We start from the raw sequence: 115,343 nt of genomic DNA on the forward strand, positions 1-115,343 counted from the left end.
CGCGCGGTTACCTGGAGCGTCCGGCACTGACCGCCGAGCGCTTCGTGCCGGACCCCTTCGGCAAACCGGGTAGCCGCGTGTACCGCAGCGGCGACCTGACCCGTGGCCGTCCGGATGGGGTGGTGGATTACCTCGGCCGCGTCGACCATCAGGTGAAAATCCGGGGCTTCCGGATCGAGCTGGGCGAGATCGAGGCGCGCTTGCGCGAACAGGACAACGTCGGTGAAACCGTGGTGGTCGCCCAAGACGGGCCGACCGGCAAACAGCTGGTGGCCTATGTGGTCCCGGCCGATGCCAACCTGGCGGATCAGGCCGAGTTCCGCGACAGCCTGCGCCGCGCCCTGAAAACCCGCCTGCCGGACTACATGGTGCCGACGCACTTCATGTTCCTGGCGCAAATGCCGCTGACCCCCAACGGCAAGCTCGACCGCAAGGGTTTGCCCGAACCGGATGCAAGTCTGTTGCAACAGGCCTATGTGGCCCCCGAAACCGAGCTGGAACAGCAGATCGCCGCGATCTGGGCCGAGGTGCTGCGCCTGCCGCAGGTAGGCCTTAACGACAACTTCTTCGAAGTGGGCGGCCATTCCCTGCTGGCGATCCAGATCACCTCGCGGGTCCAGGCCGAACTGGGCCTGGAAGTGCCGCTGGTGGAAGTGTTCCAGACCGAAACGCTGCGTGCCTATGTACAGGCCGCGGCCACCTTCCGCGCCGGCAGTGCGGAAGATTTTGATGATCTTCGTGACTTTTTGAGCGAACTCGAGGCGATTTGAACCATGCTTTCCAACCCTAATATCGATCTGGTTTCGCGCTTTCTTCGCCTGCCCCTGGAACAGCGCCAGCAGTTTTACCAGCGCCTGCAAAGCCGGGGCATGAGCTTCGCTCAACTGCCGATTGCTTCGATCCGCGAGGACGGCCAGAAACTGCCATTGTCCTACGCCCAGGAGCGCCAGTGGTTTCTCTGGCAGTTGGACCCGGACAGTGACGCCTATCACGTCCCCGGCGCCCTGCGCCTGAGCGGCCAACTGGATAAAGCCGCCCTGCAACGCAGCTTCGACACCCTGGTGGCGCGCCATGAAAGCCTGCGCACGCGCCTGCAGTTGGATGCTGAACAGCGCTCGCAGGAGGTACTGGCCCACGCCGTGATCGAGATCGCCGAAAGCGCGGTCGACGAAACACAGCTCAAGGCCCGCGTCGAAGCCGAAATTGCCCGTCCCTTCGACTTGCAGCAAGGTCCGTTGCTGCGGGTCAGCTTGCTCGCCGTGAGTGAAGAAGAACACGTGCTGGTACTGGTGCAGCACCACATCGTTTCCGACGGTTGGTCGATGGGCGTGATGGTGCAGGAGTTGATGCAACTCTACGCCGCCTACAGCCAAGGCCAGGACTGTGCCTTGGCGCCGCTGCCGATCCAGTACGCCGACTACGCAGTGTGGCAACGCAGCTGGATGGAAGCGGGGGAGAAGGCCCGTCAACTGGCGTACTGGCGCGAACTGCTCGGCGGCGCGCAGCCGGTGCTGGAGCTGCCGTTCGACCAGCCGCGCCCGGCGCAACAGAGCTTTCGCGGCGCGCGCCATGACATCGTGCTCGAACCGGCGCTGGTTGCAGGGTTGAAAGCCCTGGCCCAGCGTGAAGGCGTGACGATGTTCATGCTGCTGCTGGCCTCGTTCCAGGCCTTTTTGTACCGATACAGCGGCCAGCAGGACATTCGCGTCGGCGTGCCGATTGCCAACCGCAACCGTGTCGAGACGGAATCGCTGATTGGTTTCTTCGTCAATACCCAAGTGCTCAAGGCCGACCTCGATGGCCAGATGAGCTTCGCCCAGCTGTTGCAGCACACCAAGCGCCGGGCGCTGGAAGCCCAGGCTCATCAAGACTTGCCCTTCGAGCAATTGGTCGAGGCGCTGCAGCCGGAACGCAGCCTGAGCCATAACCCATTGTTCCAGGTGATGTTCAATCACCAGGCCAGCACTCAAGCAGCGGCACACTCACTGCCGGGCTTGCGCGTGGCCCACCTCGAATGGGACACCCACAGCGCTCAGTTCGACCTGAGCCTCGACACCCAGGAGAGCGGCGACGCGATCTGGGCCTCCCTGACGTACGCCACCGACCTGTTTGGTGCCGCCACCGTGACGCGCATGGCCGAGCACTGGCTGAGCCTGTTGCGTGCCGCCGTGGCGAACACGGCGTTGCCTTTGCAGGACCTTGCGACCCTCAACGCCGATGAGCGCGAGCAGATTCTCTCTGAGTGGAACGCCACCGAACGCGACTACCCGCAAGGGCAGTGGGTGCCTCAGTTGTTCGAGGCCCAGGTGTTGGCACAGCCGGATGCGCCGGCGTTGCGCTTCAACGACCTGTCCCTGAACTATGCCGAACTGAACCGCCGCGCCAACCGCCTGGCTCATCGCCTGATCGAAGCCGGCGTGGGGCCTGACGTGCTGGTGGGCCTGGCCTTGGAACGTTCCATCGAAATGGTCGTGGGCCTGCTCGCTGTGCTCAAGGCCGGTGGTGCCTATGTGCCGCTGGACCCGGAATACCCGCGTGAGCGCTTGGCCTACATGCTCGACGACAGTGGTGTGAAACTGCTGTTGACCCAGGCCCATCTGCTTGATCAGTTGCCGACCCCGGATGGACTGGAAACCCTGGTGCTGGGTGACTCGGCCTTTGAGGCCTACAGCGACGCCAACCCCGGCATCGCGCTGGACGGTGAAAACCTTGCCTACGTGATCTACACCTCGGGCTCCACCGGCCAGCCGAAGGGCGCGGGCAACCGTCATTCAGCGTTGCTCAATCGCCTGCAATGGATGCAGGACGCCTATGGCCTGGACGTCAGTGACACGGTGCTGCAAAAGACCCCGTTCAGCTTCGACGTATCGGTGTGGGAGTTCTTCTGGCCCTTGATGACCGGCTCGCGGCTGGTGGTTGCCGCGCCCGGAGATCACCGTGACCCCGCCAAACTGGTTCGCCTGATCAATGCCGAACACGTCACCACGCTGCACTTTGTGCCGTCGATGTTGCAGGCGTTCCTGCAGGACGCCACGGTTGCGACCTGTCACACCCTGCACCGCATCGTGTGCAGCGGCGAGGCTTTGCCGGTGGACGCCCAGCAGCACGTGTTCGCCAAGCTGCCGCAAGCCGGGCTCTACAACCTCTACGGCCCGACCGAAGCCGCCATCGACGTGACCCACTGGACCTGCGTGGAGGAAGGCCGCGACGCGGTGCCGATCGGCCGTCCGATTGCCAACCTTGGGTGCTACATCCTCGACAGCAACATCGAACCTGTCCCGGTTGGCGTGCTGGGCGAGCTGTACCTGGGCGGTATCGGCCTGGCCCGCGGTTACCACCGCCGTGCGGCACTCACCGCCGAACGGTTAGTCGCCCACCCGTTCATCAAGGGCGAGCGCCTGTACCGCACTGGCGACCTGGCGCGTTATCGCGAAGATGGCGTGATCGAATACGCCGGGCGTATCGACCATCAGGTCAAACTGCGTGGCCTGCGTATCGAACTGGGTGAAATCGAAGCGCGCCTGCTCGAGCACGCGTGGGTGCGTGAGGCTGCCGTGTTGGCGGTCGACAGCAAATACCTGGTGGGCTACCTGGTGTTGCACAATGCCGGCGATGACTGGCGCGATGTACTGGGCACTCACTTGGGCCAGCATCTGCCGGACTACATGGTCCCAGCGCAGTGGGTGCTGCTGGAGCAAATGCCCCTGAGTCCCAACGGCAAGCTGGACCGCAAGGGCCTGCCCAAACCCGAAGCCACCCACCCCTACGAAGCGCCGCAGAGTGCGCTGGAGCAGCAGATCGCCGCGATCTGGGCTGACGTGCTGGGCGTTGAACAAGTGGGTTTGAACGACAACTTCTTCGAGCGTGGGGGGGATTCGATCATCTCCATTCAGGTGGTCAGCCGCGCCCGTGCCGCCGGGATCCATTTCACCGCCAAGGCGCTGTTCCAGCATCAGACTGTACGCAGCCTGGCCCGCGTGGCGCAGTTGCAAACAGCGCAGGTGATCGACCAGGGCCCAGTGCAGGGCGAGACGCCGTTGCTGCCTTTCCAGCAACTGTTCTTCGAGATGGACCTGCCGGACCGCCACCACTGGAACCAGTCCTTGCTGCTGGCGCCACGCCAGCCGATTCTCGCCGAACCGTTGGAAGCTGCGCTGCAAGCGCTCACCCGGCACCACGATGTGCTGCGCCTGAGCTTCAGCCAGCAAGCCGAGGGCTGGACCGCGCGGCATGATGCGCAACCTGCGACCTTGCTATGGCAGGCGAGCGTGCAGGACACCACCGAGCTGCAAGCCCTGTGCGAGCGCGCCCAGCGCAGCCTCGACCTGCAACAAGGCCCGTTGCTGCGTGCGGTACTCGCCGAGATGGCTGACGGGTCCCAGCGCTTGTTGCTGGTCATGCACCACCTGGTGGTGGACGGTGTGTCCTGGCGGGTGTTTCTTGAAGACTTGCAAAGCCTGTATCGCCAACAGCCGTTGCCGGCCAAGACCACCTCGTTCAAGGCCTGGGCCGAGCGTCTGCAGGCCCATGCCCGCAGCGCAGCGATACAGCCGCAAAAACACTTCTGGCTGCAACAGCTCCAGGGTGTGCCGACCGACTTGCCGTGTCGGGATCCACGCGGCGCACGTCCCGGTCGCCTGGCGCAGACCGTGGTCAGCCAACTGGACGCCGAGCACACCCGGCAACTACTGCAACAGGCGCCTACGGCCTATCGCACCCAGATCAACGACTTGCTGCTGACGGCCCTGGCGCGGGTGATCTGCCAGTGGACCGGGCAGGCTTCCAGCCTGATCCAGTTGGAAGGCCATGGCCGCGAAGACCTGTTCGACGACATCGACCTGACCCGCACCCTCGGCTGGTTCACCAGCCTGTTCCCGGTGCGCCTGACCCCGGCCGAATCCCTTGCCACCTCGATCAAGCAGATCAAGGAGCAGCTGCGCGCGGTGCCGGACAAAGGCCTGGGCTTTGGCGCGCTGCGCTACCTGGGCGACGAGGCCACGCGCCAGGCGTTCAGTGAGTTGCCGGTGCCACGCATCACTTTCAACTACCTGGGCCAGATCGACGGCAGCTTTGACTCGCCAGACGTTTTGTTCGGGCCCGCGACGGAAAGCGCGGGTGCCGAGCAAAGCCCGGACGCGCCCCTGGGCAACTGGTTGACACTCAACGGCCAGGTGTTCGGCGGCGAGCTGCACATGGGCTGGACCTTCAGCCCGCTGATGTTCGAGGCGTCGCAGATCGACGCCTTGAGCCAGGCGTTTACCCGCGAACTGAAAGCGTTGGTCGAGCACTGCTGCACCCCGGGCAACCGTGGCGTGACGGCTTCCGATTTCCCGTTGTCGCGCTTGAACCAGCAGCAACTCGAATCCTTGCCATTGGCCGCCGAGGCCATTGAAGACATCTACACCTTGTCGCCCATGCAGCAAGGCATGCTGTTCCACACCCTGTACGAACAGGCGGCGGGTGATTACATCAACCAGATCCGCGTGACCGCCGAGGGCCTGGATGTGGCGCGATTCCAGCAGGCGTGGGATGCCACCGTGCGCGCCCACGACGTGTTGCGCAGTGGGTTCTTCTGGGAAGGCCAGCTGGAATGGCCGTGCCAGGTGGTGTACCGCGAAGCCCGGTTGCCGATCGAACACCTCGATTGGCGCGCGATGCCGGAGCGTGAGCTGGCATTGCAAAACCTGCAGGAAACCCAGCGTCGCCAGGGGTTTGATTTGGCCAAGGCCCCCCTGGTACGCCTGGTGCTGGTGCGCACCGATGAGCAACGCCACGAGCTGATCTACACCCACCATCACATCCTGATGGACGGCTGGAGCAATTCGCGGCTGTTCGGTGAAGTGCTGCAGCGTTATGCCGGCGTGGCGGTGCCTGAAGCAGCCGGGCGCTATCGCGATTACATCCGTTGGTTGCAACAGCGTGATGGCGCTGCGACTGAAACCTTCTGGCGCGAACAGTTCAGTGCACTGCAAGCGCCGACGCGCCTGGGCAGCAGCCAGCCGATGGCAGCAGACGGGCACGGCGAACACCAACTGAGCCTGGATCGCCCGCTGACGGATCGCCTTGAAGCCTTCGCACGTCGCAACAAGGTGACGCTCAACACCCTGATCCAGGCGGCGTGGCTGGTCCTGTTGCAGCGTCATAGCGGGCAATCGGTGGTGGCCTTCGGCGCCACTGTGGCCGGGCGTCCGGCTGACCTTGTGGGGGTGGAGCAACAGATCGGCCTGTTCATCAATACCTTGCCGGTGATCTGCGCCGTGGATGGCCAGCATACCGTGGCCGACTGGTTGCAGGCGGTGCAGGCGCAGAACCTGGCCTTGCGCGAGCATGAGCATACCGGGCTGTACGATATCCAGCGCTGGGCCGGGCAGGGCGGTGAAGCCTTGTTCGATAACATTCTTGTGTTCGAAAACTACCCCGTGTCCAAGGCCCTGGAACAAAGCGGTGGCAGCGGCATCCGTTTTGGCCTGCCGCAGTCCCGCGAGCAAACCAGCTTCCCGCTGACGGTGCTGGTGGACGTCGGTGACACGCTGTCGGTGCAGTTCAGCTTTGCGCGTGCGCATTTTGACGCACGCACGGTGCAAACCTATGGCCGCCATCTGGTCAATCTGCTGCAAGCCATGCTTGAGGGCGGCCAGCAGCGCCTGGGTGACCTGGCGATGCTCGATGTGGCTGAACGTCAGCAGGTGCTACAGGATTGGAACGCCACGGCGCGGGACTACCCATTGCAGCACTGCGTGCATCAACGGATTGAAGAGCAAGTGGCGCGTACACCAGATGCCGCGGCCTTGGTGTTTGCCGAGCAGCGCTTGAGCTACGCCGAACTGAACCGCCGCGCCAACCGCCTGGCTCATCGCCTGATCGAAGCCGGGGTAGGCCCGGATGTGCTGGTGGGCCTGGCGGTGGAACGCTCCGTCGAAATGGTCGTGGGCCTGCTCGCTGTGCTCAAGGCCGGTGGTGCCTATGTGCCGCTGGACCCGGAATACCCGCGTGAGCGCTTGGCCTACATGCTGGAAGACAGTGGCGTGAAACTGCTGTTGACCCAGGCGCATTTGCGCGAGCAACTGCCGATTCCCCAAGGTCTTGAGGCTCTGGTGCTGGGTGACTCGGGCTTTGAGGCCTACAGCGACGCCAACCCCGGGATCGCGTTGGACGGCGAAAACCTTGCCTACGTGATCTACACCTCGGGTTCCACCGGCCAGCCGAAGGGCGCGGGCAACCGTCATTCGGCGTTGCTCAATCGCCTGCAATGGATGCAGGACGCCTATGGCCTGGACGTCAGTGACACGGTGCTGCAAAAGACCCCGTTCAGCTTCGACGTATCGGTGTGGGAGTTCTTCTGGCCCTTGATGACCGGCTCGCGGCTGGTGGTTGCCGCGCCCGGAGATCACCGTGACCCCGCCAAACTGGTTCGCCTGATCAATGCCGAACACGTCACCACGCTGCACTTTGTGCCGTCGATGTTGCAGGCGTTCCTGCAGGACGCCACGGTTGCGACCTGTCACACCCTGCACCGCATCGTGTGCAGCGGCGAGGCTTTGCCGGTGGACGCCCAGCAGCACGTGTTCGCCAAGCTGCCGCAAACCGGGCTCTACAACCTCTACGGCCCGACCGAAGCCGCGATCGACGTGACCCACTGGACCTGCGTGGAGGAAGGCCGCGACGCGGTGCCGATCGGCCGTCCGATTGCCAACCTTGGGTGCTACATCCTCGACAGCAACGTCGAACCTGTACCGGTTGGCGTGCTGGGCGAGCTGTACCTGGGCGGTATCGGCCTGGCCCGCGGTTACCACCGCCGTGCGGCACTCACCGCCGAACGGTTCGTCGCCCACCCGTTCATCAAGGGCGAGCGCCTGTACCGCACCGGCGACCTGGCGCGTTATCGCGAAAACGGCGTGATCGAATACGCCGGGCGTATCGACCACCAGGTCAAGCTGCGTGGCCTGCGTATCGAACTGGGTGAAATCGAAGCGCGCCTGCTGGAGCACGACTGGGTCCGCGAGGCCGCCGTGCTGGCCGTCGATGGCAAATACCTGGTGGGCTACCTGGTGCTGCACAACGCCGGCGATGACTGGCGCGATGTGCTGAGTGCACACCTGGCTCAACACTTGCCGGACTACATGGTCCCGGCCCAATGGATGCTGCTTGAGCAAATGCCCCTGAGTCCCAACGGCAAGCTGGACCGCAAGGCCCTGCCGGCGGTGGACGCCAACCTGCAAGCCCGGGAATACGTCGCCCCGCACAGCGAGCTGGAGCAACAGATCGCCGCCATCTGGGCCGAGGTACTGGAGGTCGAGCGGGTGGGCATGCACGACAACTTCTTCGAACTGGGCGGGCACTCCCTGCTGGCCACTCAGGTGGTGGTGCGCCTGCGCGAGCAGTTGCATGCCGAATTCGACGTCAAATCGATTTTCACCACCCCGACCCTGGCCGATTTCAGCGCCCATGTGGCCGCCCGGCAGACAAATAATTCGCCGGTGCAGGACGCATTGGCTAAATCCTTGGAGGCCCTCAAACGTCTATCAGCAGAAGATTTGGATAAATTGATTTCCTGAGGGGCGTGGCGTGCAAGCATTAATCGAGTCGGTAGGGTCACTTTCGGCGCAACAAAAGAAAGCGTTGGCGGTAATGCTCAAGCAGCAGGGCATCAACCTGTTTGAGATTGCCCCGGTTTTCAAGCGCCAGGAAGGTGAGCCCCTTCGGCTCTCTTATGCTCAGGAGCGGCAGTGGTTCTTGTGGCAGTTGGAGCCGCAGAGCCCGGCTTACCACCTGCCGCGCGCCTTGCGCTTGAAAGGTCGCCTTGACCGGGCGGCCTTGCAGCGCAGCTTCGATAGCCTGATCGCCCGCCACGAAAGCCTGCGTACTTACTTGCATCAGGATGTCGATCAGGTGCTGCAGGTGGTCAGGCCCGAGTTGTCGCTTGAAATCGCCTTTGAAAGCGCTGATGCCGCGCAGCTTGAACGGCGGGTGCAAGCAGAAATCGCCAAGCCCTTCGATCTGCTACAAGGCCCGCTGCTGCGGGTCAAGTTGCTGCAATTGGCACCCGATGAGCACGTGTTGGTGTTGGTGCTGCACCACATCGTCTCCGATGGCTGGTCGATGCAGGTGATGGTCGACGAGTTGGTGCAGTCGTACCTTGCTCACAGCCAAGGCCGTGATGTGCGCCTGCCGGACTTGTCGATCCAATACCCGGACTACGCCCTGTGGCAGCGCAGCTGGATGGAAGCCGGCGAAAAAGAGCGTCAGTTGGGCTATTGGTGCGAGCAGTTGGGCGGTGAGCAACCGGTGCTCGAACTCCCGCTAGATCACCCGCGTCCGGCCGTACAGAGCTATCGCGGTGCACGGCTCGACATGGGCCTGGACGCGGCACTGGTCAACGGGCTCAAGGCGTTGGCCCAGCGCGAAGGCGTGACGCTGTTCATGTTGCTGCTGGCGTCCTTCCAGACCTTGTTGTATCGCTACAGCGGGCAGTCGGATATCCGCGTCGGCGTGCCGATTGCCAACCGTAATCGCGCGGAAACCGAGCGGTTGATCGGCTTTTTCGTCAATACCCAGGTGCTCAAGGCCGATATCGACGGGCACATGACCTTCAGCCAGCTGCTGGCCCAGGTCAAGCAACGTGCCTTGGAGGCCCAGAGTCATCAGGACCTGCCGTTCGAGCAATTGGTCGAAGCTTTGCAGCCCGAGCGCAGCCTGAGCCATAACCCGCTGTTCCAGGTGATGTTCAACCACCAGACCGAAGGCCGCGGGCCACGTGGCGAGCAGCAGTTGCCAGGCCTGGGCGTGGAGGCGCTGGAGTGGGACAGCCAGAGTGCGCAGTTCGACCTGAGCCTGGATACCCAGGAGTCGCCCGAAGGCATCTGGGCCTCGCTGACCTATGCGACCGACCTGTTCGAGGCGGCGACCGTGCAACGTATGGCCGAGCACTGGCAACAGTTGTTACGGGCGGTGGTCGGGCGCGCCGGTAATCGTATTGCACAGCTCGGGATGCTGGTCGATGACGAGCAACGCAAGCTGTTGCAAGACTGGAACCGCGGCGCGGCGGCGTTTGAAGACGTCGTGGGCGTCCACGGCTTGTTCCAGGCCCAGGTCGGGCAGCGGCCCGATGCGATTGCCCTGTGCCTGGACGACCAGTCCATCAGCTATGCCGAGCTGAACCGCCAGGCCAACCGTCTGGCTCATCACCTGATCGGCCTGGGTATTGGCCCGGAAGTGTTGGTGGGGGTGGCGGTCGAGCGCTCGTTCGACATGGTGGTCAGTCTGTTGGCAGTGCTCAAGGCCGGCGGTGCTTACGTGCCGCTCGACCCGCAATACCCGCGTGAACGTCTGTTGCATATGCTCGAAGACAGTGGCGTGCGCCTGGTGTTGACCCAGGCCCAGGTGGCGATGCCATTGCCTGAGGGCATGGCGACGGTCGATCTGGCGGATGCGCGCCTGGCGTTGTGCCCTGAGAGCGATCCGAAGGTGGCGGTTGCCGCGCAAAACCTGGCCTACGTGATCTACACCTCGGGGTCCACCGGCAAGCCCAAGGGTGTGGCGATCAATCATGCGGCGCTGACCGAATTCTCCAGTATTGCCGCCGGTTACTCGCAGTTGAGCGCCGAAGACCGGGTGCTTCAATTCGCTACCCTGAATTTCGATGGGTTTGTCGAGCAGTTGTACCCGGCGCTGACCCATGGCGCTACGGTTGTCCTGCGCGGCCCGGATTTGTGGGACAGCGCTCGGCTGTACGACGAAATCATTGCCCAGGGCATCACCCTGGCCGACTTGCCAACCGCCTATTGGAACCTGTTCCTGCTCGACTGCCTGGCCGCGGGCCCGCGCACCTATGGCGCGCTGCGCCAGGTCCATATCGGCGGCGAAGCCATGCCGCTGGACGGTCCGGCGCAGTGGCTCAAGGCCGGGCTTGGTCATGTCCGCTTGCTCAATACCTACGGCCCTACGGAAGCCACCGTTGTGTCGAGCGTGTTGGATTGCACGGCAGGCTCCGAGCTGGTTGGCGCCACCGCCAGCCCGATTGGCCGTTCGCTGCCAGGTCGTGCGCTGTATGTGCTGGATCGCGATGTGAACTTGGCGCCGTTGGGCGCCGTGGGCGAGCTGTATATCGGCAGCAGCTGCGGCTTGGCGCGTGCCTATATGAACCGTGCAGTGCTGACGGCCGAGCGTTTTGTACCGGATCCTTTTGGTGAAGCCGGCGAGCGCCTGTACCGCACTGGAGACCTGGCGCGGTACCGGGCCGATGGTGTGATCGAGTACGTGGGCCGGGTTGACCATCAGGTAAAAATTCGCGGCTTTCGTATTGAGCTGGGGGAAATCGAAGCGCTGCTACTGGCCCAGCCGAACGTGCGTGAAACCTTGGTATTGGCCGCCGATAACCAGCTTGTGGCCTATCTGGTGGCCGAACAGGACGAGGCCGAGGCGCTCAAGTCGGTCCTGCGTGAACAGCTGCCGGACTACATGGTGCCTGCGCACCTGATCTTCCTTGAGCGCATGCCCTTGAACCCGAACGGCAAGCTGGACCGGCAGGCGCTGCCCAAACCCGATGCCCGTCAATCTCAGCAGGTGTGGGTCGCGCCGGTCACCGAACTGGAGCAACAGGTCGCCGCCGTCTGGGCAGACATTCTCGGGGCCGAGCGGGTGGGGCTGACCGATCACTTCTTCGAAATGGGCGGGCACTCGCTTTTGGCCATGCAGGTGGTTTCGCGCCTGCGCCAGGTATTGGGCCGTGAAGTTCCACTCAAGCTGGTCTTCGAGCAACCGCGTCTCGAAGGTTTCGCCACCGCTCTGCAAGTATTGGAAGCGCGCGAAGGTGAGCAGGCGCCCCCCTTGCTAGCGGTCGGTCGCGAACAACCGCTGCCGCTGTCTTACGCCCAGGAACGCCAGTGGTTCCTGTGGCAACTGGACCCCCACAGTGCTGCATACCATATCCCCAGTGCCCTGCGCCTCAAGGGCACTTTGGATACCTCGGCACTGCAACGCAGTTTCGATGCCCTGATGGCCCGTCATGAGAGCCTGCGCACCTGTGTGCAGGAGCAACCGGACGGGGCACGGCAGGTGATTCTGCCTGACACCGCTTTGCCGATCAGGCTGGAGCAGGTCGACGAGGCTGACTTGCAGGCGCAGGTCGAAGCCGAGATTGCTCGTCCATTTGATTTGCAGCAAGGGCCGTTGCTGCGTGTGACCTTGCTGCGCCTGGCCGAGGACGATCATGTGCTGGTGCTGGTGCAGCATCACATCGTGTCCGATGGTTGGTCGATGCAGGTCATGGTCGAAGAACTGGTGAAGTTGTATGCCGCGTTCAGCCAGGGCCAGGCGCCGCAACTGCCGGATATGCCGATCCAGTATGCCGACTATGCCGTGTGGCAGCGTGCCTGGATGGACGCCGGCGAGAAGGTCCGTCAGCTGGATTACTGGCGTGACTTGCTCGGCGGTGAGCAGCCGGTGCTGGAACTGCCGTTCGACCATCAGCGTCCGGCTCAACAGAGTCATCGGGGGGCGCGCCTGGACGTGTCGTTGCCAGCGGCGCTGGCCGCTGATCTAAAAGCCCTGGCCCAGCGCGAAGGTGTGACGCTGTTCATGTTGTTGCTGGCTTCGTTCCAGGCCTTGCTGCACCGCTACAGTGGCCAGCAGGATATTCGCGTGGGCGTGCCGATCGCCAACCGCAACCGCGTGGAAACCGAGCGCCTGATCGGCTTCTTCGTCAACACCCAGGTGCTCAAGGCCGATATCGATGGGCAGACCACCGTTGCGCAGTTGCTGGCCCAGGTCAAGCAGCGTGCGTTGGACGCCCAGGCGCATCAGGACCTGCCCTTCGAACAACTGGTAGAACACCTGCAGCCCGAGCGTAGCCTGAGCCTCAACCCACTGTTCCAGGTGATGTTCAACTACCAGGCCGAAGGGCGTCGAGGTGACGAACCACAGGCCCTGGCCCACTTACGCATCGAAGGGTTGGCGTGGGACCGGCGTACTGCGCATTTCGATCTTGACCTGGATGTCCAAGAGGGGGCAGACGGGCTCTGGGCGTCACTGGGGTATGCCACGGACCTGTTTGAAGCTTCTACCATCGAGCGCATGGCCGATCACTGGCAGAACGTATTGCAGGCGATGGTTGCCGACCAACAGCAACCCATCAGCCAATTGAGTCTGCTGGGCCAGGCTGAGCAACACCATATCCTGCAGCTGTGGAACCAGACCGACGCGGGTTTCCCGGCCAAGCGCCTGGTCCACGAACGAGTCGCCGATCGCGCCCGGGAAACCCCGACGGCGGTGGCGGTGAAATTCGACGCGCAAACCCTGACCTATGGCGAGCTGGACCGCCAGGCCAACCGCCTGGCCCATGCGCTGATCGCGCGCGGCGTCGGCCCGGAAGTGCGCGTGGCCATCGCCATGCCGCGCAGTGCCGAAATCATGGTGGCGTTCCTCGCGGTAATGAAAGCCGGTGGCGTCTACGTGCCGCTGGACATCGAATACCCGCGCGATCGCCTGCTGTACATGATGCAGGACAGCCGCGCGCAGTTGCTGCTGACCCACACCAGCGCCTTGCAGCAACTGCCGATTCCTGAAGGATTGGATTCCCTGGCGATTGACCGTACTGAAACCTGGGTCGATTACAGCGACGATGCACCTGGCGTAAAACTGGACGGCGACAACCTCGCCTACGTGATCTACACCTCCGGCTCCACCGGCATGCCCAAGGGCGTGGCGGTGTCCCACGGCCCATTGGTGGCGCACATCATCGCCACCGGCGAACGCTATGAAACCAGTCCGTCAGACTGTGAACTGCACTTCATGTCCTTCGCCTTCGACGGTTCCCACGAAGGCTGGATGCACCCGCTGATCAACGGTGCCAGCGTGCTGATCCGCGATGACAGCCTGTGGCTGCCGGAATACACCTACCAGCAAATGCATCGTCACAATGTGACCATGGCCGTGTTCCCGCCTGTTTACCTGCAACAACTGGCCGAGCATGCCGAGCGTGACGGTAATCCTCCTGCTGTTCGTGTGTACTGCTTTGGCGGTGACGCGGTTGCCCAGGCGAGTTACGACCTGGCTTGGCGCGCACTCAAGCCGACCTACCTGTTCAACGGCTACGGCCCGACGGAAACCGTGGTTACGCCACTGCTGTGGAAGGCGCGCAAGGGCGATCCATGCGGTGCGGTCTACGCCCCCATCGGCACGCTGTTGGGCAACCGCAGCGGCTACGTGCTGGACTCGCAACTCAACCTGCAACCGATCGGCGTGGCCGGTGAGTTGTACCTGGGCGGCGAGGGCGTGGCGCGTGGTTATCTGGAGCGTCCGGCACTGACCGCCGAGCGCTTCGTGCCGGACCCCTTCGGCAAACCGGGTAGCCGCGTGTACCGCAGCGGCGACTTGACCCGTGGCCGTCCGGATGGGGTGGTGGATTACCTCGGCCGTGTCGACCATCAGGTGAAAATCCGGGGCTTCCGGATCGAGCTGGGCGAGATCGAGGCGCGCTTGCGCGAACAGGACAACGTCGGTGAAACCGTGGTGGTCGCCCAGGACGGGCCGACCGGCAAACAGCTGGTGGCGTATGTGGTGCCGGCCGATGGCCCGCTGGCTAACGAAACCGAGTTTCGCGAGACCTTGCGCCGTGCGCTGAAAATCAATCTGCCCGATTACATGGTCCCGACGCACTTCATGTTCCTGGCGCAGATGCCGCTGACCCCCAACGGCAAGCTTGATCGAAAAGGCTTGCCGCAGCCGGACGTTACCCAGTCCCAAGGTGTTTTTGTCGAGCCGGTTACCCCTTTGCAGCAGCAGGTAGCGGCCATCTGGGCCGACGTCCTCGGTGTCGAGCGGATCGGCCTCACCGATCACTTCTTTGAACTGGGCGGGCATTCACTGCTGGCCATGCAGGTCATTTCCCGCCTGCGTCAGTTACTAGCGCGTGAAGTAGCCCTGCGCACCCTGTTCGAACAGCCGCAGTTGGAAGGCTTTGTACTGGCGTTGCAAGCGCTGGATAACACCTTGCAGGTACCGTCGATGGTGGCAGTCTCCCGTGCCCGACCGCTGGCGTTGTCCTACGCCCAGGAGCGTCAGTGGTTCCTCTGGCAACTGGAGCCCGAGAGCGCGGCCTACCATGTGCCCAATGCGTTGCGCCTGAGCGGGCAGCTGGATCGCTCGGCCCTGCAGCGCAGTTTTGACGTCTTGCTCGCGCGCCATGAAGCCTTGCGCACTGTGTTTGTCACGGACGGCGAGCACACGCTGCAGCACATCCTGCCAATCGCCACATTGCAGCTGGATTTTGCCCGGTTGGAAAGTGCGTCTGCACAACAGGTGCAGGCACGGGTCGAAGCGGAAATCGCACGGCCTTTCGACTTGCGCCAGGGCCCGTTGCTGCGGGTGAAGTTGCTGCAACTGAGTGAGCAGGAACATGTGCTGGTACTGGTCCAGCACCATATCGTGTCCGATGGCTGGTCGATGCAAGTCATGGTAGATGAGCTGGTGCAACTCTACGCGGGGTTCAGCCAGGGCAGGCCGGCGCAACTACCGGCGATCGCGCTGCAATACGCCGATTACGCGGCGTGGCAGCGTGGTTGGATGGACGCCGGTGAGCGGCAGCGCCAATTGGACTACTGGCGTGAACTGTTAGGCGGCGAACAGCCGGTGCTGGAGTTGCCGCTGGATCATCCACGCCCGGCGGTGCAGAGCTACCGGGGTGCCTTGCTGGAAGTCGGTTTGGATAGCGGTCTTGTTATGGGCCTCAAGGCGTTGGCGCAGCGCGAGGGCGTGACGTTGTTCATGCTGTTGCTGGCGTCGTTCCAGACCTTGCTGCATCGCTACAGTGGCCAGTCGGATATCCGTGTCGGCGTGCCGATTGCCAACCGCAATCGTGCGGAAATCGAGCGGCTGATCGGTTTCTTCGTCAACACCCAGGTACTCAAGGTTGATATCGACGGGCAGATGACCTTTGCCCAGCTGTTGCAGCAGGTCAAGCGTCGCGCCCTCGATGCCCAGGCCAATCAGGATTTGCCGTTCGAGCAACTGGTGGAAGCGCTGCAGCCGGAACGCAGCCTCAGCCACAATCCGCTGTTCCAGGTGATGTTCAACCACCAGTCCGAGGCACGTGTACCGCGTGGCGAACAACTGCCCGGCTTGCGGGTGGAAGGGCTGACGTGGGACAGCCAGACCGCGCATTTCGACTTGAGCCTGGATACCCAAGAGTCGAGTGACGGTCTTTGGGCGTCGCTGACCTATGCCACCGATCTGTTTGAGGCCGCCACCATTGCGCGTCTGGCGCAGCATTGGCAGAACCTGCTGGAAGGTGTGGCGCGCGATGCCCTGCAGCCCATCGGCGAACTGGCGCTGCTCGATCACCAGGAGCAGGTGCACTTACTGCATGAATGGAACAGCGCCGCCCCCGCATGTGCGATTCAACAGGGCGTGCAGCACTTGTTCGAGCATCAGGCGCAACGGCGCCCGGATGCGGTAGCGCTGTGCCTGGGCGCGCGGTCCATGCGTTATGGCGAGTTGAATCTTCAGGCCAACCGTTTGGCCCATGCGCTGATCGCCCAGGGTGTCGGCCCGGAAGTGCTGGTGGGCGTCGCCGTGGAGCGCTCGTTCGAGATGGTGGTCAGCCTGCTGGCCGTGCTCAAGGCAGGCGGCGCCTATGTGCCTCTGGACCCGCAATACCCACGCGAGCGCCTATTGCATATGCTCGAAGACAGCGGCGTGCGGCTGGTGCTGATCCAATCACATATCGACATGCCGTTGCCCGAAGGTATGGCGACGCTGGACCTGAGTGATGCGGACCTGACTCCATACCCTCAGACCAATCCGCAGGTAACGGTCGACCCGCAAAACCTCGCCTATGTGATCTACACCTCTGGTTCTACCGGCAAACCCAAAGGCGTGGCGATCAACCACGCAGCACTCACCGAATTCTCGAGTATTGCGGCAGGTTACTCGCGACTCACTCAGGAGGATTGCGTACTGCAATTCGCCACCCTGAATTTCGATGGTTTCGTCGAGCAGCTGTACCCGGCGCTGACCCATGGCGCCACGGTTGTCTTGCGCGGCCCGGAGTTGTGGGACAGCGCTCGGCTGTACGAAGAAATCATTAGCCAGGGCATCACCCTGGCCGATTTGCCAACGGCCTACTGGAATCTGTTTTTGCTTGACTGCCTGGCCGCCGGCCCTCGCTCCTATGGTGCATTGCGTCAAATTCATATTGGCGGCGAAGCCATGCCGCTAGATGGCCCAGCACAATGGTTGAAAGTCGGTCTCGGCCGAGTGCGTTTGCTCAACACCTACGGCCCGACCGAAGCCACGGTGGTGTCCAGCGTGCTGGATTGCACGTCCGGTACTGAAACCATCGGCGCCACTGCCAGCCCGATTGGCCGCTCGGTGCCGGGCCGTGCCCTGTATGTGCTGGACCGCGACTTGAACCTGGCACCGCTGGGCGCCGTGGGCGACTTGTATATCGGCAGCCACTGGGGGCTTGCGCGCGCTTACCTGAACCGCGCATCGCTCACTGCCGAGCGTTTTGTGCCGGACCCGTTTGGTCAAACCGGCGAGCGCCTGTACCGCACCGGCGACCTGGCGCGTTACCGCGCCAACGGCGTGATCGAGTGCGTCGGCCGTGTGGACCATCAGGTGAAGATTCGCGGTTTCCGCATTGAGTTGGGGGAAATCGAAGCATTGCTGCTGGCCCAGGACGGCGTACGTGAAACGCTGGTGTTGGCCGCCGATAATCAACTGGTCGCTTATGTGGTCGCCGAGCAGCAAGACGGTGAAACACTCAAAAATGCCCTGCGCGAACAATTGCCGGATTACATGGTGCCGGCGCACCTGATCTTCCTCGACCGCATGCCGCTGAACCCCAACGGCAAGATGGATCGCCAGGCGTTGCCAAAACCCGACGCCAGCCAATCGCAGCAGGCCTGGGTTGCCCCGGTGACTGAGCTGGAGCAACAGGTTGCAGCGGTATGGGCCGATATTCTTGGCGCCGAGCGGGTCGGGTTGACCGATCACTTCTTTGAGATGGGCGGCCACTCGCTGTTGGCGATGCAGGTCGTCTCACGCCTGCGCAACCTGCTGGGCCGGGAAGTGGCACTGCGAAGCCTGTTCGAACAACCGCGTCTGCAAGGGTTTGTCGCCGCGCTTTCGACCGACAGCGGCATGCCACTGGCACCGGCGTTGGTTGCGGTCGGACGCGATCAGCCCTTGCCGCTGTCCTATGCCCAGGAGCGCCAATGGTTCCTCTGGCAACTGGATCCGAGTAGCGCCGCCTACCATGTGCCGAGCGCTCTGCGCCTGAAAGGGCGCCTTGACCTGTCGGCACTGCAGCGCAGTTTTGACACCCTGGTAGCGCGTCACGAAAACCTGCGGACATACCTTCAGCAGGACGGTGAGCGTGCTGTTCAGGTGATCGCCGAGCAGGCCAGCGTTGAGGTTGCCCGGGTCGACATCGGCGCATCAGCGATCCGCACCGAAGTGGAGTCGCAGATCGCGCGGCCTTTCGACCTGACTCAGGGGCCGCTGATGCGGGCGAGCCTGCTGCGTGTGGCCGAGGACGATCATGTGCTGGTGCTGGTGCAGCATCACATCGTTTCCGATGGCTGGTCGATGCAGGTCATGGTCGATGAGTTGGTGCAGCTGTACGCCGCTTTCAGCCTGGGCCAGGCGCCGCAATTGCCAGCGTTGCCGATCCAGTACGCTGACTATGCCGTTTGGCAGCGCCAGTGGATGGAGGCGGGCGAGAAGACTCGCCAGCTGGAGTACTGGCGCGGCCTGCTCGGCGGTGAACAACCGGTACTGGAGCTGCCGCTGGATCACGCCCGCCCGAGTCAGCAAAGTCATCGCGGCGCGAGCCTGGACATCCAAGTGCCGCCCGCCCTGGTGACGGAGCTGCGCGCGCTGGCCCAGCGCGAGGACGTGACCCTGTTCATGTTACTGCTGGCGTCGTTCCAGGCCCTGTTGCATCGCTACAGCGGTCAGTCGGATATCCGCGTGGGCGTGCCCGTGGCCAACCGCAACCGCGTGGAAACCGAACGGTTGATCGGCTTTTTCGTCAACACCCAGGTGCTCAAGGCCGATATCGATGGGCAGACCACCGTTGCGCAGTTGCTGGCCCAGGTCAAACAGCGTGCGCTGGACGCCCAGGCTCATCAGGACTTGCCCTTCGAGCAGTTGGTGGAAGCCTTGCAGCCTGAGCGCAACCTGAGTTTCAACCCGTTGTTCCAGGTGCTGTTCAATCATCAGACCCAAGCCAGTGGCCGCGATGAAGATGAGCAATTACCCGGTCTGCACGTCAGTGGCCTGGAGTGGGACAATCATACCGCCCAGTTTGACCTGAGCTTGAACACCCACGAGTCCGCCGGGGGGCTTGCCGCCTCGTTGACTTACGCCACGGACCTGTTCGAGCTTGCCACATTGGCGCGGATGGCGGCCCATTGGCTGAACCTGCTCAATGGCATGACCCGTGATGCCCAGCAGCGTATCGGCCAGTTGCCGCTGCTGGAACCTCAGGAGCAGCAAGCAGCCGTTCACGATTGGAATTCCACCGCGCGAGAATACCCGTTGCAACGTTGCGTGCATCAGTTGATCGAAGAACAGGTCCTCCGCACACCGGATGCGCCTGCCCTGGTGTTTGGTCAACAGTGCCTGGACTACGCCGAGTTGAACCACCGCGCCAACCGACTCGCCCATCGTTTGATCGAAGCCGGTGTGGGCCCGGATGTGCTGGTGGGGCTGGCGGTCGAGCGCTCCATCGAAATGGTCATCGGCTTGTTGGCAGTACTCAAGGCTGGCGGTGCCTATGTGCCGCTCGACCCTGAATACCCGCGTGAGCGGCTGGCGTATATGCTGGAAGACAGCGGAGTGAAACTGTTGCTGACCCAGGCGCATTTGCTGGACCAGTTACCGATTCCATCCGGTTTGGAAACCCTGGTGCTGGGCGGATCTGTGTTCGAACGCTATAGCGAAGAGAACCCGGGCATCGTTTTGCACGGCGAAAACCTCGCCTACGTGATCTACACCTCCGGTTCCACCGGTCAGCCCAAAGGCGCCGGCAACCGTCATTCGGCACTGACCAACCGGCTGTGCTGGATGCAGGAAGCCTACGGCTTGAATGCCCGCGACAGCGTACTGCAAAAAACGCCGTTCAGTTTCGACGTGTCGGTATGGGAGTTCTTCTGGCCACTGATGACTGGCTCGCGGCTTGTCGTCGCCGCGCCGGGGGATCACCGCGATCCGCAAAAGCTGGTCGCACTGATCAATGCGCAGCGGATCACCACATTGCACTTCGTGCCTTCGATGTTGCAAGCGTTCCTCCAGGATTCGGCGGTTGCCAGCTGTCACAGCCTGCAGCGCATTGTGTGCAGCGGCGAGGCGCTGCCCGTGGATGCCCAGCAGCAAGTCTTCGCCAAATTGCCGCAGGCCGACCTGTATAACCTGTATGGCCCGACCGAAGCAGCCATCGATGTGACCCACTGGACCTGCCGCGACGAAGGCTGCGACACGGTGCCGATTGGTGAGCCCATCGCCAACCTGCGCACTTATGTGTTGGACGCCGACTTGGCCCCCGTGCCGGTCGGCGTCGCTGGGGAGCTGTATCTCGGCGGCGCGGGCCTGGCACGCAGTTATCACCGCCGTCCGGCGCTGACTGCCGAACGTTTCGTTCCGTGTCCGTTCCACAACGGCGCGCGCCTGTATCGCACTGGCGATCGCGTGTGCCAGCGTGCAAATGGCGTCATTGAATACCTGGGCCGTCTTGATCATCAGGTCAAGCTGCGCGGTTTGCGTATCGAGCTGGGAGAAATCGAAGCCCGCCTGCTTGAACATCCGGTTGTGCGTGAGGCCACCGTGCTGGCAGTCGATGGCAAGCATCTGGTGGGTTACCTGGTGCTGCAACAGGCCGGCGACGATTGGCGCGAGCGGTTGAGCGCCTATCTGGCCAGTCACGTGCCGGACTATATGGTCCCGGCGCAATGGGTAGTGCTGGAACAGATGCCCCTGAGCCCCAACGGCAAGCTAGATCGCAAGGCCCTGCCCAGGCCGCAAGCGAGCGACCGCGATTACGTTGCACCACAGACCGGACTGGAACAGCAGCTTGCCGCCGTGTGGGCGCAAGTGCTGGAGGTGGAGCGTGTGGGGTTGCACGACAACTTCTTCGAGCTGGGCGGCCACTCGTTGCTGGTGTTGTTGCTCAAGGACCGCATCCACAAGGCCTGCGGTGTCACGCTCGCCGTCAATCAACTGATGCTGCACCCGACGATCGCAGGCCAGGCGCGCTGTATCGAGGGGGATGTCGGTGGCTCGTTGATCGTCAGGCTCAACAGCCAGACCCAGGGCACGCCGCTGTACCTGTTCCACCCAAGCTTTGGCTCGGTGCATTGTTACAAGGCTATCGCCCTGGCATTGCGTGAGCAGCGTCCGGTGTTGGGTGTGATTTGTCGGACCTTGGTGGAAGAGGGCGTTGAGGTGCCGACCTGGGCGCAGATGGTCGAGGACTACACCCAACAGCTGTTGCTGGCCCAGCCCCACGGCGCCTTCCGTCTGGGCGGCTGGTCACTGGGTGGCAACCTGGCGATGGAGGTGGCGTACCGCCTGGAACAAGCTGGCCGGACCGTGGAATTGCTGGGCTGGATCGACGCGCCGCCGCCTGCACGCTTTACCGCATTCTGGCAAGAGGGCGCGCGGGTGGACGAGCGAGTGATTTCCGCCGCCGAACGCCGCGTGGATTTGTTGGCGGTGATGTTCCCGGCGTATGCCGAGCAGATTCGCAACGTCTGGCATATGGCTGCCGGCGAGCAGGATGAGCAGTGGCAACGTGTGTCCGAGTGGGCCGAACTGACCCTGGGCGACAGCTTCCGCGTGCTCAAGGATGAGTTGCAAATCGGCGGCGAGACTGAGCGTTCCTGGGCGCTCAAGCAGGTGCTGGACGAGCGCCTGCAAGACGCCGACTACCGTGCGATCAAGGCTCCGGTCAATTGCTGGTGGGCCGCCCTGAGCGAAGGCGGTATTCACCAGGCGCTGATTGAGACCGGCATGCGCGAAGTGATTGGCCAGTCAGGCATCCAGCGCTCGGTGGTGATCGACACGACACACCACCGGATCGTGGACAACGCCGAGTTCATCAGCAGTTTTGTCTCGGCAATGGAGTAAGCGGTTGCGGTAACAGACGCCCCTGGCCAGTGATGACCAGGGGCGTTTTGCTGTCTGGTGTCCCCCTCGTCGGCAAGCCGGCTCCTTCGGGTGTACGCCTCTTTCGTAGGCGCTGGCTTGCCGGCGAAAAACCCCTGGCACTGCATTCACCCAGGCATGCGCAACGGGTACAAAAAAGCCCCTGGTCATGTGACCAGGGGCTTTTCTTTTGGGGGGCTTAGAAGTCCCAGCGTGTGGTGACCATTACGTTGCGTGGATCGCCAGGGTAGGCTGAGTCATAGAAGCCGATGTTGGTGTAGTAGTGCTTGTCGAACAGGTTGTTGACGTTGAGGGTCGCCGAGAGGTTTTCGGTCACTTGGTAACGGGTCATCAAGTCAACCAGCCAGTACGGGTCCTGGGTGAACTTCTCGGAGCGGCCGCCACCGGGGTAGCCCCAGTTGTTGACGGTCTGCCAGCCGGCGCTCTGCCAGCGTGCGCCGCCACCAATGGTGAGCTTGTCCAGGTTGCCCTGCAGTTTGTAGGTGGTATAGAAGCTCACCTGATCTTCCGGTTCCCAGGTGGCGACCTTCTTGCCATCGTCATCGCGGGCGATCTTATGGGTGTAGCCCGCTTGCAGTTGCCAGCCTCGGGCGAGTTCGCCGGAGATTTCCGCTTCGTAGCCCTTGGTCTTGGTCTTGGTGCCGATGTACGAGAAGTCGACGCCTGGCTGGGAGTTCCAGGCGGTATCGGCAAGGGGACGGTTTTCTTCGTGCACTTCGAAGTAAGCGAGGCTGGAGTTCAGGCGGCCTTCGAAGAATTCACCCTTGAGGCCCAGTTCATAGTTCTTGCCTTCGTTCGGGTCGAGCATGGTACGGGTACGTGTGCGGTATTGGGTTTGTGGCTGGAAGATTTCGGTGTAGCTGGCATACGCGGTGAAGTTGTCATTCAGGTCATACGTCAAGCCGGCGTAGGGCACTACCTTGCCGCTTTCCTGGGTGTCGCTGGTACCGGTGACCTGATAGTTGGCGATACGTGAGCCGAGTAACAGGTGCAGCTCATCCGTCAGGCTGAAACGGCCAGTCACATAGGTACCGGTCTGGCGGGTGGTTTCGTCATTGATCTTGGTGGCAGTCCACAGCGGCTCTATGGCCTGGCCGTGCCAGTTGTAGAAGTCATAGGAGTTGTTGAAGTAGGTGGTCGCGGTGTAGTCCTTGGCTTTCCATTTGGAGATGGAAAGGGACTGGCCGATCACCAGTTCGTGTTCGCGGCCGAACAGCTCGAATGGCCCCGAGGCGTACACATCGAGGCTGTCGCTGGTGGTGTCGCCGACGTATTTGCGCGCATAAATGGAGCTGGCCGTGGCGGAATCCTGGGAAATGTAGCCCAGCGGCGCGTTATAGCCATTGATCTGGTGGTTGTACTGGCCCTTGGTGACCCAGCCATTGTCGAACGTATGTTCCAGGGTGGCGAACGCAGTGCGGCTGTACTGCTCCCATGAGCCCCATTTTGGGCCGTTGTTGAACGAACGCGGCAGGTCCAGCTTGTTGCCGGTAGCATCAAAGATGGTGCGCGTTCCGGTCCAGCTGGAGCCTTTCGGGTCGCTGTCCTGGTAGTCGGCGCCAACGGTCAGCAGGGTGTTTTCGTCCAGGTCGAATTCGAGGATGCCGTAAAACACACCTGTCTTGCGCGAATAGTGGTCGAGGAACGAGTGTTTGTCCTGATAGGCCGCAACGGCACGGCCACGCACGTTACCGGTTTCGGTCAGTGGGCCGCTGACGTCGACCTGGGAGCGATAGTTATCCCAGGAGCCGGCGCCCAGCTCGATGCTGCTCTTGAACTCGGAGGTCGGCTTTTTGCGGATCAGGTTGATGGTACCGCCCGGGCCGCCGGCGCCGGTGAGCAGGCCGGTGGCGCCCTTGAGCACCTCGACGCGGTCGTAGATCGCCATGTCGGTCAGGGTCTGGCCGGCCGAGTATTGGGCGTCGCGCAGGGTCGGAATACCGTCGTATTGGAAGTTGACGATAGAGAAACCACGGGAATAGTAGTTGGTGCGCTCGGTGTCATAGGTCGACACGGTGATGCCCGGGGTGTGGCGCATCACGTCATCGATAGCGTTGAGCCCGAAATCATCCATCACCTGACGCGTCACCACCGAAATCGACTGCGGCGTTTCCCGTGGCGTCAGCACCAGGCGCGTCGCCGTGGCGATGGTCCCCGGGGTATACGAACCCGTGCCTTCTGTCACGGTGCCCAGCTGGTTGGCAGTGACCTGCGTGGTCCCCAGCTCCAGCCCCGAAGACGCGACCGCGCTGATGGTGATCGTGTTGCCCTGCTGGCCATAACTGACGCCGGCGCCCTTGAGCAGGGTGGCGATGGCCTTGCTCGGATCTTGCTTGCCCTTGACCGCGGTGCTGTTCTTGCCTTGCACATCTGTCGGGCTGTACAACACCTGCAGGTTGGTCTGGCGACCAAATTCCTGCAGCGCCGTCCCCAACGGCTGTGCGGGAATGTCGATCTCGATCTCCTGGGCCTGCACATAACTGGCCATGGGCAGGGACACCGCGAGGGCAAGCGCGCAAGGCTTGAGGTTGAAGTTCAGTGCCCGTCGCATTGATAGCGCTTTGCTCAGGGGGCTGAGACCGAGTCGTACTGACATGGATGCGTTCTCTTCTGTGTTTTTAGGTTGGCAGTTTATAGGTGTTTATTGAGGTCAATTCTCATTACCACTAGTGAGACGTTCCTACCTGCAGAAACCGGAAAAGAATTTTCAGGCCGGTGCCATTTCGTGCACCACCTGGCCCGCACGCAGCCGCACCAGCTGATCGGCGATATCGAAATAGCGGTCGTCATGGCTGATCACGATGATGGTCTTGCCCAGGCGCTTGAGGTCCGGCAGCAGCTCGGTGTAGAAGACGCGGCGGAAAGCCGGGTCCTGGTCGGCGGCCCATTCGTCGAACACCAGCACCGGGCGTTCTTCCAGCCAGGCATTGACCAGCGCCAGGCGCTTGCGCTGGCCGGTGGAGAGGTCGGTGGTGCTGAACACGCCGTCCTTGACGCTGACCTTGTGCGCGATTTCCAGGCGCTCCAGGTATTTGGCGGCACTGTCCAGCGACTGCGTGGCGCTGCCTTGGACCAGGTCATCGAACAGGTAGTAGTCGGCGAAGACCGTGGTGAACAATTGGCGGTAGTCGTCGCGCGCGGTGTCGGTCACGGTGTCGCCGTTGAGGCGGATTTCGCCGGCGTGGGGTTGATACAGGCCCAGCAACAGCTTGATCAGGGTGGTCTTGCCGCAGCCGTTCTCGCCGACGATAAACACGATATCGCCCTGCTTGATGCTCAGGTTGATCGGCCCCAGGTGGAACGGCTGGCTGCCTTCCACCGGTGGCGGGCTGTACGTCACGCCGCGCAATTCCAGGCTGTTGACCACCGGCGTGGGGGCTTCACTGCCATCCATCAGCAGGTGGGGCTCGGGGGACGAGAAGCGGTCGGACAGTTCGGAGATCCGCGCAAAGGCAATGCGCGCCTTGCCGATGATCGGCAAGTAACCCACCACATGCTCCAGCGGGCCTTTCATGTACAGCAGCACCAGCACGAAGCCGGTGATCACTGCCGGGTCCGGGTTCGGGCTATAGGCCTGCATGGCAAGGGCCAGGCCGATGACCACGAAGAACAGCATCGAGCCAAAGGTCTTGGCGACGATGTAGATGTTCACCGAGCGCACCTGGATATCGCTGATCCGGTCAGCGGTTTCCTGGATGCGGTGAGTGTTCATGCGATAGCGGCGGGGCCGGTGGATGCGCAACTCCTTGGCCCCCGAAGCGATTGCAGAGTAGTAGCGTTGCAACTCGTCTTCCAGGTCGCGGGCCTGGTCGAAGCCGCGAATCCCCTTGTGCCCGGCAATGAATTGCACGCTGCTGCCAATGACGATGGCGACGATCATCATCAGGAACATCGGCACCGACAAGTACGCCAGGTAGCCCAGGCAGCCGAGGGTCACGGTCGTTGCGATGGCCAGTGGGGTGAACGCGAAGGAAAAGTCACTGATGGTGTCGACGTCGTGGGTCAGCACCGGAATCAGCCGGTGGGAGCGATACTGCTCAATCTGTTCGATGGGGGCCGACAGAACCTTCTCGCCGAGCTCCTTGCGCAGTGCCGCAATGATCCGCTGGCCCACGTAGTTGGTGCCGATATCCGACACGATCGAACTGGTCAGCGCCAGCACGCACAGCGCCGCAAATGTCAGGATCACCCCCTGCGTCATCCCGGTGGAGGAGTGCAGGGCGTTGTTGATGGTCGCCAGCAACAACGTGATGGCCAGGCCGCCGGCCATGCCCAGGGCGACGGAAACGATCACGAGGGTGCGAAAGGGCCTGAGCAATGCGAGCAAACCGTTGAAGGCGCCGCGCTTGGGGTCGGTCATAAATACTTCCCGGAAAATGAAAAAGAGGGGGCTGGGCACACAGACCCTTACCCATGACAAACGAAGGATTGGCGCGACTATTTAGCTCGGCGTGCCCGGCGGGCGCGGGGGCGGATAAATTGCACGAGGGCTGGTTCGTTCTTGTGGTGTAGGCGCACGCGTATTGGCGCGTGCCTGATCTATCCAGCGAGAGCGAAACAATGACGAAAAAGAATCTGGTGTACGTGTGGTCCCTGCGCAATGCCGCCGCCGACAAGGCCGGGCAGCCGGTGGCCTACAAGGACCACGAGCGCTACATGATGTCGGTGCTGGAATCCCTGGCCGGGGCGCTGAATGACACGCCGCTGGGCGATGCCTACAACCTGGTGGGGGTGGTGTATGACGATGACGAGCAGAACCCGCGGGACCAGCAATTGGTCAGTGACTACGGTTTTGCCTACCAGCCGGGGCGCCAGTGGCTTTACCCAGCCGATCTGCGGGTGCAGGGGCGCCTGGTCAATGATTTGCTGTTGAGCGTGCCGTCCACCTATCGTCGCCTGCCACGGGGCAGTGCGGAACACATCGCCGGCAAGCAGGATTTCGAACGCCGCCTGCACGACACGTTGGTGGAATTGAAGGCCGATATCGTGGTGCTGGACGGTCTGCTGGTGATCCTCGATGAGCTGGTACGCCCCGGGGCGCCGTTTGCCCGCCGCATCATGAACATCCACCCGGGCATTACCCGCATCGAGTCGCCTTACGAGCGCCGGGGCGCCTATGCAACCTGGAACGCCCTGTATGGCGCGCGCGGGCTGACTGTGACGGATTGGGCGACCAAGGCCACGACGCCATCGGAGCCGCTGTACCTCACTGGCGCCTCGTTCCACTACGTGGATAACGGCATTGATTCGGGCGAAGTGTTCCACGACGTGCTCAAGACCGAGATCTCTCCCGAAGACACCATCCTCGAGTTGCGCTGGAACAACTTCAACAACAGCCTGTTCCCGGCGTTGCATGAAGGGTTGGCGTTGTTGGCACAAAAGGGCTTCTAAAGCAGCCACGGCTAAACAAGGTGGGAGCGGGCTTGTTCGCGAATGCGGTGCATCAGTCGACTTATCCGGTGACTGTCACACTGCATTCGCGAGCAAGCCCGCTCCCATGGAGGCTTCCTGCGTTACTACAGGTCGCGCACCACCCTGAACCCAATCCAATCCCCCCGCGTCTGCGGGTAGATGGTGTTGCGGTTGCCCGAGCGCGAGAACACCGGCGCTTCGCCCCAGTCATTGCCGCGAATCATGTAGCCCTCGCAGTGCGGCTCCATCCACGCACTGCCGTCGGTGGGCGCGCCGATGTAGTTGGGGTGTTCGCAGTCAGCCACTCGTTCGTAGACGTTGCCATGCATGTCGTACAGGCCGAAGGCGTTCGGTGGGTAGCTGCCGACCGGCGACGAGTAGCTGTACCCATCGGCTGGACCATAGGTGTTGGCATGCTTGGCGATGCTGTAGCCCTTGCCTTCATCGAACGGGAAGGGGAACGGCCCGGTTGAGCCTGCGCGCGCGGCATATTCACGTTGGGCTTCGCTGACCATGTGGTATTGCTGGCCGGTTTTTTTCGACAGCCAGGCCACGTAGTGCTTGATGTCGTCCATGTCCATGCACACCGCCGGCTGGCGCGGGCCCTGGGGATAGCGCGGCTTGCTGGCGATGCACTCGCGGCCGGGGCGCGTGTCGCCATCGGCGATCTTCACGCCGGTCTGGCGGACATAGCTGTCCCATTCGCCGGCGGTGATGTGGAAGCGGCTCATGGCGAATGGCTTGGCGAAGGTCACGTCGTGCATCGGGCCTTCATCTGGTTCGCGGCCGACTTCATCTTCCGGCGTGCCCATGGTGAAGGTGCCAGCGGGCAGCACCACCATTTCCGGGCAGTCCTTGCAGTCCTTGAACACCTTGCCGGGTTGTGGCGCGGCGGCCTGGGCCAGGCTTGGCAACAAGGCACCGCACAGGGCGGTGAGTGCCAGTGCCGTGAGGGGTTTGTTCATGGAGTCCTCTCATTCAACGTGGAAAAAGTGTGCGTTACACCCGCTGGCCCAGCACGGTCATGAAACGCTGGATCTCATCGGAATCATTGAGCAGGCCGGGTGCGGTGCGGATCACCGGGCCGACATCACGGTCCACCGCGTCGATGACCACACGGTTTTTCATCATGTAGGCCGCCACGGCATCGCTGTCCTGGCCCTTGACCCGGAAGAAGGTAAAGCCGGCCGACAGCTCGGGGCTGCGTGGGGTAACCAGTTCGATCTTCGGGTGCGTCAGCAGTTGATCTTTCAATTCGGTATTCAGCGCATGGATGCGCGCCTGCACCTGCGCCTTGCCCAGCTGCAAATGCAGCTTGAAGGCCTCGTCCGCCGCCCAGCGATGCTCGAAGGCGTGGTAGCCGCCCGGGGTCATGATGGTGGCGAAGTCCTTGTCTTCGGAGAAGGTCGGCACCATGGGGGTCACGTATTTGTTGTCCGGATCGCGGGCGCACACCAGTCCGGTACCGCGTGGGCCGAACATCCACTTGTGGGTGCCGGCGATGAAAAAGTCGCAATGCATGTCCGGGAAATCGAGGTTTTCCACGCCGAAGCCATGCACGCCGTCGACCACGTAGAGGAGGCGGTCCTTGTCATCACGGTGGCGGTTGTGTTCTTCCACCAGCTTGCCGATCTCGCCGATGGGCAGTTTCACGCCGCTGCCGGACTGCACCCAGGTCATGCCCAGCACGCGGGTGTTGGGGCGGATATTGCGCTGGATGTTGCCCAGCACCTCGTCGACGGATACGCGGTTGGCATTCTCGAACAGGCGAATCTTGCGGACCTGGGTCTGCTCCTTGCGTACGCGAAAATCCAGGCTGAACGCGGTGGCATAGTGTTCGTGGACGGTGGTGAGGATCTCCTGGTCAGGGCGTACCTTGATCCCGCCGTAAATCATCGCCAGCCCTTCGGAAGTGCTGCCGGTGAGGGCGATCTGCGGCGGTGTGGCCTTCAGGTAGCGGCCGGCCCACTCGCGTACCTGGCCTTCACGCTTCCAGGCTTCCTGCAAGTCCCAGTCCATGGCCAGCCCTGGGTTGCGGTCGATCTGTGCGCGGTAACGCTCGATGGCGTCGCGCACCGGCTTGGGATGGGTAGCCACCAGGAAGTTCGAAAAGTGCAGGTAATTGGGGTCCTGGTTGAACAGTTGCTTGAGCCCCGTCCATGGGTCATCTGCTGCAGTGGCGGCGAGTGCCTGTGGGAGCAGGGCGGCACCCAGTGGCAGGCTGGCGGCAAATACACCCGCTTGCTTGAGAAACGTACGGCGGTCGGTCATGGACTGGCTTCTAGGTGATTAGCGATTGGCCAAGGGCTTGGCGGCTTTTTGTACTTGGTCCCACACCCGCAGGAAATTACCTCCCCACAGCTTGGCGATATCGGCTTCGGAATAGCCGCGCTGGATCAGTTCGGCAGTGACGTTGCGTATTTCGCCGACGTTGTTCCAGCCCTGGACGCCGCCGCCATCGTTGAAGTCGGAAGCGAGGCCGACATGGTCGATGCCGATCTTGCGCACGGTGTAGTCGATGGCATCCCCCAGGTCCTTGAGGGTGGCCTTGGGTTCTTCATCGAGGATGCCGTACAGCGCGCTGGCGTACTCGCCGAACTTGTGTTCCGGCCAGGCGGCAATGATTGCGTCGCCCGGCATCAACGCCACGGCCAGGTTGGGCAGCGGTGGCAGGTCGAAGCGTGCGCGCAGGGCGTTGAGCTTGTCCTGGGTCGGCTGGCTCAGCGGGCGCAGGTAGGCGGAGAAGCCCACGATCTGCACCACGCCGCCGCTGTTCTTGATCAGTTGCAGTTCTTTGTCGCTGAGGTTGCGCGGGATATCGACCGACGCGCGCGGCGCCGAGTGCGACGCCACCATGGGCGTGCGGCTCAATTGCGCCACTTGCTCCAGGGCCTTGGTCGACATTTGCGACACGTCGATGATGACGCCCAGGTCATTGAGGCGATGCACCGCTTGCTTGCCAATGTCCGACAAGCCGTCGAGGGCGTCGGTGGAGTCATTGAAAAACGGCAGGGGCCGCGATGAATCTGACCAGGCGTTGTTGCCCACATAGCTGAAACCGAACATGCGCATGCCGCGCGCGGCCCACAGGTCCAGCAGGTTCAAGTCGTTGCCCAGCGGGTAGGCGTTGAGCATGCTGATGAAGATCGCGAACTTGCCTTCGCCGTGCAGACGCCGGAAATCGTCCGGGGTGTAGGCGATGGCGACCTGGTTGGGGTAGTCGCGCACCATGCCGCTGATGATCTTGTAGCGCACTTCCTGTTCGTTGCGCGCCGCCTCGACAAAGCCGTCGGTGGGCTTGTGCGGGGCGTTGGGGCCGTTCCAGATTTCCGGCCAGCCGAAAATCGTCAGCGCCGCACCGGACAAACGCCCGCGTGCCGCCTTGGCCAAGTCGAATTGGCCTTCACCGTCCTTGTCGGCCTCGTTGCCGGCAGTGCCGAAATTCACAGGCACGGTGATATGGCTGTCGAACGACAGCAGCCGATCCTGCATTTCATTGGCTTGCTTGATCACTGCCAGCGGGTAACCGGCATTGCCCTTGAACCAGTGATTCCAGACCAGGAAACCGGCTCCGGCACCGATGGCCAGTGCCAGCGGCAAGCCGATATACAGCGCCTTTTTCGAACGTGTTTTTGTCATTGCCATCTCAGTCAGTTGAGGCCTTCGCTATCAGGGAAGGACGAGTGATGGCCGGGGAAATTTAGGCGGCGAGGGCGCGCCGGTAAATTTCCCCGGCGGGCAAACGTTCTAGCTCTGATAAAGCCGTTTCCTAAGGTAGACAATGACCATCTCTCGACGTGGGTTCATCGCAGGCCTGGCACTGACAGGCGCCGCTGTGCCCGCCGCCTTCTATGCCCATCGCGAGTTGACGCGCGAAGAAGAATTTCCCATCACCCCCGGCGAAGCCACGGTGGACCTGGCGGACACCGCCGGCCAGCACCTGGCGAACACGCTGCGTGGAGTCTGGAACCTGCGCCTGGAAGGCCGCGACGCCGGTCTCAAGGGCTTGCCGCTGGAAGGCCTGGCGCTGCTGCTCGACATCGCCCCCCGTGGACGTGGCCTGCGCGGCTACCTGGACACCGCCGTCAACTTGCGCGCCGAGGGCGAACCGCGTTACCGCGTGCTGGGCGATCTGCTGACAGGGGAAAGCGCGGTGCTCTACTGGCGCCTCATCGACCGTGATTCGGCCGATGGCATGCCGGCCTATGAGTTCAAGATGACCCTTGACCAGGTCTGGGCCGACTTCGCCAACGCCGGCAGCAGCACCCTGAGCGGTCAGATCCTCGACCTGGATCGACCGCTGGCGCTGGTTGAACGCGATAGTCGCTTCATCGCCCATAAACAGGGGTTCCCCGAGGCCCGCCAGCGTATCGGGCTCAACCCGACCCTGCTGGCCTGGCTGGTCGCCCCTGAGCACCGGCTGTTTCACCAGCTGTGGCACGCCACCCGCGACCAGTGGCACAAACTCTCCGAAGAAAAACGCGACGCCTTGCGCGGTATCGGCTGGCAGCCTGGCCCGCGTGGACAGGAGCGCGACGCACGGGGCAAACGCAAGGACCGCAACGGCTCGGGGATCGACTTCTTCTTTATGCATCGGCACATGCTCGGTACGGCGCGTTCCATGCAGCACCTGCCTTCATGGCCGCGCTTCCCCGAGCCGCAGCCGGCCCTGGAGCGTGATCGCCTGGGCTTTCTGCGCTACTTCGACAACCACGACGGTTTCGCGCTGCCGCCCACCTGGTTGGCGCCGGATGACAGCGAGTACACCCAGTGGGTCAGCGACATCAAGGCTGCCGAGACGTATCACAGCAACTTCCAGGTGTGGGAGTCCCAATACCGCGACCCGCGCTACCTGGCCAAATTCACCCTGGGGCAGTTGGGCTCCGAAATGGAACTGGGCCTGCACGACTGGCTGCACATGCGCTGGGCTTCGGTGCCGCGCGACCCGTCCAACGGCGCACCCGTGCCCATGGCCCGTGACCCCTCCGACTTCGCCCCACGCTGGTACGCCGCGGAGAACGACTTCCTTGGCGACCCGTTCTCCTCCCACGTCAACCCGGTGTTCTGGCACTTCCATGGCTGGATCGATGACCGTATCGAAGACTGGTTCCGCGCCCATGAGCGTTTCAATCCGGGCGAAGTCAGCCGTATGGAAGTCAATGGTGTGGCCTGGTTCGCACCGGGCCGCTGGGTGGAGGTCGGCGACCCCTGGCTGGGTCCCGATACCCATGGCTGCAGCACCACGCCGGGCTTGCAGATGGGCCGGTCGATGGAGATGGACCCGGAGACCATGAAGCTGGCGCTGCGCATTACTTTCGGTGAAGACGAAACCCTGTTGCAGGGCCTATTCAAGCGCGTGCCGAGACGGCCGTGGTACGCCCGTCACCTGAAATTGACCCGCGCCTGAACCTGTAGTGAGTCAGCTCAGCACGGCAATACGGTATTCACATTGAGATTGAACCAACCCAGATTCCCCTTGTCCCCGCTTCCCATGTCACCCCCCGCCTGCCAAATCCCTTAATTTTCCAAGCCTGCCGGAAGCCTCTCCAGGCCCCGGCTGTGCCCGCGTTTTTTGGGGGCGCCAGCACCCGATCCAAGCGGCAGCTGAAAACGGACTTTCTCCTTCACCGTGACTTACCAGGCAGGTTACCCCATGCAGTTCAGCGAATTATTGGCAGCGATTTCCACCCATGCGATCCGTCTGCAACTGGAAGAAGGCGACCTGATCATCCTTGGTGACGACGAGGCGCTGGATGATGCGCTGTGGGATCAATTGATCGCCCACAAGCCGCGACTGCTGGAGTTGGTCGCCGAGCATGGCGGTGACTGGCTGAGCCCGGCCTACCGGATCACGCCGGACATGCTGCCCCTGGTCAACCTCGACCAGGCGGCCATCGACCGTATCGTCGCCGCCATCCCTGGGGGCGCTGCGAATGTGCAGGACATCTACCCGCTGGCGCCGCTTCAGGAAGGCATGCTCTACCACCATCTGTCGGCGGAGCAGGGCGACCCATACGTGCTGCACGCGCAGTTCGAGTTCGACAGCCCTGCGCGTTTGCACGCCTTTGCCGAAGCGCTGCAGTGGGTGATTGATCGCCACGATATCCTGCGCACGTCGATGGTCTGGGAGCGTCTCGACGAACCGCTGCAAGTGGTATGGCGCAAGGCGAGCCTGGCGTGCGAAGCCGTGGATTTCGATGCCCGCACCTACCGCATGGACCTGGGGCAGGCACCGCTGCTGCGCCTGGTGTTTGCGCAAGATTCAGTCACGGGGCGTGTGGCGGCGACGCTGCTGTTTCACCACACCATCCTCGACCATACCGCCCTGGATGTGGTGCGCCATGAAATCCAGCTGTACCTGGCCGGCGAGCAGGCCCTGGCCGCTGAGCCGGTGGCGTTTCGCAGCTATATCGCACAGGTGCGCCATGGCGTCAGCGAACAGGCCCATGAGGCTTTCTTCCGCGAGATGCTGGCGGATATCGATGAGCCGACGCTGCCTTTCGGTTTGCAGGATGTACAGGGCGATGGACTCGGCATCGACGAGGCACGTATCCCCGTCGACGGCACACTGAGCCGCCGCCTGCGCACCCTCGCACGCCCCCTTGGCGTGAGCGTGGCGAGCATGATGCACCTGGCGCTGGCCCGCGTCCTGGGGGTGGTCTCCGGGCGTGATGCGGTGGTGTTCGGCACGGTGATGCTCGGCCGCATGGGCGCGGGCGAGGGCGGTGAACGGGCCTTGGGCATGTTCATCAACACCTTGCCCTTGCGCGTCGATGTGGGCGAGCAGGGCGTGCGTGCCGGTGTCAGGGCCACCCATGAACGCCTGACCACCTTGCTCAATCACGAACATGCGTCACTGGCGCTGGCCCAGCGCTGCAGTGGTGTAGCAGCACCGACGCCGCTGTTCAGCGCGATGCTCAACTACCGCCACAGCGCCGCCACGGACATGGCCGAGGTGATCGAGGTGGCCGAGGGCATCCGCGTACTCAGCGCCGAGGAGCGCACCAACTACCCATTGACGATCAACGTCGACGACTTGGGTGAAGATTTCGCGCTAACGGTAATGGTCGACGCATCCATCGGTGCCGAACGTGTCGCCACCTACCTGCACACCGCCCTGGAAAGCCTGGCCGAGGCGCTTGAACAGCGACCGGACATGCCGCTCAGCGGCCTGAATATCCTGCCCGACACCGAACGTCACACCCTCTTGCACCGCCTCAACGAAAGCCCCGCGCACTACGCCGACACCGCCTTGATCCATCAGCAAGTCGAAACCCACGCCGCCGCCCAGCCCGATGCCCTTGCCCTGCGCTTCGATAACCAGCGCGTGACCTACCGTCAACTCAACGAGCGCGCCAACCAGGTCGCCCACCGCCTGCTGGCCCAGGGTATTCGCCCGGATGACCGCGTGGCGATCTGCGTGGAGCGCGGCCCGGAGATGATCATCGGCTTGCTGGGCATCCTCAAGGCTGGCGCGGGCTACGTGCCGATCGACCCGGCCTACCCGCTGGAGCGCATCGCCTACACCCTGGCCGACAGCGAGCCCGTGGCCGTGCTGGTGCAAGCCAATACCCGCCACCTGGTGGGCGAACTGCCACAGGTCGACCTCAACGGTCTGCGCGGCGAATCCATTGTCAACCCACGCACCAACGTCAGCCCGGCGCACCTGGCCTACGTGATCTACACCTCAGGCTCCACCGGCCAACCCAAGGGCGTGATGATCGAACACCGCCAGGTCGCCCGCTTGTTCACGGCCACCGCGCATTGGTTCGGGTTCAACCGCCAAGACGTCTGGGCCTTGTTCCACTCCTTCGCCTTCGACTTCTCGGTGTGGGAAATCTGGGGCGCGCTGATGCACGGCGGCCAGTTACTGATCGTGCCGCAGTGGGTGAGCCGCTCGCCGGCCGAGTGCTACACGCTGCTGTGCGAAGCGGGTGTGAGCATCCTCAACCAAACGCCCAGCGCGTTCCGCCAATTGATCGCAGCACAAGGCCAGAACCCGCAGGCCCATTCGCTGCGCCAGGTGATCTTCGGCGGCGAAGCGCTGGAGCCGGGCATGCTCAAGCCGTGGTACGCCCGAGCAATCAACGCCGGTACGCAACTGGTGAACATGTACGGCATCACCGAAACCACCGTGCATGTGACCTATCGCGCGCTGGAAGCGGCGGATGCGCAACGGGTTGGCGCCAGCCCGATTGGCGTGCGTATTCCCGACTTGCAACTGTATGTGCTCGATGCGCGCCGCGAGCCGCTGCCGCTGGGGGTGGTCGGCGAGTTGTACGTGGGCGGTGCCGGGGTGGCACGGGGTTACCTCAACCGAGATGCGCTGACCGCCGAGCGCTTCCTGGCCGACCCCGCCACGGGCTTGCGCATGTACAAGACCGGCGACCTCGGGCGCCTGCTTGCCGACGGCAGCGTCGAGTACCTGGGCCGCAACGATGACCAGGTGAAGGTCCGCGGTTTTCGCATCGAACTGGGCGAGATCGAGGCGCGCCTGGCCACCGCCGATGGCGTGCGTGACGCGGTGGTGATCGCCCGTGAAGACGAGCCGGGTGACAAGCGCCTGGTGGCCTACGTGATTGCCGACGGCGAGTTGCGTGCCGCCGACTTGCGCGACCACCTGCTGCTCAGCCTGGCCGAACACATGGTGCCCAGTGCCTTTGTGCTACTGGAAAAATTCCCGTTGACCACCAACGGCAAGCTTGACCGCAAGGCACTCCCCGCACCGGACACCGATGCCTTGGCTCGTCGGGGCTACGAAGCCCCGCAAGGGGCAGTTGAAACAGCCATTGCCGCGATCTGGCAAGACCTGCTCAAGCTCGACCATGTGGGGCGTGACGACAACTTCTTCGAGTTGGGCGGCCATTCCCTGTTGGCGGTCAAGCTGATCGAACGCATGCGCCAGGTCGACCTCAGTGCCGACGTGCGTGTGCTGTTCGGCCAGCCGACCCTGGCGGCACTGGCGGCGGCGGTGGGCGGGCAGCAAGAGGTGCAGGTCCCGGCCAACCTGATTACCCACGCCACGGCCCACATTACCCCGGACATGCTGCCGCTGGTGGAACTCGACCAGGCCGCGCTCGACCACATTATCCAGAGCGTGCCCGGCGGCATCAGCAATGTGCAGGACATCTACGGCCTGGCGCCGTTGCAGGCCGGTATTCTGTACCATCACCTGGCAACCACCGAGGGTGATCCCTACGTGTTGCAGGTGCAGTTCAGTTTCAACGACCAGGCGGCGGTGGACGCGTTTATCCAGGCACTGCACAGCGTGATCGCGCGCAACGACATCCTGCGCACCGCGATCCTCTGGGAAGGCCTCAACGAGCCGGTGCAGGTGGTATTGCGCCAGGCCGCGCTGGCCGTCGAGCGTATCGACGAACCTTTTGCCCAATTGCAGCAACGTTTCGATCCCCGCCACTTCCGCCTCGACCTGGCGCGTGCCTCACTGATGCGTTTCGCCTACACCGAGGAACAGGGCCGCTTCGTCGGTATCCTGCTGTTGCACCACATCCTGCTGGACCACACCGCCTTGCAGGTGCTGGTGGAAGAAATGAGCGCGAGCCTGTCCGGCAACGGCGCACAACTGCCTGCCGCCGTGCAGTACCGCAACTACGTGGCCCAGGCGCGGCTTGGGGTCAGCCAGGCACAGCACGAAGCGTTCTTCAGTGAAATGCTCGGCGATATCGACGAGCCGACCCTGGCCTTCGGTTTGCAGGACGTGAATGGCGACGGCAGCGGCATTGTCGACGCCCACTTGCCACTGGAACCGGCACTGAGCCTGGGCCTGCGCGAACAGGCGCGGCAACTGGGGGTGAGCACGGCAAGCCTGGTGCACCTGGCCTGGGCACAAGTGCTGGGGCAGGTGTCCGGCCAACAGGCCGTGGTGTTCGGCACTGTGTTGCTGGGGCGCATGCAGGGCGGCGAGGGGGCCGACCGGGCGCTGGGGATGTTCATCAACACCTTGCCGCTGCGCGTCAGCTTGGGCACCGTCGGTGTGCAAGCCGGTGTGCGCGCCACCCACGCACGCCTGGCGCAGTTGCTCGGGCATGAGCACGCGTCGTTGTCCCTGGCCCAGCGTTGCAGTGGCGTGCCGGGGTCGCTGCCATTGTTCAGCACCTTGCTCAACTATCGCCACAGTGCACCGGGGCAGGCGCCGGGGGACAGTCCGTTCGCGGCTGCCGGCATCCAGATCCTCAGCTCCGAAGAGCGCAGCAACTACCCGCTGGTGCTCAACGTCGATGACCTGGGCACAGGCTTTGCCCTGACCGTACAAGGCGTGGCGACCCTGGACGTCCAGCGCATAGGCGACTACATGCTCACCGCGCTGCGCCACTTGGTGATGGCGTTGCAGCAGGCGCCCACCACACCCTTGCAGGCCATCTCGATCCTGCCGGCGTCCGAACGTCATCAACTGCTGGTGGACTTCAATGCTACCGCCCGCGAATACCCATCGAACCTGACCGTGCATCAGCTGTTCGAGGCCCAGGCGCTGGCCCGTCCGGAAGCGGTGGCGGCCGTGCATGGCGCCTTGTCCTTGAGTTACCGCGACCTCAACCGTCGCGCCAACCGGCTGGCCCATCACTTGCTCAACCAGGGGGTGCAACCGGGCGAAAGCGTCGCGATTGCGCTGCCGCGTTCGCTCGACCTGCTGATCTGCCAGTTGGCGATCCTCAAGTGCGCCGCGGTGTATGTGCCACTGGACGTCAACGCGCCGGTCGAGCGCCAGGCGTTTATCGTGCAAGACAGTGGCGCACACCGGGTGCTCGACACGTTGGCCGACCTGAACCTGGAAGCCCTGTCGCCGCGCAACCCGCAGCTGCCCCAGTCTGCCGAAAGCGTCGCCTACATTCTCTACACCTCCGGTTCCACCGGGGCGCCCAAGGGTGTACAAGTGCCCCATCGCGCCATCTCGCGCCTGGTGCTCAATAACGGCTATGCCGAGTTCAACGCGCAAGACCGCGTGGCGTTCGCCTCCAACCCGGCGTTCGACGCCAGCACCCTCGATGTGTGGGCGCCGTTGCTCAATGGCGGTTGTGTGGTGGTGGTCGACCACGCAGTGCTGTTGTCCCAGGCCGCCTTTGCAGCGTTGCTGCAGGAGCAATCCGTCAGCGTGCTGTGGATGACTGCCGGGCTGTTCCACCAGTACGCCGACGCGCTGATGCCGGTATTCGGTCAGTTGCGCTACCTGATCGTCGGCGGTGACGTGCTCGACCCGCAAGTGATTGGCCGGGTACTCGAACACGGCAAACCCCAGCACTTGCTCAACGGTTATGGGCCCACCGAAGCCACCACGTTTTCCACCACCTTCGAGATCACCCACGTGGGTGAGGGCGGGATCCCTATCGGCCGGCCAATCGCCAACGCCCAGGCCTACGTGCTGGATGCACGCCAGCAACCGGTGCCGCTGGGCGTGGTGGGCGAGCTGTACATCGGCGGCGCGGGCGTGGCCAAGGGGTACCTGAACCAGGCGCAGCTGACCGCCGAGAAATTCATTCCCAACCCCTTCGGTGAAGGCGTGCTGTACCGCAGTGGTGACTTGGCCTGCTGGCAGGCCGATGGCACTTTGCTGTACCGAGGCCGCAATGACTTGCAAGTGAAGGTGCGGGGCTTCCGTATCGAACCCGGCGAGATCGAAACCTGCCTGGCAAATTTCCCAGGCGTGAAAGACACCGTGGTGCTGGTCCGGGAAGACGAACCTGGCGACAAACGCCTGGTCGCCTACTACACCGCCAGTGCGGCGTTGGGTATCGAGGCGCTGCGTACCCATCTGCAGGGCCAGCTGCCGGACTACATGGTGCCGTCGGCCTATGTGTGGCTGGAGCTGTTGCCGCTCACTGCCAACGGCAAGCTCGACCGCAAGGGCCTGCCGGTGCCGGACCAGGGTGCTTTGCTCAGCCGTGGTTTCGAAGCACCGGAAGGCGAGGTGGAAACCCGGCTGGCGCAGATCTGGCAGGACGTGCTCAAGCTGGAGCGGGTCGGGCGTCACGATCATTTCTTCGAACTGGGCGGGCATTCGCTGCTGGCGGTCAGCCTGATCGAGCGCATGCGCCAAGTCGGCCTGAGCTGTGACGTACGCGTCTTGTTCAGCCAGCCAAGCCTGGCGGCGTTGGCAGCCGCAGTGGGCAGCGGCCGGGAAGTCGTGGTGCCGGCCAATGGCATTCCCGCGGGGTGCACGCGTATCACGCCGTCGATGCTGACGTTGGTGCAGCTCGACCAGGCGGCCATCGAACGTATCGTCGCGAACGTACCGGGCGGTGCGGCGAATGTGCAGGACATCTACCCGTTGGCCCCCTTGCAGGAAGGTATCCTGTACCACCACATCAGCGCCGAGCAGGGTGATCCGTACCTGTTGCAATCACGCCTGGCATTCGACAGCCTGGCACGTCTGCAGGCTTTCATGGGCGCGCTGCAACAGGTAGTCGCGCGCCACGACATCCTGCGTACCGGGGTAGTCTGGGAAGGACTGGACAGCCCGGTGCAAGTGGTGTGGCGCGAAGCGCAATTGAGGGTTCAGGAAGTCGTCCTGGACCCTGCGGATGGCAGCATCATCGACCAACTGCATGCGCGTTTTGATGCTCGCCACTACCGCCTGGATATCACCCAGGCGCCCTTGCTGCGCATGGTGTATGCCCATGACCCGGCGCACAATCGGGTCGCGGCGATCCTGTTGTTCCACCACCTGGGGCTGGACCACACCGCCATGGAAGTGGTGGGCCAGGAGATGCGCGCGTTCATGTTCAACCGCGCGCAGGACTTGCCTGAGGCTACCCCGTTTCGCAACTACGTCGCCCAGGCGCGCCTGGGTGTCAGCGTGGAGGAACACGAGGCCTTCTTCCGCGACATGCTCGCCGACGTGGATGAGCCGACCTTGCCGTTCGGGGTACAGGACGTGCAGGGCGATGGGCGTGACATCGAAGAGGCCGAACAGCCGGTGGACGCTGCGCTGGCCCAGCGGGTGCGCCAGCAGGCACGGCACTTGGGTGTCAGTGCGGCGAGCCTGATGCACCTGGCCTGGGCACAGGTGTTGGGGCTGGTGTCCGGGCGTGACGACGTGGTGTTCGGCACCGTATTGATGGGCCGCCTGCAGGCCGGTGACGGTGCGGACCGCGCGCTGGGCATGTTCATCAACACCCTGCCGCTGCGGGTAGACGTGGCTGCGACGGCTGCGGCTGCGGTGAAGGCAACCCACGGGCGCTTGAGTGCCTTGCTCGGCCACGAACACGCGTCCCTGGCACTGGCCCAGCGCTGCAGTGGCGTGGCAAGCGCATCGCCGTTGTTCAGTGCATTGCTCAACTACCGGCACAGCAACCCTGGCGAAATGGCCCGCGATGGCGATGGCATCTGGGAAGGTGTGCAATTGCTCGGCGGTGAAGAACGCAGTAACTACCCGCTGACCTTGAGCGTGGATGATTTGGGTGAAGGCTTCGCCCTGACGGTGTTGGCGCTGCCGCAGATCGGCGCCCAGCGCCTGTGCGGCTATATGCACAACGCCATTGAGCAATTGGTCGCCACCTTGGAAAGCGCGCCGAACACCGCCCTCAATCAACGGGGGATTCTGCCGACGACGGAGCTTGATACCCTGCTGCGCACGTTCAACGCCACCCGCACCGATTTCCCCCAGGGCAGCACCGTCCACGGCGCCTTCGAGGTGCAGGCCGAGCGCCAACCGCACGCCATTGCCGTGTGGCAAGACGGTGAATCGCTGACGTACCAGCAGCTCAACATGCGCGCCAACCAGTTGGCCCATCGTCTGCTGCAACAGGGCGTACAGCCGGATGATCGTGTCGCTATCTGCTGCCGTCGCGGCCCGCAGATGCTGGTGGGCTTGCTGGGCATCCTCAAGGCCGGCGCCGGTTACGTGCCCATCGACCCCGCTTATCCCGCCGAGCGTATCGCCTACTTGCTGGACGACAGCGCACCCGTGGCGGTGTTGGCCGAAGCCAGTACCCGGGAGCTGTTGGGCGCTGTCGCCAGCGTGGACCTGCATGACCCGAGCCTGCAGCAGTACCCGGTCAGCAACCCACGGCTCAAGGCCCTGACCCCGGCGCACCTGGCCTACGTAATCTACACCTCCGGCTCCACCGGCCAGCCCAAGGGCGTGATGGTGGAACACCGCACCGTGGAAAACCTGGTGCACTGGCACTGCGAGGCTTTTGGCCTGGATGCCACGGGCCATACCAGCAGCGTCGCCGGTGTCGGGTTCGACGCGATGGCCTGGGAGGTGTGGCCAGCCCTGTGCGTGGGCGCCACCGTGCACCTGCCACCCGCCAACGTCGGCAATGAAAACATCGATGAGCTGCTGGCGTGGTGGTTGGCACAGCCGCTGGACGTCAGCTTCCTGCCGACACCGGTGGCCGAATACGCCTTCAGCCAGAGCCTGCAACACCCCACGTTGCGCATCTTGTTGATTGGCGGTGACCGCCTGCGCCAGTTCACCCAGGAGCGGCGCTTTGCGGTGATCAACAACTATGGCCCCACCGAAGCCACGGTGGTTGCCACGTCGGGCCGCGTGCGCGCCGGGCAGGTGTTGCACATCGGCCGGCCTGTCGCGAATGCCAGCGTGTACCTGCTGGACGCGCACTTGCGGCCGGTGCCGGTGGGGGTGGCGGGCGAGTTGTATGTCGGCGGCAGCGGTGTGGCGCGGGGTTACCTGAACCGACCGGACCTGAGCGCCGAACGCTTCCTGCAAGACCCCTTCAACGCCGGGCGCATGTACCGCACCGGCGACCTGGCGCGCTGGTTGCCCGATGGCAACCTTGAGTACCTGGGCCGTAACGACGACCAGGTAAAAGTGCGTGGCGTGCGGGTCGAACTGGGGGAAATCGAAAATCGCCTGGCTGCCCTGGACGGCGTCGGCGAAGCCGTGGTGCTGGTGCGCGAAGGCCGCCTGATCGCCTGGTTCACCGAACAGCAACCGCTGGACATCGACACCCTGCGCACGCAACTGCAGGCCCGATTGCCCGAGGCCCTGGTGCCGGTCGCCTATGTGAAGGTGCACGCATTGCCGCTGACGGCCAACGGCAAGCTGGATCGCAATGCCTTGCCGGAGCCCGACCAAACGGCATGGTTGACGCGTGAATACGAAGCCCCGCTGGGCGAGGTTGAAACGACCCTGGCCCGGATCTGGGCCGAGGTGCTGAACGTCGAGCAGGTGGGGCGCCATGACCACTTCTTCGAGCTGGGTGGCCATTCGTTGCTGGCCGTCAGCCTGATCGAACGCATGCGCCAGGTCGGCCTCAGGGCCGATGTGCGCGTGCTGTTCAGCCAGCCGACCCTGGCCGCACTGGCCGCCGCCGTTGGCAGTGGCCACGATGTTCAGGTGCCGCCCAACCGCATTCCCGCCGACTGCCAACGCATTACGCCAGACCTGTTGACGCTGGTGGAACTCGATCAGTCGACGATTGATCACGTCGTCGCCCAGGTGCCCGGTGGCGCGGCCAATGTGCAGGACATCTACCCGCTGGCGCCGTTGCAGGAAGGCATTCTCTACCACCATATCAGCGCAGGGCAGGGCGATCCCTACCTGCTCCAATCGCACCTGGCGTTCGACAGCCTCGAACGCCTGAATGCCTTCGCCCAGGCCCTGCAACAGGTGATCGATCGCCACGATATCCTGCGCACCGCGGTGGTCTGGGAGGGCCTGGCCCAACCGCTGCAAGTGGTGTGGCGCAAGGCTGAGCTGGTGGTGCAGGCCGATGTCCTCGACCACCTGTACCAGCGTTTCGACCCACGCCACTACCGCGTACCCATGCACCAGGCACCGCTGGTACGCCTGGTGTACGCGGCGGACCCGGCCAACCAGCGCGTGGTCGCGATCCTGTTGTTCCACCATATCGCCCTCGACCACACCGCGCTCGACGGTGTCCGTCACGAGATGCAGGCCAGTCTGCTCGGGCGGCCACAGCCCACGGCTGACGCCACGCCGTACCGCAACTACGTGGCGCAGGCACGATTGGGCGTCAGCGAACAGGCGCATGAACAGTTCTTCCGTGGGATGCTCGGCGACATCAATGAGCCGACCTTGCCGTTTGGCCTGCAGGATGTGCGCGGCGACGGCCACGCCATCGAAGAGGTCCAGCTGAATCTGGCTACGACCCTCAATCAGCGCCTGCGCACCCAGGCACGCTTGCTGGGCGTCAGCGCCGCGAGCCTGTTCCACTTGGCCTGGGCGCGCGTCCTGGCCAGCACCTCCGGGCAGCAAAGCGTGGTGTTTGGCACCGTGCTGTTGGGGCGCATGCAAGGCGGTAAAGGCAGTGACCGTGCCCTGGGCATGTTCATCAACACCATGCCATTGCGCGTGGATATCGACGGCAGCGGCGTGCGCGTGGCGGTCAAGCAGACCCATGCACGGTTGACCGCGTTGCTCGGTCACGAACATGCGTCCCTGGCGCTGGCCCAACGTTGCAGCGGTGTCGCCGCGCCGCAGCCGTTGTTCAGCGCGATGCTCAACTACCGTCACAGCGACAGCCAGCACGCGCCGCTGTCGCAGGCCTGGGAGGGCATCCATACCCTGGCCAGCGAGGAGCGCACCAACTACCCGTTGACGTTGAATGTGGACGATCAGGGCGATGGTTTCCGCCTCACCGCCATGACCCCGACGTCGATAGGGGCGCAACGCATATGCGCTTATCTGCAGGTGACGTTGCAAGGGCTGGTCGAGGCGCTGGAGCAGGCGCCGCAGTTGGCGGTCAATCGCCTGCCCGTGCTGGCGCCCCAGGAGCGCCAGCAACTGCTGTCCGACTTCAACGCCACGGAAGTGGCCTACGACCTCGACCAGACCTTGCACGGTCTGTTCGAAGCGCAGGTGGCGCGCACACCGGAGGCGGTGGCGGTCAAGGCCGGCGAGCAGCAGTTGACCTACGCGCAGCTGAATGCGCGGGCCAACCAGTTGGCCCGCCACCTGCTGGAAGTCGGCGTGCAGCCAGATTCGCGGGTGGCGATCTGCGTCGAACGTGGCCTGGAGATGGTCGTCGGCCTGTACGCGATCCTCAAGGCCGGTGCTGCCTATGTACCGCTGGACCCGGCGTATCCGCTGGAACGTATCGCCTACATGCTGGAGGACAGCGCGCCCGTGGCGGTACTCGCCCAGGGCGCGACACGCGCATTGCTCGGGGACGTGGCGGTGGTGGACCTCGACCAGCCGACCTGGCAGCACCACGCCGTCGACAACCCTCAAGTGGCTGCCGTCAGCGCCTACGTGATCTACACCTCCGGTTCCACCGGCCAGCCCAAGGGCGTGATCAACGAGCATCCCGGCGTGGTCAACCGCCTGCTGTGGATGCAGGACGCCTACGGCCTCAAGGCCGACGACACGGTGTTGCAGAAAACCCCATTCAGCTTCGACGTGTCGGTATGGGAATTCTTCTGGCCGCTGTTCATCGGCGCGCGGTTGGTGATGGCGCGCCCTGGCGGGCACAAAGACCCAGCGTACTTGTGCGAAGTGATCGCGGCTGAACAGGTCACCACGCTGCACTTTGTGCCGTCGATGCTGGACGTGTTCCTCGCCCATGGCGATGTGGGCCAGGCCGCCGGGCTGGTGCGTGTGATGTGCAGCGGCGAAGCCTTGCCGGGCAGCCTGGTGCGGCGCTTCAAGCAGCAGTTGCCGGGGATCGGCCTGTACAACCTGTATGGGCCGACGGAAGCCGCGGTGGACGTGACCGCGTGGAACTGCGCGCGTCCGGACGTACCGGACAACACACCGATCGGCAAACCCATCGCCAACACGCGCCTGTACGTGCTCGATTCACAGCTGCAGCCGGTGCCGTTGGGGGTGGTGGGCGAGTTGTTCATCGGCGGCGTGCAAGTGGCGCGCGGTTACCTCAACCGTCCGGAGCTGACCGCCGAGCGCTTCCTCAAGGACCCGTTCACCGACGGCCGAATGTATCGCACCGGGGACCTGGGGCGGTACTTGCCCGACGGCAATATCGAGTACCTGGGCCGCAACGATGACCAAGTGAAAATCCGTGGCCTGCGTATCGAACTGGGCGAGATCCAGGCGCGACTGCTTGAGCATCCCCAGGTCAACGAGGCCGCCGTGGTGGCCCGCGAAGAGCGGCTGGTTGCGTACTACACCGGCGTTCGGTCAGCCGACCTGCGCGAGCATCTGCTGCAGCACCTGCCGGACTTCATGGTGCCCGCGCTGTTCGTGCACCTGGACGCGTTGCCGTTGAGCCCCAACGGCAAGCTCGACCGCAAGGCGCTGCCGGCGCCGGGCAACGAGGCCCTGACCCTGCGCGACTACGAAGCCCCGGTGGGCGCCACCGAAATCCTGCTGGCGCAGCTCTGGGCCGAATTGCTCAACGTGGAGCGGGTAGGGCGCCAGGACAATTTCTTTGAACTGGGCGGGCACTCGCTGCTCGCCGTGAGCTTGATCGGGCGCTTGCGCCAGGAAGGCATGGAAGCCGATGTGCGCGCGTTGTTCGAGCAGCCGACCCTGGCCGGCTACGCCGCAATTACCGAACGAATGGAGATCGTCCTGTGAGCATTTTCGAACTGCTGGCGACGCTGAAGACCAAGGACGTACAGCTCACGCTGAAGGGTGAGCAGTTGTCGGTGCAAGGCAACAAACACGCCCTGAGCGACCCGTTGATCCTCGCCGCCTTGCGGGAACACAAGCCGGCGTTGATCGAGCTGATCAAGGCCGGCGAGTATTCGGCAGGCTACGAGGTGCCGGCCAATGGCATCCCGGCCGATGCACATCATATCACCCCGGCCATGCTGACCCTGTCTGATCTGAGCCAGGAGGAAGTTGACCGGATCGTCGCCACCGTCGAAGGCGGGGTGGCGAATATCCAGGACATTTACCCGCTGGCGCCGCTGCAGGAAGGCATTCTGTTCCACCACGCCAGCACCGAACAAGGCGACCCCTATGTGATGCAGTCGCAGTTCGCCTTCGACAGTGTCGAGCGTTTCCAAGCGTTTGCCCTCGCGTTGCAAGGGGTGATGGACCGCCACGACATCCTGCGCACCGGCGTGGTCTGGGAGGGGTTGCAGCAGCCCTCGCAAGTGGTGTGGCGCACGGCACGCCTGCCGGTGCAGGCGCTTGAGCTGGACCCGGCCGACGGCGATATCGCCGCCCAGTTGCACGCACGTTTCGACGCTCGCCATTACCGCTTGGACGTGACCCAGGCGCCGCTGCTGCGCCTGGCCTGGGCAAAAGATCCGGTGCAGCAGCGCATTGTCGCCATGCTGCTGTTCCATCACATGGCCCTGGACCACAGCGCCCTGGAAGTGGTGCGCCATGAAATGCAGGCGTTTCTGCACGGCCACGCCGGGCAACTGGGCCATGCGGTGCCGTTTCGGAACTACGTGGCGCAAGCGCGCCTGGGTGTCAGCGAACAGCAGCATGAGGCGTTTTTCCAGCAGATGCTCGGCGATGTGGTCGAGCCGACCTTGCCCTTCGGGTTGCAGGATGTGCAGGGCGATGGCCGTGGGATCAATGAACTCGACTGGCCGTTGTCGGATGCGCTCAACCAGCGCCTGCGCGCCCAGGCCCGCCTGCTCGGGGTCAGCGTCGCCAGCCTGTTTCACCTGGGTTGGGCCCAGGTGCTGAGTGCGCTGGCGGGCAAGTCCCAGGTCGTGTTCGGCACCGTGCTGATGGGCCGCCTGCAAGGCGGACACGCCACGGACCGCGCCTTGGGGATCTTCATCAACACCTTGCCGTTTCGCGTGGACGTGGGCAGCGACGACCTGCGCAGCGCGGTCAAGGCCACCCACGCGCGCCTCACCGGCCTGTTGCGCCACGAACACGCGCCGCTGGCCCTGGCGCAACGCTGCAGCGGGGTGGTGGCGCCGACGCCGTTGTTCAGTGCGTTACTCAACTATCGCCACAGCGGCACCGGTAACAGCAGCGAAGCCGTGGCGGCGTGGCAGGGCATCGAGACACTGCGTTCGGATGAGCGCACCAACTACCCACTGACCCTGAGTGTCGACGACTTGGGCGAAGGTTTTGTCCTGCGTCTGCTGGCCACCACCCAGGTCGATCCACAGCGCGTTTGCGCCTACCTGCAAACCGCGCTGGACAACCTGGTGGCAGCCCTGGAGCAGGCGCCGGGCACCGCCCTCGATCAGCTGTCGGTGGTGCCTGCTGCCGAACAGCAATTGCTGTTGGAACACTTCAACGCGACCCAGGCGGATTTCCCCCAAGGCACCACGCTGCACGGACGCATCGAAGCCCAGTCGGCGCTCACGCCCGACGCCGTGGCCGCCGTGCATCAGGACCGCCAGCTGACCTATGCCGAACTCAATCAACAAGCCAACCTGCTGGCCCATCACCTGCTCGCGCTGGGCGTCAAGCCCGACGACCGCGTCGCGATCGTCGCCCGCCGTGGCCTGGATACCCTGGCCGGCCTGTTGGCGATTCTCAAGGCCGGCGCCTGCTACGTGCCGGTAGACCCGTCCCACCCGGCCGAACGCCTCAACTACCTGCTCAGCGACAGCGCCCCGGTGGCGGTGTTGACCCAGCAGGCCTTGCTGGAGCGCCTGCCGGCCCTTGAAGTGCCAGTGATCAACCTCGACCGCTTCACCTGGCAGCACCACTCGGCGGGCAACCCCAAGGCCGCGGTCACCCCGTCCAACCTCGCTTATGTGATCTACACCTCCGGCTCCACCGGCCTGCCCAAGGGCGTGATGGTGGAACACCACACCGTCACCAACCTGGTGGACTGGCATTGCAGCGCCTTTGACCTGTGTGCCGGACGCCACACTGCCAGTGTCGCCGGGTTCGGGTTTGACGCGATGGCCTGGGAGGTCTGGCCCGCGCTGTGCGTGGGCGCGACCCTGCACCTGCCACCGGCCCATGACGGCGCCGAGGATGTCGACGCGTTGCTGGCCTGGTGGTGCGCGCAGCCGTTGGACGTGTGCTTCCTGCCGACGCCGGTGGCCGAGTACGCTTTCAGCCAGCAGGTCGAACACCCGACCCTGCGCACCTTGTTGATCGGCGGTGATCGCCTGCGCCAGTTCGGCCGGGCGCAGCGCTTTGACCTGATCAACAACTATGGCCCCACCGAAGCCACCGTAGTCGCCACTTCCGGCAAGGTCGAGGCCGGCCAGCCGTTGCACATCGGCAAACCCATCGCCAATGCCACCGTGTACCTGCTGGATGAGCAGCAGCGGCCGGTACCCCTGGGGGTGGCGGGGGAGCTGTACGTGGGCGGCAAGGGCGTAGCGCGCGGCTACCTCAACCGCCCGGAATTGACCGCCGAACGCTTCCTGCAAGACCCCTTCAACGCCGGGCGCATGTACCGCACCGGCGACCTGGCACGCTGGCTACCGGAGGGCAACCTGGAGTACCTGGGCCGCAATGACGACCAAGTGAAGATTCGCGGCATGCGCATCGAGCTGGGCGAAATCGAAACCCAGCTCAACCAACTGGCAGGTATCCAGGAAGCCGTGGTGCTGGTGCGTGAAGAGCGGCTGGTGGCGTATTTCACTGAAAACCACTCGCTCGACCCATTGGCCGTGGGTGACCTGCGCGCCCACCTGGTCGCGCACCTGCCGGACTACATGGTGCCGGTCGCCTACGTAAAACTGGACGCGCTGCCCCTGACCGCCAACGGCAAACTCGACCGCAAGGCCCTGCCGGCGCCGGACATGGCCGCGGTGTTCACCCGCGATTACGTGGAACCCGAAGGTGAAATCGAAAGCGTGCTGGCGCAGATCTGGGCCGATGTGCTGCAAGTCGAGCAGGTGGGGCGTCGCGATCATTTCTTCGAGTTGGGCGGGCACTCGTTGCTGGCGATGCGCATGGCCTCGCAAGTCCGTCAGCGCCTTGGCGTCGAGTTGCTGCTCAGTGACCTGTTTGCCAATGCTGAACTGGCCGCCGTGGCCGAGGTGCTGGCCCATTCCGGTCGCAGCACGTTGCCGGATATCCTCCCCGTCAATCGTGATCAACGGGTGCCGCTGTCTTTTGCCCAACAGCGCTTGTGGTTCCTGGCGCTGATGGAAGGCGCCAACACCGCCTACAACATCCCGATTGGCCTGCGCCTGCGTGGGCAGTTGCATGTCGAGGCGCTGCAACGGGCCCTGGCCCGCATCGTCGCGCGGCACGAAACCCTGCGCAGCCGCTTTGCCCAGCACGGTGATGACGCCCAAGTCGTGATCGTGCCCGCCGAAGACGTGTTGCCCCTGCAAGTCCAGGACCTGCGCCGCCACCCGCAACCCCAACAGGCGCTGGACGCGTTGATCCATGGCGAAGCCTCGGCGCCCTTCGACCTGGAGCGTGGTCCGTTGCTGCGTGGACGCCTGGTGGTCATGGCCGACGATCACCATGTGCTGCTGTTGACCCTGCACCACATTGTCTCCGATGGCTGGTCCATGGGGGTGCTCACCCGTGAACTGATGGCGCTGTACCAGGCGTTCAGCCACGGCCAGGCAGACCCGTTGCCGCCGCTGCCGATCCAATATGGCGACTTCGCCGTGTGGCAGCGCCTGTGGCTCAGCGGTGAAGTGCTGCTCCGCCAGAGCACCTACTGGCAGCAAGCGCTGGCGGGTGCGCCGGCCTTGCTCACGTTGCCCACCGACCGGCCGCGACCGGCGCAGCAGGACTACGCCGGCAGCAGCGTCGACGTGCGCCTGGACGAGCGTCTCACTGCCGGGCTCAAGGCGTTGAGCCAACGCCACGGCACCACGCTGTACATGACCTTGATGAGCGCCTGGGCATCATTGCTTGCGCGGTTGTCGGGGCAGCCGGAGGTGGTGATCGGCACACCCGTTGCCAATCGCACGCGCAGCGAGGTGGAAGGGCTGATCGGCCTGTTCGTCAACACCCTGGCGGTGCGCATCGACACCTCCGGCGAGCTGAGCACCGAGGCGCTGCTGGCGCGGGTCAAGGCCCAGTCCGTGGAGGCCCAGGCCCATCAGGACCTGCCATTCGAACACGTGGTGGAGGTCACCCGGCCACCGCGCAGCCTGTCCCACAGCCCGCTGTTCCAGACCCTGTTCACCTGGCAGGACAGCAGCGCGCCGACCCTGGCCCTGGGCGACCTTGCCTTGGAAGGCATCGTCGAGCACAGTCACTTTGCCAAGTTCGACCTGTCCCTGGACCTGGGAGAAGTGCAGGGCACCCTCATCGGTGCGTTGGAGTACGCGGTGGCGCTGTTCGATGAGTCGACAGTGCAGCGCTACGTCGGCTACTTCACCCGCGTATTGCGGGCCATGGTCGATAACGACCAGGCGGTGCTGGAACATGTGCCGCTGGTGGATGAGCGCGAGCGCCAGCACCTGCTGTTCGACTTCAATGCCACCGAGGTGGCCTACGACCTGGACCAGACCCTGCACGGTCTGTTCGAAGCGCAGGTGGTGCGCACGCCGGAGGCGGTGGCGGTCAAGGCCGGCGAGCAGCAGTTGACCTACGCGCAGCTGAATGCGCAGGCCAACCAGTTGGCCCACCACCTGCTGGAAGTCGGCGTGCAGCCGGATTCACGGGTGGCGATTTGCGTCGAGCGTGGCCTGGAGATGGTCGTCGGCCTGTACGCGATCCTCAAGGCCGGTGCTGCCTATGTACCGCTGGACCCGGCGTATCCGCTGGAACGTATCGCCTACATGCTGGAGGACAGCGCGCCCGTGGCGGTACTGGCCCAGGGCGCGACACGCGCATTGCTCGGGGACGTGGCGGTGGTCGACCTCGACCAGCCGACCTGGCAGCACCACGCCGTCGACAACCCTCAAGTGGCTGCCGTCAGCGCCTACGTGATCTACACCTCCGGTTCCACCGGCCAGCCCAAGGGCGTGATCAACGACCACCCCGGCGTAGTCAACCGCTTGCTGTGGATGCAGGACGCGTATGGCCTGCGAGCCCATGACCGGGTGCTACAGAAAACCCCGTTCAGTTTCGACGTGTCGGTATGGGAGTTTTTCTGGCCGCTGTTCACCGGCGCCTGCCTGGTGATGGCGCGTCCGGGCGGTCATAAAGACCCGGCGTACCTGTGCGAAGTGATCGAGGCCGAACAGATCACCACGCTGCATTTCGTGCCGTCGATGCTGGACGTGTTCCTCGCCCATGGCGATGTGGGCCAGGCCGCCGGGCTGGTACGTGTGATGTGCAGCGGCGAAGCCTTGCCGGGCAGCCTGGTGCGGCGCTTCAAGCAGCAACTGCCGGGAAGCCAGTTGCATAACCTGTATGGCCCGACCGAAGCCGCCGTCGATGTGACGGCCTGGGACTGCGCCGGCCCGGTGACGCCCGACAACACACCAATTGGCAAACCCATCGCCAACACGCGCATGTACGTGCTCGACTCACAGCTGCAGCCGGTGCCTTTGGGGGTGGTGGGCGAATTGTTCATCGGCGGCGTGCAAGTGGCGCGCGGTTACCTCAACCGTCCGGAGCTGACCGCCGAGCGCTTCCTCAAGGACCCGTTCACCGACGGCCGCCTGTACCGCACCGGTGACGTCGGCCGCTACCTGCCCGACGGCACGCTTGAGTACCTGGGGCGCAATGACGATCAGGTCAAGATCCGTGGCTTGCGTATCGAGCTGGGAGAAATCCAGGCACGCCTCACCGACTATGCGCCGGTCAATGAAGCCGCTGTGATCGCCCGCGACAATCGTTTGATCGCCTACTACACCGGCGCTATGAGCGACATCGACGCCTTGCGCGCTCACTTGTTGCAGCACCTGCCGGAATTCATGGTGCCTGCCATCTTCGTGCATCTGGACACGTTGCCCTTGAGCCCCAACGGCAAACTCGACCGCAAGGCACTGCCCGCGCCGGGCCTGGATTCGGTGGTGGTGCGTGAGTACGAAGCGCCCCAGGGTGATACCGAGATTGCCCTGGCCAGCCTGTGGGCCGAACTGCTGGGTGTTGAGCGCGTGGGCCGTCACGACAACTTTTTCGAGCTGGGTGGCCACTCGTTGCTCGCGGTGAGCCTGATGGGGCGCATGCGCCGCCTTGGGTTGTCGGCGGACGTGAAGGTGTTGTTCGGCCAGCCGACCTTGTCGGCCTTGGCGGCAGCACTGGGCGGTGGTCGTGAAGTGGCGGTGCCCGCCAATCGCATTGCGCCCGGTTGCACCGCGATCACCCCGGACATGTTGCCGCTGATCCAGTTGGATCAGCCGGCCATCGCACGCATCGTCGCCTGTATCCCGGGTGGTGCGGCGAATGTGCAGGATATCTACCCGCTGGCGCCGTTGCAGGCCGGCATGCTTTATCACCACCGTGCGGTGCAGTCGGGTGACGACTATGTGCTGCGCGCGCAGTTTGCGTTCGACAGCCCCGAGCGGATGGAGGCATTTGCCCTGGCCTTGCAGGCGGTGATCCAGCGTCACGATATCTTGCGTTCGTCGTTCCATTGGGACGGCCTGGAAGAGCCGGTGCAGGTGGTGTGGCGCGAGGCCTCGCTGCGTGTCGAGCACGGGCCGGTGCCGCCACGGCTCGACCTGTCCCAGGCTCCGTTGATGCGCCTGGTGCACACCGAAGGCAGTGCCACCTTGCTGTTCCACCACCTGGTGATGGACCACGTCGCCCTGGAAATCCTGCAACACGAAATGGCAGCGTTCCTGTCGGGCACGCAACACACGTTGGGTGCGGCGGTCCCGTACCGCAACTATGTGGCCCAGACCCGCCTGGGCGTTGACGACCATGAGGCGTTCTTCCGCGAGATGCTGGGCGAGATCGATGAGCCGACTCACGTCGAGCCCCTCGGTCGCGATGAACACATAGAGGTGGCCCTCGACCCGGCATTGAGTCAACGCCTGCGCACCCAGGCCCGCCACTCCGGGGTCAGTGCCGCCAGCCTGATGCACCTCGCCTGGGCGCAGGTACTCGGTAAAGTCACCGGGCGCGAGCACGTCGTGTTCGGCACCGTGATGCTTGGCCGCCTGCAAGGCGGCGAAGGGGCCGAGCGCGCCATGGGTGTATTCATCAACACGCTGCCGCTGCGGGTCGACCTGGGTCAACACTCAGTGCGCGACGCCTTGCGCACCACTCACACGCGGCTCACCCATTTGCTCAGCCATGAGCAGGCACCGTTGGCGTTGGCCCAGCGCTGCAGTGGCGTGCCGGCGGCGACGCCGCTGTTCAACACGCTGTTCAACTTTCGTCACAGTGCGCCGCAGGCGGCGGCCGAGGCGTGGCAGGGTATCCAGTTGCTCAAGGCCGAGGAACACAGCAACTACGGCTTGTCCTTGAGTGTGGATGACCTGGGCGAGGGGTTTTCCCTCAAAGCCGTGGGGCAGGGCGCCCGCCGCCTGTGCGACTACCTGCGGGTCGCCGTGGAACAGGTGGTACAGGCGCTGGAGCTGGGCGGTACGACTGCCATCGGCCATGTGCCGATCCTGCCTGTTGCCGAACGCCAGCAACTGTTGGCGTTCAATGCCACCGCGCGACCATTCCCGCGCGAACACACGGTGCAACGCCTGTTTGAAGCCCAGGCCCAGGCACGGCCCGCTGCATTGGCGGCGCTGCATGGCGAGCAATCCTTGAGTTATGGCGAACTGAATACCCGCGCCAATCGCCTGGCTCATCACCTGATTGGCCTTGGGGTGCGGGCAGCCGATCATGTGGCGATCCTGCTGCCGCGTTCGCTGGACCTGCTGGTCAGCCAGTTGGCCGTGCTCAAATGTGCAGCCGCGTATGTACCGCTGGATATCAAGGCCCCCGCCGAGCGCCAGGGCTTCATGCTGCAGGACAGCGGTGCGGTCTGGCTGCTCACCCGCAGCGACGCGACCATAGCCTATCCGGCGCAGCGCCTGGACCTGGACACCCTGGTCCTTGACCCGCAACCGAGCCACAACCCGGACCTGTCGCAGCCTTCTGACAGCGTGGCGTACATCATGTACACCTCTGGTTCCACCGGCACACCCAAGGGCGTGCGGGTGCCCCATCGTGGCATCACGCGCCTGGTGCTCAACAACGGCTACGCCGATTTCGACGCGAGCGACCGCGTGGCCTTCGCCTCCAACCCGGCGTTCGACGCGAGCACCATGGACGTGTGGGGCCCATTGCTCAACGGCGGCCAGGTGCAGGTGATCGACCCCGCCACCTTGCTCGACCCGGCCGCCTTTGGCTTGGCGTTGGCGGACGTGACAGTGCTGTTCGTCACCACGGCGCTGTTCAATCAGTACGTGCAGCTGATCCCCCAGGCCCTGGCCGGCTTGCGCATCCTGCTGTGCGGCGGCGAGCGTGCCGACCCGGCGGCGTTCCGCAGCCTGCTGGCACGTGCACCGGCATTGCGCCTGGTGCATTGCTACGGGCCGACCGAAACCACCACGTACGCCACCACCTACGAAGTCCGGTCACTTGCAGAGGCGGCCGACAGCGTGCCGATCGGCCGGCCGATCTCCAACACACAGGTCCATGTACTGGATGCGCACTTGCAGCCGGTGCCATTGGGGGTAACCGGTGAAATCTGCATCGGTGGGGACGGGGTGGCCAAGGGGTACTTGAATCGCCCGGACCTCACTGCGGAAAAATTTGTGCAGGACCCGCTCGACGCAGGTGCCTTGATGTACCGCACCGGCGACCTCGGCCGCTGGACGGCGGACGGCCTGCTGGAATGCATCGGGCGCAATGACGACCAAGTGAAGGTCCGTGGTTTCCGCATCGAACTGGGCGAGATCGAAGCGCGCCTGGCAACGTTTGCCGGTATCCAGGAGGTGGTGGTGCTGGCCCGCGAGGACGCACCGGGGGACAAGCGCCTGGTGGCGTACTTCACCTGGGCCGATGAGCCCGTCGCCATCGACAGCGTGCGCGCCTACCTGCAGGACCAACTGCCGGAGTACATGCTGCCGTCAGCCTTTGTCCCGCTGGCGCATCTGCCGTTGACGGCCAACGGCAAGGTCGACCGCAAAGCCCTGCCGGTGCCCGCCCTGGAAGCCTTGAACCGCCGCGATTTCGAGGCGCCGGTCGATGCACTCGAGCAGAGGCTGGCAGCGCTGTGGGCCGAGGTGCTGAAGCTGGAGCAGGTCGGTCGGCATGACAGTTTCTTTGAACTGGGTGGGCATTCCTTGCTGGCGATCCGGCTGGTCAGCCTGATGGAGGAGGCGGGGTTGGCGGTATCGCTGGCCGAGTTGTTCCAGCACGCCAGCGTCGCCTCGGTGGCCACGATGCTGCGCCAGCGTACGGCTGCGCCGGTGCGCGATGCCTCGGTGATCACGGTGCGCAGCGGTGGCTCGCAAGCGCCGTTGTTCCTGGTCCATGAATTCAGCGGCATGGACGTGTATTTCCCGGCGCTGGGCCAGCATCTGCCCGGTGACTACCCGATCTACGGCCTGCCGGGCGTCGCGCTGGGCGAGCCGCACCTGAACACCATGGAAGGCCTGGCGGCGCGCCTGGTCGGGTTGATTCGCGGCATTCAACCCCACGGCCCTTACCGGGTCGCCGGTTGGTCGTTTGGCGGGGTGCTGGCCTATGAAGTGGCGATGCAACTGCTGGGACTGGATGAACCCGTGGCATTCCTCGGCTTGATCGACAGCTACGTGCCGCGCATGACCGACCAGGGCAAGGCGCGTTGGAGCGGGCCGCAGGCACTCAAGCGGCACCTGCTGTTGCAGTGCACGGCGTATTGGAAGGCACAGGGAGGTGTAGATGAACTGGCGAGCCTTGGGCAGATGGAGGCTGACATTCAACAGTTGGACTTTGCGCGCCTGCTGCAACGTTGTCGCGATGAAGGTGTGCTGCACGCGCAAATGGCGGCGGCTACGGATGCGGACCTCTTGAACTACATCGAGCGCGAAGTCGGCCATGGGCACGCGTTGGCGCACTACAGCCTGTTCCCGTTGCCGGTTGCGGTGCACCTGTTCAGCGCATGCGAGCGCCCGACCGAGTTGTCACGGCGCAGTGAATCCCTGGGCTGGAACGAAGCCCTGGCGCCAGGTCAATTGCGCCAGGTGCAGGTGCCGGGAGACCACCAGAGCATGATGCAGGCGCCGCATATCCAGGCGTTGGGCCAGGCACTCAACAAGGCCTTGGCGACGAGCGAGCCAGTGGGTCAGGCGCCGCACCAACCCTTGCTGCGCATTCAGAGCGGCCGGGCGGGGTATGCGCCGGTGTTCTGCGTGCCGGGAGCAGGCGACAGCGTCACCGGGTTCGTGGGGTTGGGTGAGGCGCTGGGGCGCGATTGGCCGCTGTTTGGCATGCAGCCACGTGGGCTCGATGGTGAGGCCGTGCCCCATAGCCAGGTGGAAGCGGCAGCGCGGTGTTACTTGGCGGCGCTGGAGCAGGAATGTCCGCAAGGGCCGGTGCATTTGGTCGGGCATTCGTTTGGTGGCTGGGTTGCGCTGGAGATGGCGCTGCGGTTGCAGGCGGCCGGGCGGGAGGTGGCGTCGTTGACGGTGATCGACAGCGAGGCGCCTGGGGGGGGCGGAAAGGTTTACACCACGACGGCAGCGTTGGTGCGGTTGATCGAGGCGATGCAGTTGTCGGCGGGTAAATCGCTGGGGATCGATCTGCTCGATTTTGCCGGGCGTGATGAAGGGGTGCAACGGCAACTGCTGCACGCAGGCATGGTCGGTGTCGGGTTGTTGCCGGGGCGTTCTTCGGTGGGTGCGATGGATGGGCCGGCGCGTACGTATGCGACGGCTTTGCGCACGGTGTATCGGCCGCTCCAGCGTTTCAACGGCGTGGTGCGCTTGGTACTGGCTCAGGACCCGGCGCTGGATGCGGCGGGGAACCAGCGGGAGCAGGTGGGGATGATCGAGGGATGGCGGCGGCAGGGGAGTGGGTTGCAGGTGTGGTATGGCGGGGGGAATCACTTCACGTTGCTCAAGGTGCCGAATGTAGGTGGGCTGGCGCGGTGGTGGTTGGGTGGGGTGGTGGTTGGGGAGGTGGTGTCTTGAGGTTTTGGTGGGCGTACCTATCCGTTTCTGCGGTAACGGCGACTCATGGTTCCGCTCCTACAGCGGGTCACTTCTGGAAAGGCCTAAAAGTAACCAAAAGGCCTTCGCCCCACCACTCGGTGTCTCGCCTAGGCTCGGCATGCCCGAACGCAAGCCTTGGCGCGCGGCTAACCCCGCGTCCTGCCGGGTTAGCCGCGCTCCCAAGCCTGCGTTCGGCCAGCGTGGTTTTACGGGGCGCCGAGGGTCAACAGCCAAAGCCGAAGCAGAGCGCGGCGGCCTTGGCGCCGACCGTTTACTCAGCGTCCAACGCGGTCAAATGTGGGAGCTGGCTTGCCTGCGATGGCATCCCCTGGGTGTGCCTGATGAACTGAGGTGTCTGCATCGCAGGCAAACCAGCGCCCACGCACCAACCCGCTTTGGCGCCACACCACTCCCGCCGTAAGGGCCGAACCATAAGCGGCCGTTACCTAAATAACGGATATGGACACGATCAAAGGTCACCCATGGAAAAGTCACGATTACGCAAACTAGGAATGCTCGCATCACTGGCCGTCGCCATAGGCCTGATCATCTACACGGTCCAAGCCCCCGCCGACGCGCCGCAATACCTCACCGCCACCACCGAACGCGGTGACATCGAAAACGCCGTCCTGGCCACCGGCTTGCTCGAAGGCATCAAGCAAGTCGACGTCGGCGCCCAAGTCTCCGGGCAATTGAAGTCCCTCAAGGTCAAGGTCGGCGACAAGGTCAAGAAAGGCCAATGGCTCGCCGAGATCGACCCATTGATCCTGCAAAATACCCTGCGCAAAGCCCAGGTAGACGAAGAAAACCTGCAGGCCCAGCGCCGCGCCACAGCGGCCCAGCTCAAACAAGCCAAGTCAGTGTATGAGCGCTACAAAGGCCTGCAGGATGACGAATCAGTGTCGCGCCAGGATTTCGAAGACGCCGAGTCCACCTTCCAGGTGCAACAGGCCAACCTGTTGTCCCTGGACGCGCAGATCAAGAGCGCACATATCCAGATCGACACTGCCAAGGTCAACCTGGCTTATACCCGCATCGTCGCGCCCATCGACGGCGATGTGGTGGGCATCGTCACCCAGGAAGGCCAGACCGTGATCGCCAACCAGCTGGCGCCGGTGCTGCTCAAGCTGGCGGACCTGGACACCATGACGGTCAAGGCGCAGGTCTCCGAGGCGGATGTGATTCATATCAGCCCCGGCCAGCAGGTGTACTTCACCATCCTCGGCGAGGCGGACAAACGCTACTACGCCAAGCTGCGCGGCACCGAACCGGCGCCGCAGAACTTCCTGGAAACCCAGACCGCCGGCACGCCGAAGCAGAACACCGCGGTGTTCTACAACGCGCTGTTCGATGTGCCCAACCCCGACCACCGCCTGCGCATCGCCATGACCGCCCAGGTGCGTATCGTGCTCGACACTGCGCAGGCAACGCTGATGGTGCCGGTGGCGGCGCTCGGTGCACGCAACAACGATGGCAGCTACCCGCTGCGCGTGCTGGATGCCAAGGGCAAGGCGGTCTTGCGGGATGTGAAGACCGGCATCAATAACAACGTCAAGGTGCAGATCCTCGACGGCCTGGCCGAAGGTGAAAAAGTGATCATCGGCGATGCCACGCCGGCCGTGGCGGGGAACTGACGGATGACCCAGCCACTGTTGGAACTCAAGGGCATCACCCGAAGCTTCATGGCCGGCGAGCGTGAATTCATCGCGCTCAAGGGCATCGACTTGACGATTCATGCCGGGGAAATGGTGGCAATCATCGGTGCCTCGGGGTCCGGGAAATCCACCCTGATGAACATCCTTGGCGGCCTGGATTACGCCACGGCCGGCAGCTACAAGATCAATGGCATCGAAACCCGCTCGTTGGGCGACGAACAGCTGGCCGAACTGCGCCGTGACTACTTTGGCTTTATCTTCCAGCGCTACCACTTGCTGGCGCACCTGAGCGCCTTGCACAACGTGGAAATGCCGGCGATCTATGCCGGTACACCGGAAACCACCCGCCACAGTCGCGCGCGGGACCTGCTTGCGCGCCTGGGCCTGGCAGGCCACACCACCCATCGTCCCAGCCAGCTCTCGGGTGGGCAGCAGCAACGGGTGAGTATCGCCCGTGCGTTGATGAACGGCGGCGAAGTGATCCTGGCCGACGAACCCACCGGCGCCCTCGACACCCACAGCGGCAAGGAGGTGATGCGCATCCTTGCCGAGCTGCACGCCGCTGGGCATACGGTCATTATCGTCACGCACGACCCCAAGGTCGCGGCGAATGCCCAGCGCATTGTCGAAGTGAGTGATGGCGAGATTGTCAGCGACAAGGCCAATGCCAGTGTTGGCCTGGAGCTGCCCAGCGAAACCCCGATAGAACCCAAGCGCAGCGGCGCCCGGCGCTTGGTGGCGAGCCTGGGGTTGTTCAAGGAGGCGTTCAACATGGCCTGGGTCGCACTGGTGTCCCACCGCATGCGCACCTTGCTGACCATGCTCGGCATCGTTATCGGTATCACCTCGGTGGTATCGATCTCGGCCATCGGTGAAGGCGCCAAGCGCTATGTGCTCAAGGACATCCAGGCGATTGGCAGCAACACCATCGATATCTTTTCCGGCACCAGTTTTGGTGACAGCCGTGCCTCGGCGATCGAGACGTTGATGCCGTCGGATGTGGACGCGTTGAACCAACTGTATTACGTCGACAGCGCCACGCCGGTGGTGGGCCGCAACCTGTTGCTGCGCTTTGGCAATATCGACCTGGATGCTCAGGTCAACGGAGTGAGCGACCGCTATTTCAAGGTCAAGGGCCTCAAGCTCGAAGCCGGGATCGCCTTCAGCGAAAGCGACGCGCGGCGCCAGGCCCAGGTGGTGGTGATCGACCACAATACCCGCCATCGTTTGTTCGGGCCCAATGTCGACCCGCTGGGCCAGGTGATCCTGGTGGGCAATTTGCCCTGCACGGTGATCGGGGTGACGGCCGACAATAAAAACATGTTCGCCGCCAGCAAGGCGCTGAACGTGTGGGTGCCGTACGAGACGGCGGCGGGGCGCTTGCTCGGGCAGCGCCACCTGGACAGCATCACCGTGCGCATCAAGGACGGCCAGCCGAGCAAAGTGGTGGAGGACAACGTGAATAAACTCATGCTGCAGCGCCATGGCACCAAGGACTTCTTTACCAACAACCTCGACAGCATCATGCAGACCGTGCAGAAAACCAGTCGCTCGCTGGCGCTGCTGCTGTCGTTGATCGCAGTGATTTCGCTGCTGGTAGGCGGCATCGGTGTGATGAATATCATGTTGGTGTCGGTCACCGAGCGTACCCGTGAGATCGGTATTCGCATGGCGGTGGGCGCTCGCCAGTCGGACATTCGCCAGCAGTTCCTGGTGGAGGCGGTGATGGTGTGCCTGATCGGCGGGCTGATCGGGATCTCGCTGTCCTACGCCCTGGGCTTTCTGTTTTCGTTGTTCGTGAAGGAATGGGAGATGGTGTTTTCCCTGGGCTCGATCATCACGGCGTTCGCGTGTTCGACGCTGATTGGCATTGTGTTCGGCTTTGTGCCGGCGCGCAATGCGGCGCGGCTTGATCCAATCGAGGCACTGGCGCGCGACTGATCCTGCAGGACCGATGGAGATCACACTGTGGGCGCTGGCAAGCCAGCGCCCACATCAGGTCTGCGCTGCCTTACAGTCCCGTGGTGTCCTCGGTGGCATACATCCACCGCAGCAAGGAATGCCGTCCACTGATCCCCAGCTTGATCGCCGCACGCTTGAGGTAGCTCTCGATGGTGTTGACCTTCAACGCCAACTGCTCTGCCAACTCCGGTGCGGTACGCCCGGCCAGCAAGCCCACGCACACCTCAAGTTCACGGTTGGACAGGGTCAGCCCCGACTGCACCAACCGTTCTTCAATGCGCCGGCGCAGGGTTTCGATGCCCTGGTTCTCCGGTGTCATCGGCGCGCTGTCCTGGCGACAAGGCTGGATCGCGGCGATGTGCTTTTCGACCATGGGCAGCAGCAAGGTCGAGAAGTCCTGCAGCATGCTGCGTTCCTGTGGCGAGAAACTGTCGGACTGGTGTGAGCGATACACCGACAGTACGTAGCGCACGTCGTCCCTGCGGCGGGTAAGGTGCAATTGTGCGGCGGGTTGTGCTTCGCCCAGGGTCGCGACCGAATCGGTATAGACCGGGCTGATCTTGCGCCGGGTCTGCCCGTCGGCACTCACTTGCAATTGCGTGATATGGGTGGCGTCCACTGCCAGTTGGGTCAGGATGAGGTCATGCAGCATGCGTGGGAAATGGCGACTGCCGGTGCTGGCGATGACCTTGCCTATATGTGGGAACAGGTGTGAGTTCATCAGTTCGTCCATGAATTTCAGATGCAGGTATTCGGCGTTATAGCGGCGGGGATTAAGGTGCTAGCCAATGCGAATAACCTGCCGTGATAGTCCTTCCCGCCGCAACCTATGCTAGTACAGCCTGGCGGCGGGAAGGGGATCCAATCTGAAAAAACCGATTAAAAACTCACAAGCTTGGACGGGCGCTGCACCGCGCGCGTGCACTGGGCCAGTGCCTGTTGGACGTCCGCCAGCAGGTCGGCAACGTCCTCCAGCCCCACCGACAAACGCACCAGGCCCTCGCTGATCCCGTGCCGCGCGCGCTCCTCGGGGGTGTACGTGGAGTGGGTCATGCTCGCCGGGTGCTGGGCCAGTGACTCGGCATCCCCCAGGCTGACCGCACGCGTGAACAGCTTGAGTGCGTTCATGAAGCGCCGGCCGGTTTCGATCCCTCCCTTGAGTTCGAAGGCAATCATGCCGCCCGGCATTTTCATCTGCCGTGTCGCCAGTTCGTATTGCGGGAAAGAGCGCAGCCCAGGGTAAGTCACCCGCTCGACTGCCGGGTGCGCCTGCAAGGCTTCGGCCACGGCCTGCGCGTTGCTGCAATGGCGGTCCATGCGCAGGGCCAGGGTCTTAAGGCCGCGCATTAACAGTGAGGCGTCCTGTGGCGACATCACGGCGCCAGTCAGGTCCTTGAGGCCTTGCAGGCGGATACGCTGGGCCAGGGCCTGGTTGCTCACGGCGATGCCCGCGGTGATGTCACCGTGGCCGCTGAGGTACTTGGTGGCCGAATGCACTACCACATCGGCGCCGAGGTCGAGGGGGCGTTGCAGGTACGGGGTGCAGTAGGTGTTGTCGACCACCACGGTGACGTTGGGCTGCTGGTGGGCGATGGCCGCCACGGCGGCGATATCCACCAGTTGCAGGTTGGGATTGGCCGGGGTTTCGCAATAGATCATGCGGGTGGCGGGACAGAGCGCCGCTCGCAGGGCTGCCAGGTCCGTGAGGTCGACGTGGCGTACCTTGATACCGAATTCGCCGATGCCATGGTGCAGCAGGGCAAAGGTGCAGCCATACAGGGTCTGGCTGACAATCACCTCATCCCCGGGGCGCAGCAGGGTCCAGAACGTTGCGGCAATCGCCCCCATGCCGGAGCTGAATGCCACCGCCGCCTCACCGTTTTCCAGGGTCGCCATGCGCGATTCGAGCAGCGCCAAGGTCGGGTTGGAGATGCGCGTATAGAAGTGTCCGCTGGCTTCGCCGGCAAAACACGCCGCGCCGTATTCGGCGGTGGGGAAGGCGAAGGTGGCGGACAGGTAGATCGGCGGAACGAGCGCGCCGTGATGGTCCTTGGGGTCATAGCCGTGGTGGATGGCGCGGGTGGAAAAGCCGAATGCTTGGTGTTTATTGTTCATGTCGGGCGCTCCTTATTTCCTACAATGCTATGCTCATAACCAGAGATGAACCTTGCAATATTTGCCGTAAATTCCCGCGTATGGGGATGAAAACCCGCTAAAAACAACAATCAGAGGCAAGCCATGCCCATCATCCTGGATCGTACCGACAAAGCCCTTTTAAACGCGTTGCAAGCCAATGCCCGTCTGACGGTGGCCGAACTGGCCGATCGCGTCTCCCTGACCACCTCACCGTGCTGGCGTCGGGTGCGCAACCTCGAAGAGAGCGGCGTCATCAGCGGTTACCAGGCGATCCTCTCGCCCAAGGCCCTGGGGTATGGGGTGACCGCGTTTGTCAGCATCATGATGGAGAGCCACACCCAGGACATTGCCCGGGCCTTCGAACAGCGCCTGCTGGAGATACCGGAAGTGGTGGCGTGCCATAACGTCTCGGGGCGCTATGACTTTTTGCTGGAAGTGGTGGCGAAGGACCTGGAATCGTTTGGCGAGTTTGCGCGCGAGGTGCTGCAGACGCTGCCTTGCGTCAAGGAGATCTATTCGAGTTTTTCCTACAAGTCAGTGCGGCCATTGCGTGTGATTCCCTTGCCCGGTTGACACATTGGCTACCTGATCTTCCCCAGAATTGGATATTCCTCGCACCGCGTCGGGTGACTAATCTAGCCACCAATCCCCACCGTTCTGGAGCTTCATCATGCACACCCGTACCGATTTCTACACCGCCTCCCCAGACGCCATGAAAGCCATGCTCGCCCTCGAAGCCGCGGTCGGCAAACTGTCTATCGAACTGCCGCTGCTGGAGTTGGTGCGCCTGCGCGTTTCGCAGATCAACGGCTGCGCTTTCTGCCTCGACATGCATACCGCCGATGCACGCAAGGGGGGCGAGACCGAGCGCCGCTTGTACACCGTGTCGGCCTGGCGTGAAACGCCGTTTTTCACCCCGCGTGAGCGCGCCGCCCTGGCGTGGGCCGAAAGCCTGACCCTGCTCAGCCAGACCCACGCTCCAGATGAGGACTTCAACGCACTGGCGGCCGAGTTCAGCCCTCAGGAGCAGGTTGACCTCAGCGTGGCAATCGCCACCATCAACAGCTGGAACCGCCTCGCCGTGGGTTTCCGCAAGATGCCTAAATAAGGACTCAGCCTGCTTTGAAATAGCCCCGCGGCGTGGTGCCGGTCATGCCCTTGAAGAAGGCGATCAACGCGCTGTCGCTGGCAAACCCCAGTTCAAAGGCGCAGTACCCGAGGTTGCGCCCAGTGGCGAGCAGCTCGATGACACGCATCAACCGCCACTGCTGGCGCCATTGCTGATACCCAAGGCCGGTTTCCCGCAGGAAGATCCGGCCGATGGTCTTGGCACTGGCGCCGATCTGCTTTTCCAGGTCCTGCAGCGTGGGCGGCAATCGATCCAGGTTGGCCAGCAATGGCGCCAAGCGCTTGTCCCGTGGCAAGGGCAGGAGCATCGGTTGCTCGGCCGCACCCTGTATTTCTTCCAGGCACAATGCCAGCAACTGCGCGTATCGGCCGGTGTGCCAATCGGTCTCGAAGGGCGCCATGGCCATCGGTTCCAGCACCGCCCGCAGTAAAACGCTCACTTCGATCACCCGCACCTGGTTCGGCAATTGGGCTGCGACGGCCGGGCTAAGGTACACCGAGCGATAATCGACGGCCTTGCTCATCACCGCGCGGTGATGCACGCCGCACGGTATCCACGCCGCGCGGGTCGGCGGCAACAGGCACAGTTGATTGTCCAGGGTAATGCGGGTGCAGCCCTGCTGGGTAAACAACAGTTGACCGCGGCGGTGGTGGTGCAGGCCGGAGTCGTGGTCGCCGAGCAGGGCGGCGATGCCAATGACGGGCGCCTGGTAGCTGTCCGGGTCGAACGATGCGTCGGCGGCGAGCCAAGCCATGGATTTGTCCGATTTCATGGGTAAGTTGTCGAAGTTTGGATAATACCCCAGGCCGTGCTGCTTAGAATCCTTGCGCTTGTCTTCCCGTGAAGGTCTTGTGCATGACATCGAAAAACTTGCTGGTGCTGGCCGTGGCGTTGCTGATGTTCCCGCAACTGGCCCAAACCCTCTATAGCCCGGCCCTGGGCGATATCGGCCAGGCCTTCGCGGTCGGGCCTGAACGCGCCGGGCAAACCCTGTCGGTGTACTTCCTGGCGTTTGCGCTGGGCGTGGTGGTATGGGGCCGGTTGTGTGATCGCTGGGGCCGACGCCCGGTGATGTTGGCCGGGCTGGGGTTGTATGTTGCTGCCACGCTGCTGGCCTTGAGTGTGAGCACGTTCAACAGCTTGCTGCTGGCCCAGGCCATTGCGGCCTTCGGTGCGGCGGTCGGTTCGGTCGCTACGCAGACGCTGTTGCGCGACCGCTTCCACGGCGCACAGTTGGGCCAGGTGTTTTCCGTGATGGGCATTGCCCTGGCTGCCAGCCCGGCACTTGGCCTGTTCAGTGGCGCGACCCTGGTGCAGTACGCCGGCTATCGCGGCATGCTCGTGGGCCTGCTGGTGATGGCTGCGGTATTGTGGGCCGCCTGCGTGTGGGCGTTGCCCGAGACGCGGCCGGCGTGCTTGCCGACATCACCCCTGGGGCAAACCGTGGGCCTGATGCTCAGGGACGCCGAGGTCTGGCGCTCCGTCGGCCTGGTGGCGGCGTTCAATATTGCGCTGTTTGGCTACTACAGCGTGGGGCCGTTTATCTTCACGCGGCTGGGGTTGTCTGCTGCCGAATTCGGCTACAGCGGTGTGCTGCTGGCGCTTGGGTCGGGGCTTGGGGCATGGCTGAACAAGGCCTTGCTCAAGCGTGGCATGAATGGCGAGCAGTTGGTGCTGGCCGCTGCCGGGGTGGCGCTGTTGGGCGGTCTTTCAGTGCTGCTGCTGCAGGACAGCTGGTTGTTCGTATGGCCGATGCTGCTGGTGGTGCTGGCGTTCGGCATGGCGATCCCCAACGTGCTGGGGGCGGCGCTGGTGGCTTATCAAGATCGCCTGGGCACCGCCGCAGCGGTATTTGGCTTGCTCTACTATCTGGTGATTGGCGCCGGGCTGACCCTGGTCGCCTGGGCGCAGGACCTTGGCTGGAGCCTTTTGACTTGCGGCCTGGCGGCGCTGTGGCTGGCAGCGCCGCGGGTGTTCAGAAGTTGACCGAAGCACTCAGGCGCGCCGTCAGCGGCGCGCCCTGGAACAGGTAGTCATCGCCCATGTACTCGCCCGCGTCGCGCCAGTAGCGCTTGTCGAACAGGTTGTCGACGCTCAGGCGAAAGACCGTTTCATAGCCGTCGACCTGGGTGGTGTAGCGGCTGCCCACATTCACCACCGCGTAATCCCCCACTTCCACATTGCCGGTGCGGTTGGCGTACTTCTTGGCGCTGTATTGCACGCCGCCCAGCACTGCCAGGCCGTTGACCCAGGGCAGGGCATAGTCGGCGTAGACACTGGCGCGCAGTGTGGGCACGTTGATCGCCTGGTGACCCTCGTAGTCAGGCGTGCCGCTGCCGGTGACCCGCGCGCGAATCGCCGCCACGCTGGTTGCGATTTGCAGGCGCTCGGTGGCCCAGCCGTTGGCCGACAATTCCAGTCCGGTGTTCTTTTGCTCGCCCTGTTGCACATAGGTGAAGCCTGCGCCATCGGGCTTGGCGTACTGGTAGGCCTGGCGGGTCTGGAACACCGCGGCGGCAAAGCTGATACGGCGCCAGTCGTATTTTACGCCGGCTTCGATTTGCCGTGAGGTGGTGGGCGCCAGGGTCTCATCCGCGTTGCTCGCGAACCACGGCGCAGTGCCGCCCAGGGACACGCCTTTGCTGTAGCTGGTGTAGAGCGAGATGGTCTCGACGGGTTGATAGATCAACGATGCCTGCGGCAGGAACACGTATTGCTGGGTGTGGCGTACCTGACTCCCCGTACCGCTGTCGAACGCTTTTTCATCCAGGCGCACTTCGCGCCCGCCGAGGATGGTTTGCCATTGCTCGTTGAAGCGGATGCGGTCCGTGACGAACAGGCCGTATTGGCGGCTGTCGAGGTTTCGGTGACTGTCGTTCAGTGGTTTGTCGGTGGGGGTGAAGCTTGGTACATCTTCATCGATATTGGCGGTGCCGATGAACTCGTTCACCGATTTGCGCTTGTCGATCACGCGGCGCAAGGCACTGGTGCCGAAGGTCAATTCATGGCCGATGCCGCCGGTGTCGAACAACCCGGTCATGGCCGCCTGCACTTCGTCATCGCGGCGGGTATCGTCGGGGCTGCGGTAGTCGTAGACGTCGTAATTGCCTTCAGGGCTGAAGTAATTCGGCACGCTCGATGAACTGCAACTGGCCGACCCATAGCATCCCCATGCAAACGAACTGTAGTCATCAATCACCACCTTGCTGCGCGCCGCGCTCACGCTGCCTTTCCACTGGTCGCTGAAACGGTATTCGAACTTGCCGTTGAGGTTCAGCGAATCAATGCCCACCTGCCTCGAACCGGTCTGGTGCCCCAGCAGCTTTTTCGGCGACGCACCGTGTGGCACTTCAGTGCCGCCCAGCAACTGGTAGCCGGGCACCGAGCGTTGCTGCTTGTCCTGGTACTCGGCATCCAGTTGCAAGACGGCGTTGGGGCTGATGTTCCAGTCAAAGGCCAGGGACACGAAATCACGCTGCCCATTGGCGTGCTCCACGTAGGAGTTGAGGTCTTCATGGGCCACGTTGGCGCGCAGGCCGAACTGTTGCTCACTGCCAAACCAGCCGCCGACGTCGGTGGCGATATAACCGCTGCCGCGATCGTCGGTGGAGACGGTCACCGAGCGCACATCTTCCGGGCGCTTGGTGACGTAGTTGATCACGCCGCTCGGCTCGGAGATCCCGCTCTGCAGGCCCGCCAGGCCCTTGAGCACTTCCACCTGCTGCTTGTTTTCCAGCGCGACATTTTGCTCGCCAGTGATGGTGCGCCCATTGATCTTGTAGCTGCTCGCGGCATTCAGCGAAAAACCGCGCACCACGAAGTTTTCGTAGTAGCCGATAGGGGCATAGCTGTCGCCCACCGAGGCGTCGTTGCGCAGCACTTCACTGAGCAGGCGCGCCTGCTGGTCCTTGATCAGGGTGGCGTTGATCACGGTGATCGAGGCCGGGGTGTCCAGCAGCGGCGCGTCATCGAAACCGCCCACCGAGGCGGTTTCACTGCGGTAGCCGGACTCATCCTGGCCCTGGACCTTGACCGCCGGCAGTTCGATTTCAGCCGCCAGGCTGCTGCCGATGCCACCGCTGAGCAGCAGGCCGAGGGCGAAACGTGAGGTGACGACGGGACGAAAACGCAAAACCATGGGGGCAGGGCCTTAAAGCGCAGGGCGGGGGGCGCATAAGCTAGGCATATGCGTGCACTTTTACAAGTTTTCGAGAATGATTCGCGGCTTGGGGGGTGCGTAGGAGCCGGCGTGCTGGCAATGAGGCCCTTGAGTCGTACAGTGAAATCGAGGGCCTGCCAGCGTCTAGGGGGGAGTGTGGGTCAGGGCTGGCGCTTGAGGGTTTCGCTCGGCAGTTCCTTGAACAGGGCACGATAGCTATGGGAAAACCGTCCCAGGTGCCAGAACGACCAATTCATCGCCACCTCGGCGACGGTGCAATCCGGTGAGCCCAACAACTCCCGTCGTGCGCCGTTCAACCGGCGCAACCGCAACCACTGCGCCGGGCTCATGCCGGTGTAGGTCTTGAACCCCTGTTGCAACTGACGCAGCGGTACGCCGGCGATCCGCGCCAGTTCCAGCAGGTTGACGGTCTCGTCCGGCGCATCCGCCGCCCATTCGCCAATGCGCGCCATCAGCCGGCGTTCTTCGCTGCGCCGCTGCAAGGAGTGGCGGTCCAGGCACACGCAGGCGTTGTCGAGGATGAACAGGCAATCGTCAAGCAGTTGCTGGGTGAGGGCGTCACGGCTGGCAGGGTCGATCTCGGCGGACAAGCGCGTGAGGGTGCCACTCAACCAACGGCTGAACAGCGCATTCTGCTGGCACGTCAGCGGCGCCATGAACAAGCCTTCGAGTTTTGTCACGTCCAGCCCGTGGCGCTGCACGAACTGCGGCCCGAACACCACCGCCACTTCACGGTAGTTTTCCGGCGTGATCCAGGTGTTGCGGCTTTCGCCATTGAGCATGTACAGCGCGTTGTCGCTGCCGTCGAAACAGAACGCCAGCGAGCCTGGCGGGGCATTGAAATGCTGCTCTACGCGGGTGTTCATGCACTCCTCGTACACCTCCACGCCTTGCAGGTCGAGGTAGCGGATCTGCCCGGCAAAATGCCCAGGAGACATCTGCTGGTATTGCTGCACCCAGCCGGGTGTTGCACTGCATTGGGCGGCCACATCACCGGTGGTGAAGGCCTGTACGCGCAAAGCTGTAGCCTGTGTCATGGTTGACCTGGGCGCACTCTATTGGTGCGTTGCGGTGGGTGCAAAGTGGATAGATGCCGCCGTGCGGCCGCATCAAGATAGACCTCAATGCGCGAGGAGTACAAGCCGGCGCATGCACCCAACCCATGACGAGGTCCTTATGAACGCCCCCTTCGATCAGCTGTCCGCCTGGCTGAAAGAACACAAGATTACCGAAGTCGAATGCGTGATCAGTGATTTGACTGGCATCGCACGCGGCAAGATTGCGCCCACCAACAAGTTCCTGCATGAGCGAGGCATGCGCCTGCCGGAAAGTGTGTTGCTGCAAACGGTAACCGGGGACTTCGTCGACGACGATATCTACTACGACCTGCTCGACCCGGCTGACATCGACATGATCTGCCGCCCGGTGTCCAACGCCACCTATGTGGTGCCGTGGGCCATCGAGCCTACCGCGATCGTCATCCACGACACCTTCGACAAACAGGGCAACCCCATCGAACTGTCGCCGCGCAACGTGCTGAAGAAAGTCCTGCAACTCTACACCGACAAGGGTTGGCAACCGATCGTCGCGCCGGAAATGGAGTTCTACCTGACCCAGCGCTGCGAAGACCCGGACCTGCCGCTGAAAACCCCGATTGGCCGCTCCGGCCGCGCCGAGACCGGTCGCCAGTCGTTTTCCATCGACGCCGCCAACGAATTCGACCCACTGTTCGAAGACGTCTACGACTGGTGCGAAGCACAAGGCCTGGACCTCGACACGCTGATCCACGAAGACGGCCCGGCGCAGATGGAAATCAACTTTCGCCACGGCGACGCGCTCGACCTGGCCGACCAGATCACCGTGTTCAAGCGCACCCTGCGCGAGGCCGCGCTCAAGCACAACGTGGCTGCCACCTTCATGGCCAAGCCGGTCGCCGACGAGCCGGGCAGTGCGATGCACCTGCACCAGAGCGTGGTGGATATCGCCACCGGCAAACCGGTGTTCGTCGATGCGCAGGGCAACAAGAGCCCGCTGTTCCTGAACCATATCGGTGGCCTGCAGAAGTACATCCCCAAGCTGCTGCCGATGTTTGCGCCCAACGTGAACTCGTTCCGCCGCTTCCTGCCGGACACTTCGGCCCCGGTGAACGTCGAGTGGGGCGAAGAAAACCGCACCGTCGGCCTGCGGGTGCCCACTTCCAGCCCCGAGGCGATGCGCGTGGAAAACCGCTTGCCTGGCGCCGATGCCAATCCATACCTGGCCATTGCCGCTAGTCTGTTGTGTGGCTACCTGGGCATGGTCGAGCAGATCGAACCGAGTGCGCCGGTCGAAGGGCGTGCCTACGAGCGTCGCAACCTGCGCCTGCCGTTCACCCTCGAAGATGCGCTGGCACGCATGGAGGACTGCGACACGGTCAAGCAGTACCTGGGCGACAAATTCGTGCGCGGCTACGTCGCGGTCAAACGCGCCGAGCACGAGAACTTCAAGCGGGTGATCAGTTCCTGGGAGCGTGAGTTCCTGCTGTTGAGCGTCTAAAAAACCAATAAAGGGGTGTCGATATGCATCTTGTGAAAAAGCTTCTCCCGCTGGCCCTGGTCGCCGTGTTCAGCAGTGCCAGCCAGGCGGCACCGACGGTCAGCATCTACAACTGGACCGACTACATCGGTGAAACCACCCTGGCCGACTTCCAGGCCAAGACCGGGATCAAGCCGATCTACGACGTGTTCGACTCCAACGAAACCCTGGAGGGCAAGTTGCTCGCCGGGCGCACCGGCTACGACGTGGTGGTGCCGTCCAACCACTTCCTGGCGCGCCAAGTAAAGGCCGGTGCGTTCCTGAAGCTTGACCGCGCGCAGTTGCCCAACTTCAAGAACCTCGACCCCAAGCTGCTCGCGCTGCTGGAAAAAAACGACCCGGGTAACGCGCACTCGGTGCCGTACCTGTGGGGCACCAATGGCATCGGCTACAACGTCGACAAGGTCAAGCAGGTGCTTGGCATCGACCATATCGACTCATGGGCGGTGCTGTTCGAACCCGAGAACATCAAGAAGCTCAACCAGTGCGGCGTGGCCTTCCTCGATTCGGCGGATGAGCTGTTCCCGGCGATCCTCAACTACATGGGCAAGGACCCGCGCAGCGAGAATCCCGAAGACTACAAACAGGCCGAGGCCAAGCTCCTGACGCTGCGCCCGTACATCACCTACTTCCATTCCTCCAAGTACATCTCGGACCTGGCCAACGGTGATATCTGCGTGGCCTTCGGTTATTCCGGCGACGTGTTCCAGGCGGCCAATCGCGCCAAGGAAGCCAAGAACGGCGTGAACATCGCCTACTCGATTCCCAAGGAAGGCTCGAACCTGTGGTTCGACCTGCTGGCGATTCCTGCCGACGCGAGCAACCCGAAGCAAGCCCACGCCTTTATCAACTTCCTGCTCGACCCTGAAGTGATCGCCAAGGTCAGCGCCTCGGTGGGTTATGCCAACGCCAACCCGGCGGCCAAGGCCTTCATGGACCCGGAGCTGGTGAACAACCCCGAGGTCTACCCACCGCAGGCGGTGCTCGACAAACTCTATATTTCCACCACGCCGACCCCGGCAACCATGCGCCTGATGACTCGCGCCTGGAGCAAAGTGAAGACCAATAAATGATTCAGTCGACTGACCACGCCCGGTCCTACTACCGGGCCACGGCCAACGCCCTGGTCGAGCGCCTGGCACTGGGCGCCGACCTGACCGCCGACGTGTGTGTGATCGGTGGCGGGTTCACCGGCGTCAATACCGCCATCGAATTGGCCCAGCGCGGGCTTTCGGTGATCCTGCTGGAGGCCCGGCGCATCGGCTGGGGTGCCAGCGGCCGCAATGGCGGTCAGCTGATTCGTGGCATCGGCCATGACGTGTCGGGGTTCGCCAACTACGTGGGCGAGGAGGGCGTGCGCTACCTGGAACGCGCCGGCATCGAGTCGGTGGCGCTGGTGGGCGAGCGCATTCGCGAGCACTCCATCGACTGCGACCTGCGCTGGGGCTTTTGCGAGCTGGCCAACACGCCGGCACAGTTCGCAGCGTTCAAGGACGAGCAGGCGCACCTGGCGCAACTGGGGTATGCCCATGAAACCCGTCTGGTCGGCCCTGAGGACATGCAACAGGTGGTGGGCTCCTCGGTGTATGCCGGTGGCCTGGTGGACATGGGCTCAGGGCATTTGCACCCGTTGAACCTGGTGCTGGGTGAAGCGCGGCTGGCCGAGTCCCTCGGGGTGCGGATTTTCGAACACACCGAAGTGCTGGAACTGCTCCACGGCGACACCGTACAGGTACGCTGCGCAGGTGGCACGGTGCGTGCGGCCAGCCTGGTGCTGGCCTGCAATGCGCACCTGGAGGACCTGGAGCCGCGCTTGAGCGGCAAGGTACTTCCGGCCGGCAGCTACATCATCGCCACCGAGCCATTATCGGAGGATGTGGCCAAGCGGTTGATCCCGCAGAACCTGGCACTGTGCGACCAGAAGGTCGGGCTGGATTACTACCGGTTGTCTGCTGACCGACGCCTGCTGTTCGGCGGTGCCTGCCATTACTCCGGACGCGACCCGGCAGACATCGCCGCCTATATGCAGCCGAAAATGCTCAAGGTGTTCCCGGAGTTGGCCACGACCGCCATCGAGTTCCAGTGGGGCGGCAGGATCGGCATCACCGCCAACCGCTTTCCTCAGGTGGGTCGCTTGAAGCAGTACCCGAATGTGTTCTACGCCCAGGGCTATTCCGGGCATGGGCTGAACGTGACGCACTGGTGCGCGAGGCTGCTGGCCGAGGGTATTCACGCCGGTCACAGCGCCGGGCTGGATATTTTCAGCCAAGTGCCGCACATGACGTTTCCCGGTGGCAAGGTGCTGCGTTCGCCGCTGCTGGCGTTGGGGATGCTGTGGTATCGCCTGCGGGAATTGATCTAGCTGATTCACCCCACTCTGGCTGTGTGGGCCTATGTGGGAGCCGGGCTTGCCTGCGCCCACCTTTGGGTCTCCATCAACGCCCTGGTTCGGTGAGTACCTTGCGAAAGGTTTCCACCAGCGGCCGCAGGTTGACCCGGTGCCACGCCGCCCAGAGCGGGGTGGTGTAGTTCAACCACGGCAGTTCACGCAGCACCACGCCGGGCGGGGCATTGCGGCTCAGGCCTTTTTGCACCATGGCTACGCCCAATCCCGAGGCGACCAGCCCCAGTGCGGTAAATGGCTCGCTGGCTTCCATCGGGATCTGCGGGGTGAAACCGGCGCGGATGCAGGCGGCGACAAAGTCGTCGGCGGGGTTGGCGCCGGGTTTACGCTGCACGCCGATCCATTCCTGGTCGGCCAGCTGTTCTGGCGACAGTTCGCGTTGCCTGGCCAATGGATGATGCTCTGGCAAGGCCAGCAACATCGGGTCATCCAGCACTTGCCGTGCGATCAGGTCGGGGTCATCGGCGGCGGGCGGTTCACCGACCAGGGCAATGTCGAGGCTGCGTTGGCGCAGGCCTTCGAGTTGATCAAGGGACGGCAGGTTATACAGCTTGATATGCACGGTGGGGCGGTCGTCCCTCAAGACGCGCAAGGCGTTGGGCAGAACGCCGGCGTGCATGGCGTTTTCGATATAGCCGATGCACAGGCCGCCTTCTTCGCCGCGACCCAGGCGCTTGCCGAGGGATTCGAGGCGATTGGCGTGGGTCAGCAGCGCCTTGGTTTCAGCCAGGAAGGTCTGGCCGTCACGGGTGAGGCGGATGCGTTGCTGGCTGCGCTCGAACAGCGTCAGCCCCAGGCGTTCTTCAAGCTGCGCAATCTGTCGGCTCAGCGGAGATTGAGAAATGTGCAAGCGCTCGGCGGCGCGACCGACGTGTTCTTCTTCAGCGACCACTTCGAAGTAGCGCAGTTGGCGGAGATCAATCATGTAAGACCTGCAGGGACTCAAGTTGGTCGCAGTATGTCTTGGACGGTCCGATCTGTGCAATCTAGGATCTGCTCAACGGTCACAGCGACCCAGAACCGATTGAGGATCCCTGCATGAGCTTGAAAGACAAACTGCCCGGCGTACTGGGCTTTGGCACCGCGCCCCTGGGCAACATGTTCCGCGCCATTCCCGAAGACGAAGCCCTGGCCACCGTCGAGGCCGCCTGGAACGGCGGTGTGCGTTACTTCGACACCGCGCCGTTCTACGGTTCGGGCCTGTCGGAAATTCGCCTGGGCCACGCGCTGTCGCAGTACAACCGCGATGACTTCGTGCTCAGCACCAAGGTCGGCCGGGTGATTCTCGACGAAGTCGAAGCAAGCCCCCGCGACCTTGGCGAAAAAAGCGGCGTGTTCGAACACGGTCGCCCGAACAAAATGGTCAACGACTACAGCGCCGATGCGACGATGCGCTCCATTGAAGACAGCCTGACCCGTTTGAAAACCGACCGCCTCGACATCGTGTGGATCCATGACATCGCCCAGGACTTCTACGGCGACTCGTGGCTGGAGTACTTCAACCAGGCGCGCACCGGTGCGTTCAAAGTCCTGACCCGCTTGCGTGAAGAGGGCGTGATCAAGGCGTGGGGCCTGGGTGTCAACCGCGTCGAGCCCTGCGAGCTGACCCTGGACCTGGCCGAAGCACAGCCCGACGGCTTTTTGCTGGCCGGCCGCTACACTCTGCTGGACCATGATCGCGCCCTGCAGCGCCTCATGGACACGGCCCTGGCGCAGAACGTCGAGATCGTCGTCGGTGGCCCCTACAGCTCCGGCATCCTGGCGGGTGGCGCGCACTTCGAATACCAGCCCGCCAGCCCGGCGATCATCAGCAAGGTCGAGCAGATCAAGGCAATTGCCCAAACGTTTGGCGTGAGCGTGAAAGCGGCGGCGCTGCAATTCTCCCTGGCCCATCCGGCCGTGGCTGCGGTGATTCCAGGTGCCAGTCGCCCGGGGCGGATTGCCGAAGACGTTGCGGCGTTGTCGCAGAATATCCCGGCAGCCTTCTGGCAGGCCCTGCGCGATGCCCGATTGGTTTCGGACCGTGCACCACTGCCGCTTTAACTTCAGGAGTTCAACCGATGAAAATTGATGTGAGCGGTAAAGTCGCCATCGTCAGCGGTAGCACCGCTGGCATTGGCCTGGGCATCAGCCAGGCCCTCGCGGAATCCGGCGCCACCGTGGTGGTGATCGGTCGTGAAGCCGGCAAGGTGGATGACGCGCTGGCAAGCATTCGCCAGGCCGTCCCGGGCGCGGACCTGCGTGGTCTGGTGGCAGACCTCGGCACGGCCGAGGGTGCAGAAAAACTGTTCGCCGCCGAACCGCGCGCCGACATCCTGGTCAACAACCTGGGCATCTTCAATGATGTGGATTTCTTCGAGGCACCGGACAGCGAATGGACACGCTTCTATGAGGTCAATGTGATCTCCGGCGTGCGCTTGGCGCGCCATTACGTGCCGGGCATGGTCGGGCAGGGCTGGGGGCGGGTGATCTTCCTGTCGTCGGAGTCCGGCGTGGCGACGCCGGCGGACATGATCAATTACGGGGTGACCAAAAGTGCCAACCTGGCGGTGTCCCATGGCCTGGCCAAGCGACTCGCGGGTACCGGGGTGACGGTCAACGCTGTGCTGCCGGGCCCCACGTTTACCGACGGGCTTGAGCAGATGCTCAAGGACGCGACACACAAGTCCGGGCGCAGTGCGCGGGACGAGGCGGATGTGTTTGTGCGTAATGCACGGCCGACGTCGATCATCCAGCGGGCGGCGAATGTGGATGAAGTCGCCAACCTGGTGGCGTACATTGCTTCACCCCTGTCTTCTGCAACCACAGGTGCCGCGTTGCGTGTCGACGGTGGTGTTGTCGACAGCATGGCGATCTGAATCGTTGTTCATTTTCTGGAGTACTTATCGTGGCAACTGCGTCTTCTGTAATTGAAATCCCGGTATCAGCCGATCAGGTCTGGCAATTGGTCGGCGGCTTCAACAGCCTGCCGGACTGGCTACCGTTAATTGTCAAAAGCGAGCCAAGCGAAGGTGGCCGTGTGCGCCACCTGCAAACCGCAGATGGCGGTGTGGTGGTAGAGCGTTTGCAGAGCTTTGATAACGTGGGCCGTACTTACAGCTACACCATTGAGCAGTCGCCGTTTCCAGTGAGTGCGTACCTGGCGACGTTGCAGGTTGAAGCGTTGGGCGAGGCGTCGGCGAAAGTGACCTGGTCCGGTGTGTTCACACCGGCAGCGGGGACGACGGATGCGGCGGTGGAAGCGTTGTTTGCCGGTGTCTACAGCGGTGGGTTGGACGCGTTGCGGGGCAATTTCCCGGCCTGAGGCCATCTGCTGGGCAATACAGCTCAAATGGGTGAGCGGGCTTGCCCGCGAATGCGGTGGATCAGCCGATGGTTCGGTCACTGACACGCCGCTTTCGCGAGCAAGCCCGCTCCCACATTATTTGACCGGGGTGCTTTTCAGGCTTCGGGCATGAGCTGTTGGCGGCACTCCAGGGTCAGGCGCGCGCCCCCTTGCTCGCTGCTTCCCACCTCCAGCTTGAACCCGTGCAAGTTGATGATCGCCGCCACAATCGACAGGCCCAACCCGAAGCCGCCTTGCTGGTCGCTTTCATCCACGCGATAGAAGCGTTGGAACACCGCATCACGTTCCGCCGCCGGTATGCCCGGCCCGGAATCGTGAACTTCGATACGCGTGCTGCCGGCGTCATTGACCCCGCGCAGAATCACTTCGCCGCCCGGCGGGGAAAACTTGATCGAATTGCTCAGCAGGTTGGCCAGGGCTTCGAACAGCAGAGCGCGGTCGCCGGTGATCCAGGGCAGGGATTCCGGGGTTTCAAGCTTCAGTTGCAGCTCGCCTTCTTCTGCCAGCGGCAGGTAGAAGTCATGCAGCTCGCGCAACAGCGGCAACGGGTCCATCACCAGGAAGCCTGAGCGGCGCTGGTGGTCCTCCAGTTCGGAGATACGCAACAGCCCGCGAAAGCGCGCCATCAGGGTGTCGGTCTCGGCAATCGCGTCGTCCAGTTTCACCGCGTAGTCCGACTCTGCCTCAGCCTCCTGCTTGATGCGGTACAACTGCGCACGCAGGCGGGTCAGCGGGGTGCGCAGGTCGTGGGCGATGTTGTCGCACACGCCCTTGACCTCGTTCATCAACTTCTCGATGCGGTCGAGCATGGCGTTGACGATGGCGGCAAGCATGTCCAGTTCGTCACGCCGATTGGACAGTGGCAGGCGGTGCGTGAGGTCACCGGCGACGATGGCTTCGGCGCTGGCCTGGATCCCACGGATGCGTCGCAGCGGACGGCGGCGCAGCAAGTGCCAGCCGGCGGCGCCGGGAATGATCGTCAGCGACAGCGCCCACAGCAATGCATGCCAGATGATGCGGGTTACGCCAAACAACGAGCCGTTGGCGCGCACCAGCACCAGCCAGCGGCCGTCCTCGGTGTGGGTGGCCACGGCGTCGCAGCTGTCCTTGGGCAGCTTGGGGTCGTCGGAGTTGACGCAATTGACCAGGGCGTGGATCTTGCCGTCCAGGGGCAGGTCTGGCGGGATCGTGCGGATCGGTCCACTCAGCGGACGGAATTGCTCGTCGAACAGGCCGTAGGCGTCCACGCCCTTCATGTCGAAGGTCATGCTGGTGGTCAGGGCTTCCACCAGTTCTTCGCCATCGAAGCGCTGGAACAAGTGCTGGCGCTGCATCAGGGAATGGCGCGACAGATCGCCCAGGTAGCCCGACACCTCGTAATACAGCACCCCCATCAGGATGCAGCTCCAGGCCACGAACAACGAACTGTACAGCGCCAGCAACCGGCTGCTGGAGGAGCGCCAGCCCTTAGAGGGGTTCAGCAATGACATAACCGGAACCTCGTACCGTGCGGATCAGCGGCGTGAGGCCCGGGGGGTCGATCTTCTTGCGCAGGCGACCGATGTGCACGTCGATCAGGTTGGTACCCGGGTCGAAGTGATAGCCCCACACTTCTTCGAAAATCATCATCCGCGACAGGATCTGCCCGGTGTTGCGCATCAGGAATTCGAGCAATTTGTACTCGGTGGGCAACAGGCTCAGGGGCTGTTCGGCGCGACTGGCTTCGCGACTGATCAGGTTCAGCTCGAGGTCGGCCACGCGCAGCGAGGTTTCGAATTCCTTGACCGTGCTCTTGCGTCGCAGCAGCACTTCGACGCGGGCGGCCATTTCATCCGAGGCGAACGGCTTGGTGAGGTAATCATCACCGCCGGCGCGCAGGCCACGCACGCGTTCGTCGACGTCGGAGAGGGCGCTGATCATCAGGATCGGCGTCGATACACCGATGGTACGCAACGTCGTGACGATGGCCAGGCCGTCCAGCTCCGGCAGCATGCGGTCGAGGGTGATTAGATCGTAATCACCACTCACGGCGCGGACCAGGCCTTCGCGGCCGTTGTCTACCCAATCTACATCCAGTCCATGGCTACTCAGCTCGGCGACGATCTCGCGGGCCGTTACGGCGTCATCCTCGATGGTCAAAATACGGGTCATAGGATTACCTGGTGAGCGATTCACACTAGAAGTGCGGGTATTTTGCCAAGAAATGGCTGAACGCTTCCTAAATAAAACTTCATGTTGGCAAAACTGACACAGATTTCATCGGCACATCCCGCATCGTGTGGGCGCTGGCTTGCCTGCGATGGCGCAGTACCAAGCGATGAAGGTTCACGGACACATCGCTGTTTCAGGCCAGCCAGTTCCCACATTGGCAATGCCCCGCAGCAGATTGCATAACGCCCGTCTGATGCGGTCATTTCTTGCAATTTGCATGGCTCAGGTTAGTTCAATTTAATTAAGTTGCTGAAATATATAGGGTTTAAATTTTTTGCCGACTGGCATGGTGCCTGCACTGTCCCTTTTGAGACTTGTAACACCATTTTTCTGCCTGGAGCAAAACAACAATGATCACATCCTCATCCACGCTGCAAGAATCGAGCGCGCTCTCCGGGGTTTCCTGGGGCGCAATTTTCGCCGGGGCTGCCGCCGCGGCTGCGTTGTCACTGATCCTGGTACTGCTGGGCTTTGGCCTGGGCTTTTCGGCGGTATCGCCGTGGGCCGACAGTGGTATCAGTGCCAAGGGGCTTGGCATTTCCACGATTGTCTGGCTGGCGTTCACGCAGATCGTTGCGTCCGGATTGGGCGGTTATATCGCCGGCCGGTTGCGCGTCAAATGGGCCAACATGCACGGTGATGAAGTGTACTTCCGTGATACCGCCCATGGCTTCCTGGCCTGGGCCGTGGCCACATTGATCACCGCGGTGCTGGTGTTGGGTTCGGTCAGCAGTGTCGTCACCGGTGGTGTCAAGGCCGGTGTCAGCGTTGCGGCGGGCGCCGCCAGCGGTATGACGCAAGCTGCCGGCAGTGCAGCCAAGGGCGTCAATGGCGGTGACTTCGACTACTACGTCGACAGCCTGTTTCGTGATGATCGCCCGGTAGCCGTCAGTGATGACGCTGCCCATGGCGTGGTTGCACGTATCTTGACTCGCACCTTGAGCAATGACGGCCAACTTGCCCCTGAGGACCGTGCCTACCTGGCCCAGTTGATCAGCCAGCGCACCAACCTCAGCCAGGCCGACGCTGAAGCGCGTATCGACAAGGTCTATGGCGATGCCCGCAAAGCCGTTGAAGACGCCAAGCTGAAAGCCAAGCAAGCCGCTGACACCGCCGCCAAAGTCGCTGCGTATACCTCGCTGTGGACCTTTGTCGCGCTGTTGATCGGTGCGTTCTTCGCCAGCTTCGCCGCCACCTTCGGCGGTCGCCGTCGCGATGCCGTGGTGTATGTCGAAACCGAACACTTCGTACGTTAATTATTCAAGGAGAACATCATGCGCTCATTACTGCTTTGGTTCCTCGGTGTGCCTATTCCGGTGATCATTCTGATTGCGATTTTCATGCATTGATTGCAGGTCTCACTCGGTAAAAAAAATGTGGGAGCGGCGCAACGCCGCTCCCACATTTGGTTTTAGAAGACATCATTTCCACACTGATCTTCCGTCAGTCATCAAACCCCACCTGCTCATGAATCTCATCCACCTTCAACTCCAACCGATACGCCACGGCAATGAACAACGCCTGGCACAGGCACAACGTGGCGCTCAACGAACGGAAGGCAAACGACGACCCCTCGTTCACCAACAGCACCGCGTTCGCCCGTTTGGCCAGCGGCGACAGGTTGCTGTCGGTGATGATCAGCGTCTTGGCCTGGTGGTGCTGGGCAATGCGCAGGCAGTGCTGGGTCTCTTTGCCGTAGGGCGTAAAGCTGATCGCAATCACCAGGTCATTGGCGCGCACGCTGCGCATCTGCTCGCGGTAGCTGCCGCCCAGGCCCGAGATCAGGTGGATGCGCTTGTTGGTGTGCTGCAGGTTGTAGACCAGGTAATCGGCCACTGCAAAGGAGCGGCGCACGCCGACCACGTAGATATTGTCGGCATTGACCACCAGGTCCACGGCTTTCTCGAAGGCGGTGTCATCCAGCTCCAGCCCCAGGCGCTCGATGCCCGACAGCGTGGCATTCACGCATTCGCGCGCCAGGTCGCCGCCACTGGCTTTCTGCGACTTGTTGGCGATCATGCTGCGGATGCGCTGCTGGTAGTTCTGTACCGGCGTGGTCTTGTGGGTGTAGGCCTCGCGAAAGAGCGCCTGCATTTCACTGAAGCCACTGAAACCGAAGCGCTGGGAGAAGCGCACGATGGCCGACGGGTGCACTTCGCACTCGCGGGCGATGTCGCTGATGCGGTCGACCATGATCCGGTCGCTCTGCTGGCTCATGTAGCTGGCGATGCGCTTGAGTTGGCGCGGCAGGCTCTCGTATTCGTCGGTGATCAGCTGCAACAGGCGCTCGGCATTGATCGGAGGGCTGGCGATAGAGTCTTCCAGGGTGGTCTCGGGATCGGTGCGGGACATGGGCAATCCTTCTGGCGTTTTTGTCTGTTGCGCTGATGGGTGGCGCAAGTCTACAGGGTAGGCGCAAAAAAATACCTCGGCATCACGGCCGGCGTGGCCTGCTGAAACGATGCACTGTGGTTGCGACGCCCTTGCACGAGCTTAATGGAAAAAATATTCCAATGAAAAAATATCTGGAATAAATATTGATTGGTGTCGCCGGACGTTCTAGTCTGCTCCCACCAAGAGCGTTTGCCGTCGCCACGGCGGCACGACGCAGGCTGATAAAAATAACAGGAGCCAGCATGGGCCAGACTCGTTTTGCCAGTGGGCGTCAATTGGATCTGATTTGCCTCGGGCGCCTGGGCGTCGACCTCTATGCACAGCAGGTGGGTGCACGGCTTGAGGACGTGTCCAGCTTTGCCAAGTACCTGGGCGGGTCCTCCGCCAACATCGCCTTTGGCACCGCGAGGCTTGGGCTCAAGTCGGCGATGCTGAGCCGGGTGGGCGACGACCACATGGGGCGTTTCCTGGTGGAGTCCCTGGCCCGTGAAGGCTGCGATACCAGCGGCATCAAGGTCGACCCGGAACGCCTCACCGCCCTGGTGTTGCTAGGTCTCAAGGACCGCGAGACCTTCCCCCTGGTGTTCTACCGCGAAAACTGCGCCGACATGGCCCTGCGTGCTGAAGACATCAATGAAGCCTTCATCGCTTCCAGCAAAGCCCTGCTGATCACCGGCACGCATTTCTCCACCGACGGTGTGTACAAGGCCAGCATCCAGGCGCTGGATTACGCCGCCAAGCACAACGTCAAGCGCGTACTGGATATTGATTACCGCCCAGTGCTGTGGGGCCTGGCAGGCAAGGCCGATGGCGAAACCCGTTTTGTCGCCGACCAGAATGTCAGCCAGCATGTACAGAAAATCCTGCCGCGCTTCGACCTGATCGTCGGAACCGAAGAAGAATTCCTGATCGCGGGGGGCAGTGAAGATCTGCTCACCGCCTTGCGCAAGGTGCGCGAACTGACCTCGGCGACCCTGGTTGTCAAGCTCGGCCCCCAAGGTTGCACCGTGATCCACGGCGCCATCCCCGCACGCCTGGAAGACGGCGCCATCTACCCCGGTGTGCGCGTTGAAGTGCTCAATGTGCTGGGTGCCGGCGACGCGTTCATGTCGGGGTTCCTCAGCGGCTGGATCAACGACGCCAGTGACGAACGCTGCAGCCAGTTGGCCAATGCCTGTGGCGGCCTGGTTGTTTCTCGCCACGCGTGTGCGCCGGCCATGCCGACGCCCGCGGAGCTCGACTACCTGTTCAACAGCCCGGTGCCGATCACTCGGCCGGACCAGGACGCGACCCTGCAACGCCTGCACCGCGTGACGGTGCCGCGCAAGGCCTGGAAGCAGCTGTTCGTGTTTGCTTTCGATCACCGCTGGCAACTGGTGGACCTGGCGCAGAAGGGCGGCCAGGACCCGGCGCGCATCAGCGATGCCAAGCAACTGTTCATAAAAGCCATCGAACGCGTCGAGAAAAAACTCGCCGAGCAGGGCGTGGAAGCCGACGTCGGCCTGCTGGCCGACCAACGTTTCGGCCAGGACGCGCTAAACGCCGCCAGCGGGCGCGGCTGGTGGATCGCGCGCCCGGTTGAAGTGCAGAACTCGCGGCCCCTGGCGTTCGAACATGGCCGCTCGGTGGGCAGCAACCTGATTGCCTGGCCCCAGGAACAGATCATCAAGTGCCTGGTGCAATTCCATCCCGACGACGAACCGTTGTTGCGCCTGGAGCAGGAAGCGCAACTCAAGGCGGTGTACGAGGCGTCGATGGTCAGCGGCCATGAACTGTTGCTGGAAGTCATCCCGCCCAAGGATCACCCATCCACTTACCCCGACGTGCTCTATCGCAGTCTCAAGCGCCTCTACAACCTGGGCATCTACCCGGCGTGGTGGAAGATCGAGGCGCAATCGGCCGACGACTGGAAGAAGCTCGACGAACTGATCCAGGAGCGCGACCCGTACTGCCGAGGCGTGGTGTTGCTGGGCCTGAATGCCTCGGCCGAATGCCTTGCCGATGGTTTCCAGCAAGCCCGCCTGAGCACGACCTGCCGAGGCTTTGCCGTAGGCCGTACGATCTTCCAGGAGCCAAGTCGCGCGTGGATGGCCGGTGAGATTGATGACGAGACCCTGACCCAGCAGGTGCAGGCTACGTTCGAACAGCTCATCAGCGCTTGGCGCCACGCCAGAGACTGAACACAGGCCCCAATTTTAAATGCGACCCAATGTGGGAGCTGGCGTGCCTGCGATGCAGGCGACTCGGTCCATCAGAGACACCGAGTGGGTGCCATCGCAGGCAAGCCAGCGCCCACATAAAGCAGATCTCAGTGATACCTGAAAATAATAAAGGTGCAGCCATGCCCGCAATCCGAATTGGCATCAACCCGATTTCCTGGAGCAACGACGACTTGCCGGCCCTGGGTGGTGAAACGCCCCTGAGCACCGCCCTGAGCGAAGGCAAGGAGATCGGCTACGAAGGCTTCGAACTCAACGGTAAATTCCCCAAGGATGCCAAGGGCGTCGGCGATGTGTTGCGCCCCTACGACCTGGCGCTGGTCTCTGGTTGGTACTCCAGCCGGCTGGCAGGCCGCTCGGTGGCTGAGGAAATCGAAGCCATCGGCGCGCATGTCGAGTTGCTGAAACAGAACGGCGCCACGGTGCTGGTGTACGGCGAGGTGGCCGATTCGATCCAGGGGGCGCGCGTCCGCCTGATCGAGCGCCCGCGCTTCCACAGCGAGCACGCCTGGCAGGACTATGCCGACAAACTCACCGAACTGGCGCGGTTCACCCTGTCCCAAGGCGTGCGCCTGGCGTATCACCACCACATGGGGGCCTACGTCGAGTCCCCGGAAGACATCGACCAATTGATGCAACGCACGGGCCCGGAAGTCGGCCTGCTGTTCGATTCCGGCCACTGCTACATGGGCGGCGGGGAACCCCTCGACGTGCTGCGCAAACATATCGGGCGTATCTGCCACGTGCATTTCAAGGACGTGCGCAAGCCGGTGGTACAACTGGCACGCAACCAGATGTGGAGTTTCCCTGACTGCATCGTCAACGGTACCTTCACGGTGCCCGGCGATGGCGACATCGACTTCGCCGAACTGCTCGATGTGCTGCTGGCCGCCCAGTACGAAGGCTGGCTGGTGGTGGAAGCCGAGCAGGACCCGGCCGTTGCCCCAAGCTATATCTATGCGAAAAAAGGCTACGACACCTTGCGTGCGCTTCTGAATGAGAGGGCCGGACAATGAGCTTGTTGGTCAAGAGCAGCAAACGCGGAAAAACCATGGTCGCCCTGGAAGAAGGCCGTCTTGAGTACGTGGGCTTTGCCGCCTACCGCCTGAGCCTTGGCGAAACCCTGCCGGTCAGCGCCGGTGACCAGGAGCTGTGCCTGGTGTTGCTCAGCGGTCGGGTGAACATCGAGGGTGAAGGCTTCAACTGGCAGAACCTGGGGGATCGCCAATCGGTGTTTGAAGAGAAATCTCCCTTCGCCGCCTATCTGCCACCTGACACCGATGCGCAGGTGACTGCCTTGAGCGATGTGCAGATCGCCGTGTGCGCCGCGCCCGGCGGCGAGGGCTACGAGCCACGGCTGATCCGTCCGGAAAACTGCAAGCGCAGCGTGCGTGGCAAAGGGGCCAACACCCGCTACGTGTGCGACATCCTGCCTGACAGCGAGCCGGCCCATTCGCTGCTGGTGGTGGAGGTGCGCACGCCGTCCGGGCATTCGTCGAGCTACCCGCCGCACAAGCACGACACCGATGACCTGCCGCACCAGAGCTTCCTTGAAGAGACCTATTACCACCAGATCAATCCGCCCCAGGGCTTCGTGTTCCAGCGGGTGTACACCGACGACCGCAGTATCGACCAGGCCATGGCCGTGGAAAACAGCGACCTGGTGGTGGTGCCCAAGGGGTATCACCCCGTCAGCGTGCCGTATGGCTACGAGTCCTACTATCTCAACGTCATGGCCGGCCCCAAGCGTGCCTGGCATTTCCACAACGACCCGCAGCACAGCTGGCTGCTGGACCTCTGATCAGCGGTTCTGGACGGAGAACAATAACAATGAAGTCGCCTCTACGTTTCGCCCTCAACCGCATGGTCGCACCCCATTTGTCCCTGCCGGATTTCATCCACTTGGCCGTGACGCTCAAGTGCGATGCCATCGAGATCCGCAACGACCTGGCGGACAGACAAATAGAATTTGGCACCCCGGCCAGCCGCGTACGCGAACTGTGCGCGGTGCAGGGCATCACCGTGTTGTCGATCAACGCGCTGTACCCCTTTGATGTGTGGAGCGACGAACGCCGTGCCCAGGCGATCCAGCTGGCAACCTACGCCCGCGAGTGCGGCGCCCAGGGCCTGGTGATGTGCCCGCTCAATGAGCCGGGCGACACGCGCAACGAAGCCCAACGCGCCGCCGGTCTGCGCACGGCCTTGAGCGAGTTGGCGCCGATCCTGCGCGACTACGGGATTCTCGGTTTCATCGAACCCCTGGGCTTTGAAGCATGTGCCCTGCGGCGCAAGCGCGTGGCGGTGGATGCGATCAAGTCCATCGGCGGCCTGGATGTGTTCCGCCTGGTGCACGACACCTTTCATCATCACCTGGCCAGCGAGCATGAGTTTTTCCCGGAACTGACCGGCCTGGTGCACATCTCCGGCGTGGAAGATGCCGAGGCGCCGCTGCATTCGATTCGCGACGGCCACCGCGTGCTGGTGGGCGAGGGCGATATCCTCGGCAACGCGGCGCAGATCGACACGCTGCTCAGCACCGGTTACGGCGGCTACCTGTCGTTCGAGCCGTTTGCCGAGAGCGTGCATGGCCTGGCTGACATCCAGCAAGCGTTGGGCGCGAGCATTGCCCACCTGCAGAAATCCCGGACCTGACACCGGACAAACTGTGGGATCACTGTTGATCGACAGATGTGCATTCATTCAAGGTGCGAACATGAGTACAACAAGATTGACCATGGCCCAGGCCCTGGTGAAGTTCCTGGATAACCAATACATCGAAGTCGATGGCGTGCAGAGCAAGTTCGTCGCCGGGGTGTTCACGATTTTCGGCCACGGCAATGTGCTGGGCCTGGGCCAGGCCCTGGAGCAGGACAGCGGTGACCTGGTGGTGCACCAGGGGCGTAACGAGCAGGGCATGGCCCACGCGGCCATCGGTTTCGCCAAGCAGCACCTGCGCCGCAAGATCTACGCGTGCACCGCCTCCGTAGGCCCAGGCGCCGCCAACATGCTGACTGCTGCGGCGACCGCCACGGCCAACCGCATCCCGTTGCTGCTGTTGCCTGGCGATGTGTATGCCAGCCGGCAGCCCGACCCGGTGTTGCAACAGATCGAACAGTTCCACGACCTGAGCATCAGCACCAACGATGCCTTCCGCTCCGTGAGCAAATACTGGGACCGCATCAACCGCCCCGAGCAGTTGATGACCGCCGCGATCCACGCCATGCGCGTGCTCACCGACCCGGCCGAAACCGGCGCCGTGACCCTGGCGTTGCCCCAGGATGTGCAGGCCGAGGCCTGGGACTATCCGGATTACTTCCTGCACAAACGCGTGCACCGCATCGAGCGTCGCCCAGCAACCACTGCAATGATCGGCGATGCCTTGGCGGCTTTTCGGGGCAAGCGCAAGCCGCTGATCATCTGCGGTGGCGGCGTGAAGTACGCCGGCGCCAATGCCGCACTGCAAGCTTTTGCCGAGCGTTTCGAGATTCCCTTCGCCGAGACCCAGGCGGGCAAGAGCGCCGTGGTCTCCAGCCATCCGCTGAACGTCGGCGGGATCGGTGAAACCGGTTGCCTGGCGGCGAACTTGCTGGCACCCGAGGCCGACCTGATCATTGGTGTCGGCACGCGCTACACCGACTTCACCACCTCGTCCAAGTCGCTGTTCAAACATGCCGAGGTGACGTTTCTCAACCTCAACATCAGCCCGTGCGACGCCCTGAAACTCGACGGCGTGCAGGTGCTGGCCGACGCGCAGGTGGCCTTGGAAGCGCTCGCCGATGCCTTGGGGGATTACCGTTCCGGCTGGGGCGGGCAGATCGTTGAGGCCAAGGCGCAGCTGGAGGCCGAAGTGGACCGCGTGCATAACGTGGAATATGCCGCAGACGGGTTTGTCCCCGAGGTCGATGATCACCTGGACCGTGCGGTGCTGCGTGAATTCATCGAGTTGACCGGTTCGTGCCTGACCCAGAGCCGCGTGCTGGGCGTGCTGAACCAGGCGCTCGCCGACGACGCCATCATCGTCGCCGCTGCCGGCAGCCTGCCGGGCGACCTGCAACGTGCCTGGCGCAGCAAGGGCGTGAATACCTATCACGTCGAGTATGGCTATTCATGCATGGGCTACGAGATCAATGCCGCATTGGGCGTGAAACTCGCTGAACCGACCAAGGAGGTCTACGCACTGGTCGGCGACGGCTCCTACATGATGCTGCACTCGGAGCTGGCCACCTCGATCCAGGAGCGGCGCAAGATCAACGTGGTGCTGCTCGACAACATGGCCTTCGGTTGCATCAACAACCTGCAGATCGGCAACGGCATGGACAGCTTCGGCACCGAATTCCGCTACCGCAACCCTGAGAGCGGCAAGCTCGACGGCGGCCTGGTGCCGGTGGATTTCGCCATGAGCGCCGCGGCCTATGGCTGCAAGACCTACAAGGTCAGCACCGTGGAACAACTTGAAGCAGCGCTGGCGGATGCGCGGACTCAAACGGTGTCGACGCTGATCGATATCAAGGTGCTGCCCAAGACCATGATCCATGGCTACCTGTCGTGGTGGCGTGTAGGCGTGGCGCAGGTATCCACCAGCGAGCGCACGAATGCCGCTGCGAAAAAACTCAATGAACACCTGGCGAAGGCCCGGCAGTACTAATAACAAGAGGAGTTTTGTATGTCTTTGAAGCTTGGAGTGATTGGTACAGGCGCCATTGGCCGGGACCATATTCGTCGTTGCAGCCAAACACTGCTCAACATCCAGGTGGTGGCGGTGACTGACATCAACCTTGAGCAAGCCGCCAACGTGGTGGCGGACTTGAAGCTGGACGCCGAGGTGTACCCCGATGGCCATGCGTTGATCAACTCGCCGCAAGTGGAAGCGATACTCGTGACCTCCTGGGGCCCGAGCCACGAAGCGTTCGTGCTCGCGGCCATCGCCGCCGGCAAGCCGGTGTTCTGCGAAAAACCGCTGGCGGTCACCGCCGAAGGGTGCCGCAAGATCGTCGATGCCGAAGTGGCCTACGGCAAGCGCCTGGTGCAGGTCGGCTTCATGCGCCCGTACGACGAAGGTTATCGCGCACTCAAGGCTGTGATCGACAGCGGCCAGATCGGCGAGCCGTTGATGCTGCACTGTGCGCATCGCAACCCGACGGTGGGCGAGCACTACAAGACTGACATGGCGATCACCGATACCTTGATCCACGAGTTGGATGTGCTGCGTTGGTTGCTCGACGATGACTACGTGTCGGTGCAAGTGGTGTTCCCGCGCAAATCCAGCAAGGCACTGGCCCACCTGCGTGACCCGCAGATCGTGCTGCTGGAAACCGCCAAGGGCACGCGCATCGATGTGGAAGTGTTTGTGAACTGCCAGTACGGCTACGACATCCAGTGCGAAGTGGTGGGGGAGACCGGTATCGCCAAGCTGCCGGAACCGTCCCAGGTGCAACTGCGCAGTGGCGCCAAGTTGTCCAATGCGATCCTGATGGACTGGAAGGATCGTTTTATCGGCGCCTACGACGTCGAGTTGCAGGCGTTCATCGACAGCGTACGCGCCGGGCAGGTTGGCGGGCCTTCGGCGTGGGATGGTTTTGCGGCGGCGGTGGCGGCGGATGCGTGCATTGAAGCACAGGGCAGTGAGCAGATTGTGAGGGTGAGCCTGCCGGATCGTCCGCACTTCTACGGCTAGACCATTGAAGAAACTCGCTCAAAAAAATGTGGGAGCTGGCTTGCCTGCGATAGCGGTCTTTCAGTTGGAAATGTAGCGCCTGATACACCGCCATCGCAGGCAAGCCAGCTCTCACGGTTGATCCGGTTTCCAATTCAAGAAGGTATTTACTCATGCGAATCGGATTGGTTGGCTACGGCCACGGCGGGCGCTTCTTTCATGCGCCGCTGATTGCCACCCTGCCAGGCGCCACTTTTGTCGGCGTGGTCACCCGCTCACCGGAACGCCGCCAGCAACTGGCGACTGACCACCCCGGCCTCAAGGCCTTCGACTCCATCGGCCAGATCGTCGAAGCCGGCGTCGACGCCCTGGTCATCTCCACCACCCTCAAGGGCCGTCCGGCGTTGGTGCTGGAAGCCATCGAACATGGCGTCACGGTGGTCAGCGACAAACCCTTTGCCGCCAACGCCGAGCAGGCTCAAGCGCTGATCACTGCGGCCGAACGCCAGGGCTCATTGCTCAGCGTCTACCAGAACCGGCGCTGGGACTCGGACTACCTGACCCTGCGCAAGCTCATCGATGCCGGCGCCCTCGGCACCATTACCCGTTTCGAATCCCGCGTGGAACGCTACAGCCCGACAGCCCTGGGCAACACCAGCGGTGGGGGTTGGCTACGTGACCTGGGCAGCCACCTGGTCGATCAGGCCCTGCAGTTGTTCGGCCCGGTGGATCGCGTGTTCGCCCAACTGCAATACAGCGTCGAGCACCCCACGGTTGACCACGGTTTCTTTGTCTCTCTGACCCATGCCAACGGTGTCATTTCTCACCTGTGGGGCAATGCCTTGCAAAACAGCCAGGCACCGCGGTTCCGAGTCAGTGGTACCTCGGGCTGCTACACCGTCGAAGGCCTGGACGGCCAGGAAGAAGCCCTGATCGCTGGCAAGTCGCCAAAGACAGAAGGTGAGCATTGGGGGGCCGAGGAACACCGGCGTTGGGGCTGGTTCGAACAGGGCCCTGAACGCGAGCGGGTGCCTTCCGAGAAGGGCTGCTGGACGCAGTTCTATCGGCAATTGCAAATGGCTGTGCAAGGGCAGGGACCGTTGCCGGTGGATGCCTATGACGCGCTGGAAACCACCCGTATATTGGACGCCGCACGCCTGAGCGCCGAGCGCCAGCAGGTGCTTTCAACAAAAATAGAATAAAATTCTAAAACAGGTTGATATGGAAATTATTTTCCAATAAAGTCTTTTCCAGGTTGCATAAAGTACGTTCGGACTCGATTCGCGCGACTCAACAAAAACAAGATCAAAAACAACCAGGTACCGTCAGATGAAAATCTTCAACGCTGTACTGCGAGTTTTCCGCCCTGCCCACACGCCACGCGGCCTGCCCCGCGCCCGGCCGTTCTACTTCTCTTTCCTTAATGTGCTGTGCGTCGAAAACAAAGGCGCGCTGGTCTGCTGCATTCCCGGTGCACCGGTGGTTCGACTGCCCACCTCGCAACACCCGCTCTGATCAACGCAACGTCCAACAAAACCAACAAGAAAGTGGAGACAGACCGTTCATGAAGACCCCGATCCGTTTTACCGCGCTGGCCTTGTCCATGCTGCTCGCCAGCGGTGTTGCTTCGGCTGCCGATCTCAAGATAGGCGTGAGTATGTCCGCCTTCGATGACACCTTCCTCACCTACCTGCGCGAAGACATGGACAAGCAAGCCAAGTCCTATCCCAAGGGCGATGGCGTGCAGCTGCAGTTCGAAGACGCCCGCGCCGATGTGGTGAAGCAGTTGAGCCAGGTCGAGAACTTTATCAGCCAGAAAGTCGACGCCATTATCGTCAACCCGGTGGACACGGCTTCGACCGGCAACATCATCAAGGCCGCCACGGCGGCGAAAATCCCGTTGGTGTTCGTCAACCGCCGCCCTGACAGCCCGACCTTGGCTCCAGGCGTAGCGGCGGTGACCTCCGACGATGTCGAGGCCGGCAAGCTGCAGATGCAGTACATCGCCGAGCAGCTCGGCGGCAAGGGCAACATCGTGATCCTGCTGGGTGACCTGGCGAATAACTCCACCACCAACCGTACCAAGGGCGTGAAGGAAGTCCTGGCCAAATACCCGGGCATCAAGATCGAACAGGAGCAGACCGGGATCTGGCTGCGTGACAAGGGCATGACCCTGGTCAACGACTGGCTGACCCAGGGCCGCGACTTCCAGGCAGTGCTCTCGAACAACGATGAGATGGCAATCGGTGCGGCCATGGCGCTGAAATCGGCGGGCAAGAAGGGCGTGCTGATCGCGGGTGTCGACGGTACGCCGGACGGCCTGAACGCGATCACCAAGGGCGACATGACCGTGTCGGCCTTCCAGGATGCCAAGGGCCAAGCGGACAAGTCGGTGGAAACGGCACGCAAGATGGCCAAGAACGAGCCCATCGAGCAGAACGTGGTGATTCCGTTCCAGTTGATCACCCCGGACAACGTCAAAGACTTCAAGTAGCCCCTACATAACAACAATAAGCCGGCAGGGCGGTCGTGCCCGCCTTGCCGATGGAGTACCTCGCTATGCTCGCTCAAGCCGCTGTGTCGCAGCCCCCCGGTATCCAGTCGGTGCCGCTGGACGAACCCTACCTGCTGGAAATCGTCAACATCAGCAAAGGCTTTCCCGGCGTCGTGGCCCTGGCCGACGTGCAACTACGGGTGCGCCCCGGCACGGTGCTGGCGCTGATGGGCGAGAACGGCGCGGGCAAATCGACGTTGATGAAAATCATCGCCGGCATCTACCAGCCTGACGCCGGGGAAATTCGCCTGCGCGGCAAGCCAATCGTGTTTGAAACGCCCCTGGCGGCCCAGAAGGCCGGGATCGCGATGATCCACCAGGAACTCAACCTGATGCCCCATATGAGCATCGCCGAGAATATCTGGATCGGCCGCGAGCAGCTCAACAGCCTGCACATGGTCAACCACCGCGAAATGCATCGCTGCACAGCTGAGTTGCTGGCACGCCTGCGTATCAACCTGGACCCCGAGGAACACGTGGGCAACCTGAGCATCGCCGAGCGGCAGATGGTCGAGATTGCCAAGGCCGTGTCCTACGATTCCGACATCCTGATCATGGATGAACCGACATCGGCGATTACCGAGAAGGAGGTAGCCCACCTGTTTTCGATCATTGCCGACCTCAAGTCCCAGGGCAAAGGCATCGTCTACATCACGCATAAAATGAACGAAGTGTTCGCCATCGCCGATGAAGTGGCGGTGTTCCGCGACGGTCACTACATCGGCCTGCAACGCGCCGACAGCATGAACAGCGACAGCCTGATCTCGATGATGGTCGGCCGTGAGCTGAGCCAGCTGTTCCCGGTGCGCGAGACGCCCATCGGCGACCTGCTGCTGTCGGTCCGCAACCTGCGCCTGGACGGTGTCTTCAAGGGGGTCTCCTTCGACCTGCATGCCGGCGAAATCCTTGGCATCGCCGGCTTGATGGGCTCGGGCCGCACCAACGTGGCAGAAACCATTTTCGGCATCACCCCAAGCGATGGCGGGCAGATTGAACTGGACGGCAAAGCGGTGCGCATCAGTGACCCGCACATGGCCATCGAGAAAGGCTTCGCCCTGCTCACCGAGGACCGCAAGCTCAGCGGCCTGTTCCCGTGCCTGTCGGTCTTGGAAAACATGGAAATGGCCGTGCTGCCGCATTACTCGGACAACGGCTTTATCCAGCAGAAAGCCCTGCGCGCCCTGTGCGAGGACATGTGCAAGAAGCTGCGGGTGAAAACCCCGTCTCTTGAACAGTGCATCGACACCTTGTCCGGCGGTAACCAGCAGAAGGCGTTGCTGGCACGCTGGCTGATGACCAACCCGCGCCTGCTGATCCTCGATGAACCTACGCGAGGCATCGACGTGGGCGCCAAGGCCGAGATCTATCGCTTGATCTCGTTCCTGGCCTGCGAAGGCATGGCGGTGATCATGATTTCCTCCGAGTTGCCTGAAGTGCTGGGCATGAGCGACCGCGTCATGGTGATGCACGAGGGCGAACTGATGGGCACCCTGGACCGCAGCGATGCGACCCAGGAAAAAGTCATGCAGTTGGCCTCCGGGATGACCGCAGTCCACTGACGTACAGAATAAAAAGGTGATTGGCTATGAACGCAATAACGGATAACAAACCCGCGACGGTGCCAACCAAGAGTCGTCGACGCATGCCCACCGAACTGAGTATCTTCCTGGTGCTGATCGGTATCGGCCTGGTGTTTGAATTGTTCGGCTGGATCGTGCGTGACCAGAGTTTCCTGATGAATTCCCAGCGCCTGGTGCTGATGATCCTGCAGGTGTCGATCATCGGTCTGCTCGCCATTGGCGTGACCCAGGTGATCATCACCACCGGTATCGACCTGTCCTCCGGCTCGGTGCTGGCACTGTCGGCGATGATTGCCGCCAGCTTGGCGCAAACCTCCGATTTTTCCCGGGCGGTGTTCCCCAGCCTGACCGACTTGCCCGTGTGGATCCCGGTGGCGATGGGGCTTGGCGTGGGGCTGCTGGCGGGCGCGATCAATGGCAGCATCATCGCTGTCACCGGCATCCCGCCGTTTATTGCGACGTTGGGCATGATGGTGTCCGCCCGTGGCCTGGCGCGTTACTACACCGAAGGCCAGCCGGTGAGCATGCTGTCGGACTCGTACACGGCCATCGGCCATGGCGCGATGCCGGTGATCATCTTCCTGGTGGTGGCGGTCATCTTCCACATTGCCCTGCGCTATACCAAGTACGGCAAGTACACCTACGCCATCGGCGGCAACATGCAGGCGGCGCGCACCTCGGGGATCAACGTCAAGCGCCACTTGATCATTGTCTACAGCATCGCGGGCTTGCTCGCGGGCCTGGCGGGCGTGGTCGCCTCGGCACGCGCCGCCACCGGCCAGGCTGGCATGGGCATGTCCTATGAGCTGGATGCGATTGCCGCGGCGGTGATCGGCGGTACCAGCCTGGCGGGCGGGGTAGGGCGCATTACCGGCACTGTGATCGGCGCGCTGATCCTCGGGGTGATGGCCAGCGGGTTTACCTTCGTCGGGGTGGACGCGTACATCCAGGACATCATCAAGGGCCTGATCATCGTGGTGGCGGTTGTCATCGACCAGTACCGCAACAAGCGCAAACTCAAACGCTGAAGCGTGTTCCTGCAGGTGCCGGCTTGCCGGCGATGGCATCTACAAGGTCCTCCTGAACGGACCGAAGGATCCGCATCGCCGGCGAGCTGGCTGTTGCATTCAACCGTTTGTCTCCTATATAGCTCCACAACACTGAATTTCTTGCTATAAACGCACTCCGATGACCATTCGCCGAGCCCGTCCTGGTGCTTTTGGGGGTTATCTGGGAAAAATGCCTGTCATTTCAGTTGCTGAGCCCTCAAGTCGGCCTTAGACTGCCGCCCCTCGTAAATTGAGTGCCGGGTGGCGCTTGAAATGGACGGCGCCTTTCCGAGACCTGCACAGGCCTTCCGGAACGCTCCCTTATTCGCCTTAATGCACGTATTTTTTATAGAGAAATCAATGACAAAGGAAAAGTTGCTGGCCATGCCGGCGGATGACTACATGAATGCCGAACAGCACGCTTTTTTCGAGCAGTTGCTGCAAGACATGAAAGTGGAACACCACGAGCGCATTGAACAGAACCGCATCGCCATTGAAAGCCTGGATACCCCGGCCGACCCGGCTGACGCCGCTTCCGTGGAAGAAGAGCGTACCTGGCTGGTGAATGCCATCGACCGCGACCAGCGCATGCTGCCGCAACTTGAGCGCGCCCTGGAGCGCATCAAGGAAGATTCCTTTGGCTGGTGCGATGACAGCGGCGAGCCTATTGGCCTCAAGCGCCTGCTGATCAGCCCGACCACCAAGTACTGCATCGAAGCGCAAGAGCGCCACGAGCAGATCGACAAGCACCAGCGCCAAGCCTGATGCGGTGAAGCTGGGGGGCTGCCACGCGGCTCCCCAGGGAAATACCCGTTACACCCCGGTGTATTGATCTACTGCAAGCCACCCCACTAAAGGCCCATGGATAATGGCCCGATAGTGGCGTTTAATGCAGTGACAATAACGACAAGCAGTGGGGTAACGAAGATGGCTGGAGACGGATCTCTGATGGGCGCAGCAGTGCCACCGCAGCCGGTGGTGCGCGGGCTGCCCGGCTGGCTTACGCCGCTTCTGCAGAGCGCCGCCCTGGTGCTGGTCCTGCTGGGCCTGGCGTTTGCCAGCCTGCCGTTGTACCTCTGCCTGCCACTGGCCTTGCTGGTGATCTGGCTGCCTCGCTTGAAAAATCGTACACCTGTCATTGCCGCTTTCGACGCCGTCGATGGCATTGGCGAGTTGACTCGCGACCTGTCCTATACCACCAGCCATAACGCTTTGTCCGCAGCCGGCGTGGCCTATTCGGTCAAGCAACTGGCGGCCAGGTTGCAGTCGCAGTTGAGCGCCGCCAAGCAGATTGTCAGCAGTGCCGAAGTGATGATCGGCACCGAAAGGATCACCTCTCAACTCAGTCGTGAGGCTTTGCAAGCGGCCAGCCAGGCCCATCAGCGCAGCACCGAAGGCCGCGACGTGCTGGCCCAATCGATCACCCGCATGCACCAGCTCAGCCAGCGCGCCAATGCCAGCCGCGAACTGATCGAAGCGTTGAGCCAGCGCAGTGAGGAAATCCAGCGGGTGACGCTGGTGATCCAGTCGATCGCCAGCCAGACCAACCTGCTGGCACTCAACGCGGCTATTGAAGCAGCGCGTGCCGGTGAGCATGGGCGCGGGTTTGCCGTGGTCGCGGATGAAGTGCGTGGGTTGGCTGGCCGTACGGCCACGGCCACCGATGAAGTTGGGGTGATGGTGGCGGACATTCAGCAGCTCACCGCCCAGGTGGTGGAGCAGATTCGCCAGCTCTCGGCCGACCTGCACACCGGTGTCGAGCAGGTGGAGCATGCCGGCGAGCAGTTGCACAGTATCGCCAGCCTGGCTGCGGATGTGGAAGGCCAGGTCAATGCAATCGCCCAAGGCACCGACACCAACCGCACCCAGCTCGACAGCCTGTTCCATGCCGTGGAACAGATGCGCAGTGACCTGGCCGTCAGCGACCAGCAAACCCGCCAGCTCGCCGACGCCGCCGTGCAGATGGAGGGCCAGGCCGAAACCATCAGCGAACGCCTGGCGGAAGTCGGGCTGGATGACTATCACCAGCGTATCTATGACTTGGCCCGTGAAGGTGCGAGCCGGATTGCCGCGCAATTCGAAGCCGATGTGCAGCAGAACCGCATCAGCCTGGATGACCTCTTCGACCGCAGCTATACGCCCATCGCCAACACCCACCCGAGCAAGTACCACACTCGCTTTGACGGCTACACCGACCAGGTGCTGCCGGCGATCCAGGAGGCGCTGTTGCCACGGCATGAAGGGTTGGTGTTCGCAATTGCCTGCACGCCCCAAGGGTATGTGCCGACTCACAACAAGGCGTTTTCCCAGGCATTGACCGGCGATGCGCAGGTGGATGCCGTGCAGAATCGGACCAAACGCAAGTTCGAAGACCGTACCGGGATCCGCTGTGGTAGCCATCAACAGGCGGTGTTGCTGCAAACCTACACACGCGACACCGGGGAGTTGATGCACGACCTGTCGGTGCCGATCATGGTCAAGGGTCGGCATTGGGGTGGCCTGCGGCTGGGCTATAAGCCCGAGGCTGCCAAAGGCGTGCGCTAGGGGATTATTGCTATTTATGCAATGAAGCTATTCCGGGGATAGCTTTTTCCGACGGGAGTAAAACCGTAGCATGGCCAACATTGTTAGCCAGCTAACTAATGCTGCGGAGAAGCTCCATGCAAAACAAAGTCGATGTTGCCGTGATGATTGGCAGTGGCGTACCCCCAACCCTGCGTGCGCTGGGTCAGAAGGCGTGCTGGGTGGTGTTGCTCAACGGTGAGCAGCGCGGCACGGCGTTCGCCAGTCGCGATGAGGCAGAGGAGTGCAGGGCTGCCTGGCAAGCCTTGTTGCGCCTGGAACAGTCAGACAGCCTGCATTGAGGCTGGCTCAGTTCGCTTGATGCAGACGTTGGTTCAACTCATCCACGGCAATCGCCCATTCGGCGTCATCGCGCAGTTCTTCCTTGAGAAAGCTCGCTTGTTGCGCGGACCAGAAGGGGGCGTCGATCAGCTTCACATCTTCAGGCAAGGGGTGGGCGACGATAAAGGCGTCGATGGCGTCCGGGGTTGAATCCAGGCCCAATTGTTCAAATAGGGTTTCGAGGGTAGGAATTGGCGCATCCATATCGTTCTCCATGCAGGTGGGGTCGTTATGCATGGGAGGGTTGTGGCGCAGGAGAGTTCTATCGGATTGTCAGGAATTCAGGGCTCCGGCATCCACGGCGGACTTCAATGCCTTGGCGGCGTCCTTCGCTGCGATGGCAGCGGCGTCTACGGTTTTGAACCAACGGTCTTTTTCCACCTGGTGTGTGGTCACCGTGGTCAGCGGTGGCTTGGCCCGCATTACGATCACTGCTTGGAATTCACCGTCTACTTCCCTTGCGTCGCCATGGATGAAAAATTCGCCGATATCAAATTCCGTCACGTAGAGCCTTCCCTTGGAGATAACTGCACTGGTGAAACTTGGCCCGCAGGGCACAAACTTCAGTGGACGGGCCAGTATGGCAGTTGTTGCGGGTCGGCGGCGCAGTTAAGTTATCCGGCAGACGAAACGATTGCTCCATGGGTGGGGTACAACAGGGCTTCAAGTTTCTTGGCCAGTTCGCAGGCCTTGACAGGGTCGCTGCGAAAGCCTTTTATTCGGCCACTGAGCACTTCGCGTATGTGGTAGAAGTTTCTGCCGGCCGGTACGACTTGATAAAGGACTGAATCCGAGTACCCCTCAACGCCATTCAGGCGGTAGTATTGGGCTTCGTCCTGACAGGCGGGGTGGGGCGGCGAAGACATCGCGCGGTAGGGTGATCGTTGCAAGGCCTGCTCCTTTTGATCGATCCGGATGTGATGGGGTTGCAGCGTTTTGGCTGGTTTTGATCCGCGCTGCTGTTTTAGTATTGTCGTCGGCGGCCAGCGCTCGGTTCCATGACAGCGTGTCTATTTGTGTTTGCGTGTCGGAAACTGCATTTTTAATTGGGTTATTCTCTGAAGTTGGTCGGCCCGTATTCTCGCGCCGTTGAACCTGTGATCTCCTGTAGTGCCTGATGACCTTGCACAAGGTCCATCGCGTATGGCTGTACTAGTCTTTTGGCGCGACAGCGGGATTGTCTTCAGTTTTTTTCAAGAATGCGTTGTGTGATCGTGCCGTGATGGCCGTTTTTTTGTGCTGCCCGCTCTGGCGGACGGCGCTCTTTTCGAAGTGGGGGCGTTTCCTTGGCAGTCAGTAATCTGGATATGCACGCGTTGTTCGTGCTGGGTGATTTGCGCGCAAAGTTAGTCAAACAGTTTCAATCCCGTTTCGTTTACATTACCGAGCAGACGCCGGAAGGCATCTACATCGCAGAAATCGACACCGAAGCGGCCCTGGTGGTGGATGACAAGCCCCGGCTGGAGCTTAAAGTCGGCGACCACTTCCGCGCGGCGGTGTTGCCTAGCCGAGAAGGCGGCAAGTTCGAATTGAAGTTTCGCGACATCAAGTTGACCGTGTATGGCCTGGGCGACTATGCCTTCGTGTCCTCGGCCGAAGGCCAGGGCATTGTGTTCAAGGAAGGCCACAGCGTAATGCTGGTGTTCGCCGCCAATGAGCAACTGCAGGAAGGCTTGACCAAAACCCTCAAGGCCGTCACCGGCAAGGCCGCCAAATGGCGCAAGGGTGAGCTGGTAACATTCAAGGCCAGTGAGTAATCAGCAAAAAACGCGAACACCCGCTATCTCCCGGAACCTCTACTACAGTTGAGTTGACTTAACTATTCAGAGGCTTCGCGCATACGCAGCAAAGCCGTCCGCCATTGGCTGCGATATCGCGAGGTGCGAAGGCATGAAAGGATTGAGAACACTGTTGGCTGCGTCCCTGGCGACCCTGGGGCTTTCGGTGGCGACGTTGCCGGCTACCGCCGCCGAGGCACCGGTACATTTTGCCGACCTGAACTGGGAAAGCGGCAGCCTGATCACCGAAGTGCTGCGGGTCATTGTCGAGAAGGGCTACGACCTGCCTACCGATACCTTGCCAGGCACGACCATCACGCTGGAAACCGCCCTGGCGAAGAACGACATCCAGGTCATCGGTGAAGAGTGGGCCGGCCGCAGCCCGGTGTGGGTCAAGGCCGAGGCCGAAGGCAAGGTGGTGGGCCTGGGCGATACGGTCAAGGGCGCGACCGAAGGCTGGTGGGTGCCGGAATACGTGGTCAAGGGTGACCCCGCCAAAGGCATCAAGCCTCTGGCACCCGAACTCAAGAGCGTGAAGGACCTTGCGCGTTATAAAGACGTGTTCAAGGACCCGGAATCCCCGGGCAAGGGACGCTTCCTCAACAGCCCCATCGGCTGGACCTCGGAAGTCGTCAACAAGCAAAAGCTCAAGGCGTATGGCTTGGACGGCGACTACGTGAACTTTCGCAGCGGCTCGGGTGCGGCACTGGATGCCGAGATCGCCTCGTCGATCCGCCGAGGCAAACCGGTGTTGTTCTACTACTGGTCGCCGACGCCCCTGATGGGGCGCTACAAACTCATCCAGTTGGAAGAGCCGCCGTTTGACGCCGAGGCCTGGAAAACCCTGACGGATGCGGATAATCCTGATCCGAAGCCGACACGGTCGTTGGCGTCCAAGTTGAGTATTGGCGTCTCTGCGCCGTTCCAGAAGGAACATCCGCAGATTGCCCAGTTCTTTGAGAAGGTCGAGTTTCCCATTGAACCGTTGAATAAAGCCTTGGCGACCATGAGCGAAAATCACACCGCGCCACGTGAGGTGGCCCAAGCGTTTCTCAAGGAGCATCCGGACGTGTGGAAGGCTTGGTTAACCGAAGACGTGGCGCAGAAGGTTGAAGCCAGCCTGAATTAGGCACTGATCTCACTGCCAGTCGGGTCCTCCCTGTGGGAGCAGGCAATCCAGCTCCCACAGGAAGGTGTATTTGAATGTCAGAACCGAGTTTGTACCGCCACCTCAAAGGTGCGTGGCGAGCCCAGGTAATACGCCGGCGATACGTGAGCAAACTCGGCATACACCTCATTCGTCAAGTTGCGCACCCGGCCCGTCACCGAGGTGTGCGAGTCCACCTTGTAGCGCAGGAACGTCCCGAACAGCGTGTAGGCCGGCACCGTCTGGGTGTTGGCATTGTCCGCATACACCTCGGCCACATACCGCGCATCGACCCCACCTTGCCAGTCCTCGGCGAAATCATACGTCAGCCACAGGTTGCCCACTCGCTTGGGCACGTTGGTCGGTGTATTGCCCTTGCGCGAGACCACCGCGCCACTGGCGATTTTCTCATTGAAGTCTTCGTATTCGGCGTCGACCCAGGCGAAGTTACCTTCTGCCAACAGCCTTGGCGTGATGCGCAACGAACTGGCCAACTCGATACCCCTGGATGACTGCGCGCCGACCGGGATGCTGTTGGTCGGGTCTTGCGGGTCAGTGACGGCAAAGTCCTTGCGCTCGATCTTGTAGGCGGCAACGGTGGCGGAGCCACGGCCGTCCAGGTAATCAAACTTGCTGCCCACTTCCCACTGTTTGCCCGTCGAGACATCAAACACTTGCGTAGTGGTATTCGGTTGCTCGGCGGCGGTGCTGTACTGCACATACACATTGGCCGACGGGATGAACTGATAGGTCAGGCCCACGCGGCCGGTCACCGGTTCCCAGCTGCGCTTGAAGTGGCGTGGGTTGGTGGCCGTGACGACGCGGTGGTTGGTCACGTCCAGGTCGATGGCGTCATACCGCAGGCCGGTGAGCAGCGAGAGTTTATCCGTGAGGCCCAGGCGGTTTTCCACGAACAAGGCCTTGGTGGTGACTTCGCTGGTCTTGTCCTTGCTGAAGCTTTCCCGGGTTCGAGGGATGTCGTAGAAGTGCCCGGGGTCGAAGTTGCCTGGATCCACCGTGCTGTTGCCTGGCACATTCAGCGGGGTGTTGGTGGTGCTGTTGACCTTGTATTCGAAACCGCCGGACCAGGTGGTCGACAGGCCAAAGAGGCTGTCGTCATGGCGCAGCTCGAACTGGTTGCCGTTCTGCTCGCCCTGATGGCGCACTTGGTAGGCCGTCGAGCGGTTCACTGCGCTGTTGTCGGCGTTGTATTGGTAGGTTTCCAGGTTGCGGTAATCGCGCTGGCTGTCGAGGTGGTAGAGGGTGTTTTTCAGCGTGGTGCTGTCGTTGATTCGGTAATCAATGATCGAGCGCGCCCAGATCGTCCGTTGCTCGTAGCGGCCGTCGGCGACGTTGTAGTTGTTGAAGCGGTTGTGCTTGTCGATCTTCAGTTCGCCCGCCTTGGGGTTGAGCACCGGCGTGCCCCAGTAGGGACTGTCTTCATGCTCGTCCTGGTACTCCAGCGCCAGGGTGTGGGACAGGTTCGGGGTAAGGTCACTGAGCAGGGAAAACGCCAGGCTCCACGCCTCGCGCTGGTCGCGGTCGATGTAGCTGTGGTTGGTGTTGCGGCTTACATCCAGGCGTGCGTAATGCTGCACGTCGGCGCCAGGTTCAGTCAGGGCATGATTGACACCGAAGGCCATGCCAGCGGTGTCATAGCTGCCATAGGTGAGTTGGCCTTCGGCAGCCTGTTCCTCGCGGGTGGCCAGCTTGGTCACGTAGTTGAGCGAACCGCCCACTGAACCTGCACCGTTGATCAGCGAGGAGGGTCCGCCCACCAATTCCACCCGGTCATAGATCCATGCATCCACTGGCCGAGCCAGGCCAGTGGCGACGTTGATACCGTTGAACATCTGGGTGATCTGGCTGCTCGTAAAGCCACGGTAGGAGACAAACCCGCCAAACCCTGGCGGTGCGCTGGCGTTGACCCCGGGCAGGGTATTGGCCGCATCGCGGAAGGTCTTGGCACCGTGGCGCTCGATGTCATTGCGATTGGCGATGGCCACCGACGCGGGGGTTTCCCGCACGCTCAGGCCCAATCGCGACGCCATGCCGCTGGATTGGTCCAGGGTCAGGCCGGGTTCGTCCGCTTGGTCGCCATCAATGGTTGTCGGGGCTAACTCAAGGGCCCAGGCGCAGACCGGCAGGCAGACGAACGCGCCCGCCAACAGGGGTAGATGTTTCATGGTTGAATCCTGAAAAACTTGGCTTGAAAACAACGCACAGCCGCCCGTACTTCCTTGCGGAAACGGTGCTCAGTGCAGATCGGAAAGCGCAGGGATCAGGCGAAGGCAGGCGGAGCGCGCGGGTGCGCCGTGGGCCAGGTGAAGCGGGCAGGGATGTCGGCAGCCAGGACAATGGCGGGTGGTGGGGCGTGGGGTTGCGGCAACACCGCCACATTCAGGCTGGAACTCAGCGCCGGGCCCATGCCACCCGTGGAACAAAGCGGGCAACCAAATGCCTTGGACAGCGTGGGCAGGTTCTCTTCAGTGGAATTGGACGGCTTGGGCGCCTGGGTGCGCGGGTCCACCGTACAAAACTGACCACCGATGCCATTGAGCTGCATGCCGACCATCTGCCCATGTCCGATACTGCAGGCGAACACATTGAACAGGACGCAGCTGTAGAGCATCCAGGCAATGAGCGAGCGGTCGGCGCGGGCAAGTTTCATGGGGCGGCACTTTACCATCAGCCGCCGACGAAATGCCTGCAAAAAATCTCAGGGCGACTATCCTGATTCGCACCTTTTCAGGGAGAGCCAGCCATGAGCTTCGTTGTCGCACGATGGATTGTCGGCGTTTTTACCTGCATCAGCATGGTCCACCTGTATTGGGCCGCCGGCGGCAAACTCGGCAGCCTTGCTGCCATCCCCCAACTGCCCGGCGAATTCGCCAGCGGCCCAAGGCCCGCGTTCAAACCCTCCGCGCTGGGGACCTTCCTCGTGGCAATGGGGCTGGTTGCCATAGCGCTGCTGGTGTGCCTGCGGGCCGGGTTGTACTTCTCGGCAGTGTCCCATGGGGCGTTGCAATGGGGAATCAGCGCGATTGCCGTGCTGATGTTTGCCAGGGCGATTGGGGATTCGGAATTGGTGGGGTTCTTCAAGAAGGTAGGTGGGTCGAGATTTGCGAGGTTGGATACGTATTTTTATTCGCCGTTGTGTCTGGTGTTGGGGGTGGGGTTGTTGGTGGTGGCGTGGGGGTGAGGGCTGATTGCTCGTTAAGCAGGGCATTCATTATCAAAGGTTGAATGCAGTACCGTGCAATCCCTAGGTTACGTCATCGTTGACAGTGCATCGCTGCGAAATCTTCTTGGAATGACATAGCCCCTTTACCCTACCCAAGGGTCGCTCGAATAACGCCGTTACTTTCATACGGGGCTTAAATATTTCGAGATCAGCATTTCTAAAAGAGGGATTTGCACCGTGCTAGCGTTGCCCGTCTGGGGCGATTTTTCTGTCGGGGAGCATGTGTCTGCGCTGGGACATCTCTTTTGCAAGAAGGTTATATCAATTATTTCGATCGTTACAATTGCGAAGTTCTCGTTTTGGTTGGGGTGGTCTTAGTCACTGCCCGCATAACTGAATGAGGTAAAAGTTTTAAAGGGTTTATTATTCAACAAGCCATGTAGTCCGTAAGAGAAGCTATCATTCTTACGCTCGGCGTTGGTTTCGGTCGAATGGCTTTTGTATATCGTAATGGTCGGCTAGATTTAAAGTTGGTTCAGCTCGTAGAAGCTTTCCACGTCGGTTTCGTATGGGCAGTAGCTTGCAAAGCAGATCGCCGTCGCTCGAACAGTGAGTAATGGGACTTCTTCCTCTATTGTTTCATAGATTGCTATTGCCTGAGCTTTCTCAATATTGGTTGATGCGAGATTTGATGGCGTTAGTAGTGGTGTCGTTATTCATTGTGCTCTAAGAGCTATTCAAGGAGGATGGTAATAGGATCACGGGTTTTCCGTTTCCTTCAAATGTGAAGTGCGGGCCATTTTTCTTATGGGGCACACATTGATATGTGTGGAGTTGGCGTGGGTGGCCATTGAGCTGCAGGTGCCTGGGTCCTAGGCTCTACTTTTCAATGGTATCTCGCGGGCAGGGACTAAATATATGTTGGGTGTAAGATGACTCTGGTTGCTCGCACGTCGACGTAACCGGATTCATGAGTGATTGGTCCATCGAGTTCAATAAGGAGTATTGAATCACCAAGTTTTAACACGGCGCAGTCCTCGTCCGTCACTTCAATCAATTCAGCTGTTATGTGATAAGTGCCGTTTACATGGGTGATCTGTGAAGTCGTATCGAAGGATGGCGTAACGTTTATCCCCCAAGAAAAAATTTCATCCAAGTCGAGCTCTACATCCTGATCATCACCGATGTTGGGAGGGACCCCTAGCCACGAAGCGGTGCCACTTCCGATGGATGAGCGAAAGCTGACTAATAAAGTGTCTGCAGTGGATATTACGTCGGTAATTCGTATTTTCATTTCACTTCTTCGGTAGTGGAACTCTAACGACGGTGTTGTCCACATTCATGGTGTTGGTTTTAAGCTCAAGAGTCCAAGTCTCCTCATGATAGTGATGTCTGCTTGGTTTGCCGTTCATTTCGTGCGAGCCGTAACGGATGCTTCTTTTAGCGTCACTAGAGACTATCCTGTCACGATCGGGTGTTCCGGTTCGTGGGTTGGTGTTGGTGTGAGGACCTAGCCCTAGGAATTCATCCCACTTTCGCACGGTTTCTTGGGGTTTGACGGATTTATTGGCGTAGGTTTCGATGTGATATCCCATTTTAGGCGGGATATTTGAGGGCATTGGGAGGAATGGCTCCCCATCATTGGCGTTTGCCTTCGTTCCTAAATCTTCTGCATCGCTAGTCGGCTTGCACTTGTCGCCACCTGGACAGGGGCTCAATCCTAGCGGATCAACCCATCCCGTAGGATTGGGCACGTACTGGTAAGCATTGATCCCACCCGCCAACTTCACCGGGTCCGGCGTCAGGTAGCGACCAACATCCGGATTGTAGTAGCGATGGCGGTTGTAGTGCCGCCCGCTTTCTTGATCGAAATACTGGCCCTGGAAGCGCAGCGGGTTGTCGATTTTCCCGATGTCGAGGCGGGTGATTTCGCCGTAAGCACGGTAATGCGCAGACCAGACGATCTCGCCATTCGGAGCGGTGAGTTCCTGTGGGGTGCCGAGGTGGTCGAGTTGGTAGTGGTAGGCCTTGGTGTCCTTTGGACCGAAGCCTTCCAGCAGCGCCAGTTGGCGGAAGGTGTTGGGTTCATCTGCTTAGCCGGATGATTATGGAGCTTTCGAAGCGGTGATAGGCGTGGGGGGCTCATTCAGTGCGTTTGGGGGAGCCCTCATTCTGCCGAGTGAGCGTTTTGTCGTGGTGGGCAGGCTTTTGTGGCGAGTAGGCTTGCCCTGTGCAGCAGCCCAAGAACTGGCAGTGCTGATTACCTGAAAATCCCCATCGGTCAGACTGGGGCCAATGCGCGGCCCAGTGCTGGGCAAGCCTGTTCGCCACAGGGGAGGGGCGGTGTTGCCTTGGATAGCGGTGTTGGTGTTACCAAGTTGACTGATCTTCTAGGCTGGCCTTTTGGAGGTCGTCTTTCCAACTTATCTGAGCGAGTTGATGGACATCCTCTAAGAAGCCTTTAGGGTTTTCAAGTTTGTACCATTCTTCTCGAGGCCATGATGTGGCCTCATCTTCATTTATATCGAATAAGCCTTGGAAGTCATAACTCTCATCGTTCAGACTATTTTCCAGGGCCTTAATCAAAGCGTATTTGTGCCTGTAAGAAAGGTAGCTTAAATTCAAGGCGTGAGTTTTTATGAGAAACGCTCGATCGGTTTTATTGTTTGGGTCGTATTTTTCCAGTTCTAGACCCAGCCCCTGCTCTCGATCATATACATCAAATACACTAATAAACCATTTTAGGCTAGGGTCAAATGGCTCATTTAAGAATGGGTTTTTCAACATTATCTTTTCTCGACTGGATAAGCAGTGAATGGTCTGGGCCCATCTTTTTTATCAAATTTCACTTCGAACCAATTTAGATTTTCATTAAGGGCTGGGCTGTCAATGTCTTTTTTGTTAGGGCGATAGCCTCGTCCTGCTCCGGGTAATTCCAGTTTGAATATGGGAATTTTACTCTGGTCCATCCCGTTGAATGGAGCTAGTCCAAGCGCTTCGCGTGGAGTGTGGCGCCGCGGGTTTATCTGCTTAGCCGGATGATTATGGAGCTTTCGAAGTGGTGATTTTTCGCTGATGGACACCCTTTTGTGGTGAGCAGGGTTGCCCTGCTTTGGGCTGCACAGCAGCCCCAAAACAGATAAATGCTGCTTTACCTGAAAAAACTCACTGCCTGCACTTGGGCCGCTTCGCGGCCCAACGAAGGGCAAGCCTGCTCGCCACAGCGTGAGAAATCAGTGAGGAGTCATATGAAAAAGACTTAGTTGAATTTTTCATAGTCTTGAGCACGCAGTGATGCTAACCATTGTTTGAAAAATTCAACCTGTTCTTGTGGGTTACTTGTAAGGTTTTCTTCTTCATAGTCGAACAAGTGGACGATATTTTCGTTAGTTGCTTGCTTACCTAGAGTCATTTCGTATGCTACAAGGCCTGAACTCATTTGAGATGCCATTCTTGAAGGTTTAACGTTTCGCTTTGCACCTTTGCATAGGAAGGTGATATGGGGGAAGTCTGCCCTGATTTTTGCAAGGCACATATACATGTCTATACCTTCGTAAATCGTTTTAAAGTTATCAGCTTCTGAAAATACCATAATTAATTTTGCGATGTCATATTTAACAGTTACTTCTGTTTTTTTATTGTCAATAATTGCAGGTATTTTTTGCGTTTTCATTTTATTTCCTGTTTGGATTTGGAATCGAATAGCCTACATAACTTCCATCAGCTTTGACCGGTGTAGCCCCTATGATATCTTCTGGATTTACTTTGTGGTGAATAGCAAATTCTTTTTCTTTGGGGTATGGCGTCTGGTTGCCTAGCTCTAGGTTTATGTCATGACCCTCAATGCTCTTAAGCGTATACAAGTAACCCTTTTTATCTCCATAGCTAGTTGCAAAGGTAATTCCCACTGCGCGGAGAGGCGATGTACTAATAAAGTTACTTGGTGGGTCAGCACTGTCAACAGCGTGTAAATATAGATCCTCACTATCGCCTTTGCTTTTGAAGCCGTTTTTAAATACCTCGTTCGGAGGTGTTTTGTCTCCCCGAAAAAGATATTCCTCATCTCTATTTGAAATCGGAGGGTCGGGTTCTGATTTTTTAATTGATGCTTGTGCTGAAGGTTCTTGAAAACCAGATGAGGGTTTGCATCCCTTTTCATCTGGACATCCATTTAAGCCCAGCGGATCAACCCATCCCGTAGGATTAGGCACGTACTGGTAAGCATTGATCCCACCCGCCAACTTCACCGGGTCCGGCGTCAGGTAACGACCAACATCCGGATTGTAGTAGCGATGGCGGTTGTAGTGCAGCCCGCTTTCTTGATCGAAATACTGGCCCTGGAAGCGCAGAGGGTTGTCGATTTTCCCGATGTCGAGACGGCTGATTTCGCCGTAAGCACGGTAATGCGCAGACCAGACGATCTCGCCATTCGGAGCGGTGAGTTCCTGCGGGGTGCCAAGGTGGTCGAGTTGGTAGTGGTAGGCCTTGGTTTCCTTTGGGCCGAAGCCTTCCAGCAGCGCCAGCGGGCGGAAGGTGTTGGGTTCGTAGAGGTAGCTGCGGTGGCGGTTCGCGTGGTGTTCGGCGATGAGTGTGTCGCCTCGCCAGAAGAACTCGGTCGTAATGCCATCGACGGTTTTGCTGATTCGCCGCCCAAACGGGTCGTAGCGGTAGCTGGCGGTTTGGCCGTTGGGCGTCTTAATGCCAATCAGGCGATGCTGGCAGTCGTAGTGGTATTCGGTGACGAGTTGATGGCCTTTGCCGCGGCGTTCGCGGATCAGGTTGCCGTAGGCGTCGTAGTCGTAATGGTGGTCACCCTGGATCATCAGGCGATTGCCGGCGACGATATCGGGGCCGGGGCGGTTTTGCATGAGCAGGTTGCCGGCCGGGTCATGGCCGAAGCGTTCTTGCTCGTCTTGGGTGTGGTCGGCGCGGGTGAGGCGGCTGAGTGGGTCGTAGTGGTAGCGGTGTTCGCCTTTGCGGGTGTCGAGCAGGCGGGTGAGGTTGCTGGATTTGTCGTAGTCGTAATGACGGCGGTATAGCGGGCCTTCGGCGTCGTTGATGCTCTGGCTGAGCAGGCGTCCCTGGTGGTCGTGTTGGTAGTGGCTGAGCAGTTGACCTTGTTGGCGTTGCTGTTCGCGACCGGCAGTAAAGAGGTGCGAGGTGAGTACTGCGCCGTTCAGTTCGACGGTGGCGAGGTGACCGCCTTTGGCGTGGTTGAAGGTGAGACGGTTGTTGTCCGGCAGGCGTAGTGTGTGAAGGTGGCCGCAAGCGTCGTAGCCGTAGCGCAGGGTGCCCCAGCCTTGGTGTTCGGCGGTGAGGCGGTTTTGGACGTCGTATTCATAGGTCAGGGCCCAGTGGCCGTCGTCGACGCTTAGGAGATTGCCCTGGCGATCGTAGGCATAGTCGACGGCACCACCATCAGGCAGGGTTTTTCTTACGAGTCGACTGGCATGGTCGCGCTCATAGCGAGTGACCAGCCGACTACCGTCATCACCGTGTTCAGTCTTTTCCTGCAGGTTGCCGTTGAGGTCGTAGACGTAAGCCGTACGCTGGCCGTCAAACCCGGTTTCCTGCTGGATCAGGCCATTGCTGTGGTACTGAAGCCGGTAGGTCTCGCCGACCTCGTTTTCGATCTCGGTCAGTAGCAGCCGAACGTTGTCGTAGCGGTACTTGACCTGGCTGCCATCGGCGTTGATGCGGCGGCTGATCAGGTGCAGGCCGTCGGCGTATTCGTAGCGGGTGACGTTCCCCAGTTCATCGCGTTCGGAAGTGATTTTTCCGTAAGCGTTGTAGCTGTATTCCCTGCACGCACCGCCCGGTAGCACCACGCGGATCAACCGACCCACGCTGTCCCACTGATGTTGGGTCAGCGCACCATGCTCATCCTCACGCGCAACTTGTCGTCCGAGATCGTCATAGCGATAGCGCTTGATTCCACCATTGGGCAACTGCTCCTCAAGCAACTGCCCACGTTCATTCCACACCAGGCGCTGACAACTGTGATCCGGGTACCAAACGCCAACCAGCTGCCCATATTGGTTGTAGCTGTAGTCAGTAGCGTTGCCGTCAGGATCGGTCCTACGCGTAACATCGCCCTGGTCATTCCGCTCGTATTTCCAGACTGCTTCACCACGCCGCACAACCCGTACGAATCCGTTGTCATGCTCGTAGGTCGTCGGCTCGTCATCTCCCGGAAACAACGCCACCAGGCGTCCCGCTTCGTCGTATTGATACGCCGTGATCGCACCGAGAGGATCCTGCTCAACCGTCAGCCGGCCTTTGTCATCGTAGGACTTGAAGTGCTCGGCCCCCTCCGGATCCACCCGCTGCACCAGCCGCGCCCGCTGGTCATGCACGTAGACTTCCTGGCTGCCGTCGGCGTTAAACACCGTGACCTGCCCGTTGTCATCCCAGGCATACCGCGTGTCCATCTGCGAGAAACTCGCCCAATGCCGGACACACCGCGCCGCCTTGCCAGCCCGTTCCCACTCCCAATAGAAACTCGCCCCACCGGCCAATCCACGCTCAAGAATCACGTGCTGAGCGTCGTACCGATAAACCTCGCTTTCACCGACCGCATTGGTTGCCGAAATCAGTCGCCCAGCGTCGTCATAGGCGTAGGAAACGACGGTCTGCTCCGTCACCCATTCAAAAGGCTCAAGGTCTTTGGCCCGATGAATCTGGTAGTCCACCGCCACGATCCGGCTCGAGGCATAGCGCAAAAACAGCGAACGCCCCACGCCGTTATCCAGGCGCTCAATGCGCCCCAGAACATCCCGGCAAATGCGCAGCCGGTTGTCATACGCATCGCTGATCGCCGTCAGCACACCGTCGCGAAAGTGGTAGAAACGTGACGACTGAGCCAGCACCAGTTCATCAGGCAGCGACCCCAAGTAGACCGCTGCTTCGGCCAGGCTATTGGTGATTGCAGGCCGAGAAACCGTGGGCAAGGGCAGGGTGGTCGAGCGGTTTTCGTGATCGGTCCACACCACTGAGTCGCCGGAAACATTCAGCCGATGCGCCAGCGAGTGACTCCAGCCAAACCCCAACCCGCAGTCCACTTCCACTGCACTGGTGCGGTACAAGCGTGTCCACTCAAACGGCAGAATCCCGTCCAGCGTCCCATCGGTCAGGGTCAGCAGTTCCTCGCCCGTGACCATCGACACCGGGCAACCGTTCGTGGCGGTTTTTTCCGAAGACGCAGCGGCATCCCCATTGGGATTGCGAGCAGTAGACGGCACGTCATCCACGTGCTCTTTCTGCTTCAGCACCGCGTTCTGCCGCGCCTTCCAGCGCATTTGCATCGTGCCTTGCCTGAGCCCGCCAACCACGCCGCGAACCGCGACCGCCTTGTAGCGATCCACCGCCTGCATGAACGTCGTCAGAATCGCCAAAAGGCCCCTGACAAATCCCACCGCCACATCAAGAATCCGTGATCCGTACTTGACCAACCGCAAGCTCAAATACGCCACACCCGCTGCTGGCAAGGCGATGGTCAACACCGCGCCAATCACCAGGTCAATCAGCAGCGATACCATGAACCCAGCCGCCACTTCGGCAATTTCGTCGGGGGGCAATGCGTCCAGCCAGATCATCGCTGTGCGCAGCAACAGGTACAGCGCGGCTTCATCACTGGCGAGTAACATCGCCTGTTCCATGACCTTGGGTGCAGCGGTGGCGATTTGCGCCAATTCGGCGGCTGCGGCGCCCAACTGCTCGACGTAGTTCAGCGGGGCTTCAAGAATCGCCTGGACCTGCTTGATGCTGTCCCACACTTCGCGAATCGCCGCCCAGCTGCCTGCCAATACGCCGCTGCCAATCGCGCTGGCGGTTGACCGCTCCCAGTGCGGTTTAAAGCCAGACCACTGTGCCCGGAGCCACTGCTCCAAGTCCCCCATCAGTCCGGCGTAAGAGGCAAACAAAGCCTCGACCTGTTCCTCGGACACTTCGCCCTGCACCCGCACCTGATAGCGCCTGCCTGCCGCGCAGTGGTGGGAACCCTGACCCCGTTCATCCAGCATCACCACAGTGGAAATGCCGTCATCCAGGTCGATGACCTCCACCGGGATATTGCCAATCGGCACGTCGTACACCGACTCGAACAGGCTTTCGATCTTCAGTTCACCGCCCATCGGGCACTGGGTCACGGTCGCAAAGTCAGCATCTGAAATGCTTGCCGAACGCTGCGAATCCCCGGCCCGCAACACCCGGTCCATCCCCAGCAACGACGGCATGTCCAGCCCATGGCTGACCGAATCCAGCGCACGCGAATACCACGCAGCCATCTGCTGGCGATACATCACCAGGCTTTGATGAAAGCCATCCAGTTCATGGTCGATCAGGGCAATGTGGGCAGCGTGGGTCATCCGTGACGTCTCGACAAAGGGCAAGGCGTCGGAGCATGCCGCAGCAAAAGGCGTCTGGATGAACGGATAAAAAATTCAGAAAAGACCGACTACGCAGGTGGAAAAACCGCGAGAAGCCCACCCGATGGGCTACACAAAAAACCGACAAACCTGATTGCGGCATTGCTTCTCAAATAAAAATCGCTCGCATCCTTGCCCGATTTCCCGACATGGCCGTCATGGTTAATAGAACCTCCATTACGCAGGATTTCCCATGTCGCGCCTTGCTCGTCCCTTGCATCCACTGGCCTTGTCAGTGGCGATGGCTTTTGCCGCCGTGCCGTTACTGACCGTCCAGTCGTCCTTCGCCGAAGAGAGCAGCAGCGCGGAGCGTCGCTTCTCGATTCCTGCCGGCGACTTGAGCCAGGCACTCAATAGCTTGGCCGAGCAGGCGGGCCTGGTACTGGCCTTCGATGCAGGCTTGACGCGGGGCAAGCGCAGCAAGGGGCTGAGCGGGCAATACGACACCGATGTGGCGTTGAACCAATTGCTCGCCGGCAGTGGCCTGCAAGCCCTGAAGATCGCCGGTGACCGTTACCGCTTGGAAGCCATCCCGGATAACGGCGGCGCCATGGAGCTGCAGGCCACCACTATCAGTGGCGCGTACCAGGCTGAAAGCCCGAACGGGCCAGTGTCCGGTTATGTGGCGACGCGCAGCTTGTCGGGCACCAAGACCGATACCGCGCTGATCGAAACCCCGCAGTCGATTTCCATCGTCACCAAAGACCAGATGCGCGCGCAAAACGCCGAGAGCCTCAACCAGATCCTGCGCTACAGCGCCGCCGTCATCCCGGAAACCCGTGGCGCCACCGCGTCGCGCCTGGACCAACTGACTATCCGTGGTTTCGCCCCGGCGACTTACCTTGATGGCCTGCGCATGCCATCGAGCCGTGATGCCTTGCCGCAGAAAGACGCTTTCGACCTGGAGCGCGTAGAAGTGCTGCGTGGCCCGGCCTCGGTGTTGTACGGCCAGGGCACGCCGAGTGGTGTGATCAACATGGTCAGCAAGCGCCCGCTGGACACCCCGTTTCATGAAGTGGGTGTGGAATACGGCACCTTCAACAAGAAGCGCACCACCTTCGACTTGAGCGGCCCGCTGGATGATCAGGGTGTGTACGCCTACCGTGTGGCCGGGCTTATCGACGATGCCGATGGCCAGGTGGAACACACCGAGACGCGCCGTCAGTCGCTGTCCAGTGCCTTCACCTGGCGCCCGGACGATGCCACCTCGCTGACCCTGCTGGGCCATTTCCAGAAGGACCCCAAGGGCGCGTCCTACGGCTCGGTGCCGGCCTGGGGCTCTGTACTGCACAGCCCGACCGGGCGCAGCATCGATGTGGATTTCTACGATGGTGAAAAGAACTTCGAGAAAAGCGACCGCGAGTACTACTCCATCGGCTGGGCGTTCGAGCACCACTTCGATGACGTATGGACCGTACGCCAGAATGCGCGGTACCTGCGCAGCGAAGGCCAGTATCGCAGCCTCTATAACAACTACTTGCTGACGGATTACCGCACCATCCGCCGCTCGACCATCGCCAGCGATGTCGACATGGATGCCTACACCCTCGACAACCAGTTGCAGGCCAAATTCGAGACAGGCCCGTTGCAGCACACCTTGTTGATGGGGCTCGACTACCAGAACAACAGCACCGACACCCAGTCCGGTTCAGGCGTGTACACCGCAGGCCCGACCCTGGATATCTTCGATCCGGTCTATGGCGCGGCGGTCCCGGTGCCGGCCTACACCACCGACGGCACATCGCGCAGCGAGCAGACCGGCGTGTACCTGCAGGAACAGATGAAGTGGGACAAGTGGGTGTTGCTGCTGGGTGGCCGTTATGACTGGGCCAGCACCGATAACAGTACCCAGACCATCAGCAGCGGCGCCAAGAGCAAGTCGTCCTTGGACAGCAAGGCGTTTACCGGGCGTATCGGCCTGGTCTACCTCTTCGATAATGGCCTGGCGCCGTATGCCAGCTACGCGGAGTCGTTCAACCCGCAATCGGGTACCGGCTACGGCGGCTCGGTGTTCAAGCCGACCGAAGGCAAGCAGTATGAAGTCGGCATCAAGTACCAGCCGCCGGGTAGCAACAGTTTTATCACCGCCGCGATCTTCGACCTGCGCCAGACCAACGTGCTGACCACCGACCCGGATCCCACCCACCTGTGTGGCACCGGGCGCTGCCAGAGCCAGGACGGCGAAGTGCAATCGCGTGGCTTTGAGCTGGAAGGCAAGGCCAGCCTCAACGATAACCTGGACATCACCGCAGCCTACGCGTACCTGGACAATCGCATCAGCAAGTCCAACAACACCGTGCGTTATGCACCCATCAGCGATATTGGCGCAGGCCCGGCCATCGCCGCCAAAGGCACCACCACCTATGGGGTTCCGCGCCACACGGCCTCGGCCTGGGCTGACTACACCTTCCACGACGGTCACCTCAAGGGCTTCGGCGCCGGTGCAGGCGCGCGTTATGTCGGGTCTTCCTGGGGCGATACCGCCAACACGCTGAAGGTCCCGGGCTACACCTTGTTCGATGCCGCCGTGCACTATGACATCCCGAACATCACCAGCCTGAAGGACAACCTGCGCCTGGCGCTCAACGCCACCAACCTTGCGAACAAAGAGTATGTCGCGTCCTGCTACTCCTATTCGTGGTGCTGGTATGGCTCGCAACGCACCGTGCAGGCGAGTGCGACCTACCAATGGTGAGGTGAAAAAAAGCTACGGCCTCGCTGGCTGGGGGGCCGGTGATACCGTGCGCAGTAAGGCAATTTAATGGCCCCCCTGTCACCCAATTCTCGCCAGAATCACTTTTATTTTCAGGTGGTTAGGTGGGGATGCAAATGCGCACTGTTGGAATCATGCTGATCGCCTGCTCCCTGGCCGGCGGCGCGGCTGCCGTGCAGGCACGGGAGCTGCGCGAGGGTGACAAGTACATGTGCAGTTGGGGCGCCGGTACGGCCGCCAGGGCCCAGGAGCTCAAGTTGTCGGGTGTGTCGCTGTACGCGGCGCGGCAGAAGATCCAGACGATGAAATTCAACAAATCGTGGATGCGCATGATGGCCATGGGCATCACCGAACAAACCTACGACAGCCGTTCACGGCTCAAGCCCGAGGCGATTCGCCAGGGCTTCTACCAGGATTGCGTGCGTTACAAAGTCGCGCGTAAATGATCGCCTAGCGCGACAGCGGTGAGCTGGCATCTTCCTGGAAGTACACCTTCGCCGTTTCAATAAATCGTCGATTGGCCTGGGACAGGTACTCGCTCGCACGCCAGCACAGGTTGAAGTGCATGAACTGTGCAGGCTCGAAAGACACGCCTGCGAGCCCGGGCTCCTGTTCCTGCACCGAGCGCAGCAGGGTTGATAGGCCCATCCCGTTGCGGGTGGCCGTAATCACCAGTGGGACGAAATTGCTCTCTAGGGCGATGGTGAACCGCACGCGTGCGCTGTTGCAGAAGGCATCCAGCAGATGGCGCTGCAGGAAGGTATTGTCGAATA

At 62.1% G+C, this 115,343-nt stretch carries 62 protein-coding genes and 1 pseudogene (2 of these 63 only partly in view); 38 read left to right on the forward strand and 25 right to left on the reverse strand.

What is annotated here, in order from left to right; translation table 11 throughout:
* The 3 genes in view from ATH90_RS11500 to ATH90_RS11510 are tightly spaced (at most 10 nt apart) and all read left to right on the forward strand, a layout consistent with a single transcriptional unit that may run on beyond the window.
* Positions 1-770, forward strand: the 3' portion of a protein-coding gene (locus ATH90_RS11500; RefSeq protein WP_098466296.1) for a non-ribosomal peptide synthase/polyketide synthase. 10,165 nt of this gene lie to the left of the window's left edge; only the last 770 of its 10,935 coding nucleotides appear in the window; its start codon lies beyond the left edge, outside the window; the stop codon is at positions 768-770.
* A 3-nt stretch (positions 771-773) separates the two neighbouring features.
* A complete protein-coding gene (locus ATH90_RS11505) occupies positions 774-8,555 on the forward strand; it encodes a non-ribosomal peptide synthetase (RefSeq protein WP_098466297.1) in 7,782 nt (2,593 codons plus the stop codon).
* A 10-nt stretch (positions 8,556-8,565) separates the two neighbouring features.
* Positions 8,566-22,128 (forward strand): non-ribosomal peptide synthase/polyketide synthase, encoded by a 13,563-nt coding sequence (locus ATH90_RS11510; protein WP_244905984.1) that lies wholly within the window; start codon positions 8,566-8,568, stop codon positions 22,126-22,128.
* Between the two features lie 217 nt (positions 22,129-22,345).
* Here ATH90_RS11510 and ATH90_RS11515 read toward each other — a convergent pair whose 3' ends face one another.
* Together ATH90_RS11515 and ATH90_RS11520 are read right to left on the reverse strand one after the other, a co-directional pair.
* Positions 22,346-24,718 (reverse strand): TonB-dependent siderophore receptor, encoded by a 2,373-nt coding sequence (locus ATH90_RS11515; RefSeq protein WP_069023233.1) that lies wholly within the window; start codon positions 24,716-24,718, stop codon positions 22,346-22,348.
* 156 nt (positions 24,719-24,874) lie between these two features.
* Positions 24,875-26,527 (reverse strand): cyclic peptide export ABC transporter, encoded by a 1,653-nt coding sequence (locus ATH90_RS11520; protein WP_034104320.1) that lies wholly within the window; start codon positions 26,525-26,527, stop codon positions 24,875-24,877.
* A gap of 200 nt (positions 26,528-26,727) precedes the next feature.
* Here ATH90_RS11520 and ATH90_RS11525 point away from each other — a divergent pair, with 200 nt between their 5' ends.
* Positions 26,728-27,558: a formyl transferase gene (locus ATH90_RS11525; RefSeq protein WP_098466299.1), complete on the forward strand. Its 831-nt coding sequence runs from the start codon at positions 26,728-26,730 to the stop codon at positions 27,556-27,558.
* A gap of 125 nt (positions 27,559-27,683) precedes the next feature.
* Here the strand turns inward: ATH90_RS11525 and pvdO are convergent, their stop codons facing one another.
* Genes pvdO through pvdM form a run of 3 tightly spaced genes read right to left on the reverse strand, consistent with a single transcriptional unit; the run spans position 27,684 to position 31,218 of the window.
* A complete protein-coding gene (gene pvdO, locus ATH90_RS11530) occupies positions 27,684-28,544 on the reverse strand; it encodes a dihydropyoverdine dehydrogenase (RefSeq protein WP_098466300.1) in 861 nt (286 codons plus the stop codon).
* A gap of 34 nt (positions 28,545-28,578) precedes the next feature.
* Positions 28,579-29,850, reverse strand: coding sequence for a pyoverdine-tailoring periplasmic protein PvdN (pvdN, locus tag ATH90_RS11535; RefSeq protein ID WP_098466301.1), 1,272 nt, complete (start codon positions 29,848-29,850; stop codon positions 28,579-28,581).
* 18 nt (positions 29,851-29,868) lie between these two features.
* On the reverse strand, positions 29,869-31,218 hold the full coding sequence (gene pvdM / locus ATH90_RS11540; protein ID WP_098466302.1) for a pyoverdine-tailoring dipeptidase-like protein PvdM: 1,350 nt from the start codon (positions 31,216-31,218) through the stop codon (positions 29,869-29,871).
* Between the two features lie 142 nt (positions 31,219-31,360).
* Here pvdM and pvdP point away from each other — a divergent pair, with 142 nt between their 5' ends.
* The 5 genes from pvdP to ATH90_RS11570 all read left to right on the forward strand — a co-directional run bounded on the left by pvdP (position 31,361) and on the right by ATH90_RS11570 (position 60,968).
* Positions 31,361-32,986 carry a pyoverdine maturation tyrosinase PvdP gene (gene pvdP, locus ATH90_RS11545; protein WP_098466303.1) on the forward strand — a complete coding sequence of 542 codons (1,626 nt, stop codon included), beginning with the start codon at positions 31,361-31,363 and terminating at the stop codon, positions 32,984-32,986.
* A 246-nt stretch (positions 32,987-33,232) separates the two neighbouring features.
* Positions 33,233-46,060 (forward strand): non-ribosomal peptide synthetase, encoded by a 12,828-nt coding sequence (locus ATH90_RS11550; protein ID WP_098466304.1) that lies wholly within the window; start codon positions 33,233-33,235, stop codon positions 46,058-46,060.
* Entirely contained in the window at positions 46,057-57,351 is an 11,295-nt protein-coding gene (locus tag ATH90_RS11555; RefSeq protein ID WP_098466305.1) for a non-ribosomal peptide synthetase, read from the forward strand. The genes ATH90_RS11550 and ATH90_RS11555 overlap by 4 nt, the downstream gene beginning before the upstream one ends.
* Before the next feature lie 503 nt (positions 57,352-57,854).
* Entirely contained in the window at positions 57,855-59,006 is a 1,152-nt protein-coding gene (gene macA, locus ATH90_RS11565; protein ID WP_098466306.1) for a macrolide transporter subunit MacA, read from the forward strand.
* A 3-nt stretch (positions 59,007-59,009) separates the two neighbouring features.
* Positions 59,010-60,968: a MacB family efflux pump subunit gene (locus ATH90_RS11570; RefSeq protein WP_034104338.1), complete on the forward strand. Its 1,959-nt coding sequence runs from the start codon at positions 59,010-59,012 to the stop codon at positions 60,966-60,968.
* Positions 60,969-61,038: 70 nt separating this feature from the next.
* On the opposite strand, the gene ATH90_RS11575 is transcribed toward ATH90_RS11570, so the two are convergent.
* The gene (locus ATH90_RS11575; protein WP_174555855.1) at positions 61,039-61,710 is read right to left on the reverse strand and encodes a response regulator transcription factor; all 672 of its coding nucleotides are present in this window, start codon (positions 61,708-61,710) and stop codon (positions 61,039-61,041) included.
* A 158-nt stretch (positions 61,711-61,868) separates the two neighbouring features.
* A complete protein-coding gene (locus ATH90_RS11580; protein WP_098466307.1) occupies positions 61,869-63,104 on the reverse strand; it encodes a methionine gamma-lyase in 1,236 nt (411 codons plus the stop codon).
* Positions 63,105-63,227: 123 nt separating this feature from the next.
* Here ATH90_RS11580 and ATH90_RS11585 point away from each other — a divergent pair, with 123 nt between their 5' ends.
* The gene (locus ATH90_RS11585) at positions 63,228-63,698 is read left to right on the forward strand and encodes an Lrp/AsnC family transcriptional regulator (RefSeq protein WP_098466308.1); all 471 of its coding nucleotides are present in this window, start codon (positions 63,228-63,230) and stop codon (positions 63,696-63,698) included.
* A 97-nt stretch (positions 63,699-63,795) separates the two neighbouring features.
* The gene (locus ATH90_RS11590) at positions 63,796-64,233 is read left to right on the forward strand and encodes a carboxymuconolactone decarboxylase family protein (protein WP_034104347.1); all 438 of its coding nucleotides are present in this window, start codon (positions 63,796-63,798) and stop codon (positions 64,231-64,233) included.
* Positions 64,234-64,237: 4 nt separating this feature from the next.
* On the opposite strand, the gene ATH90_RS11595 is transcribed toward ATH90_RS11590, so the two are convergent.
* Positions 64,238-65,008, reverse strand: coding sequence for an AraC family transcriptional regulator (locus ATH90_RS11595; protein ID WP_098466309.1), 771 nt, complete (start codon positions 65,006-65,008; stop codon positions 64,238-64,240).
* Positions 65,009-65,109: 101 nt separating this feature from the next.
* On the opposite strand from ATH90_RS11595, the gene ATH90_RS11600 reads away from it, so the two are divergent.
* On the forward strand, positions 65,110-66,240 hold the full coding sequence (locus tag ATH90_RS11600) for an MFS transporter (RefSeq protein WP_098466310.1): 1,131 nt from the start codon (positions 65,110-65,112) through the stop codon (positions 66,238-66,240).
* On the opposite strand, the gene ATH90_RS11605 is transcribed toward ATH90_RS11600, so the two are convergent.
* Positions 66,230-68,392 carry a TonB-dependent siderophore receptor gene (locus ATH90_RS11605; protein WP_098466311.1) on the reverse strand — a complete coding sequence of 721 codons (2,163 nt, stop codon included), beginning with the start codon at positions 68,390-68,392 and terminating at the stop codon, positions 66,230-66,232. The genes ATH90_RS11600 and ATH90_RS11605 overlap by 11 nt on opposite strands.
* A 182-nt stretch (positions 68,393-68,574) precedes the next feature.
* Positions 68,575-69,471, reverse strand: coding sequence for a helix-turn-helix domain-containing protein (locus ATH90_RS11610; RefSeq protein ID WP_098466312.1), 897 nt, complete (start codon positions 69,469-69,471; stop codon positions 68,575-68,577).
* Between the two features lie 139 nt (positions 69,472-69,610).
* Here ATH90_RS11610 and ATH90_RS11615 point away from each other — a divergent pair, with 139 nt between their 5' ends.
* From ATH90_RS11615 to ATH90_RS11625, 3 genes are read left to right on the forward strand one after another with little or no spacing between them, the layout of a single operon-like run.
* Positions 69,611-70,969 (forward strand): glutamine synthetase family protein, encoded by a 1,359-nt coding sequence (locus ATH90_RS11615; RefSeq protein ID WP_098466313.1) that lies wholly within the window; start codon positions 69,611-69,613, stop codon positions 70,967-70,969.
* Positions 70,970-70,992: 23 nt separating this feature from the next.
* On the forward strand, positions 70,993-72,081 hold the full coding sequence (locus ATH90_RS11620; protein ID WP_098466314.1) for a polyamine ABC transporter substrate-binding protein: 1,089 nt from the start codon (positions 70,993-70,995) through the stop codon (positions 72,079-72,081).
* Positions 72,078-73,370, forward strand: coding sequence for an NAD(P)/FAD-dependent oxidoreductase (locus tag ATH90_RS11625; protein WP_098466315.1), 1,293 nt, complete (start codon positions 72,078-72,080; stop codon positions 73,368-73,370). Before ATH90_RS11620 ends, ATH90_RS11625 begins: the two co-directional genes overlap by 4 nt.
* A gap of 73 nt (positions 73,371-73,443) precedes the next feature.
* On the opposite strand, the gene ATH90_RS11630 is transcribed toward ATH90_RS11625, so the two are convergent.
* Positions 73,444-74,337, reverse strand: a complete 894-nt coding sequence (locus tag ATH90_RS11630; RefSeq protein ID WP_034104360.1) for a LysR substrate-binding domain-containing protein — start codon at positions 74,335-74,337, stop codon at positions 73,444-73,446.
* A 113-nt stretch (positions 74,338-74,450) separates the two neighbouring features.
* Here ATH90_RS11630 and ATH90_RS11635 point away from each other — a divergent pair, with 113 nt between their 5' ends.
* From ATH90_RS11635 to ATH90_RS11645, 3 genes are read left to right on the forward strand one after another with little or no spacing between them, the layout of a single operon-like run.
* Positions 74,451-75,455: an aldo/keto reductase gene (locus ATH90_RS11635; protein ID WP_098466316.1), complete on the forward strand. Its 1,005-nt coding sequence runs from the start codon at positions 74,451-74,453 to the stop codon at positions 75,453-75,455.
* A gap of 17 nt (positions 75,456-75,472) precedes the next feature.
* Positions 75,473-76,270 carry an SDR family NAD(P)-dependent oxidoreductase gene (locus ATH90_RS11640; protein ID WP_098466317.1) on the forward strand — a complete coding sequence of 266 codons (798 nt, stop codon included), beginning with the start codon at positions 75,473-75,475 and terminating at the stop codon, positions 76,268-76,270.
* A 29-nt stretch (positions 76,271-76,299) separates the two neighbouring features.
* On the forward strand, positions 76,300-76,716 hold the full coding sequence (locus tag ATH90_RS11645) for an SRPBCC family protein (RefSeq protein WP_034104367.1): 417 nt from the start codon (positions 76,300-76,302) through the stop codon (positions 76,714-76,716).
* Positions 76,717-76,853: 137 nt separating this feature from the next.
* Here the strand turns inward: ATH90_RS11645 and ATH90_RS11650 are convergent, their stop codons facing one another.
* Both ATH90_RS11650 and ATH90_RS11655 read right to left on the reverse strand, forming a co-directional pair.
* Complete coding sequence (locus ATH90_RS11650; RefSeq protein ID WP_034104370.1) at positions 76,854-78,248, reverse strand: sensor histidine kinase; 1,395 nt, start codon at positions 78,246-78,248, stop codon at positions 76,854-76,856.
* Entirely contained in the window at positions 78,226-78,909 is a 684-nt protein-coding gene (locus ATH90_RS11655) for a response regulator transcription factor (protein WP_034104372.1), read from the reverse strand. Before ATH90_RS11655 ends, ATH90_RS11650 begins: the two co-directional genes overlap by 23 nt.
* A gap of 410 nt (positions 78,910-79,319) precedes the next feature.
* Here ATH90_RS11655 and ATH90_RS11660 point away from each other — a divergent pair, with 410 nt between their 5' ends.
* On the forward strand, positions 79,320-80,225 hold the full coding sequence (locus ATH90_RS11660; protein ID WP_098466318.1) for a hypothetical protein: 906 nt from the start codon (positions 79,320-79,322) through the stop codon (positions 80,223-80,225).
* Between the two features lie 187 nt (positions 80,226-80,412).
* On the opposite strand, the gene ATH90_RS11665 is transcribed toward ATH90_RS11660, so the two are convergent.
* Positions 80,413-81,321 carry a MurR/RpiR family transcriptional regulator gene (locus ATH90_RS11665; RefSeq protein ID WP_034104389.1) on the reverse strand — a complete coding sequence of 303 codons (909 nt, stop codon included), beginning with the start codon at positions 81,319-81,321 and terminating at the stop codon, positions 80,413-80,415.
* A gap of 284 nt (positions 81,322-81,605) precedes the next feature.
* Between ATH90_RS11665 and ATH90_RS11670 the strand changes: the two genes are divergently transcribed.
* The 14 genes from ATH90_RS11670 to ATH90_RS11735 all read left to right on the forward strand — a co-directional run bounded on the left by ATH90_RS11670 (position 81,606) and on the right by ATH90_RS11735 (position 97,282).
* A complete protein-coding gene (locus ATH90_RS11670; RefSeq protein ID WP_098466319.1) occupies positions 81,606-83,543 on the forward strand; it encodes a bifunctional 5-dehydro-2-deoxygluconokinase/5-dehydro-2-deoxyphosphogluconate aldolase in 1,938 nt (645 codons plus the stop codon).
* A 161-nt stretch (positions 83,544-83,704) separates the two neighbouring features.
* The gene (gene iolE / locus ATH90_RS11675) at positions 83,705-84,598 is read left to right on the forward strand and encodes a myo-inosose-2 dehydratase (protein ID WP_098466320.1); all 894 of its coding nucleotides are present in this window, start codon (positions 83,705-83,707) and stop codon (positions 84,596-84,598) included.
* Positions 84,595-85,383: a 5-deoxy-glucuronate isomerase gene (gene iolB / locus ATH90_RS11680; protein ID WP_098466321.1), complete on the forward strand. Its 789-nt coding sequence runs from the start codon at positions 84,595-84,597 to the stop codon at positions 85,381-85,383. The genes iolE and iolB overlap by 4 nt, the downstream gene beginning before the upstream one ends.
* A 29-nt stretch (positions 85,384-85,412) precedes the next feature.
* Positions 85,413-86,234: a TIM barrel protein gene (locus ATH90_RS11685; RefSeq protein ID WP_098466322.1), complete on the forward strand. Its 822-nt coding sequence runs from the start codon at positions 85,413-85,415 to the stop codon at positions 86,232-86,234.
* Between the two features lie 61 nt (positions 86,235-86,295).
* A complete protein-coding gene (iolD, locus tag ATH90_RS11690) occupies positions 86,296-88,227 on the forward strand; it encodes a 3D-(3,5/4)-trihydroxycyclohexane-1,2-dione acylhydrolase (decyclizing) (RefSeq protein WP_098466323.1) in 1,932 nt (643 codons plus the stop codon).
* 18 nt (positions 88,228-88,245) lie between these two features.
* A complete protein-coding gene (iolG, locus tag ATH90_RS11695; RefSeq protein ID WP_098466324.1) occupies positions 88,246-89,256 on the forward strand; it encodes a bifunctional inositol 2-dehydrogenase/D-chiro-inositol 1-dehydrogenase in 1,011 nt (336 codons plus the stop codon).
* Between the two features lie 152 nt (positions 89,257-89,408).
* Positions 89,409-90,437: a Gfo/Idh/MocA family protein gene (locus tag ATH90_RS11700; RefSeq protein ID WP_098466325.1), complete on the forward strand. Its 1,029-nt coding sequence runs from the start codon at positions 89,409-89,411 to the stop codon at positions 90,435-90,437.
* 127 nt (positions 90,438-90,564) lie between these two features.
* Positions 90,565-90,750 carry a hypothetical protein gene (locus ATH90_RS11705; RefSeq protein ID WP_098466326.1) on the forward strand — a complete coding sequence of 62 codons (186 nt, stop codon included), beginning with the start codon at positions 90,565-90,567 and terminating at the stop codon, positions 90,748-90,750.
* Between the two features lie 49 nt (positions 90,751-90,799).
* A complete protein-coding gene (locus ATH90_RS11710; protein WP_098466327.1) occupies positions 90,800-91,729 on the forward strand; it encodes a sugar ABC transporter substrate-binding protein in 930 nt (309 codons plus the stop codon).
* A gap of 65 nt (positions 91,730-91,794) precedes the next feature.
* Positions 91,795-93,348 carry a sugar ABC transporter ATP-binding protein gene (locus ATH90_RS11715; RefSeq protein ID WP_098466328.1) on the forward strand — a complete coding sequence of 518 codons (1,554 nt, stop codon included), beginning with the start codon at positions 91,795-91,797 and terminating at the stop codon, positions 93,346-93,348.
* A 26-nt stretch (positions 93,349-93,374) separates the two neighbouring features.
* Complete coding sequence (locus ATH90_RS11720; RefSeq protein ID WP_016975559.1) at positions 93,375-94,397, forward strand: ABC transporter permease; 1,023 nt, start codon at positions 93,375-93,377, stop codon at positions 94,395-94,397.
* Between the two features lie 381 nt (positions 94,398-94,778).
* Positions 94,779-95,183 (forward strand): TraR/DksA family transcriptional regulator, encoded by a 405-nt coding sequence (locus tag ATH90_RS11725; RefSeq protein WP_010564800.1) that lies wholly within the window; start codon positions 94,779-94,781, stop codon positions 95,181-95,183.
* Between the two features lie 546 nt (positions 95,184-95,729).
* The gene (locus tag ATH90_RS11730) at positions 95,730-96,962 is read left to right on the forward strand and encodes a methyl-accepting chemotaxis protein (protein ID WP_420884289.1); all 1,233 of its coding nucleotides are present in this window, start codon (positions 95,730-95,732) and stop codon (positions 96,960-96,962) included.
* Between the two features lie 116 nt (positions 96,963-97,078).
* The gene (locus ATH90_RS11735) at positions 97,079-97,282 is read left to right on the forward strand and encodes a hypothetical protein (protein WP_034104418.1); all 204 of its coding nucleotides are present in this window, start codon (positions 97,079-97,081) and stop codon (positions 97,280-97,282) included.
* A 7-nt stretch (positions 97,283-97,289) separates the two neighbouring features.
* Here the strand turns inward: ATH90_RS11735 and ATH90_RS11740 are convergent, their stop codons facing one another.
* The 3 genes from ATH90_RS11740 to ATH90_RS11750 all read right to left on the reverse strand — a co-directional run bounded on the left by ATH90_RS11740 (position 97,290) and on the right by ATH90_RS11750 (position 98,212).
* Complete coding sequence (locus ATH90_RS11740; RefSeq protein ID WP_028615869.1) at positions 97,290-97,526, reverse strand: DUF2789 domain-containing protein; 237 nt, start codon at positions 97,524-97,526, stop codon at positions 97,290-97,292.
* A gap of 69 nt (positions 97,527-97,595) precedes the next feature.
* A complete protein-coding gene (locus tag ATH90_RS11745) occupies positions 97,596-97,826 on the reverse strand; it encodes a hypothetical protein (RefSeq protein ID WP_034104424.1) in 231 nt (76 codons plus the stop codon).
* A 110-nt stretch (positions 97,827-97,936) separates the two neighbouring features.
* Positions 97,937-98,212 (reverse strand): hypothetical protein, encoded by a 276-nt coding sequence (locus ATH90_RS11750; RefSeq protein WP_080758267.1) that lies wholly within the window; start codon positions 98,210-98,212, stop codon positions 97,937-97,939.
* A gap of 417 nt (positions 98,213-98,629) precedes the next feature.
* On the opposite strand from ATH90_RS11750, the gene ATH90_RS11755 reads away from it, so the two are divergent.
* Both ATH90_RS11755 and ATH90_RS11760 read left to right on the forward strand, forming a co-directional pair.
* The gene (locus tag ATH90_RS11755) at positions 98,630-99,079 is read left to right on the forward strand and encodes a hypothetical protein (protein WP_174890956.1); all 450 of its coding nucleotides are present in this window, start codon (positions 98,630-98,632) and stop codon (positions 99,077-99,079) included.
* A 133-nt stretch (positions 99,080-99,212) separates the two neighbouring features.
* Positions 99,213-100,229, forward strand: coding sequence for an ABC transporter substrate-binding protein (locus ATH90_RS11760; RefSeq protein ID WP_034104428.1), 1,017 nt, complete (start codon positions 99,213-99,215; stop codon positions 100,227-100,229).
* Positions 100,230-100,306: 77 nt separating this feature from the next.
* Here the strand turns inward: ATH90_RS11760 and ATH90_RS11765 are convergent, their stop codons facing one another.
* The gene (locus tag ATH90_RS11765) at positions 100,307-102,433 is read right to left on the reverse strand and encodes a TonB-dependent receptor (RefSeq protein WP_098466331.1); all 2,127 of its coding nucleotides are present in this window, start codon (positions 102,431-102,433) and stop codon (positions 100,307-100,309) included.
* Positions 102,434-102,528: 95 nt separating this feature from the next.
* Positions 102,529-102,918, reverse strand: a complete 390-nt coding sequence (locus tag ATH90_RS11770) for a DUF2946 domain-containing protein (protein ID WP_034104433.1) — start codon at positions 102,916-102,918, stop codon at positions 102,529-102,531.
* Between the two features lie 93 nt (positions 102,919-103,011).
* Between ATH90_RS11770 and ATH90_RS11775 the strand changes: the two genes are divergently transcribed.
* Positions 103,012-103,449 carry a DUF3995 domain-containing protein gene (locus tag ATH90_RS11775; RefSeq protein WP_034104435.1) on the forward strand — a complete coding sequence of 146 codons (438 nt, stop codon included), beginning with the start codon at positions 103,012-103,014 and terminating at the stop codon, positions 103,447-103,449.
* An 892-nt stretch (positions 103,450-104,341) separates the two neighbouring features.
* Here ATH90_RS11775 and ATH90_RS11780 read toward each other — a convergent pair.
* From ATH90_RS11780 to ATH90_RS11800, 5 genes and pseudogenes are all read right to left on the reverse strand, one after another.
* Entirely contained in the window at positions 104,342-104,725 is a 384-nt protein-coding gene (locus ATH90_RS11780) for a hypothetical protein (RefSeq protein WP_098466332.1), read from the reverse strand.
* A gap of 325 nt (positions 104,726-105,050) precedes the next feature.
* Positions 105,051-105,518: pseudogene (locus ATH90_RS29545) on the reverse strand (RHS repeat domain-containing protein); the annotation flags it as partial.
* 283 nt (positions 105,519-105,801) lie between these two features.
* A complete protein-coding gene (locus ATH90_RS11790) occupies positions 105,802-106,218 on the reverse strand; it encodes a hypothetical protein (RefSeq protein ID WP_189655647.1) in 417 nt (138 codons plus the stop codon).
* 472 nt (positions 106,219-106,690) lie between these two features.
* Positions 106,691-107,104, reverse strand: coding sequence for a hypothetical protein (locus ATH90_RS11795; RefSeq protein WP_098466334.1), 414 nt, complete (start codon positions 107,102-107,104; stop codon positions 106,691-106,693).
* A gap of 1 nt (position 107,105) precedes the next feature.
* Positions 107,106-111,797 (reverse strand): RHS repeat-associated core domain-containing protein, encoded by a 4,692-nt coding sequence (locus ATH90_RS11800; RefSeq protein ID WP_098466335.1) that lies wholly within the window; start codon positions 111,795-111,797, stop codon positions 107,106-107,108.
* A gap of 253 nt (positions 111,798-112,050) precedes the next feature.
* Here ATH90_RS11800 and ATH90_RS11805 point away from each other — a divergent pair, with 253 nt between their 5' ends.
* Together ATH90_RS11805 and ATH90_RS11810 are read left to right on the forward strand one after the other, a co-directional pair.
* Positions 112,051-114,552 (forward strand): TonB-dependent siderophore receptor, encoded by a 2,502-nt coding sequence (locus tag ATH90_RS11805; RefSeq protein ID WP_098466336.1) that lies wholly within the window; start codon positions 112,051-112,053, stop codon positions 114,550-114,552.
* 134 nt (positions 114,553-114,686) lie between these two features.
* On the forward strand, positions 114,687-115,016 hold the full coding sequence (locus tag ATH90_RS11810; RefSeq protein WP_034104451.1) for a hypothetical protein: 330 nt from the start codon (positions 114,687-114,689) through the stop codon (positions 115,014-115,016).
* 4 nt (positions 115,017-115,020) lie between these two features.
* On the opposite strand, the gene ATH90_RS11815 is transcribed toward ATH90_RS11810, so the two are convergent.
* Positions 115,021-115,343 carry the final stretch of a LysR family transcriptional regulator gene (locus ATH90_RS11815; RefSeq protein ID WP_069023488.1) on the reverse strand. Its footprint extends 577 nt past the window's final position, so the window shows 323 of its 900 coding nt (coding positions 578-900); its start codon lies beyond the right edge, outside the window — the gene reads right to left on this strand; it ends in the stop codon at positions 115,021-115,023.

The sequence above is a fragment of the Pseudomonas lurida genome (assembly GCF_002563895.1).
Lineage (GTDB): Bacteria > Pseudomonadota > Gammaproteobacteria > Pseudomonadales > Pseudomonadaceae > Aquipseudomonas > Aquipseudomonas lurida.

Excerpts from the sequence above, each read along its gene's own strand:
- ATH90_RS11505 (WP_098466297.1), top strand. The coding sequence starts at position 774 with ATGCTTTCCAACCCTAATATCGATCTGGTTTCGCGCTTTCTTCGCCTG.
- ATH90_RS11515 (WP_069023233.1), bottom strand. The coding sequence starts at position 24,718 with ATGCGACGGGCACTGAACTTCAACCTCAAGCCTTGCGCGCTTGCCCTC.
- ATH90_RS11520 (WP_034104320.1), bottom strand. The coding sequence starts at position 26,527 with ATGACCGACCCCAAGCGCGGCGCCTTCAACGGTTTGCTCGCATTGCTC.
- ATH90_RS11525 (WP_098466299.1), top strand. The coding sequence starts at position 26,728 with ATGACGAAAAAGAATCTGGTGTACGTGTGGTCCCTGCGCAATGCCGCC.
- pvdO (WP_098466300.1), bottom strand. The coding sequence starts at position 28,544 with ATGAACAAACCCCTCACGGCACTGGCACTCACCGCCCTGTGCGGTGCC.
- pvdN (WP_098466301.1), bottom strand. The coding sequence starts at position 29,850 with ATGACCGACCGCCGTACGTTTCTCAAGCAAGCGGGTGTATTTGCCGCC.
- pvdM (WP_098466302.1), bottom strand. The coding sequence starts at position 31,218 with ATGACAAAAACACGTTCGAAAAAGGCGCTGTATATCGGCTTGCCGCTG.
- pvdP (WP_098466303.1), top strand. The coding sequence starts at position 31,361 with ATGACCATCTCTCGACGTGGGTTCATCGCAGGCCTGGCACTGACAGGC.
- ATH90_RS11550 (WP_098466304.1), top strand. The coding sequence starts at position 33,233 with ATGCAGTTCAGCGAATTATTGGCAGCGATTTCCACCCATGCGATCCGT.
- macA (WP_098466306.1), top strand. The coding sequence starts at position 57,855 with ATGGAAAAGTCACGATTACGCAAACTAGGAATGCTCGCATCACTGGCC.
- ATH90_RS11570 (WP_034104338.1), top strand. The coding sequence starts at position 59,010 with ATGACCCAGCCACTGTTGGAACTCAAGGGCATCACCCGAAGCTTCATG.
- ATH90_RS11575 (WP_174555855.1), bottom strand. The coding sequence starts at position 61,710 with ATGAACTCACACCTGTTCCCACATATAGGCAAGGTCATCGCCAGCACC.
- ATH90_RS11580 (WP_098466307.1), bottom strand. The coding sequence starts at position 63,104 with ATGAACAATAAACACCAAGCATTCGGCTTTTCCACCCGCGCCATCCAC.
- ATH90_RS11585 (WP_098466308.1), top strand. The coding sequence starts at position 63,228 with ATGCCCATCATCCTGGATCGTACCGACAAAGCCCTTTTAAACGCGTTG.
- ATH90_RS11590 (WP_034104347.1), top strand. The coding sequence starts at position 63,796 with ATGCACACCCGTACCGATTTCTACACCGCCTCCCCAGACGCCATGAAA.
- ATH90_RS11595 (WP_098466309.1), bottom strand. The coding sequence starts at position 65,008 with ATGGCTTGGCTCGCCGCCGACGCATCGTTCGACCCGGACAGCTACCAG.
- ATH90_RS11600 (WP_098466310.1), top strand. The coding sequence starts at position 65,110 with ATGACATCGAAAAACTTGCTGGTGCTGGCCGTGGCGTTGCTGATGTTC.
- ATH90_RS11605 (WP_098466311.1), bottom strand. The coding sequence starts at position 68,392 with ATGGTTTTGCGTTTTCGTCCCGTCGTCACCTCACGTTTCGCCCTCGGC.
- ATH90_RS11610 (WP_098466312.1), bottom strand. The coding sequence starts at position 69,471 with ATGACACAGGCTACAGCTTTGCGCGTACAGGCCTTCACCACCGGTGAT.
- ATH90_RS11615 (WP_098466313.1), top strand. The coding sequence starts at position 69,611 with ATGAACGCCCCCTTCGATCAGCTGTCCGCCTGGCTGAAAGAACACAAG.
- ATH90_RS11620 (WP_098466314.1), top strand. The coding sequence starts at position 70,993 with ATGCATCTTGTGAAAAAGCTTCTCCCGCTGGCCCTGGTCGCCGTGTTC.
- ATH90_RS11625 (WP_098466315.1), top strand. The coding sequence starts at position 72,078 with ATGATTCAGTCGACTGACCACGCCCGGTCCTACTACCGGGCCACGGCC.
- ATH90_RS11630 (WP_034104360.1), bottom strand. The coding sequence starts at position 74,337 with ATGATTGATCTCCGCCAACTGCGCTACTTCGAAGTGGTCGCTGAAGAA.
- ATH90_RS11635 (WP_098466316.1), top strand. The coding sequence starts at position 74,451 with ATGAGCTTGAAAGACAAACTGCCCGGCGTACTGGGCTTTGGCACCGCG.
- ATH90_RS11640 (WP_098466317.1), top strand. The coding sequence starts at position 75,473 with ATGAAAATTGATGTGAGCGGTAAAGTCGCCATCGTCAGCGGTAGCACC.
- ATH90_RS11650 (WP_034104370.1), bottom strand. The coding sequence starts at position 78,248 with ATGTCATTGCTGAACCCCTCTAAGGGCTGGCGCTCCTCCAGCAGCCGG.
- ATH90_RS11655 (WP_034104372.1), bottom strand. The coding sequence starts at position 78,909 with ATGACCCGTATTTTGACCATCGAGGATGACGCCGTAACGGCCCGCGAG.
- ATH90_RS11660 (WP_098466318.1), top strand. The coding sequence starts at position 79,320 with ATGATCACATCCTCATCCACGCTGCAAGAATCGAGCGCGCTCTCCGGG.
- ATH90_RS11665 (WP_034104389.1), bottom strand. The coding sequence starts at position 81,321 with ATGTCCCGCACCGATCCCGAGACCACCCTGGAAGACTCTATCGCCAGC.
- ATH90_RS11670 (WP_098466319.1), top strand. The coding sequence starts at position 81,606 with ATGGGCCAGACTCGTTTTGCCAGTGGGCGTCAATTGGATCTGATTTGC.
- iolE (WP_098466320.1), top strand. The coding sequence starts at position 83,705 with ATGCCCGCAATCCGAATTGGCATCAACCCGATTTCCTGGAGCAACGAC.
- iolB (WP_098466321.1), top strand. The coding sequence starts at position 84,595 with ATGAGCTTGTTGGTCAAGAGCAGCAAACGCGGAAAAACCATGGTCGCC.
- ATH90_RS11685 (WP_098466322.1), top strand. The coding sequence starts at position 85,413 with ATGAAGTCGCCTCTACGTTTCGCCCTCAACCGCATGGTCGCACCCCAT.
- iolD (WP_098466323.1), top strand. The coding sequence starts at position 86,296 with ATGAGTACAACAAGATTGACCATGGCCCAGGCCCTGGTGAAGTTCCTG.
- iolG (WP_098466324.1), top strand. The coding sequence starts at position 88,246 with ATGTCTTTGAAGCTTGGAGTGATTGGTACAGGCGCCATTGGCCGGGAC.
- ATH90_RS11700 (WP_098466325.1), top strand. The coding sequence starts at position 89,409 with ATGCGAATCGGATTGGTTGGCTACGGCCACGGCGGGCGCTTCTTTCAT.
- ATH90_RS11705 (WP_098466326.1), top strand. The coding sequence starts at position 90,565 with ATGAAAATCTTCAACGCTGTACTGCGAGTTTTCCGCCCTGCCCACACG.
- ATH90_RS11710 (WP_098466327.1), top strand. The coding sequence starts at position 90,800 with ATGAAGACCCCGATCCGTTTTACCGCGCTGGCCTTGTCCATGCTGCTC.
- ATH90_RS11715 (WP_098466328.1), top strand. The coding sequence starts at position 91,795 with ATGCTCGCTCAAGCCGCTGTGTCGCAGCCCCCCGGTATCCAGTCGGTG.
- ATH90_RS11720 (WP_016975559.1), top strand. The coding sequence starts at position 93,375 with ATGAACGCAATAACGGATAACAAACCCGCGACGGTGCCAACCAAGAGT.
- ATH90_RS11725 (WP_010564800.1), top strand. The coding sequence starts at position 94,779 with ATGACAAAGGAAAAGTTGCTGGCCATGCCGGCGGATGACTACATGAAT.
- ATH90_RS11730 (WP_420884289.1), top strand. The coding sequence starts at position 95,730 with ATGATCGGCACCGAAAGGATCACCTCTCAACTCAGTCGTGAGGCTTTG.
- ATH90_RS11735 (WP_034104418.1), top strand. The coding sequence starts at position 97,079 with ATGCAAAACAAAGTCGATGTTGCCGTGATGATTGGCAGTGGCGTACCC.
- ATH90_RS11740 (WP_028615869.1), bottom strand. The coding sequence starts at position 97,526 with ATGGATGCGCCAATTCCTACCCTCGAAACCCTATTTGAACAATTGGGC.
- ATH90_RS11755 (WP_174890956.1), top strand. The coding sequence starts at position 98,630 with ATGCACGCGTTGTTCGTGCTGGGTGATTTGCGCGCAAAGTTAGTCAAA.
- ATH90_RS11760 (WP_034104428.1), top strand. The coding sequence starts at position 99,213 with ATGAAAGGATTGAGAACACTGTTGGCTGCGTCCCTGGCGACCCTGGGG.
- ATH90_RS11765 (WP_098466331.1), bottom strand. The coding sequence starts at position 102,433 with ATGAAACATCTACCCCTGTTGGCGGGCGCGTTCGTCTGCCTGCCGGTC.
- ATH90_RS11770 (WP_034104433.1), bottom strand. The coding sequence starts at position 102,918 with ATGAAACTTGCCCGCGCCGACCGCTCGCTCATTGCCTGGATGCTCTAC.
- ATH90_RS11775 (WP_034104435.1), top strand. The coding sequence starts at position 103,012 with ATGAGCTTCGTTGTCGCACGATGGATTGTCGGCGTTTTTACCTGCATC.
- ATH90_RS11780 (WP_098466332.1), bottom strand. The coding sequence starts at position 104,725 with ATGAAAATACGAATTACCGACGTAATATCCACTGCAGACACTTTATTA.
- ATH90_RS11790 (WP_189655647.1), bottom strand. The coding sequence starts at position 106,218 with ATGTTGAAAAACCCATTCTTAAATGAGCCATTTGACCCTAGCCTAAAA.
- ATH90_RS11795 (WP_098466334.1), bottom strand. The coding sequence starts at position 107,104 with ATGAAAACGCAAAAAATACCTGCAATTATTGACAATAAAAAAACAGAA.
- ATH90_RS11800 (WP_098466335.1), bottom strand. The coding sequence starts at position 111,797 with ATGACCCACGCTGCCCACATTGCCCTGATCGACCATGAACTGGATGGC.
- ATH90_RS11805 (WP_098466336.1), top strand. The coding sequence starts at position 112,051 with ATGTCGCGCCTTGCTCGTCCCTTGCATCCACTGGCCTTGTCAGTGGCG.
- ATH90_RS11810 (WP_034104451.1), top strand. The coding sequence starts at position 114,687 with ATGCGCACTGTTGGAATCATGCTGATCGCCTGCTCCCTGGCCGGCGGC.